This window comes from Rhizobium sp. WSM409, from assembly GCF_057653825.1.
Genome location: NZ_CM172794.1, coordinates 845481 through 951518, shown reverse-complemented (window position 1 = coordinate 951518; position 106038 = coordinate 845481). Strand labels below are relative to the sequence as shown.

General features: G+C 59.9%; 129 protein-coding genes and 2 pseudogenes (2 of these 131 running past the window's edge). 56 read left to right on the top strand and 75 right to left on the bottom strand.

What is annotated here, in order from left to right:
* Positions 1 to 537, top strand: partial view of a TIGR03808 family TAT-translocated repetitive protein gene (locus AC25BC_RS04790; protein ID WP_128440261.1) — the 3' end only. The gene continues 831 nt to the left of window position 1, outside the view; only the last 537 of its 1368 coding nucleotides appear in the window; its start codon lies beyond the left edge, outside the window; its stop codon occupies positions 535 to 537.
* 97 nt (positions 538 to 634) lie between these two features.
* On the top strand, positions 635 to 847 hold the full coding sequence (locus AC25BC_RS04785; RefSeq protein WP_128440260.1) for a helix-turn-helix domain-containing protein: 213 nt from the start codon (positions 635 to 637) through the stop codon (positions 845 to 847).
* A gap of 222 nt (positions 848 to 1069) precedes the next feature.
* Here AC25BC_RS04785 and AC25BC_RS04780 read toward each other — a convergent pair whose 3' ends face one another.
* The gene (locus AC25BC_RS04780; RefSeq protein ID WP_206642412.1) at positions 1070 to 2182 is read right to left on the bottom strand and encodes a P63C domain-containing protein; all 1113 of its coding nucleotides are present in this window, start codon (positions 2180 to 2182) and stop codon (positions 1070 to 1072) included.
* 581 nt (positions 2183 to 2763) lie between these two features.
* Here AC25BC_RS04780 and AC25BC_RS04775 point away from each other — a divergent pair.
* A complete protein-coding gene (locus tag AC25BC_RS04775) occupies positions 2764 to 3429 on the top strand; it encodes a glutathione S-transferase family protein (RefSeq protein WP_128440259.1) in 666 nt (221 codons plus the stop codon).
* A 3-nt stretch (positions 3430 to 3432) separates the two neighbouring features.
* Here the strand turns inward: AC25BC_RS04775 and AC25BC_RS04770 are convergent, their stop codons facing one another.
* Positions 3433 to 4329 (bottom strand): LysR substrate-binding domain-containing protein, encoded by an 897-nt coding sequence (locus AC25BC_RS04770; protein WP_128440258.1) that lies wholly within the window; start codon positions 4327 to 4329, stop codon positions 3433 to 3435.
* Between the two features lie 177 nt (positions 4330 to 4506).
* Here AC25BC_RS04770 and AC25BC_RS04765 point away from each other — a divergent pair, with 177 nt between their 5' ends.
* Positions 4507 to 4701, top strand: coding sequence for a hypothetical protein (locus AC25BC_RS04765; protein ID WP_128440257.1), 195 nt, complete (start codon positions 4507 to 4509; stop codon positions 4699 to 4701).
* Between the two features lie 38 nt (positions 4702 to 4739).
* Entirely contained in the window at positions 4740 to 5105 is a 366-nt protein-coding gene (locus AC25BC_RS04760; protein WP_128440256.1) for an MmcQ/YjbR family DNA-binding protein, read from the top strand.
* Here AC25BC_RS04760 and AC25BC_RS04755 read toward each other — a convergent pair.
* Together AC25BC_RS04755 and AC25BC_RS04750 are read right to left on the bottom strand one after the other, a co-directional pair.
* Positions 5090 to 5710, bottom strand: coding sequence for a glutathione S-transferase family protein (locus AC25BC_RS04755; protein ID WP_128440255.1), 621 nt, complete (start codon positions 5708 to 5710; stop codon positions 5090 to 5092). The two genes, AC25BC_RS04760 and AC25BC_RS04755, sit on opposite strands and share 16 nt — an antisense overlap.
* Before the next feature lie 400 nt (positions 5711 to 6110).
* Complete coding sequence (locus tag AC25BC_RS04750) at positions 6111 to 6467, bottom strand: DUF4406 domain-containing protein (protein WP_128440253.1); 357 nt, start codon at positions 6465 to 6467, stop codon at positions 6111 to 6113.
* 142 nt (positions 6468 to 6609) lie between these two features.
* On the opposite strand from AC25BC_RS04750, the gene AC25BC_RS04745 reads away from it, so the two are divergent.
* Positions 6610 to 7365 (top strand): DeoR/GlpR family DNA-binding transcription regulator, encoded by a 756-nt coding sequence (locus tag AC25BC_RS04745; protein ID WP_128440252.1) that lies wholly within the window; start codon positions 6610 to 6612, stop codon positions 7363 to 7365.
* Here the strand turns inward: AC25BC_RS04745 and AC25BC_RS04740 are convergent.
* The 3 genes from AC25BC_RS04740 to AC25BC_RS04730 form a co-directional block, all read right to left on the bottom strand.
* On the bottom strand, positions 7340 to 8080 hold the full coding sequence (locus AC25BC_RS04740) for a hypothetical protein (protein ID WP_128440251.1): 741 nt from the start codon (positions 8078 to 8080) through the stop codon (positions 7340 to 7342). The genes AC25BC_RS04745 and AC25BC_RS04740 overlap by 26 nt on opposite strands.
* 131 nt (positions 8081 to 8211) lie before the next feature.
* Positions 8212 to 9219 (bottom strand): asparaginase, encoded by a 1008-nt coding sequence (locus tag AC25BC_RS04735; RefSeq protein WP_113546196.1) that lies wholly within the window; start codon positions 9217 to 9219, stop codon positions 8212 to 8214.
* Between the two features lie 278 nt (positions 9220 to 9497).
* Positions 9498 to 9809 (bottom strand): hypothetical protein, encoded by a 312-nt coding sequence (locus tag AC25BC_RS04730; protein ID WP_128440250.1) that lies wholly within the window; start codon positions 9807 to 9809, stop codon positions 9498 to 9500.
* A gap of 151 nt (positions 9810 to 9960) precedes the next feature.
* Between AC25BC_RS04730 and AC25BC_RS04725 the strand changes: the two genes are divergently transcribed.
* Both AC25BC_RS04725 and AC25BC_RS04720 read left to right on the top strand, forming a co-directional pair.
* Positions 9961 to 10188, top strand: coding sequence for a hypothetical protein (locus AC25BC_RS04725; RefSeq protein WP_164903052.1), 228 nt, complete (start codon positions 9961 to 9963; stop codon positions 10186 to 10188).
* Between the two features lie 144 nt (positions 10189 to 10332).
* Positions 10333 to 11544: an MFS transporter gene (locus AC25BC_RS04720; RefSeq protein WP_128440248.1), complete on the top strand. Its 1212-nt coding sequence runs from the start codon at positions 10333 to 10335 to the stop codon at positions 11542 to 11544.
* Positions 11545 to 11569: 25 nt separating this feature from the next.
* Here AC25BC_RS04720 and AC25BC_RS04715 read toward each other — a convergent pair whose 3' ends face one another.
* Positions 11570 to 12193 (bottom strand): helix-turn-helix transcriptional regulator, encoded by a 624-nt coding sequence (locus AC25BC_RS04715; protein ID WP_128440247.1) that lies wholly within the window; start codon positions 12191 to 12193, stop codon positions 11570 to 11572.
* 101 nt (positions 12194 to 12294) lie between these two features.
* Between AC25BC_RS04715 and AC25BC_RS04710 the strand changes: the two genes are divergently transcribed.
* Positions 12295 to 13734 carry an MFS transporter gene (locus AC25BC_RS04710; RefSeq protein ID WP_128440246.1) on the top strand — a complete coding sequence of 480 codons (1440 nt, stop codon included), beginning with the start codon at positions 12295 to 12297 and terminating at the stop codon, positions 13732 to 13734.
* A 150-nt stretch (positions 13735 to 13884) separates the two neighbouring features.
* Here the strand turns inward: AC25BC_RS04710 and AC25BC_RS04705 are convergent, their stop codons facing one another.
* The 3 genes from AC25BC_RS04705 to AC25BC_RS04695 form a co-directional block, all read right to left on the bottom strand.
* Positions 13885 to 14883 carry an NAD(P)H-quinone oxidoreductase gene (locus AC25BC_RS04705; protein ID WP_128440245.1) on the bottom strand — a complete coding sequence of 333 codons (999 nt, stop codon included), beginning with the start codon at positions 14881 to 14883 and terminating at the stop codon, positions 13885 to 13887.
* 409 nt (positions 14884 to 15292) lie between these two features.
* Positions 15293 to 15532, bottom strand: a complete 240-nt coding sequence (locus tag AC25BC_RS04700; RefSeq protein ID WP_012756551.1) for a ribbon-helix-helix domain-containing protein — start codon at positions 15530 to 15532, stop codon at positions 15293 to 15295.
* Between the two features lie 218 nt (positions 15533 to 15750).
* Positions 15751 to 16299 carry an HdeD family acid-resistance protein gene (locus AC25BC_RS04695; RefSeq protein ID WP_012756550.1) on the bottom strand — a complete coding sequence of 183 codons (549 nt, stop codon included), beginning with the start codon at positions 16297 to 16299 and terminating at the stop codon, positions 15751 to 15753.
* 153 nt (positions 16300 to 16452) lie between these two features.
* Between AC25BC_RS04695 and betI the strand changes: the two genes are divergently transcribed.
* The 3 genes from betI to betA all read left to right on the top strand — a co-directional run bounded on the left by betI (position 16453) and on the right by betA (position 20439).
* Positions 16453 to 17079: a transcriptional regulator BetI gene (betI, locus tag AC25BC_RS04690; protein WP_012756549.1), complete on the top strand. Its 627-nt coding sequence runs from the start codon at positions 16453 to 16455 to the stop codon at positions 17077 to 17079.
* Positions 17076 to 18539, top strand: coding sequence for a betaine-aldehyde dehydrogenase (betB, locus tag AC25BC_RS04685; RefSeq protein WP_128440243.1), 1464 nt, complete (start codon positions 17076 to 17078; stop codon positions 18537 to 18539). Before betI ends, betB begins: the two co-directional genes overlap by 4 nt.
* A 250-nt stretch (positions 18540 to 18789) precedes the next feature.
* On the top strand, positions 18790 to 20439 hold the full coding sequence (gene betA / locus AC25BC_RS04680; RefSeq protein ID WP_128440242.1) for a choline dehydrogenase: 1650 nt from the start codon (positions 18790 to 18792) through the stop codon (positions 20437 to 20439).
* 191 nt (positions 20440 to 20630) lie between these two features.
* On the opposite strand, the gene AC25BC_RS04675 is transcribed toward betA, so the two are convergent.
* Positions 20631 to 21728, bottom strand: coding sequence for an NADH:flavin oxidoreductase/NADH oxidase (locus AC25BC_RS04675; protein WP_128440268.1), 1098 nt, complete (start codon positions 21726 to 21728; stop codon positions 20631 to 20633).
* Between the two features lie 94 nt (positions 21729 to 21822).
* On the bottom strand, positions 21823 to 22623 hold the full coding sequence (locus tag AC25BC_RS04670; protein WP_113546207.1) for an SDR family NAD(P)-dependent oxidoreductase: 801 nt from the start codon (positions 22621 to 22623) through the stop codon (positions 21823 to 21825).
* Positions 22624 to 22712: 89 nt separating this feature from the next.
* Between AC25BC_RS04670 and AC25BC_RS04665 the strand changes: the two genes are divergently transcribed.
* Positions 22713 to 23252 (top strand): MarR family winged helix-turn-helix transcriptional regulator, encoded by a 540-nt coding sequence (locus tag AC25BC_RS04665; protein ID WP_128440241.1) that lies wholly within the window; start codon positions 22713 to 22715, stop codon positions 23250 to 23252.
* Between the two features lie 101 nt (positions 23253 to 23353).
* Here the strand turns inward: AC25BC_RS04665 and AC25BC_RS04660 are convergent, their stop codons facing one another.
* From AC25BC_RS04660 to AC25BC_RS04650, 3 genes are all read right to left on the bottom strand, one after another.
* Positions 23354 to 23827: a DUF6644 family protein gene (locus AC25BC_RS04660; protein WP_113546209.1), complete on the bottom strand. Its 474-nt coding sequence runs from the start codon at positions 23825 to 23827 to the stop codon at positions 23354 to 23356.
* Between the two features lie 19 nt (positions 23828 to 23846).
* Positions 23847 to 24194 carry a DUF6152 family protein gene (locus AC25BC_RS04655; protein ID WP_050563535.1) on the bottom strand — a complete coding sequence of 116 codons (348 nt, stop codon included), beginning with the start codon at positions 24192 to 24194 and terminating at the stop codon, positions 23847 to 23849.
* Between the two features lie 249 nt (positions 24195 to 24443).
* The gene (locus AC25BC_RS04650) at positions 24444 to 24890 is read right to left on the bottom strand and encodes an RrF2 family transcriptional regulator (protein WP_012756541.1); all 447 of its coding nucleotides are present in this window, start codon (positions 24888 to 24890) and stop codon (positions 24444 to 24446) included.
* 421 nt (positions 24891 to 25311) lie between these two features.
* Between AC25BC_RS04650 and AC25BC_RS04645 the strand changes: the two genes are divergently transcribed.
* The 5 genes from AC25BC_RS04645 (at position 25312) to AC25BC_RS04625 (ending at position 30638) form a co-directional block, all read left to right on the top strand.
* On the top strand, positions 25312 to 26088 hold the full coding sequence (locus AC25BC_RS04645; protein ID WP_128440240.1) for a phosphoadenylyl-sulfate reductase: 777 nt from the start codon (positions 25312 to 25314) through the stop codon (positions 26086 to 26088).
* Positions 26089 to 26238: 150 nt separating this feature from the next.
* Entirely contained in the window at positions 26239 to 27192 is a 954-nt protein-coding gene (gene cysD / locus AC25BC_RS04640) for a sulfate adenylyltransferase subunit CysD (protein ID WP_128440239.1), read from the top strand.
* A 1-nt stretch (position 27193) separates the two neighbouring features.
* The gene (gene cysN, locus AC25BC_RS04635; RefSeq protein WP_012756538.1) at positions 27194 to 28690 is read left to right on the top strand and encodes a sulfate adenylyltransferase subunit CysN; all 1497 of its coding nucleotides are present in this window, start codon (positions 27194 to 27196) and stop codon (positions 28688 to 28690) included.
* A gap of 498 nt (positions 28691 to 29188) precedes the next feature.
* The gene (locus tag AC25BC_RS04630) at positions 29189 to 29830 is read left to right on the top strand and encodes a peroxiredoxin-like family protein (protein WP_128440238.1); all 642 of its coding nucleotides are present in this window, start codon (positions 29189 to 29191) and stop codon (positions 29828 to 29830) included.
* Positions 29831 to 30233: 403 nt separating this feature from the next.
* Positions 30234 to 30638 (top strand): GFA family protein, encoded by a 405-nt coding sequence (locus AC25BC_RS04625; protein ID WP_164903051.1) that lies wholly within the window; start codon positions 30234 to 30236, stop codon positions 30636 to 30638.
* Between the two features lie 79 nt (positions 30639 to 30717).
* On the opposite strand, the gene AC25BC_RS04620 is transcribed toward AC25BC_RS04625, so the two are convergent.
* Positions 30718 to 31119 carry a GFA family protein gene (locus AC25BC_RS04620; protein WP_128440236.1) on the bottom strand — a complete coding sequence of 134 codons (402 nt, stop codon included), beginning with the start codon at positions 31117 to 31119 and terminating at the stop codon, positions 30718 to 30720.
* A 151-nt stretch (positions 31120 to 31270) separates the two neighbouring features.
* A complete protein-coding gene (locus tag AC25BC_RS04615) occupies positions 31271 to 32137 on the bottom strand; it encodes a LysR family transcriptional regulator (protein WP_206642411.1) in 867 nt (288 codons plus the stop codon).
* A gap of 69 nt (positions 32138 to 32206) precedes the next feature.
* Between AC25BC_RS04615 and AC25BC_RS04610 the strand changes: the two genes are divergently transcribed.
* Complete coding sequence (locus AC25BC_RS04610; RefSeq protein ID WP_128440234.1) at positions 32207 to 33181, top strand: quinone oxidoreductase family protein; 975 nt, start codon at positions 32207 to 32209, stop codon at positions 33179 to 33181.
* 263 nt (positions 33182 to 33444) lie between these two features.
* On the top strand, positions 33445 to 34398 hold the full coding sequence (locus tag AC25BC_RS04605; protein WP_128440233.1) for an NmrA/HSCARG family protein: 954 nt from the start codon (positions 33445 to 33447) through the stop codon (positions 34396 to 34398).
* 60 nt (positions 34399 to 34458) lie between these two features.
* On the opposite strand, the gene AC25BC_RS04600 is transcribed toward AC25BC_RS04605, so the two are convergent.
* Entirely contained in the window at positions 34459 to 35379 is a 921-nt protein-coding gene (locus AC25BC_RS04600; RefSeq protein ID WP_128440232.1) for a LysR family transcriptional regulator, read from the bottom strand.
* Positions 35380 to 35476: 97 nt separating this feature from the next.
* Complete coding sequence (locus AC25BC_RS04595; RefSeq protein WP_017993335.1) at positions 35477 to 36076, bottom strand: NADPH-dependent F420 reductase; 600 nt, start codon at positions 36074 to 36076, stop codon at positions 35477 to 35479.
* A gap of 111 nt (positions 36077 to 36187) precedes the next feature.
* On the opposite strand from AC25BC_RS04595, the gene AC25BC_RS04590 reads away from it, so the two are divergent.
* Entirely contained in the window at positions 36188 to 37117 is a 930-nt protein-coding gene (locus tag AC25BC_RS04590) for a LysR family transcriptional regulator (protein ID WP_017993334.1), read from the top strand.
* Between the two features lie 85 nt (positions 37118 to 37202).
* Here AC25BC_RS04590 and AC25BC_RS04585 read toward each other — a convergent pair whose 3' ends face one another.
* Complete coding sequence (locus AC25BC_RS04585; protein ID WP_128440231.1) at positions 37203 to 38240, bottom strand: LacI family DNA-binding transcriptional regulator; 1038 nt, start codon at positions 38238 to 38240, stop codon at positions 37203 to 37205.
* Positions 38241 to 38792: 552 nt separating this feature from the next.
* Between AC25BC_RS04585 and AC25BC_RS04580 the strand changes: the two genes are divergently transcribed.
* A complete protein-coding gene (locus AC25BC_RS04580; protein ID WP_128440230.1) occupies positions 38793 to 40295 on the top strand; it encodes a DegQ family serine endoprotease in 1503 nt (500 codons plus the stop codon).
* A gap of 138 nt (positions 40296 to 40433) precedes the next feature.
* On the opposite strand, the gene AC25BC_RS04575 is transcribed toward AC25BC_RS04580, so the two are convergent.
* Together AC25BC_RS04575 and AC25BC_RS04570 are read right to left on the bottom strand one after the other, a co-directional pair.
* Positions 40434 to 40808, bottom strand: a complete 375-nt coding sequence (locus tag AC25BC_RS04575) for a hypothetical protein (protein ID WP_012756528.1) — start codon at positions 40806 to 40808, stop codon at positions 40434 to 40436.
* A gap of 72 nt (positions 40809 to 40880) precedes the next feature.
* Positions 40881 to 41285, bottom strand: a complete 405-nt coding sequence (locus AC25BC_RS04570) for a hypothetical protein (RefSeq protein WP_012756527.1) — start codon at positions 41283 to 41285, stop codon at positions 40881 to 40883.
* 189 nt (positions 41286 to 41474) lie between these two features.
* Here AC25BC_RS04570 and AC25BC_RS04565 point away from each other — a divergent pair, with 189 nt between their 5' ends.
* The 8 genes from AC25BC_RS04565 to AC25BC_RS04530 all read left to right on the top strand — a co-directional run bounded on the left by AC25BC_RS04565 (position 41475) and on the right by AC25BC_RS04530 (position 44875).
* Positions 41475 to 41777 (top strand): hypothetical protein, encoded by a 303-nt coding sequence (locus tag AC25BC_RS04565; protein WP_012756526.1) that lies wholly within the window; start codon positions 41475 to 41477, stop codon positions 41775 to 41777.
* Positions 41778 to 41921: 144 nt separating this feature from the next.
* Positions 41922 to 42185, top strand: a complete 264-nt coding sequence (locus AC25BC_RS04560; RefSeq protein ID WP_012756525.1) for a DUF1488 family protein — start codon at positions 41922 to 41924, stop codon at positions 42183 to 42185.
* 79 nt (positions 42186 to 42264) lie between these two features.
* A complete protein-coding gene (locus AC25BC_RS04555; RefSeq protein WP_017993329.1) occupies positions 42265 to 42627 on the top strand; it encodes a hypothetical protein in 363 nt (120 codons plus the stop codon).
* Between the two features lie 62 nt (positions 42628 to 42689).
* On the top strand, positions 42690 to 42839 hold the full coding sequence (locus AC25BC_RS04550) for a hypothetical protein (protein WP_442195650.1): 150 nt from the start codon (positions 42690 to 42692) through the stop codon (positions 42837 to 42839).
* A gap of 85 nt (positions 42840 to 42924) precedes the next feature.
* Positions 42925 to 43368 carry a pyridoxamine 5'-phosphate oxidase family protein gene (locus tag AC25BC_RS04545; protein ID WP_012756522.1) on the top strand — a complete coding sequence of 148 codons (444 nt, stop codon included), beginning with the start codon at positions 42925 to 42927 and terminating at the stop codon, positions 43366 to 43368.
* A gap of 216 nt (positions 43369 to 43584) precedes the next feature.
* Positions 43585 to 43821, top strand: a complete 237-nt coding sequence (locus tag AC25BC_RS04540; RefSeq protein ID WP_017959490.1) for a hypothetical protein — start codon at positions 43585 to 43587, stop codon at positions 43819 to 43821.
* A 230-nt stretch (positions 43822 to 44051) separates the two neighbouring features.
* On the top strand, positions 44052 to 44234 hold the full coding sequence (locus AC25BC_RS04535; RefSeq protein ID WP_017993328.1) for a DUF3606 domain-containing protein: 183 nt from the start codon (positions 44052 to 44054) through the stop codon (positions 44232 to 44234).
* 440 nt (positions 44235 to 44674) lie between these two features.
* Positions 44675 to 44875, top strand: coding sequence for a hypothetical protein (locus AC25BC_RS04530; protein ID WP_113546219.1), 201 nt, complete (start codon positions 44675 to 44677; stop codon positions 44873 to 44875).
* Positions 44876 to 45499: 624 nt separating this feature from the next.
* Here the strand turns inward: AC25BC_RS04530 and AC25BC_RS04525 are convergent.
* Together AC25BC_RS04525 and AC25BC_RS04520 are read right to left on the bottom strand one after the other, a co-directional pair.
* The gene (locus AC25BC_RS04525) at positions 45500 to 45685 is read right to left on the bottom strand and encodes a hypothetical protein (RefSeq protein ID WP_003546334.1); all 186 of its coding nucleotides are present in this window, start codon (positions 45683 to 45685) and stop codon (positions 45500 to 45502) included.
* A 126-nt stretch (positions 45686 to 45811) separates the two neighbouring features.
* Positions 45812 to 46240 (bottom strand): DUF1515 domain-containing protein, encoded by a 429-nt coding sequence (locus tag AC25BC_RS04520; protein ID WP_128440229.1) that lies wholly within the window; start codon positions 46238 to 46240, stop codon positions 45812 to 45814.
* Between the two features lie 118 nt (positions 46241 to 46358).
* On the opposite strand from AC25BC_RS04520, the gene AC25BC_RS04515 reads away from it, so the two are divergent.
* Positions 46359 to 46493, top strand: coding sequence for a hypothetical protein (locus tag AC25BC_RS04515; protein ID WP_260693304.1), 135 nt, complete (start codon positions 46359 to 46361; stop codon positions 46491 to 46493).
* A 20-nt stretch (positions 46494 to 46513) separates the two neighbouring features.
* Here the strand turns inward: AC25BC_RS04515 and AC25BC_RS04510 are convergent, their stop codons facing one another.
* From AC25BC_RS04510 to AC25BC_RS04435, 16 genes are all read right to left on the bottom strand, one after another.
* Positions 46514 to 48355 carry an SGNH/GDSL hydrolase family protein gene (locus tag AC25BC_RS04510; RefSeq protein WP_128440228.1) on the bottom strand — a complete coding sequence of 614 codons (1842 nt, stop codon included), beginning with the start codon at positions 48353 to 48355 and terminating at the stop codon, positions 46514 to 46516.
* Entirely contained in the window at positions 48352 to 48579 is a 228-nt protein-coding gene (locus AC25BC_RS04505) for a hypothetical protein (RefSeq protein WP_128440227.1), read from the bottom strand. Before AC25BC_RS04505 ends, AC25BC_RS04510 begins: the two co-directional genes overlap by 4 nt.
* Before the next feature lie 4 nt (positions 48580 to 48583).
* Positions 48584 to 48946: a hypothetical protein gene (locus tag AC25BC_RS04500; RefSeq protein ID WP_128440226.1), complete on the bottom strand. Its 363-nt coding sequence runs from the start codon at positions 48944 to 48946 to the stop codon at positions 48584 to 48586.
* On the bottom strand, positions 48946 to 49410 hold the full coding sequence (locus AC25BC_RS04495) for a lysozyme (protein WP_128440225.1): 465 nt from the start codon (positions 49408 to 49410) through the stop codon (positions 48946 to 48948). Before AC25BC_RS04495 ends, AC25BC_RS04500 begins: the two co-directional genes overlap by 1 nt.
* Positions 49385 to 49639: a DUF7940 domain-containing protein gene (locus AC25BC_RS04490; protein ID WP_128440224.1), complete on the bottom strand. Its 255-nt coding sequence runs from the start codon at positions 49637 to 49639 to the stop codon at positions 49385 to 49387. The genes AC25BC_RS04495 and AC25BC_RS04490 overlap by 26 nt, the downstream gene beginning before the upstream one ends.
* Positions 49640 to 49737: 98 nt before the next feature.
* Positions 49738 to 50883 (bottom strand): acyltransferase family protein, encoded by a 1146-nt coding sequence (locus tag AC25BC_RS04485; RefSeq protein ID WP_128440223.1) that lies wholly within the window; start codon positions 50881 to 50883, stop codon positions 49738 to 49740.
* A gap of 167 nt (positions 50884 to 51050) precedes the next feature.
* Complete coding sequence (locus AC25BC_RS04480) at positions 51051 to 51356, bottom strand: hypothetical protein (RefSeq protein WP_128440222.1); 306 nt, start codon at positions 51354 to 51356, stop codon at positions 51051 to 51053.
* A gap of 138 nt (positions 51357 to 51494) precedes the next feature.
* Positions 51495 to 52052, bottom strand: coding sequence for an acyltransferase (locus AC25BC_RS04475; RefSeq protein WP_128440221.1), 558 nt, complete (start codon positions 52050 to 52052; stop codon positions 51495 to 51497).
* 163 nt (positions 52053 to 52215) lie between these two features.
* On the bottom strand, positions 52216 to 52764 hold the full coding sequence (locus AC25BC_RS04470; protein ID WP_245459909.1) for a class I SAM-dependent methyltransferase: 549 nt from the start codon (positions 52762 to 52764) through the stop codon (positions 52216 to 52218).
* Between the two features lie 288 nt (positions 52765 to 53052).
* Positions 53053 to 53412: a hypothetical protein gene (locus AC25BC_RS04465; protein ID WP_128440219.1), complete on the bottom strand. Its 360-nt coding sequence runs from the start codon at positions 53410 to 53412 to the stop codon at positions 53053 to 53055.
* Positions 53413 to 53414: 2 nt separating this feature from the next.
* Complete coding sequence (locus AC25BC_RS04460; RefSeq protein WP_245459908.1) at positions 53415 to 54593, bottom strand: hypothetical protein; 1179 nt, start codon at positions 54591 to 54593, stop codon at positions 53415 to 53417.
* A gap of 143 nt (positions 54594 to 54736) precedes the next feature.
* Positions 54737 to 55033, bottom strand: coding sequence for a hypothetical protein (locus AC25BC_RS04455; protein WP_003554972.1), 297 nt, complete (start codon positions 55031 to 55033; stop codon positions 54737 to 54739).
* A complete protein-coding gene (tnpC, locus tag AC25BC_RS04450; protein ID WP_017995947.1) occupies positions 55033 to 56655 on the bottom strand; it encodes an IS66 family transposase in 1623 nt (540 codons plus the stop codon). The genes AC25BC_RS04455 and tnpC overlap by 1 nt, the downstream gene beginning before the upstream one ends.
* A gap of 63 nt (positions 56656 to 56718) precedes the next feature.
* Positions 56719 to 57012 carry an IS66 family insertion sequence element accessory protein TnpB gene (tnpB, locus tag AC25BC_RS04445; protein ID WP_245459852.1) on the bottom strand — a complete coding sequence of 98 codons (294 nt, stop codon included), beginning with the start codon at positions 57010 to 57012 and terminating at the stop codon, positions 56719 to 56721.
* A 50-nt stretch (positions 57013 to 57062) separates the two neighbouring features.
* Complete coding sequence (tnpA, locus tag AC25BC_RS04440) at positions 57063 to 57431, bottom strand: IS66-like element accessory protein TnpA (RefSeq protein ID WP_128439531.1); 369 nt, start codon at positions 57429 to 57431, stop codon at positions 57063 to 57065.
* 394 nt (positions 57432 to 57825) lie between these two features.
* Complete coding sequence (locus AC25BC_RS04435; RefSeq protein WP_128440270.1) at positions 57826 to 59511, bottom strand: hypothetical protein; 1686 nt, start codon at positions 59509 to 59511, stop codon at positions 57826 to 57828.
* Between the two features lie 401 nt (positions 59512 to 59912).
* Between AC25BC_RS04435 and AC25BC_RS04430 the strand changes: the two genes are divergently transcribed.
* The 7 genes from AC25BC_RS04430 to AC25BC_RS04400 all read left to right on the top strand — a co-directional run bounded on the left by AC25BC_RS04430 (position 59913) and on the right by AC25BC_RS04400 (position 67032).
* Positions 59913 to 60980, top strand: a complete 1068-nt coding sequence (locus AC25BC_RS04430; protein ID WP_245459910.1) for a lysylphosphatidylglycerol synthase transmembrane domain-containing protein — start codon at positions 59913 to 59915, stop codon at positions 60978 to 60980.
* Positions 60981 to 60983: 3 nt separating this feature from the next.
* Positions 60984 to 62315: a glycosyltransferase family 2 protein gene (locus AC25BC_RS04425; RefSeq protein WP_128440271.1), complete on the top strand. Its 1332-nt coding sequence runs from the start codon at positions 60984 to 60986 to the stop codon at positions 62313 to 62315.
* A gap of 2 nt (positions 62316 to 62317) precedes the next feature.
* Complete coding sequence (locus AC25BC_RS04420; RefSeq protein ID WP_128440272.1) at positions 62318 to 63100, top strand: class I SAM-dependent methyltransferase; 783 nt, start codon at positions 62318 to 62320, stop codon at positions 63098 to 63100.
* 2 nt (positions 63101 to 63102) lie between these two features.
* Positions 63103 to 63852 carry an FkbM family methyltransferase gene (locus AC25BC_RS04415; RefSeq protein ID WP_245459914.1) on the top strand — a complete coding sequence of 250 codons (750 nt, stop codon included), beginning with the start codon at positions 63103 to 63105 and terminating at the stop codon, positions 63850 to 63852.
* A gap of 16 nt (positions 63853 to 63868) precedes the next feature.
* Positions 63869 to 64732 carry an FkbM family methyltransferase gene (locus AC25BC_RS04410; protein WP_128440274.1) on the top strand — a complete coding sequence of 288 codons (864 nt, stop codon included), beginning with the start codon at positions 63869 to 63871 and terminating at the stop codon, positions 64730 to 64732.
* A gap of 311 nt (positions 64733 to 65043) precedes the next feature.
* Entirely contained in the window at positions 65044 to 66051 is a 1008-nt protein-coding gene (locus AC25BC_RS04405; RefSeq protein WP_128440275.1) for a fatty acid desaturase family protein, read from the top strand.
* Positions 66052 to 66081: 30 nt separating this feature from the next.
* A complete protein-coding gene (locus AC25BC_RS04400; protein ID WP_245459911.1) occupies positions 66082 to 67032 on the top strand; it encodes a class I SAM-dependent methyltransferase in 951 nt (316 codons plus the stop codon).
* A gap of 13 nt (positions 67033 to 67045) precedes the next feature.
* Here the strand turns inward: AC25BC_RS04400 and AC25BC_RS04395 are convergent, their stop codons facing one another.
* The 15 genes from AC25BC_RS04395 to AC25BC_RS04325 form a co-directional block, all read right to left on the bottom strand.
* Positions 67046 to 67684 carry a hypothetical protein gene (locus tag AC25BC_RS04395; protein WP_128440276.1) on the bottom strand — a complete coding sequence of 213 codons (639 nt, stop codon included), beginning with the start codon at positions 67682 to 67684 and terminating at the stop codon, positions 67046 to 67048.
* A 279-nt stretch (positions 67685 to 67963) separates the two neighbouring features.
* Positions 67964 to 68269, bottom strand: coding sequence for a hypothetical protein (locus AC25BC_RS04390; RefSeq protein WP_206642413.1), 306 nt, complete (start codon positions 68267 to 68269; stop codon positions 67964 to 67966).
* Positions 68269 to 69273, bottom strand: coding sequence for a tail fiber domain-containing protein (locus AC25BC_RS04385; RefSeq protein WP_128440278.1), 1005 nt, complete (start codon positions 69271 to 69273; stop codon positions 68269 to 68271). Before AC25BC_RS04385 ends, AC25BC_RS04390 begins: the two co-directional genes overlap by 1 nt.
* A complete protein-coding gene (locus AC25BC_RS04380; RefSeq protein WP_128440279.1) occupies positions 69239 to 69655 on the bottom strand; it encodes a GNAT family N-acetyltransferase in 417 nt (138 codons plus the stop codon). The genes AC25BC_RS04385 and AC25BC_RS04380 overlap by 35 nt, the downstream gene beginning before the upstream one ends.
* Entirely contained in the window at positions 69652 to 71475 is a 1824-nt protein-coding gene (locus AC25BC_RS04375) for a hypothetical protein (RefSeq protein WP_128440280.1), read from the bottom strand. The genes AC25BC_RS04380 and AC25BC_RS04375 overlap by 4 nt, the downstream gene beginning before the upstream one ends.
* Complete coding sequence (locus AC25BC_RS04370; RefSeq protein ID WP_128440281.1) at positions 71472 to 72179, bottom strand: phage adaptor protein; 708 nt, start codon at positions 72177 to 72179, stop codon at positions 71472 to 71474. The genes AC25BC_RS04375 and AC25BC_RS04370 overlap by 4 nt, the downstream gene beginning before the upstream one ends.
* A gap of 86 nt (positions 72180 to 72265) precedes the next feature.
* Positions 72266 to 72835, bottom strand: coding sequence for a hypothetical protein (locus AC25BC_RS04365; RefSeq protein ID WP_128440282.1), 570 nt, complete (start codon positions 72833 to 72835; stop codon positions 72266 to 72268).
* A gap of 267 nt (positions 72836 to 73102) precedes the next feature.
* The gene (locus AC25BC_RS04360; RefSeq protein ID WP_128440283.1) at positions 73103 to 73888 is read right to left on the bottom strand and encodes a hypothetical protein; all 786 of its coding nucleotides are present in this window, start codon (positions 73886 to 73888) and stop codon (positions 73103 to 73105) included.
* 22 nt (positions 73889 to 73910) lie between these two features.
* On the bottom strand, positions 73911 to 74885 hold the full coding sequence (locus tag AC25BC_RS04355) for a phage major capsid protein (protein WP_018068848.1): 975 nt from the start codon (positions 74883 to 74885) through the stop codon (positions 73911 to 73913).
* A 15-nt stretch (positions 74886 to 74900) separates the two neighbouring features.
* A complete protein-coding gene (locus AC25BC_RS04350) occupies positions 74901 to 75989 on the bottom strand; it encodes a hypothetical protein (RefSeq protein ID WP_128440284.1) in 1089 nt (362 codons plus the stop codon).
* A 115-nt stretch (positions 75990 to 76104) separates the two neighbouring features.
* On the bottom strand, positions 76105 to 76416 hold the full coding sequence (locus AC25BC_RS04345; RefSeq protein WP_128440285.1) for a hypothetical protein: 312 nt from the start codon (positions 76414 to 76416) through the stop codon (positions 76105 to 76107).
* Between the two features lie 13 nt (positions 76417 to 76429).
* The gene (locus AC25BC_RS04340; RefSeq protein WP_128440286.1) at positions 76430 to 78553 is read right to left on the bottom strand and encodes a hypothetical protein; all 2124 of its coding nucleotides are present in this window, start codon (positions 78551 to 78553) and stop codon (positions 76430 to 76432) included.
* Positions 78553 to 80124 carry a terminase gene (locus tag AC25BC_RS04335; RefSeq protein WP_128440287.1) on the bottom strand — a complete coding sequence of 524 codons (1572 nt, stop codon included), beginning with the start codon at positions 80122 to 80124 and terminating at the stop codon, positions 78553 to 78555. Before AC25BC_RS04335 ends, AC25BC_RS04340 begins: the two co-directional genes overlap by 1 nt.
* Complete coding sequence (locus AC25BC_RS04330; protein ID WP_128440288.1) at positions 80090 to 80563, bottom strand: terminase small subunit-like protein; 474 nt, start codon at positions 80561 to 80563, stop codon at positions 80090 to 80092. The genes AC25BC_RS04335 and AC25BC_RS04330 overlap by 35 nt, the downstream gene beginning before the upstream one ends.
* 21 nt (positions 80564 to 80584) lie before the next feature.
* Positions 80585 to 80821 (bottom strand): spike base protein, RCAP_Rcc01079 family, encoded by a 237-nt coding sequence (locus AC25BC_RS04325; protein ID WP_012756512.1) that lies wholly within the window; start codon positions 80819 to 80821, stop codon positions 80585 to 80587.
* A gap of 716 nt (positions 80822 to 81537) precedes the next feature.
* Between AC25BC_RS04325 and AC25BC_RS04320 the strand changes: the two genes are divergently transcribed.
* Positions 81538 to 82419, top strand: a complete 882-nt coding sequence (locus tag AC25BC_RS04320; RefSeq protein ID WP_113546243.1) for a dienelactone hydrolase family protein — start codon at positions 81538 to 81540, stop codon at positions 82417 to 82419.
* 87 nt (positions 82420 to 82506) lie between these two features.
* Here the strand turns inward: AC25BC_RS04320 and AC25BC_RS04315 are convergent, their stop codons facing one another.
* The 5 genes from AC25BC_RS04315 to AC25BC_RS04295 all read right to left on the bottom strand — a co-directional run bounded on the left by AC25BC_RS04315 (position 82507) and on the right by AC25BC_RS04295 (position 85335).
* The gene (locus AC25BC_RS04315; RefSeq protein ID WP_017993322.1) at positions 82507 to 82983 is read right to left on the bottom strand and encodes a hypothetical protein; all 477 of its coding nucleotides are present in this window, start codon (positions 82981 to 82983) and stop codon (positions 82507 to 82509) included.
* A gap of 14 nt (positions 82984 to 82997) precedes the next feature.
* Complete coding sequence (locus AC25BC_RS04310) at positions 82998 to 83522, bottom strand: hypothetical protein (RefSeq protein WP_244432245.1); 525 nt, start codon at positions 83520 to 83522, stop codon at positions 82998 to 83000.
* A 178-nt stretch (positions 83523 to 83700) separates the two neighbouring features.
* On the bottom strand, positions 83701 to 84108 hold the full coding sequence (locus AC25BC_RS04305; protein ID WP_012756508.1) for a GFA family protein: 408 nt from the start codon (positions 84106 to 84108) through the stop codon (positions 83701 to 83703).
* A 185-nt stretch (positions 84109 to 84293) separates the two neighbouring features.
* The gene (locus AC25BC_RS04300; RefSeq protein WP_012756507.1) at positions 84294 to 84692 is read right to left on the bottom strand and encodes a hypothetical protein; all 399 of its coding nucleotides are present in this window, start codon (positions 84690 to 84692) and stop codon (positions 84294 to 84296) included.
* Between the two features lie 193 nt (positions 84693 to 84885).
* The gene (locus AC25BC_RS04295; RefSeq protein ID WP_128440289.1) at positions 84886 to 85335 is read right to left on the bottom strand and encodes a VOC family protein; all 450 of its coding nucleotides are present in this window, start codon (positions 85333 to 85335) and stop codon (positions 84886 to 84888) included.
* 51 nt (positions 85336 to 85386) lie between these two features.
* Between AC25BC_RS04295 and AC25BC_RS04290 the strand changes: the two genes are divergently transcribed.
* Positions 85387 to 85989, top strand: a complete 603-nt coding sequence (locus AC25BC_RS04290; protein WP_128440290.1) for a TetR/AcrR family transcriptional regulator — start codon at positions 85387 to 85389, stop codon at positions 85987 to 85989.
* Positions 85990 to 85997: 8 nt separating this feature from the next.
* Here the strand turns inward: AC25BC_RS04290 and AC25BC_RS04285 are convergent, their stop codons facing one another.
* A complete protein-coding gene (locus tag AC25BC_RS04285) occupies positions 85998 to 86936 on the bottom strand; it encodes an AraC family transcriptional regulator (protein ID WP_128440291.1) in 939 nt (312 codons plus the stop codon).
* A gap of 79 nt (positions 86937 to 87015) precedes the next feature.
* On the opposite strand from AC25BC_RS04285, the gene AC25BC_RS04280 reads away from it, so the two are divergent.
* The 3 genes from AC25BC_RS04280 to AC25BC_RS04270 all read left to right on the top strand — a co-directional run bounded on the left by AC25BC_RS04280 (position 87016) and on the right by AC25BC_RS04270 (position 88842).
* Positions 87016 to 87843 carry an oxidoreductase gene (locus tag AC25BC_RS04280; protein WP_128440292.1) on the top strand — a complete coding sequence of 276 codons (828 nt, stop codon included), beginning with the start codon at positions 87016 to 87018 and terminating at the stop codon, positions 87841 to 87843.
* 218 nt (positions 87844 to 88061) lie between these two features.
* Positions 88062 to 88286: a hypothetical protein gene (locus AC25BC_RS04275; RefSeq protein WP_487778544.1), complete on the top strand. Its 225-nt coding sequence runs from the start codon at positions 88062 to 88064 to the stop codon at positions 88284 to 88286.
* A gap of 19 nt (positions 88287 to 88305) precedes the next feature.
* Positions 88306 to 88842 carry a hypothetical protein gene (locus AC25BC_RS04270; protein WP_128440293.1) on the top strand — a complete coding sequence of 179 codons (537 nt, stop codon included), beginning with the start codon at positions 88306 to 88308 and terminating at the stop codon, positions 88840 to 88842.
* A gap of 93 nt (positions 88843 to 88935) precedes the next feature.
* On the opposite strand, the pseudogene AC25BC_RS04265 reads toward AC25BC_RS04270, so the two are convergent.
* From AC25BC_RS04265 to AC25BC_RS04255, 3 genes and pseudogenes are all read right to left on the bottom strand, one after another.
* Positions 88936 to 89172: pseudogene (locus AC25BC_RS04265) on the bottom strand (hypothetical protein).
* Positions 89169 to 89489 (bottom strand): hypothetical protein, encoded by a 321-nt coding sequence (locus AC25BC_RS04260; protein WP_128440294.1) that lies wholly within the window; start codon positions 89487 to 89489, stop codon positions 89169 to 89171. The pseudogene AC25BC_RS04265 and the gene AC25BC_RS04260 overlap by 4 nt, the downstream one beginning before the upstream one ends.
* 75 nt (positions 89490 to 89564) lie before the next feature.
* The gene (locus AC25BC_RS04255) at positions 89565 to 90284 is read right to left on the bottom strand and encodes an SOS response-associated peptidase (protein WP_128411576.1); all 720 of its coding nucleotides are present in this window, start codon (positions 90282 to 90284) and stop codon (positions 89565 to 89567) included.
* A gap of 198 nt (positions 90285 to 90482) precedes the next feature.
* On the opposite strand from AC25BC_RS04255, the gene AC25BC_RS04250 reads away from it, so the two are divergent.
* The 3 genes and pseudogenes from AC25BC_RS04250 (at position 90483) to AC25BC_RS04240 (ending at position 92592) form a co-directional block, all read left to right on the top strand.
* Positions 90483 to 91073, top strand: a complete 591-nt coding sequence (locus tag AC25BC_RS04250) for a TetR/AcrR family transcriptional regulator (protein ID WP_128411575.1) — start codon at positions 90483 to 90485, stop codon at positions 91071 to 91073.
* A gap of 72 nt (positions 91074 to 91145) precedes the next feature.
* Positions 91146 to 91774, top strand: a pseudogene (locus tag AC25BC_RS04245) (hypothetical protein).
* Between the two features lie 239 nt (positions 91775 to 92013).
* Positions 92014 to 92592, top strand: a complete 579-nt coding sequence (locus AC25BC_RS04240; protein WP_128440295.1) for a DUF308 domain-containing protein — start codon at positions 92014 to 92016, stop codon at positions 92590 to 92592.
* Between the two features lie 35 nt (positions 92593 to 92627).
* Here the strand turns inward: AC25BC_RS04240 and AC25BC_RS04235 are convergent, their stop codons facing one another.
* The 4 genes from AC25BC_RS04235 to AC25BC_RS04220 form a co-directional block, all read right to left on the bottom strand.
* The gene (locus AC25BC_RS04235; protein WP_128440296.1) at positions 92628 to 92981 is read right to left on the bottom strand and encodes a hypothetical protein; all 354 of its coding nucleotides are present in this window, start codon (positions 92979 to 92981) and stop codon (positions 92628 to 92630) included.
* Between the two features lies 1 nt (position 92982).
* The gene (locus AC25BC_RS04230) at positions 92983 to 93330 is read right to left on the bottom strand and encodes a hypothetical protein (RefSeq protein ID WP_128440297.1); all 348 of its coding nucleotides are present in this window, start codon (positions 93328 to 93330) and stop codon (positions 92983 to 92985) included.
* Positions 93331 to 93458: 128 nt separating this feature from the next.
* Positions 93459 to 93767 (bottom strand): HigA family addiction module antitoxin, encoded by a 309-nt coding sequence (locus tag AC25BC_RS04225; RefSeq protein ID WP_012756494.1) that lies wholly within the window; start codon positions 93765 to 93767, stop codon positions 93459 to 93461.
* A gap of 9 nt (positions 93768 to 93776) precedes the next feature.
* Positions 93777 to 94073, bottom strand: a complete 297-nt coding sequence (locus AC25BC_RS04220; protein ID WP_012756493.1) for a type II toxin-antitoxin system RelE/ParE family toxin — start codon at positions 94071 to 94073, stop codon at positions 93777 to 93779.
* A gap of 135 nt (positions 94074 to 94208) precedes the next feature.
* On the opposite strand from AC25BC_RS04220, the gene AC25BC_RS04215 reads away from it, so the two are divergent.
* From AC25BC_RS04215 to AC25BC_RS04205, 3 genes are all read left to right on the top strand, one after another.
* A complete protein-coding gene (locus tag AC25BC_RS04215; protein ID WP_026157280.1) occupies positions 94209 to 94487 on the top strand; it encodes a hypothetical protein in 279 nt (92 codons plus the stop codon).
* Positions 94488 to 94843: 356 nt separating this feature from the next.
* Positions 94844 to 96778 (top strand): adenylate/guanylate cyclase domain-containing protein, encoded by a 1935-nt coding sequence (locus tag AC25BC_RS04210; RefSeq protein WP_128440298.1) that lies wholly within the window; start codon positions 94844 to 94846, stop codon positions 96776 to 96778.
* A gap of 117 nt (positions 96779 to 96895) precedes the next feature.
* Entirely contained in the window at positions 96896 to 97630 is a 735-nt protein-coding gene (locus AC25BC_RS04205; RefSeq protein WP_128440299.1) for a phosphotransferase enzyme family protein, read from the top strand.
* Between the two features lie 138 nt (positions 97631 to 97768).
* Here the strand turns inward: AC25BC_RS04205 and AC25BC_RS04200 are convergent, their stop codons facing one another.
* The 3 genes from AC25BC_RS04200 to AC25BC_RS04190 form a co-directional block, all read right to left on the bottom strand.
* Positions 97769 to 98263, bottom strand: a complete 495-nt coding sequence (locus tag AC25BC_RS04200; RefSeq protein ID WP_128440300.1) for an SRPBCC family protein — start codon at positions 98261 to 98263, stop codon at positions 97769 to 97771.
* On the bottom strand, positions 98244 to 98606 hold the full coding sequence (locus AC25BC_RS04195) for an ArsR/SmtB family transcription factor (protein WP_113546256.1): 363 nt from the start codon (positions 98604 to 98606) through the stop codon (positions 98244 to 98246). The genes AC25BC_RS04200 and AC25BC_RS04195 overlap by 20 nt, the downstream gene beginning before the upstream one ends.
* A gap of 294 nt (positions 98607 to 98900) precedes the next feature.
* On the bottom strand, positions 98901 to 99503 hold the full coding sequence (locus AC25BC_RS04190; RefSeq protein ID WP_128440301.1) for a TetR/AcrR family transcriptional regulator: 603 nt from the start codon (positions 99501 to 99503) through the stop codon (positions 98901 to 98903).
* A 123-nt stretch (positions 99504 to 99626) separates the two neighbouring features.
* Between AC25BC_RS04190 and AC25BC_RS04185 the strand changes: the two genes are divergently transcribed.
* The 6 genes from AC25BC_RS04185 (at position 99627) to AC25BC_RS04160 (ending at position 102535) form a co-directional block, all read left to right on the top strand.
* Complete coding sequence (locus tag AC25BC_RS04185) at positions 99627 to 100007, top strand: DUF4267 domain-containing protein (protein ID WP_128405851.1); 381 nt, start codon at positions 99627 to 99629, stop codon at positions 100005 to 100007.
* A 1-nt stretch (position 100008) separates the two neighbouring features.
* A complete protein-coding gene (locus AC25BC_RS04180) occupies positions 100009 to 100329 on the top strand; it encodes a DoxX family protein (protein WP_113546259.1) in 321 nt (106 codons plus the stop codon).
* 297 nt (positions 100330 to 100626) lie between these two features.
* On the top strand, positions 100627 to 100959 hold the full coding sequence (locus AC25BC_RS04175) for an ArsR/SmtB family transcription factor (protein WP_003557417.1): 333 nt from the start codon (positions 100627 to 100629) through the stop codon (positions 100957 to 100959).
* Complete coding sequence (locus tag AC25BC_RS04170) at positions 100952 to 101437, top strand: SRPBCC family protein (RefSeq protein WP_012756484.1); 486 nt, start codon at positions 100952 to 100954, stop codon at positions 101435 to 101437. The genes AC25BC_RS04175 and AC25BC_RS04170 overlap by 8 nt, the downstream gene beginning before the upstream one ends.
* The gene (locus AC25BC_RS04165; protein WP_206642414.1) at positions 101430 to 102050 is read left to right on the top strand and encodes a glutathione S-transferase family protein; all 621 of its coding nucleotides are present in this window, start codon (positions 101430 to 101432) and stop codon (positions 102048 to 102050) included. Before AC25BC_RS04170 ends, AC25BC_RS04165 begins: the two co-directional genes overlap by 8 nt.
* A 110-nt stretch (positions 102051 to 102160) precedes the next feature.
* Positions 102161 to 102535 (top strand): VOC family protein, encoded by a 375-nt coding sequence (locus AC25BC_RS04160; protein WP_017993297.1) that lies wholly within the window; start codon positions 102161 to 102163, stop codon positions 102533 to 102535.
* A 337-nt stretch (positions 102536 to 102872) separates the two neighbouring features.
* On the opposite strand, the gene AC25BC_RS04155 is transcribed toward AC25BC_RS04160, so the two are convergent.
* Positions 102873 to 103805: a LysR family transcriptional regulator gene (locus AC25BC_RS04155; RefSeq protein ID WP_128440303.1), complete on the bottom strand. Its 933-nt coding sequence runs from the start codon at positions 103803 to 103805 to the stop codon at positions 102873 to 102875.
* A 121-nt stretch (positions 103806 to 103926) separates the two neighbouring features.
* Between AC25BC_RS04155 and AC25BC_RS04150 the strand changes: the two genes are divergently transcribed.
* Positions 103927 to 104619 carry a type 1 glutamine amidotransferase domain-containing protein gene (locus tag AC25BC_RS04150; protein WP_128440304.1) on the top strand — a complete coding sequence of 231 codons (693 nt, stop codon included), beginning with the start codon at positions 103927 to 103929 and terminating at the stop codon, positions 104617 to 104619.
* A 65-nt stretch (positions 104620 to 104684) separates the two neighbouring features.
* On the opposite strand, the gene AC25BC_RS04145 is transcribed toward AC25BC_RS04150, so the two are convergent.
* Together AC25BC_RS04145 and AC25BC_RS04140 are read right to left on the bottom strand one after the other, a co-directional pair.
* Positions 104685 to 105158 carry an AtaL-like protein gene (locus AC25BC_RS04145; protein ID WP_128440305.1) on the bottom strand — a complete coding sequence of 158 codons (474 nt, stop codon included), beginning with the start codon at positions 105156 to 105158 and terminating at the stop codon, positions 104685 to 104687.
* A 33-nt stretch (positions 105159 to 105191) separates the two neighbouring features.
* Positions 105192 to 106038, bottom strand: partial view of an SDR family oxidoreductase gene (locus tag AC25BC_RS04140; protein WP_128440306.1) — the 3' portion only. Its footprint extends 23 nt past the window's final position; the window shows 847 of its 870 coding nt (coding positions 24-870); its start codon lies off the right edge, out of view; it ends in the stop codon at positions 105192 to 105194.

Below are 106038 nucleotides of genomic sequence, written 5' to 3'. Positions count from 1 at the left end.
ATCAGCAGCAACCAGTGCCGGCGATCCGGCGAGACGGCGATCTATGTCGAATTCGCCTTCGAGGGCGCCGTCGTTTCCGCCAACATGATCGACGGGGCGGCAAACGGCATTTCGATCGCCAATTTCGACGAGGGCGGCCGGCTGGCGAGCGTTACCGGCAATGTCGTACGCAACCTGACGCTGAAGGGGCCTTACAAGCACGAGGTCGGTTTCGGCATCGGCATCGCGGCCGAAGCCGATACGCTGATTTCAGGCAATGTGATCGAGGGCGCGCCGCGCTGGGGGCTGCAGATCGGCTGGGGTCCGTATCTGCGCAACGTCGTTGTGACGGGCAATGTGGTGCGCAAGGCGCCTGTGGGATGCGCCGTATCGGTCGCCGACGGCGCCGGGACCGCCGTCATCACCGACAACATCTTCCAGGAGACCGCCGAAGGCGCGGTTCTCGGCTTCCAATGGGAGAAGAAGGTGTCCGGCGAGATGGCGGGCGGCGGCTCGCCCTATGCGCAGCTGACCGTCGAGCGGAACCGTATCTCCTGACAATGGTAGTGTCTCAGTTTGAATTTTGAGCCGATTGACAGGCTATCGGGTCCCGCTTCATTTCCTATATGATTAGCGGAAAGCACAGGAGGAAATCGTGGCGACAGTGCTAGAGCGCATCAAAGAGCGAATTGCCGAGCGGCCCGGTCTTACTGAGGCCGAACTTGCACAAGCAATTTTCGGGATGGATGGTTATCAACAGCGCGTCAATTCCACGTGCCGATTGATGATCGCAAAAGGCGAGATTGAGCGGCACGGCAGCGGTGGGTCATCCGATCCATACACCTATCATTTCCCCGGAGTTATATAATCCCCACCGGACCTAAAGGACAAAAGCGCCCGCCGACGTGATCGGCGATGCAGTCAAAATCAAGCGCATCGCCACCGATGAAGACGACGCGAACATTGACGACGGCAAAGACCAGAACGTGAACGCTCTCGGCGCGTAGGGCGGCAAGAAACGTGCCGAGAATATGACGCCGGAACAGCGCGCGGAGATCGAAAAAGCAGCTGGAAAACGGTGGAGCAAGAACTAGAGGCCTTTGCCGTCATCTTTTTCCTGAGAATAATCCATAGGGAGCATCGCAGTGTCGCCTTTACGTGGGTAATGCTCATTGAGTAGGTTCATGAACCCATCCCACGACTTGCTGATACGCATAAACGCAACGACGGCCCCCAAATGCTCCTTAAGTTTTGGATAGCCAATATTTTTCGTAAGGCTCTGAGTGTACCTAGCGGTTGGCCGACCGTGCTCGTTGCGAGGTGTAACCCTTTTTAGCTCCTTAAGAACCCCGGACTCCAGCCGTTTATAGACGATATCGTTGGTCAAATGTCCGAAATACTGCGGTCTGCGAACGGACTCGGTGGAATATTCAAGGCCCCGAAGTCGAAACATATTCTCGTAAAACTCAGGCGGGAAGGTTTGAACCCATCCCTGCAATTCCTTAGCTACCCACGCTTCCAAAAGTTTCGCCAACGCGTCTTTGGCGCGATCGCGCTGGTATCCAGTCGCTTCGTCAATAAGCGCTATGATGCCGATACGAGCAAATCCCCGGACCAAAATCTCGGCCTGACGCGCTATATGCTCCTGTTGCTTTTGCAGGACGCCACTCGCACGCGCCGCAAGTACGGCTTCGCAAATGTCGGCCAATACCGTTGCCTCGTACCCATATGCTAGGCTACCGGTCGTTGTTTTGAAGCGAATAGGCTCAGCGGTCCGATCGACCAACTCATTGGAAACAAATGGCTTTAGGCGTCCTTGTGTTACAAATTTGGCAAGACGGTCCCCGCCTTTGCTGTAGCTGCCGCCGTGGGACATATTGAGTGCACCAATCAAGCCGGTTTGTTGCAGTACCCTCCTTCCGTCATCAAGGACATAGCAAGCAAGCTCGATATCGCCAATACGCAGGGGATGGTCCTCTGACCCATGCGTTGCCTGCTTTATTTCCCCAGACCACCGGGACGCCGCGCCCTTCCTTGCCTGAAGAGAACGCTCCTCTCTGGTCATACTTGCCATCCTTGCCTTCCCGCCTTTTGCCTTGCCTGTTGCCTCTGGTTCGTCCGTCATCGTTGTTCCCTTTGCCTGCATAATCTGGAATGCAGGCATAATGCATGCAAAGTGGTTATTTGCAAGCATATTTGACATTATGCCAGCATATTGCCTGACGCGGAGCAAAAAAACTCAGATAATAGAGGCGTGAAACGCCACAGATCTGCGCCCAGATCCTCCTCATGCTTACGAGGGATCGTTCATGCGTTCGATCTCTCGCATGACTGGATCAATACGGTTTCCAAGCTGTCGGTTGACGCTGGCGCGGTCTGCGCTGCCTTCCATGATGAAGCCGTTCGCGGCCTCTAAGCATCGATCGTTTTTCACGCGAGCGGGCAAGAATTCGTCACGCCCCCACGAACCACAAGTGTCAACTGCGAAACTTGGAAGCCGCGTGCCAGGATATCGCGGCTGCGTGGGGAAACATCGCACCCTCCAGGGAGCTTCGATCCTACAAAGGCATGCTTCCGAGATCCGAAGCACCGGACGGAGGTGCTTATCAGGCACTCAGCTCTCCTCCGTCCTGTGAAAACCGCCGCCCGGTTTGCACAACTACGCACTTTGTTACCGGAACTGCTGGGGGCATCAAAAGCTTTCATCATCCCATCAGCCACAAGGACTTTTCCCACGCCGGTCCGACATTTACGGTCTCTCGGACACATCGAGGGGATATGGACATGCTGACAATCTACGGGGTCTATCGGTCGCGCGCTTCACGTGTCTACTGGATGGCGGAGGAGCTTGGGGTCGAATTCCGTTCGGTGCCGGTGCTGCAGGCACGGCGGCTGGCAGATCCGCTGTCTCAGGAGGCGCCGCTCAACACGCATTCGCCGGAGTTCATTGCCGTCAACCCGATGGCGCAAATCCCCAGCATCAGGGACGGCGACCTGGTCATGCACGAGTCGCTGGCGATCAACCTCTACCTCGCGCGCAAACACGGCGGGCCTCTTTCCGGACAAACCGTCGAAGAAGACGGATTGCTGACGATGTGGACGGTCTGGGCGGCTTCGCAGGTCGAGCCGCTTACTGTGAAGATCGTGCTCACATATGATAACAGGCTCGAAAATAGCGACGAGGGCAAGCAGACGATCGCGGTCGCCTGCCGCTCGCTGCGCAGGCCTCTGGCGGTTCTCGAAAACCACCTTGCCGGCCGGCCATGGATCGCCGGCAACCGCTTCACCGTCGCCGATCTCAACCTCGCCGAGGTACTGCGCTACGCCCAGAGCGAAGAGACGCTTTTCGAAGCGCATCCCAACGTGAAGGCCTGGATCGAACGCTGCCAGTCCCGCCCGGCCTATAAGGCCATGCAGGCGACGCGCGGTAAAGAGCCGACCGAGGTTTGAAAATTACTGGAACAGCCTGAGCGTGCCGGCCATTTCCTCGCGGATCCAGGCCTTGAAATCCTTGACCTTCTTCGGCTCGCGCGTGCCTTCAGCGGTGACGAAGTAATGGCCGAAACCGGTCGGCGCGCGAATGCCGAAAGGGGCGGCGAGCCGGCCTTCGGCGAGCGCAAAGGCGGCAAGGGTCTGCCAGGCGAGCATAACGCCTTGGCCTGCAATCGCCGCATCGAGACAGAGCGAGGCGTCGTTGAAGACGTGACGGGTCGAAAGCGTAGCACCTGATAGCCCGACCTCGCGCATCCAGACCTCCCAGGTGAACATGGCATGGCCATCGATGATGGCAGGCAGTTGGAGGATATCGGCGGGCTCTTTCAATGTCGCCGCCATCTCCGGGGAACATACGGGAAAGACCTCCTGTGCCAGCAGCAGTTCGGCCTTCACATCCGGCCATTTGCCGTTGCCGACGCGGATGCCGATATCGACATCGCAAAGCGCCGGATTGACGAGATTGGTCGTCGCATCCAGCCGCAGCTTGATGTCGGGATGACGCTCGGCGAAGCGATCGAGCCGGTAGACGAGCCAGCGGGCGGCGAAAACCGGCGCCACCGAGATCGTCAGGATCGTATCGTCCTTGCGGCTGGCGATCGACACCGCTGCCGAAAGCCGGGCAAAACCCTCGTCGAGCGCCAGGAGCACCGGCCGGCCGGCTTCGGTGGCGATCATGCCCCTGGCGGTGCGCTCGAAGATCACCTGCCCGAGCTGGGCTTCAGCCTTGATCACCTGCTGGCTGACGGCGCCAACCGAGACGCCGAGCTCATCGGCCGCGGCCTGGAGCGAGCCGAGACGACCGACGGCCTCCAGCGCCCGCAGGCCATTGAGATGGACCATATTCAAGTTCTTCATATAGTTTTTCTATAGCGCGGCCGCATTAATCTCAATTGAAAATCTGCCTGTGGAGGCCGACATTGCAAGCATAGGCAATCCATTCAAACGCAGTGCGTGAGGCGGATAGGATAGCTCAGCAGGCGAAAGCCCCTTTGCGATCATCCTTCTACGCCACTGAAGAAAGCGAGGCCTGCCATGTCGTTGCTGAAGTTTTTCTCGAGACCTGCCCTTCCCGTGGGAAGCACAGAAATCATCCCCAGTTGGAAGGATGATCCGCTCCGGCATCCCGAGGTCGAGCGCATGTCGATGCGCGAAATCGCCGATCTGCCGCTCGGGATGCCGGCCGGCTTTCCCAAAGGGGCGAAGCCGACGCTGGCGAAATGCGCGTGAAGATATGGTAGGTTCGCCCTAACCGAAAGGGCGAAGCAATGGCCGAAGACGTCGATGCGATCTTCCAACGCCTAAAACGGCTGGCGGCGGAAGCCGGCCTGCCTGATGTCGAGGAGAGCACCTCCTACGGCAATCCGGCGCTGAAGGTCGGCGGCAAGAGCTTTGTCGCGGTGAAGAACGCAGAGACGATCGTGATCTCGATTTCGCTCGACGACAAGGATCACCTGCTGGAGATGGCACCTGACGTCTATTTTCAAACCGATCATTATGTCGGCTGGCCGCATCTGCCGGTGCGCGCCGCCGTGATCGGCGACAAGGAATTGCGACTGCGGTTGATCGGCGCCTGGCTATTCAGGGCGCCGAAGAAGCTTGCCGCCGGATTTAAGGATCAGGCCCGATCGTAGGCCAGCGCCCGCTGCACGGCGGGACGCTGCAGCATGCGGGCGTGATGGTCGCTTGCCTTTTCGAAGCGGGCGGGATCCACCCCGTCCGACGGCAGCCAGTCGGTCATGACGAAGAGGTAGGGATCGGCGAGCGAATAGGCCTCCCCCATCACCCATGGGCCTGCAAACATCGTCTGCTCGATCAGCGTGAAACAATCGGCCATGTTTTGCGGCACCTTCGCCTTCATCGCCTCGATTGCCGCCGGCTCGTCGGCCCAGCGGGAGCCGCGCGGGCGATGGGCATGGTTCACATGCACGGTCGAGCAGATATAGCTGTTGAAGGACTGGAGCCTGGCAAATTCGAAAGGATCGTCAAGCGGCGCGAGCTTGGCGGCCGGGGCGCTCTGGGCGATATAGGCAAGGATCGCCGGCGTTTCCGTCAGCACGCCATAATCGGTGACCAGTGCCGGCACCCGGCCCTTCGGGTTGATCTTCAGATAGCCCGGCGCGCGCTGCTCGCCGTCGCGGAGGCTGATCTTCTTGACTTCGAAGGCCAAGCCGGATTCTTCCAGGGCAATAAGGCTTGCGAGCGCGCAGGTTCCGGGCGCGTAATACAGTGTCAGCATGGTTCTCGACTCCCTTTCGGCAAGGGTTATAGCGTAGCAGTGCGCGGGTCGGAACTGCTGGGATTGGGTTTTGCTTCTCCTCTCCGGACTCATCAGAACAAGGTGGGTGCGAGGCAACGACCGATGTGCCGTGCCTCGCCCCTCATCCGGCTGCCGCCACCGACCGGGGTCGAGCCACGGGTCTCGACCCGTCCTTCGGACCCCCGCAAGCGGGGCGAAGGGGATATGCCGCGACCTCTCCATTCCCCACTCGCCTCGCGCAAGGCACATCCCCTCGCCCCGTTTTTACGGGGAGAGGGCTAGGGTGAGGGGCAGCTCCTGCGCCCGAGCTTGTCTTGTCTACCAAGGAGCAAATACACGCTGCCGCGACGCTCTGACGTCTGACGAGGCCAAACTCCTCTCAGCCGCAGCCCGGCACATCTTCCAGCCTGTGCCAGACCGGGATGCCGCGTTCCCGGGCGATGCGGACGTCGTTGTCCGCTCCCTTGGAATCGCCAGGCAGGCGCAGCACGCCCTCGCAGAGCTGCAGCAACCGGCCCGCGACCGGGTGGAAGATCTCTTCGTAGAGCGTGTCGCCGACCGACCGGCCGCCGGCGGCGTGCCAGATCGGCAGGGCCACCCATTCGCCGATCATCGGCACATGGCCGGCCTGAAACAGCGCGTGCGAGGGTTGCTCCAGCCGCTTCAGGTTGGCGGCCATCTTTTCCGGGTCGTCGCCGGTTCCGGACCGATAGGGCCCGGCAATCAAAATCAACATGATCCACTCCTTCGCTCCGCTTTATGCGTGAGCACTTTCCCGGCCTCATGCACGGGATTTCGTGAAAATGCACGATATTCCTTGAATGTCGAGTCATTTCGTGCAATATGAGCTATTCTGTTTAATTTCGTGCAGAGAGACGATGCTGACAACCCAACGCAAAACCCTCATTCTCGACATCCTGCGCCGTGACGGCCAGGTGATCGCCAAACGCGTGGCCGAGGATTTCGCCCTTTCGGAGGACACGATCCGGCGTGACCTCCGGGAAATGGCGGCAGAGGGGCTGCTGAAACGGGTGCATGGCGGGGCGATGCCGCTGGCGCCTGATCTGCCGGATTTCACCGCCCGGCGCAGCGTCTCGTCGCAGATCAAGGCACGGCTCGGGGCGGCGGCGGCGGCAATGATCAAGCCCGGACAGATGATCTTCCTCGACGGCGGCACGACGACAGCGGAGATCGTCCGGAAACTGCCGCGCGACATGCCGCTGACGGTTGCGACCCACAGCCCGACGATCGCCGCCGAGCTGGAACACCACCCGACAGCCGAGGTGATCCTCACCGGCGGGCGGCTCTACAAACATTCGATGGTGGCGACGGGCGCAGCGGCGATGGCAGCGATCTCGCAGCTTCGCCCCGATCTCTTCTTCCTCGGGGTGACGGCGGCGCATCCGGTGCACGGGCTTTCCACCGGCGATTTCGAGGAAGCGGCGATCAAGCGGCACATCGCCCGCTGCTCGGCCGAAACGCATGTGCTGCTGACCGAGGAGAAGTTCGACCTCGTCTCGCCCTGCCCGGTGCTCGGCATTTCCGAGGTGGCGGGGCTGATCGTGCCCATCGAGATGACGGCCGAACAGCTGAAACCCTATCGCGATCTCAACGGCGCGATCGCCGCAGCATGATGGCGCTGCGGGAGGGCTGCTGTGCTGCAGCATGCGGCAAGAGGCTTGCGGCAAGGGCCGCGATGAAGGCCGCCAGCACGGCATAGGCCGGCGCCATGCTGCCGGTTCCAAAGGTCAGCACCATCTGCAGATATGGCTGCGCCAGCGCGATGACGACGGAAAGTGCCGGCATGTCGAGCAGTGTCCCGGCGATCCGCGACAGTTCCGGCATGAAGGCTACGCCGGCAAGCGCGCCGTAGACCGCCGTCAGGCGGAGTGTGAGGCGCAAGGGCACCGAGGCTGCAAGAGGCAGCATGTCGCCATCCTCGAGCGCAAACATGAGATAGATGACAAAGGCCGCCAGAAACAGCAAGGCGACCGGCAGCACCGCCAGGGTGGTGGGTTGCGTCAGAGCCGCCGCATCCGCTGCAACGAAGAGGAGGATCGGCGTGGAGGCGACGAACCAGACAGCGACGACCGGTCCCCAGAACCAGATGAGCGAGAGCGTGTGAAGACGCAGCAGCGTTGCCATGAAGAGCACGCCGAGTGCAGCCCAGATGCAGGCGGGTTTGAGCATGCCCGATATCAGCCGGAGGACCGGCTCGCAGGCGCCGGCCATATCGCCGCAGCCGGACAGCTGGATCGTGAGCCAGGTGATATAATCGAGGCTCAGCGCGGCGAACATGAAGATGCCGATCCCCATCAGCATCCACCAGAGATAGCGGCCTGCAAACATGCCCTGCCCTCACGGCTTCCAGGACTGTGCTCACGTCGCCGCGAAAGGGTGCATCCGCGATCGCAGGACGTATCCCTCTTTATATTAGGCAATTCTTATTTTTCTAATAACTTATATATGTAAGCTCGTAGTCATCCGGCCAAGGCGGAGGTGACCCTGATATCGCCGACATGGATGCCGTTCCAATTGAGCATCGGCGTTGCGGCATGAGCCATCAATGCCGCATGCACCTCGCTCTCCGCCTCGAAGAAGCGGGCGAGGGTCGCCGCCACCATGGCTTCGGCAGCGCGGGTCATGCCATCCTCGCATTTGAGCGCGATGGCGATGCCCTTTTCCGGGATCGCCGCGCAGAAGACGCCTTCGGCACCTGTCTTGCAGAAGATGCGGCCGGGGGCGATCTGCATCAGCGCCGTGCAGGCGCGCCCGGAGCCGGCGACATAGAAGGGCTCGGCCATGCAGGCCTCGATCAGCCGGCGGGATGCCTTGGCGCGCAAGGGTTCCAGGCCGGTGCCGGTCGCCATTTTGGCAAAACCATGGGCCAGGCTGCGTAGCGGCACGGCATAGGTCGGGATCGAGCAGCCGTCGGTGCCGCAGCTATCGGCGCCAATCACGGCGCCGGTCAGGCTTTCCATCACCGCGCGGATCTCGATCTGCAGCGGGTGCTGGGTGCCGACATAACCCTTCGGATCGAGGTCCTGATGGCAGCAGGCGCAGATGAAACCGGCATGTTTTCCCGAGCAATTGTTGTGCAGCGCGGTCGGCGCCTCGAGCGTGCGGGCCTGATGGATCAGGGTCTTCTGGCTCATGGACCAGTGGGCGCCGCATTCCAGCGCTTGCGCATCGCGACCGGCACGCAACAGCATGGAGGAGGCGAGCGCCACGTGCTCGTCCTCGCCATTGTGCGAGGCGCAGGCCAGCGCCAATTCCTTGTCACCGAAGCCATAGGCATCGGCAGCACCGCTCTCGACCAGCGGCAGCGCCTGCATCGCCTTGCAGGACGAGCGCGGAAAGACCGCGACCTCGATGTCGCCCAGCGAGAAGACAAGCTTGCCATCGCCATCGACCACAGCCACCGAGCCGCGATGGCGACTTTCGACGAGCAGACCGCGGGTGACTTCGACGGTGACGGGATTGGTCATGAGCTCTCATCCGGATGCTGGCGGGATAGCGCAGTCCATAACGCGTCACGCGGGGAAAGCCAACGGGGTTGACGCTTTGCAAGGGTTAGGCGGCTGCGCGAGGGCCTGCCTGATGGAGCAACTGGCGCGCCTGCGGTGAGTTTGGCGGAGACGTCACCGCACATTCCGTCCTCCTCGGCCTTGAGCCGAGGATCCATGCCCGCTGCTGGTGGAGGTCAGCGTGGGTCCTCGGGTCAAGCCCGAGGAAGACGGAGAGGGGGTGAGCTTCCGCGCTTTTCCTAATCTCTTTCAACAACGATGTTCCGCAGAACACCGTGTCTGTCACGAGCCCGGATTTCGATGGTTTTGCTCTTATTTCCAGCATTCACGACGTTACATATTTCGTTGATGGCATCCCAAAACTGTGCGCCGACAGGCGAATCTATCTCAAGAGTTGTCATGACTTGTCTCGCCGATTTCCAGGTAATGGGAAAATCGCAAGTTTTCGTACCTTGACGAAAGGTGCGCTCAAACGGCGTCGGCGGATCAAGGAGCGTGCAACCTGCAACAGCGAAAGAAAGCGCAACAGCGCCAATAAAGCGAAATTTCATTGTCCCCACCCAATTGATCAACCCCGGCGAGCACTAAGGGCAGAAGATTGATAGAGTCAATTGGCCGCCATCCCAGGCCTTGAGTTTGGACGCATCGGGACGCTATCGTGCAGCCCGGTTCACATTCCAAGGAATTGTTTTGCAAGCGGGCATGTCTATCACCGAGTCCATATTGTTGGCATTTTTCACCATTGTCTCCCTGGGTCTGGCGTCTTGGCTGGCACGCCGGCCGGCAAAGGCGAGCGTTGGAATAATCCTCGGAACACTTGTGGGGCTGGCGCTGATCGTCAGCACCTCAGCTCTGGTCGGATTTTTGGGAAAGGTGCTTCCCTTCGGGCAAATCGACTTCTGGCTCTCAAGTTTGGTCGCGAAATTCTGAGCTAGGCGCTCGGCCTCGTTGCGGGCTCGGAGCGCGATCACATCGTCCAAATATTCATCACATAAATTGACCGAGGCGATCGAAGACTATCGTTTCTCTGATGGGTCCGATGCGACTAAGAGTGGTGCATCAGGAACCGTTCCCATGTCATCCACCTTTTCCTTGATCCTTCGCGACAACAGGATCCGCATCCCAACCGTGACCCTCGTCGCGCTCGCCTTCACCTATGCGTCGACCGCGCCCTATCAGGCGATCATCGGGATCAACGAACTCGGCATGAGCAACGGCGCCTATTCGGCACTGGTGTTCTTGTCTTCGATCGTCAACGTCACGACGAGCCTGACGCTCGGCATCTGGTCGGACAGGCTGAAGGAGCGCCGGCCGCTGGTGCTGGGGCTTTGCGTCGCCGGCATGCTCGGCTTCGGGTCGATCGCGCTCATTCATAGCCCCGCGGTCTTCATCTTCTCCACGCTGTTGCTGGTGCCGATGAGCAATTCCACCTATTCGCTGCTGTTTGCCAGCCTGCGCGCCAGGACCAACCAGATGGACCGTGGCCAGGGGGCGGCGATCACCGCAACGGTGCGGGCGCTCTTTTCCGGCTCATGGGCGCTGGCGCCGGGGTTGATCGGCCTCTATCTCGTCAGTTCGCCGTCGATGACGCCGGCCTATGGGATCGCGGCACTGGCAAGCTGCACCTGCTTCTGCCTGTATTTTTTCTTCGCACCCGGAAATGGCTCAGGCGGCCCTGCCCCCGATCCAGTCGGCTTCTTTGCTTCGCTGAAACGGATTTTCGTGCCGCATGTGCTGTCGCGCGTCATCGTCATGGCGATGCTGTTCGGGCTGCAGCGGCTGAACGCCATGCTCCTGCCGCTGATCATTACCCGTGCGGCTGGCGGCACCGTGGTCGATGTCGGCTTCATTGCAGGCTTGACGGCGTTGCTCGAGATGCCGTTCATGATGATGTGGGGCTTTGCGCAGCGCCGCTTCCGAAGCGCGCATGTGCTTGCCTTCGGCGCGCTGATCTATTGCGTCTATCTGCTGCTGCTCGGCTTTGCTTCCGCACCCTGGCACGTCTACGCACTCCTCCTCTTCAATGCCTGTGGGGCGGCAGCGATCCTCAGCGTGCCGATCACCTATCTGCAGGACCTGATCGCGGACCGGCCGGGGCTTGGAACCTCACTGATCTCGCTGAACACGTTCATTGGGGTTGGCATCAGCGCCGGTCTCTTCGCCTTCGGCACCGCGATCACCGATTATTCCGGCACCGCCTTCGTCGGCGCGGCCGCGGGTCTCGCATCGATCGGAGTGCTGCTCTATCTCGAAAGCAGCAGGCGGCAGGCGCGGCAACCGGCGTGACATGCGGCGCTCCGATCGACAGGCGTCAATGCGGCGTGATGCGATAGGCGCAGCGGCGGGCGCCGGCGAGGATGTGTTCGCTGCGTTCGACCTCGGCGCTGAGGACGGCGCGGAAGGTTTCGAGTTCGGAGCGGCAGAAGCCGGCGCAGGCGGTGGCGGCCGCACAGATCGGGCAGTGGTTTTCGACCAGCATGAAGGAGCCGTCCGCTTGTCTCCAACAATCGGCCATATAGCCCTCGCGGGTGCGGATGCCGGCAAGGGCCTCGACGCGGGCGGCAAGGTCATGCGCCTGGCTGAGTTCCTGCCGATAACGCTGCAGCGTCTCGGCCTCGCGGGCGGCAATGACCGTATCGAGGGCTGCGGGGCCGAGCTGTTCGACGAGCGTGCCAAGGAGGTTTGCCGTCAGTTCGGCATGGCCATCCGGGAACTGGCGGTTGCCGCTGGCTGTGAGGTGCCAGAGCTGACGCGGCCGGCCCCGGCCCGCGGCGGCAACGGTGACCGGTTCCACCAGCCCCTCCTCCGCCATCTTCGACAGTTGCTGGCGGGCGGCTTCGCCTGATATGCCGAGCGCATCGCCGATCGCGGCGGCGAGCTGCGGGCCGTCGGTCTTTATCAGGATCAGGATCCGGTTGGCTGGGGACTGGCGCATATTTTCCAAGTCAAGTCTTGTTTAATTTGAGGCGGCGTGTAATTTTCCAATTTATAACTTGGAAAATAATCCTCCGCCAGCAAAAATCTCGGGATCATCCCATGTCGAATATCGACCAGACTGCAACTATTCCCAACGCTAGCTCCCTCTTCCGCCTCTTTGCGCCCGAGCACCTGCCGGCAACGCTGATGCTGGCAGGCGGCGTGACGCTTTATGCGGTGGAGACTTACATCATGGCGACGATCGCGCCCTCGATCGTGCGCGATATCGGCGGCCTCGCGCTGTTTTCCTGGGTCACCAGCCTGTTCGTCGCCGCGGCCGTACTCGGCTCGATCTTTGTCGCCATGCGGCCGCGCGGCATCGGGCTTCGATCCGTCTATGTGGTCGCGGCGCTGGTCTTCGGCGTCGGCAGCCTGGTTGCCGCAGCCGCACCGTCGATGCCAGTGGTGCTGATCGGACGTGCGGTGCAGGGTCTCGGAACAGGCGCACTTGCCGCGCTCGGCTATGCCTTTATCCGCTTCGTTTATCCCGAGCCGCTATGGCCAAAAGCCTCGACGCTCTATGCGGCGATCTGGGGGGTCTCGACCGTCATCGGGCCGACGTTCGGCGGCTTCTTTTCATCCGGCCACGCCTGGCGCTACGCATTCATCGTGCTCGTGCCGCTCGGCCTGCTGATGGCGGTGCTGGCGCCGCGGCTGTTGCCAGAGGTCGAGGATGACCGCGAGCAGGTAAAGACGCCGATTGCCCAGATCGGGCTGCTGCTTGCCGCCGTCCTGATGGTCAGCACGGCCGGCGCGATCGAGACGACAGCCACGAAGGTCGCGCTGATCGTCGCTTCGGTCATCGCGGTCGCCGGCATGATCTTCATCGAGAGCCGAAGCCCGAACCGCCTGCTGCCCTCTGGCGCCGTCAGCCTTTCCCAGCCGATTTCCCGGGTCTACCTGGCAATGCTCGCCATGACCGTCGTCCTCGTCAGCGACGTGTTCATTCCCTATTTCCTGCAGACCCTGCATGGGGTGGCTCCACTCGCATCGGGTTATCTGGTGGCGCTGGTTGCCCTCGGATGGACGTTTGCGGCCTTCCTCAGCGGCTCGCTGACCGGCAGGCGGGCGTACGCGGCAATCGTCATTGGCGCCCTCATCGAGGCGACGGCGACCGCTTGCCTCGCCGTCTTCCTAGCCAAGGACAATCCCGAGGGGCATATGCTCCTTATCGTGCCGGCGGCGATCGGCATGTTCATGATGGGCTTCGGCATCGGGCTCGGCTGGGCGCATCTCGTCGCCATGGTGCTGAAACTCGTCGCCGACAACGAGAAGGACAAGGCTTCTGCCGCGATCCCGACAATGAGTTCGCTCGGTGGGGCGTTCGGGGCCGCCTTCTCAGGCGTCATCGCCAATGGCGCCGGCCTCGTTCATCCCGGCGGCATATCAGGCGCGCTTTCGGCAGCGCACTGGCTCTATCTGCTGATGGCGGTGCCAGGTGTTCTCGCCGTCGCGGTGTCGCTGACATTACCGCGCCGCGCGTCCGATATGACGCACTAAGAGCGCCCTATCTCTTTGTTTTGGCGCAATTCCCGGCAAAAGCGCTTCGCGCTTTGCCTGGCAAAACCGCTGCACACTTTTGCTGGAATTGCTCTTTGGTCTGGCGCAATTCCGGACGCAAAACCGCTGCACACTTTTGCTGGAATTGCTCTAGCCAACGCGCAGCATGACCTTGCCGACATGGCTGCCGTCTTCCAGCAGCCGGTGGGCTTCAACGACCTCGTCGAAGGCAAAGACCTTGTGGATGACGGGCGCGACGGTGCCGGCTTCCAGCAGCGGCCAAACCTCGGAGAGCAGATCGTCGCGGATGGCGCGTTTTTCTTCCGCCGTGCGCGGGCGCATGGTGGAGCCCGTGACCGTCAGGCGCTTGACCATGATCGGCGAGAGATTGACCTTTTCGGCGAGCGCGCCGCCGAGGAAGGCGATGATCGACAGGCAGCCATCCCTCGCCAGCGAGGCGATGTTGCGCTCGAAATAGGCGGCGCCGATCATGTCGAGGATGATATCGACGCCGTGGTCAGTCTCGGCCTTGATCACCTCGGCGAAATCCTCGGTCCGGTAGTTGATCGCGCGTTTGGCGCCAAGATTTTCGCAAGCCTCGCATTTCTCCTTCGAGCCCGCCGTCGCGTAGACCTCGGCGCCGAAGGCGCGGGCGAGCTGGATCGCCGCCGTGCCGATGCCGCTGGAACCGCCATGGATCAGCACCGTCTCGCCTTCCGTCAGCCCGGCCATCTGGAAGAGATTGGCCCAGACGGTGAAGAAGGTCTCAGGCAAAGCCGCCGCCTTCACCGCGTCATAACCTTTGGGAAAGGGCAGAATCTGGCCTGCCGGCAGCAGGCAATATTCGGCATAGGCGCCGCCATTGGCGAGCCCGCAGACCTTGTCGCCGACGGCATGGCCGCGGACGCCGGGGCCGACGGCGACAATTTCGCCTGCAAGCTCCAGGCCGAGGATCGGGCTCGCACCCTTCGGCGGGGGATAGCTGCCCTGGCGCTGGGCAATATCGGGGCGGTTGACGCCGATCGCCTCGGCGCGCACCAGGACCTCTCCGTCGCCGGGCACAGGCAGCGGGCGCCTGCCGATTGTCATTGCCTCCGGCCCGCCAAAGGACGGCAGATCGACGAAACGCATTTCCTGAGGCAATGGCATGACCAGGCTCCTCCTAGAGCGGTTCAGAACCGCTCTAACCTTAGGTTTTACGCAATCCCGGACGAAAAACCGCTTCGCAGTTTTCCTGGGAATTGCTCTATTCGCTGGACAAAGGAAGTAAATCAGCCCCGGAGGCTTGGGAAGACTGGAAGTGGCAAGGGCGTCAATTCGCCTCGCCCAACCGATGGAAGATGAGGCCTTCCGGCAGTTCGATGACCCGATCGAAAGCGCATCAGCGGGAACAGGGCTTCCGTGCCGCGCGGTCGTAGCCGAGAATGCAGCCGGCGGCGTGGTCCTCGTTCGGAACATGCCGTGGCAGGATCAAGTAAACGAAAGTTTTATGAAACGCGCGGCCCATCGCGACGCGTTCAGCGCTTATTAGATTTACCCAATAAAATCAAACACTTGATCAGGCGGAACGACGGCGCTCCGCCTCGTGATCGGCGAACATGTCGGCGACGCATCTGCCGCCGGATGGAGCGTCGTCGTCAAGAATATCGTCCCGGAACTCGTTGAGCTTGCGGGCGGTATCCCAGAGACGCAGCGCCTCGCGGACGACCTCGCTGCTCGAGGCATAACCGCCATTGTCAACGGCGGCGCGGATGCCCGCTGCCTGTTGCGGAGAGATGGAAACGGTGACCATCGGCATGAACTTCCTCCCTTTTCTGATCAGGCAGAACCCTGCCTCTGGGGGACGCATGACCATTTTCAGCATTCTCGGCGATCTCGCCGGTGCCTTGGTGCATTCGCACATAGGACCGTCCGCGTGCTGGGAGCGGCCCGTAACCCCTTCAGTCTAATCCCCTGTCCTAGTCTTGTCAAAAAAGAACGGGTCTTGTCAAAAAAGAACGGCCGCTCTCCACAATCTCAACTGCGGATGCCGAGGCCGAAGGCGATCATGGTCGAGCCCTGAACGATGAGATCGGCGGCCAGGAACAGGCCGAGGATCCACAGGCTGTTCACCGGCCAGCCGAGCGCGATGACGAAACCCGCAAGGGCGGTGATGACGCCGCTTGCGACGATCCAGCGCCAGCCCTTGACCGGCTTCATGCGCATGCCGACCCAGGTACGGAAGACGCCGGCGACGACGAGCGAGAGCGAGAGAAACAGCGTCAGCGCCGCCGAGGTCAGGATCGGATTGATGAAGGCGCAGATGCCGGCAAGCACATAGAGCAGGCCGCTCAGTATCCAGAACAACACGTGATCCCAGCCGCGCACCTGGAAGGCATGGACGAGATAGATAACGCCGCCGAACAGCATCAGCATGCCGACATAATAGACCGAGACGACGGTGGCGAGCATCAGATTGCCGAGCGCGATCAGACCGCAGACGAGCAGCAGCACGCCGAGACCGGCAAACCAGATCCATTTCGACTGCAGCGAAGATGTCGGCGCTCCCTCGAAGACATCGGCCATGACTCACCTCCTGACAGATTCGAATATGCTGCAGCAATTCGGCAGGGAAAGATCTGCGTCTGAGCAAATCGCTAAAGATTTTTATTGATTGATCAGTCAATCAAAAATAACCTGTCGCTGATTTCAAGGAGTGGTCTGTTGCCAAAGGTCGGAATGGAGCCGGTGCGCCGCAAGGCGCTTGTCGATGCGGCGCTGCGGGTGATCGGCGATCACGGCTCGCTTGCCGTCACCATGTCCGACATCGCCCGGCAGGCCGGCGTGTCGCCTGCCCTGGCGCATCATTATTTCGGCAGCAAGGAGCAATTGCTGATCGAAACGATCCGCTCGCTTCTCCGACAGTTGCGCAACGATACGGTGGCGGCACTCAGGGCCGCCAGGACGCCGCGCGCCCGGCTTTCGGCCGTCATCCGTGTCAGCTTCCACGCCGATCAGTTCGCGCCGGAGACGATTGCCGCCTGGCTTGCCTTTTACGCCGAAGCGCAGCGCTCGGAAGAGACGCGGCGCTTCCTGGTGATCTATGCGCGGCGGCTGCGCTCCAATCTGCTGGCCGATCTGAAAGTGCTGTTGCCAGCTGACGCCGCAGAACGCATCGCCGAAGGCGCTGCGGCGATGATCGACGGGCTCTATATCAGGCAAAGTCTGAAATCCGCGCCGATCGGCATTGAAGCCTCGATTGCGCTGACCGAGGATTATCTGAATGCGCTTTTGGCCACCGCCTCCCCCTCTCCCCGGAGCGAGAAGGGACGACCACATCGAACCACCCAAGGACAAATGACATGAAAGCCCAGCCGAAAGCCTCGCACTTCATCGATGGCGAATATGTCGAGGATACCGACGGCACCGTCATCGAGAGCCTCTATCCCGCCACCGGCGAGGTGATCGCCCGGCTGCATGCCGCAACGCCTGCGATTGTCGAACGGGCGATCGCCGCCGCCAAGCGCGCCCAGCCGGAATGGGCGGCGATGAGCCCGATGGCGCGCGGGCGCATCCTGAAGCGGGCAGCCGACATCATGCGCGAGAGAAACCGGGCGCTCTCCGAACTCGAGACGCTCGATACCGGCAAGCCGATCCAGGAGACTGTTGTCGCTGACCCGACCTCGGGTGCGGATGCCTTCGAATTCTTCGGCGGCATCGCGCCGGCCGGCCTCAACGGCTCGCAGATCCCGCTCGGCCAGGATTTTGCCTATACCAAGCGCGTGGCGCTTGGCGTCTGCGTCGGCATCGGCGCCTGGAACTATCCGCAGCAGATCGCCTGCTGGAAAGCTGCGCCGGCGCTTGTCTGCGGCAATGCCATGGTGTTCAAACCGTCCGAAAACACGCCGCTCGGCGCGCTCAAGATCGCGGAGATCCTGCTTGAGGCCGGACTGCCGAAGGGGCTCTTCAACGTGATCCAGGGCGACCGCGACACCGGGCCGCTGCTCGTCAACCATCCCGATGTCGCCAAGGTGTCGCTGACCGGATCGGTGCCGACCGGCCGCAGGGTGGCGGCGGCTGCCGCCGGCAACCTCAAGCACGTGACGATGGAGCTCGGCGGCAAGTCGCCGCTCATCGTCTTCGACGATGCCGATCTCGATTCGGCGGTCGGCGGCTCCATGCTCGGCAATTTCTATTCGACCGGCCAAGTCTGCTCGAACGGCACGCGCGTCTTCGTGCAGAAGGCGATCAAGGCCGAGTTCCTGAAGCGGCTGAAGATCCGCACCGAGGCGATGCTGATCGGCGATCCGATGGACGAGGCGACGCAGGTCGGCCCGATGGTCTCCTGGGCGCAGCGCGAGAAGGTGATCTCCTATATCGAGAAGGGCAAGGCCGAGGGCGCAACACTCATTGCCGGCGGCGGCATTCCGAACAACGTCTCCGGCGAAGGCTATTATGTGCAGCCGACGGTGTTTGCCGATGTCACCGACGACATGACAATCGCCCGCGAGGAGATCTTTGGCCCCGTGATGTGCGTGCTCGATTTCGACGCCGAGGACGAAGTGATTGCCCGCGCCAATGCCAGCGAATTCGGCCTTTCCGGCGGCGTCTTCACCGCCGACCTCACCCGCGCCCACCGCGTCGTCGACCGGCTGGAAGCGGGCACGCTGTGGATCAACACCTATAATCTCTGCCCGGTGGAAATCCCCTTCGGCGGCTCGAAACAATCCGGCTTCGGCCGCGAGAATTCGCTGGCCGCGCTGGAGCATTATTCCGAGCTGAAGACGGTTTACGTGGGCATGGGGCCGGTGGTGGCGCCTTATTGAATTGAAACACATCTGCCCTTGCCTTTGCCCCTCACCCTAACGGGGTCGAGCCACTCGTCTCGACCCGTCCTCCGGACCCCCGCGCGCGGGGAGAGGGGACGTGCCCTAAAGCAGCGTCGAGGTTAAGGAAGGCGGTGCGGCATATCCCCTTCTCCCCGCGAGCGGGGAGAAGGTGCCGGCAGGCGGATGAGGGGCAGGCTCTGGGAAAACAAGAAGCAGCCGGATGATGGCTGCTCGAGGGAACAAGACTATGCAAGCAGATTTCGTCATCATCGGCTCGGGCTCCGCCGGCTCCGCCCTCGCCTACCGCTTGTCGGAAGACGGCAAGAACAGTGTCATCGTCATCGAGGCGGGTGGCAGCGATTTCGGGCCGTTCATCCAGATGCCGGCAGCGCTTGCCTGGCCGATGAGCATGAAGAGATATAATTGGGGTTATCTGTCCGAGCCCGAGGCGAACCTCAACAACCGGCGCATCACCGCGCCGCGCGGCAAGGTGATCGGCGGCTCCTCGTCGATCAACGGCATGGTCTATGTGCGCGGCCATGCCGAGGACTTCAACCGCTGGGAGGAGCTCGGCGCCAGCGGCTGGGCCTATGCCGATGTACTTCCCTATTTCAAGCGGATGGAACATTCGCATGGCGGCGAAGAGGGCTGGCGCGGCACCGATGGGCCGCTGCATGTCCAGCGCGGCGGCTTCACCAATCCGCTCTTCCGCGCCTTCGTCGAGGCCGGCAAACAGGCGGGCTTCGAGACGACGGAGGATTACAACGGCAGCAAGCAGGAAGGCTTCGGTCTGATGGAGCAGACCATCTTCGGCGGCCGCCGCTGGTCTGCCGCCAACGCCTATCTGAGACCGGCGCTGAAGCGTGACAATGTCAGGATCGTCTATGGCTTTGCGCAGAAGATCGTGATCGAGGACGGGCGGGCGACCGGCGTCGAGATTGAACGCAACGGCAGGATCGAGGTGCTGAAGGCGAACCGCGAGGTGATCGTCTCGGCCTCCTCTTTCAATTCGCCGAAGCTCTTGATGCTGTCGGGCATCGGTCCCGGCCAACATCTGCAGGACATGGGCATTGCGGTGAAGGCCGACCGGCCGGGCGTCGGCGCCAACTTGCAGGACCATATGGAATTCTACTTCCAGCAGGTGAGCACCAAGCCGGTGTCGCTCTATTCCTGGCTGCCGTGGTTCTGGCAGGGGGTGGCGGGCGCCCAATGGCTGCTCTCGCGCGGCGGGCTCGGCGCCTCCAACCAGTTCGAGGCCTGCGCCTTCCTGCGCTCGGCGCCGGGGCTGAAGCAGCCCGACATCCAGTATCATTTCCTGCCGGTGGCGATCAGCTATGACGGCAAGGCGGCCGCGAAAAGCCACGGCTTCCAGGTTCATGTCGGCTATAACCTGTCGAAATCGCGCGGCAGCGTGAGCTTGCGCTCCGCCGATCCCAAGGCCGACCCGGTGCTGCGCTTCAACTATATGAGCCATGCCGAGGATTGGGAGAAATTCCGCCACTGCGTGCGCCTCACCCGCGAAATCTTCGGGCAGACGGCCTTCAACGACTATCGCGGCCCGGAGATCCAGCCGGGCGAAAGCGTGCAAAGCGACGAAGAGATCGACGCCTTCCTGCGCGAACATCTGGAAAGCGCCTATCACCCCTGCGGCACCTGCCGGATGGGCGCCAAGGACGATCCGATGGCGGTGGTCGACCCGCAAACGCGGGTGATCGGCGTCGAGGCCTTGCGCGTCGCCGACAGCTCGATCTTCCCGCACGTTACTTATGGCAATTTGAACGGCCCCTCGATCATGACCGGAGAGAAGGCCGCCGACCATATCCTCGGCAAACAACCGCTGGCGCGTTCGAACCAGGAACCCTGGGTCAACCCGCGCGCGGCCGTCAGCGATCGATAAGAAGCGAGCCGTCCGACGTTACTTTGTCCGTCTATGCAGGTACCGAAAGCCTTCACAAACGCCCGTCACGGCCCAACCGTCTGACGTGAGGCGCGATATCGCGATATCGCGCCCATGAATCAGCGGGCCTTGGTTCGTTTTTTAAAGCGAAGAGACAAGGGCCCTCAACGATGTTCGAGAGCCCCGATCGCTCAGGCAGCGCGGTAGGATGCGAGCCAATGTGCGTAGGGGGCAGGCAATGTCCAGGACGGACGCTCGACACCGAGCTTGCGCGCGGCTTGGTAGGGCCAATGCGGATTGGCGAGCATCGCTTTGCCGATCATAACCAGGTCAAGCTGCCCGCTTCGGATGAGTTCGTCCGCTTGCTCCGGCTGAGTGATGTTCCAACTTGCGGCACCGGGGAGGCCAGTGGCCTTGCGGACCTGATCGGCGTAAGGCGCGATGAACCCCGGGCCCCAGGGAATATTGGCGGCTGGGGTTGAGAAGCCGAGGCTGACGTCGATGAAGTCGAGGCCGGCCTTCTTGAATTTTCCGACGAGATCGATCGCGTCCTGCAGGGTTTCCTGGTCGCGACCGTCAAACTCGATGACGCCGAAGCGAGCCGTCAGCGGACGATCCTCGGGCCAGACCTCACGAACGGCCGCCAGCGTCTCGAGGAGAAAGCGTCCACGGTTATTGGCGCTGCCGCCATATTCGTCGCCGCGCTGGTTCGAATGTGGCGAGAAGAAGCTCTGGCCGAGATAGCCGTGAGCAAAATGCAGCACGAGCCAGCGGAATCCGATGTCGCGCGCGCGGATCGCTGCAGCGACAAAATCGCCGCGGACACGATCTATGTCGGCCTTCGTCATGGCACGCGGTACCTTGGCCAAGCCGCCGCCGAACGCGATGGCGGACGGTGCGATGGTTTCCCAACCGCGCGGATCGCTATCGGCGATATGATCGTCGCCTTCCCACGGGCGGTTTGCACTGGCCTTGCGGCCGGCGTGACCGATCTGGATCCCTGCGACCGCGCCCGCCTTTTCGATACCGGCGACAATCGGCCCAAAGGCCTCGGCCTGGACATCATTCCAAAGACCGGTGCAGCCCGGCGTGATCCGCCCCTCCGGAGAGACAGCCGTGGCTTCGACGTTGACAAGGCCAGCACCACCGCGCGCCAAGCTTGTGAGATGGGCGGCGTGCCAGTCGTTCGGAACGCCATCAGTCGCGGAGTATTGGCACATGGGGGATACAGCGATGCGGTTTCGGAGGATGACGCCTTTCAGCGTGAATTGGTCGAACAAGCTGGGCAATGGAATCTCCTTGAAATGAATATCAATCAACCGCACGGATCTGCCGACGCCGCTGGCGTAGGGGTTAATCCGCGCGCTCGATCCTTCGGGGTGTCTAGACGGCGCGGTAACGGGGCGCAGGTTCACCGGTCTGCGTCGCGGCGAACAGTGTGGATCGGGCTTGGTCGAACTTGTCCCAGAGACTGGCGTCGGCAACGGATGGCAGCGTGATATCTTCGCCCTTGTCGAAACCGGCCAGGGCGGCGTCGACCAGGTTTTCGGACGTCATGACGGTCGCCTGGTTGAGCGACGCCAGCGGCACGCCCGACAAATCCCAGAGTTCCGTCGCCGTCGCCGCCGGCATCACGAGCTGCAGGCGGACATTGGTCTCAGCCAGCTCCTGCTGCAGACCCCGGCTGAAATTCATCACATAGCCCTTGGTGCCGCTGTAGATCGCGCTGATCGGCAGGGCATGAAAGGACAAGACCGAAGCGACGTTGACGATCGCGCCGTGGTTGCGGCTGAGGAATGCAGGCAGAACGGCGTGTGTCAGCCGCGTGAGCGCAGTGACGTTGAGCGCGATCATCGCGGCCGCGTCTTCCTCAGTGGTCTTGGCGACCGGAGCCAAGGTCGAGTTGCCGGCGTTGTTGACGAGGAGCGTGATCGCTGAATTTTCCTTCAGCACCTTTTCGACGCGGTTGACGTCGGCGTCTTTCGTCAGGTCGGCTTCCACGACCTCGACTTTCGTGCCGTGGGCAGCGCCGAGCTTGTCCGAGAGCGCCTTCAGACGATCGGCCCGCCGGGCGACGAGGATGAGGTCATACCCCTTTTCGGCGAGACGCGCGGCGTAGATGGCGCCGATGCCAGCGGAGGCGCCAGTGACGAGGGCGACGGGCTTGAGCGATGATGCAGACATGTCAAAATCCTATTTGGTTGAGTGCTCAAGTTTACGTATGATCGCGATGTCCTCTTGTCAATGGATGAGCCCTCAACTATTTTACTGGGATGGGCAAGAAACTTTCGATTGGCGATCCAGGGGAGGAGTTGCGCGCGGGCAGACTGAGCCCGCCGGAGCTCCTGGCCGAACTCGTGTGCACCAACACCGCCCTTCGACGCGCGTCACGGCGGTTGGGGCAGATTTATGATGACGCGGTGGCGCCAACCGGCCTGAAGGCCACTCAAGTCGGACTTCTGACCCAGATAGCAGCGTCGCACGAGGGCAGCCATGGATGGCCAACCTTGCTATCGCTCGCCGAGCGCGTTGCCGTCAGCATTTCCGCTTTGACCCACGCACTTCGCCCGCTCGTCCGGGACGGACTGATCGAGCTCATGCCTGACGAACATGATGGCCGCACGAAGCACGCAATGCTGACGACGTCTGGCGAGCAACGCCTGCACGAGGCATTGGCCCTTTGGGCTGATGCCAATCAGCGCGTCGAGGTGGTGCTGGGTCCTTCCGCTTCTGCGCTTCGCGCGCTGGCCGATGACGTCGCCTCTCCGGAATTCCTGGAAGCTTATGAAGCTCGTCGCATGCTGCGAGGCTGACCGTGGGATGGGCGCGGCAGAGGATTCGGGCGATGAATTCGAACAAGCATGTTGAACCCGCAGTGCCTCGGACGGGCGCGCGCCGACAGCTCGCTAATTCCCTAAAGAAACCCGATCCATCGTCCGGCGATCACGGCGGCAATCCAGATGGCGGCAGACAGGGCGGCGGAGAAGCGCAGGCCAGGCCGGACGATGCCTAGGGAAAGCACCATTTTCCACCCTCGCCCGAGATGCACGATCGACAGGTTGAGAATGCCGAGGGCGATCAGCCCGAGCTTGGCAAGGAAGGCGGAATTGCCGGCATATTCGACCGCCCGGACGCTGAAGAGGCAGAAGCCGGTGACAATAGCCGCGGCAAGGCCGACGCCGGCGGCGCGTGACAGAAACGGCGCGACGATCTCAACCGGCACCTTGCGGAAGAAGCCGGCGAGCCTCAGATCGAGCGGCAGGATGGCGCCGAGCAAGAGGCCGATCGCCAGGATATGGGCTGCGTTGACGAACATGTAGAGTGTTCCGGAGCGCCGGAGCGCGACCGCAGGTGTCGTTGCCGACAGCCATTCGAGAATGTCGATCACAGCTCAGTTCGCCCAGAGGTCAGTTCGTCTTGATGCGGTCGGGATAGATATCGTAGCGCTTCTCGCCGATGGTGAGGCGCACGGCCTTCAGCCGCTTTTCTTTTGGATCCTGCGAACGGTTTCCAAGGGCCACCACCTGGTCGCCGGGCTTGGCCACACCTTCGACGAAACCGGAGCGTTCCGTCTGGCGCGGATTGCCGAGTTCGACGAGCCAGACGCCGTCATCGGCGGTGGCGATATCGAGCGTTGGATGCGGTCCGCCCATGGAGATCTTCTCGATGGTGCCGCGCAGTTCGATCTGATCCGCCTCGGCCCAGGACCAGCCGTGATGAGCAATTGCGCCGGTGGCGAAAGCCATCGAAAGCATGGCCGCAGCCACTAGAGTATTTCCGTTTTTCTTCGAACCACGGAAATGCTCTATCTTTTTGTTTTCACGCGATTCCGGACGCAAAACCGCTATGCACTTTTGCTGGAATTGCTCTAGCCGCCGTGCTGAAATTATAGACATGATATCCTCCCTACCACATGGGCAGGCAGGTGGAGCACCAAGGCTGGAAGAAAAGGGATTTCACCAAATCTTGAAGAAAGATGCGGGCGTCAGTTTTCACCCTGATGCTCAGGCGAGCAGCCGGGTGACTTCGGCGCTGTGCTTTGGGGCGATGGCATCGGCGATGGTCGTCGAGAACAGCACCTTGCGGGTGGCGTCCGCCACTTTGGCGAAGACGTGGCGGATCTGGCAGTTCTGTTCGCCATCGCAATCGTCGCACCTTCTGTAGGCGGTGATCGACAGGCATGGAAGCGGAGCGAGCGGGCCGTCGATGATGCGCAGGATTTCGCCGAAGGTGATCGTATGGGCGGGCTTCAGCAGGAGATACCCACCCTGCTTGCCGCGGCGGCTGGCGACGACGCCGTGATGTTTCAGGTCGAGCAGGATCTGTTCGAGGAACTTTTTCGGGATCTTTTGCTGCGCCGCGATATCGGAAATCATCACCGGTTCGTCGGCATCGGCATCAGCCAAGACCGTGAGCGCCCGCAGCGCATATTTCGCCTTTTGCGTAATCATTTTTGACCATCGACACACACAGGCGGCGCGAATTTCCGCACCGCTACGGAAGTACTTTCACCTCTATGGCACAACCAGCATGAACGGAATTTGAACGCGCCGGAGAAAGCCTTGAGAGACAAGCGTTTTGGCCTTGTTTTTTGCTCTCGGCCAAGCGCACTTAATCTATGCCAAAACCGCGCCTTCTGCACCATTTTCGGCATCACTTCAGATTTCGGATTGACAGGCTGCGTGTAACTCTACTATTTCTATAGACATTCGAGCTGCCGATGTGGATTTTCATCCGCAGGCGGCTGCTTTTCTGCATCGCGGCAGCTTCGGAGAGATATTTGCTCCTTCGGCCGCAGCTTTCGAAATCCCTTTTTCTGTCCGATCCATGCGTGAACTGCGATACTCCCGTTCAACAAAGGACAGGAATCTCATGACTGCTATCAATCCGATTGTAGAAGGCGGGCCGATTGCGGAAGAAGGGCCGATTGCGGAAGCCGAGGCGCTGAACCACAGACTGGCGGGCCTCGACCTAGCCGGACGTCTGTCGCTGGTCTCCGGCCTTGGCGGCCGCGTGGTGTTCACGACGTCACTCGGCATCGAGGACCAGGTGATCACTGCCGAGATCGGCACGCACCGCCTGCCGATCGATATCGCGACGCTGCAGACCGGCCGGCTGTTTGCCGAAACACTGGCACTGATCGAAGAGACCGAAAGCCAGTACGACATCCATATCCATCGCTTCGAGCCCGAGAAGGCCGATATCGACGCCTATGCGGCGCAATACGGCCTCAACGGCTTCTACGAGAGCGTCGAAGCCCGGCATGCCTGTTGCGGCGTGCGCAAGCTGAAGCCGCTTGCGCGTGCCCTCGACGGTGCTGCTATCTGGATCACCGGCCTGCGCCGCGGCCAATCGGCCAACCGCGCCGAGACGCCGTTTGCCGAATATGACGCCGAACGCCACCTGCTGAAGGTCAATCCGCTCGCCGACTGGGACCTGGAGGCGATCAAGGCCTTCGTTTCCGCAAACGGCGTGCCGGTCAATCCGCTGCACGCCCGCGGTTATCCCTCGATCGGCTGCGAACCCTGCACCCGGGCGATCAAGCCCGGCGAGCCGGAACGCGCCGGCCGCTGGTGGTGGGAGCAGGACGAAACGCGCGAATGCGGCCTGCATGTCGCCGAAGAGGCCGCAGCGATCGCCGCACAATAATCACCCCACGGCTTTCCCAATCAGGGCGCGGCGACCGCCGCAGCCTTGGGAAAGCCAACATTCCCAGGGAAGTCAACTTTCCCGGGGGAAGCCAACATCAAGGAATTGCTTTGCGGGCACCCGCAAACGACCGATAGCCTGGAGTAACACATGCCCGATAGCCGTCCGGATACGGAACTCAGCAATCCGCAGAGCGCCAAGGCGCCGCTCGACCCGCATCTGAAAGCGCTGGAAAACGAATCCATCCACATCTTCCGCGAGGTTGCGGCCGAATTCGAGCGTCCCGTCATGCTCTATTCGATCGGCAAGGATTCCTCGGTGCTGCTGCATCTGGCGCGCAAGGCCTTCTATCCCGGCCGCGTGCCCTTCCCGCTTTTGCATGTGAACACCGGCTGGAAATTTTCCGAGATGATCGCCTTCCGCGACGCAACCGCGAAGAAGTACGATCTCGATCTGATCGAACACATCAATCCGCGCGGCAAGGCCGAAAACATCACGCCGTTCACGCATGGATCGGCCGCCTTCACCGACATCATGAAGACCGAAGGGCTCCGCCAGGCGCTCGATGCCGGCCAGTTCGACGCCGCTTTCGGCGGTGCGCGGCGCGACGAGGAAGCCAGCCGCGCCAAGGAGCGCATCTATTCCTTCCGCACGCCCGACCATCGCTGGGATCCGCGCAACCAGCGCCCGGAACTCTGGAACATCTATAACGGCATGATCCGCAAGGGTGAGAGCGTGCGCGCCTTCCCGCTGTCGAACTGGACCGAGGTCGATATCTGGCGCTACATCCAGGCCGAGGACATTCCGCTGGTGCCGCTCTATTACGCCAAGAAGCGGCCGTTCGTGGAACGCGACGGCATGATGATCCTGGCCGAGGATCCGCGCCTGGAACTGCTGCCCGGCGAAGTCCGCCAGGAAGGCATGATCCGCTTCCGCACCCTCGGCGACTTCCCGCTGACCGGCGCCATCCGCTCACAGGCCTCCACCCTCGAAGAGGTGATTGCCGAACTCGAAATCGCAACGGTGTCCGAACGCCAGGGCCGCGCCATCGATCGCGACCAGTCCGGCTCCATGGAAAAAAAGAAGCGTGAAGGATATTTCTGAGATGACCGCAGCCCAAACCGCCGTCTCGGCCGCAACCGTCGTCAACCTGCCCGCCGCCGAGCCGCTCAAGGCCGTGCGCGATACCAGGCCGCTGCGCCTCATCACCTGCGGCAGCGTCGATGACGGCAAGTCGACCCTGATCGGCCGCCTGCTCTGGGACACCAAGGCGGTCAAGGAAGACCAGGCCGCCACGTTGCAGCGCGATTCCACCGGCAAGCAGAACGACCTCGGCCTGCCCGACTTCGCCCTGCTGCTCGACGGCCTGCAGGCCGAGCGCGAACAGGGCATCACCATCGATGTCGCCTATCGCTATTTCTCGACCGACAAGCGCTCCTTCATCGTCGCCGACACGCCCGGCCATGAGCAATATACCCGCAACATGGCGACCGGCGCCTCGACCGCCGATCTTGCCATTCTGCTGATCGATGCGCGCTTCGGCATTCTGGAGCAGACCCGCCGTCACGCGACGATCGCCTCGCTGCTCGGCATCAAGCAGTTTGTGCTTGCCATCAACAAGATCGACCTGACGGGCTACGACCGCGCCGGCTTCGACAAGATCAGCCATGACTTCCGGGAATTTGCCCTGTCGCTCGGCGTCAAGCAGATCACCGCCATTCCGATGTCGGCGCTGAAGGGCGAAAACGTCGTCTATTCCGGCCAGGCCGCCATGCCCTGGTATAGCGGCCCGACGCTGGTGGAAACGCTGGAGCTTGCCACCGTGCGCTCGTCGCAGACGGTCGGCTTCCGCCTGTCCGTCCAGCGCGTCTCGCGTCCCGGCGAAAGTTTCCGCGGCTATCAGGGCACGGTTGCCGGCGGTTCGGTCAAACCCGGCGACAGCGTCATGATCCTGCCGTCCGGCATGGTCGCCAACGTCTCGAAGATCGTCACCTTCGATCTCGTCCGTAATGCCGCCGTGGCCGGCGATGCGATCACGCTGGTGCTCGACCGCCAGGTGGATGTGGCGCGCGGCGACATGATCGTCTCGATCGACGCACAGCCGCAGGTCGGCCTTGCCTTCGACGCGCAGATCGTCGCGCTGCAGCCTGAGGGTATCGAGCCCGGCAAGCGTTACTGGCTGAAGAGCGGCAGCCGCCGCCAGCGTGTCCAGGTGCAGCCGCTCAGCCAGCTGGAACTGAAGACCGGTGCCTGGAACGCCGCCCAGCGGCTCTACATGAACGCCATCGGCAAAGTCCGGCTCGTCTTCGACGAAGCCGCGATCTTCGACCCCTATGAGCAGAACCGGCTTTCCGGCTCCTTCATCCTGATCGATCCGGAGACCAACAACACGGTCGCCGGCGGCATGGTGACCGGCAAGCGCACGGAACTCGGCGGCCTGCACAATGGCGAAGCCCGCGTCATCCTCTCGCTTCCGGCCGACCTTGCCGAACAGATCATGGCGAGCGAGCTCTTCGCCAGCCGCAGCCATGAGGCCGAGGTGCGGCGCATGACGGCAGCCGAAGCCGCCGACCTCTGGTCGAGCGCTGCAAGCGATATCTGACAGGGGATAAGGGATAAGGGGCCAGCAAGACTGGCCCCTCGCCGCAGCCGAATCCGCTGGCTGCAGAGCTGCTCAGAACCTGAGACTTTGCTATCAGGGCTCCGCATCCGCTTCCGGCCGATAGTATTGAAAAAGTCGAAAAACCGGGCTTAACGAAAAGTCGGTCAATTGGTGATTTGAGCGAATGTTGCCGCTCGATGCTGTTTCACTTCCGCTACGCGGCCTCACGCTGCTTGAACGAAATTGGCTGGCCCCCAGCTCAATTTTGTTGAGTCTGTCTCCACGGCCGCCGAAAAAACAGCGTTTGCAGAAAACGGACTTTTTCAGTTCACGATTCGCTGTTTTCCGCTTGCCCGCGGGCCAAAGTGGGGCCATTCTTAGATCGGATCCTGGCGGTGCGGTAAAACGAGAGCTCAGGCCTTGCAGCGCTCAATTTCGACCTAGAAGCACTTAACGTGGCGCCTTTTCTCGACTGATCCCCGAGCGAGGAGGTTGTCCATGTCCACGCTCTATGTCGACCATCCGCTACAACCGGGCGACCGGGTCCCGAACGTTGTCTTTGATGCGATCTCGCGCGAGGGGAAGATCGCACTTGATGATTTTCGTGGCCGCAGCCCATTGTTGATCGGTTTGTTTCGAGGCCTGCATTGTCCGTTCTGCCGGCGCCACGTCGCGGCCATGGCATATCTCAATCCGATGCTGCGTGAGAAAGGCGTCCAATCCCTGGCGGTGGTAAACACCCCGGTCGAACGCGCGCGGCTCTATTTCCGTTACCACCCGATACCTGATCTTCTTGCTGCTTCCGACCCGGTACGGGCTTCGCACCAAGCCTTCGGCTTACGCGAGGTCGGGATCGACACGGCCATGGCGATACGGGTCGATCTTCCGGGCGAGTTGCCCGAGCCTATGGGCGTGATGGCAATGGACGAATTTCTCAACAAGAAGGAAGGATATCAGATTACGGAAGCCGATCAGCAGATGATGACTGCCGATCACGGGCAGCTTGTCGGTCAGTTCCTAATCGACCGGGAGGGCATCGTACGCTGGAGCTTCACGGAAGTTCTGGAGGCTGGGCTCCAGACATTCCAGGCACCGAATTCCCAGGAATTGATGTCGGTCGCTTCCCAAGTCGTACATTAACGACGAAAAACTGGCTCCACGACCCACCGCCCGGGTGGTGCTCGGTGTTGAAGCATCGCTAGAGATGCTCATCTGTTCTCTGTTTACCGCTTGCTTGCTAGCGACTGCACTCCGCCCTTGGCTATGGATCGCCACTGGAATCTGAAATCCAGCTTGCAGCAAAGAACCGATCAGAACCTGCGACCTTGCGATCAGGGCTCCGCATCCGCTTCCGGCCCGAAGCGGTCAGATGGCTTTCCTCTAGACTTCAGCATTTCCGCGATCTACATTTGAGCCTCTGTAAGCCTGAAATTGTATCAGGTCTCAGCCCCTTCGCATCGCCCACCCTCACCATGTGCGGTTCGGGCCTGCGCTTCACCCCCTCATTCAATGTAATTTCACCGTGCAAGCGGGAGGAGTTTCCATGGCTAATGCCCAATGCGCCTGCGGCGCTCTGAGACTGACGCTCAGCGAGCCGCCACAACTGACAGCTCTCTGCCACTGTTTGGCTTGCCAGCGCAGAACGGGTGCGCCGTTCAGCGCAAATGCTTTCTACTCGATTGCCTGTGTCGAAATATCTGGAACATCTACGGAATTCATTCGTACCGCCGAGAGCGGTCGCAAGGTTCGAATGCATTTTTGCCCAACATGCGGCTCGACCGTCTATTGGAAGGCCGATGCTGCACCGTCCTGGATCGGGGTGGCGGTCGGCTCCCTTGCCGACCCTGCCTTCGCGCCACCTGCCCTATCAGTCTTCGAACAATCGAAACATAATTGGGTGCAGCTTGACGACGAGGTAGAGCACTTTCAAGGTTCGGTGTCCGAGTGACCGGCCAGACAAGTTCTCATGGCGCATTCCGGCCTCTCTCGGCGATAAGCGGTGCCCGGCGCAGAAGGCGATGCTTGGCTTAGTCGGCCTTCCCCGAAGCGATCTCATTTCCTTCGTAAAGCGCAGCTCCGACGACCGGGGCGAGCCAAGGTTCACGTCGAATGTTCCACACTTCGACCATCGGGCTGATAGCGTAAGGCGCGTCATCAAGCGTCCCCAGAAACACTTCCACGCCGCCATCGAAGAGAAAGAAGAGCCGAGAACCACAGACAGGGCAGAAAGACCTTTTATCGAAAGTGCTGATTTCGCCGGACATCTGGAATTGCCGACGATGCCAATTTGCCGTTGCGGAGAAAGCGGAGCCCGTGATCTTTCTACACGTCTTGCAGTGGCACAACCCTGACTGATAGGGCTCGCCCCAGACCTCATAACGCACTGCACCGCACAGGCATCCACCCGTTCGTATTGCTTCGACTGGCATGTTCTCCTCCCGCCTGAAGTTGTGACGACCCACTAAAGACAACAGCGGCTGAGATATCAATGACGGCAATGGGCGCAAACCTGAACTCCGCCGGGCTGCGACCAGTTCAATGGCTGCCTTTGCCCCCTGCGGCCCCGGCCAACTGAGCGGACTACTTCACGAGAGCATTCTTCAGCGCATCGACGACGACGCGGATGGAGGGGACGTCTTTGATGTCAGAATGGACAACCAGCCAGACCTCTCTTGTCAAAAGATGTTCGGTCTCAATGCGCTGGAGACCGCTGGTGTCAAGGACGGCGAAATCGGGGAGCATGACGACACCGGCGCCAAGGCTTGCGGTTGCGGCCTGAAACTCCAGAACGGATGATCTCACGGAGATCGGCCGGCCAGCGGCGAGTTCGATTAGCCGCAGCTGTTGCGGTGAGGCGTTCATGGTTTCGTCGTAACCGATGAAGGTCCAGTCCGACGGGGAAACCGTTTCGAGATAGGTCTTTGATGCGTAGAGATGGAAGCTTGTCTCGCCGAGCTTGACGATGGCGTAATCGCCGTCCTCGGGACGCGACATGCGCACGGCGATATCGGCCTCTCGTCTGTTCAGGGAGGCGAGCCGCTTTTCTCCGACAAGCGTGATCTCAACACCCGGATGGTCTCGCCTGACGGCCGCGATCGGCTTTGCCAACAGCACGCTTGAGAGAGCGGGAGGCGCGCTGATCCTGACATGGCCCCGCAATTCCGTGGCGCTGCTGCGACCAAGCTGCTCGATTGCTGCGGTCTGCGCCGCGACAAGAGCTGCGTGCCTGGCAATCTGCTCGCCGTCCGAGGTTAACATGATGCGCCTTCCGCGGCGGTCGACCAGCTTGCGTCCCAGACTGGCTTCAAGCGATGAAACGCGCCGGCTGATCGTCGCGTGTTCGACGCCGAGCTGCTTTGCTGCGCCAAGCAACGTTCCCGACTGCGCCAGCGCCAGGAAATGCCGCAGGTCATCCCAGTCGATCTTTGTGAATTCTCTCCCAACCATTGTGAGACAATAGGGAATTTTCACACATCACGCCATTGTCTAATTTGTGCCCATGAAGGAGCACGAGAGATGACCGACCAAGTCGTATGGCTGAATGCCCCAGGTGACGTCACCCAGTTCCATGTTGAGCAGCATCACCAGTGTGAACCTCCCTGTCACGGCGAGATAAAGATCCGTCACGAGGCGATCGGAACAAACTTTCTCGACGTCTATCACCGCAAGGGCATCTACCCCATGCCGTCCTACCCCTCGGTGATCGGCGCCGAGGCGGCGGGCATCGTCGAGGATGTCGGTCCCGGCGTCTCCATCTTCGAAAAGGGTGACCGCGTCGCCTATGGAGGGCCTCCGGTTGGCGCCTATCGCTCCACCAGGAACATTGCCGCCGAAAGGGCGATCAAGCTTCCGGATGCCGTTTCAGCGAAAACGGCAGCGAGTTCGCTGCTCAAAGGCATGACCGCCTACATGCTGCTGAAAAAGACCTATGATGTGCATGCAGGAACCCAGGTTCTGATCCATGCGGCTGCGGGCGGGCTCGGGAGCATCCTCGTTCGCTGGGCCAGATCGCTCGATGCCACGGTGATCGGGACGGTCGGCTCTTCCGAAAAGGCCGCACTCGCCGCATCGTATGGAGCCGATCACCTTATTGTCGGACGAGACGCCGATATCGTCGCGGACGTGAAGCGGCTGACGAACGGGCTTGGTGTCGACGTCGCCTATGACGGGATCGGCGGTGACACGCTTCTCAAAAGCATACGCTCTGTCCGCCCATTCGGCATGGCTGTCACCATCGGCCAGGCCGCCGGTGCCATTCCACCGGTGCCTGTCGAGGAACTTCGCCCGGGCAAGGCGCTCTGCCATCCGAGCATCATGGCCTGGTGCGCTGACATCGGACAGTATCGCGAGGCTGCTCTGGCTGCCGTCGGGGCGATGGAAGCAGGGATCGTTTCGCAGATCGGTGCCGAATATCGTTTGGCCGATGTTGCCAAGGCGCATGAAGAGATGGAATCCGGACGCTCGGCGGGCAGTATCCTGCTGATCCCTTGAAGAGCCCGAGAAACAGCGCCGGCAGAGTCCATGGATCGCTGTCGGCGCCTTTCAGTCCTCGGTGCGGGTTTCGACGCGCTTGGCCGGCACCATTTATCCATAAAATGGCATTATGTTATGTATTTCAGATATCTACAGCCATAGAACCTGTTGAGATAGGGTCCGCCATTGCGGTGGGCACTCGGCACAGGCCGACCGCTCTCCCGCAAAATGACGCCCGGCACCGCAGTCGGCGTCAATGACAGGGAAAGGTTCAAAGCTCTATGTCTGCCCATGAAAAACCACTGATCGCGATTGTCGGCGCAACGAGCAAACAGGGGCGCAGCGTTGCCACGACGCTCCTTGACAGCCAACGTTTCCGGGTGCGCGCTTTCACCCGGAAAAAGGATTCCCCTGAAGCTTTACGTCTGGAGAAACGCGGCGCTGAAATCGTCACCGTCCCTCTCGAACTTGGCCGTCAAAAGGACCTCGTTGCCGCCTTCAAAGGCGCGGATGGCGCATTTCTGATGACGCCGCCGATCGCCCCGCCGGAGACCATCGAGACCCCTCTCGGCCGACAACTGGCGGATGCCGCCGCTGAGGCCGGCGTCGGGCATATAGTTTTCAGCACGCTGGAGAATGTCGACAAGATCGCCAGCGGGACGAAGTATGCGCCGCATTTTACCGACAAGGCACGCGTAGCAGACCACATTCGCGGCTTGCCGATCTCTCATTCCTTCATCATGCTGGCATTCTTTTATACGAATCTGCTCGAATATTATGTGCCGCGCATGGAGGGCGATACGCTGCTCCTGCCGGTTTATCTTCCCGAAGATTTCCGAGCGCCTTTTGTCGATCCGCTGACCGCGACCGGGCCGGCCGTCCTCGAGATTTTCTCAAATCCCGAGCGTTACAACGGCAAAACCCTGCCGATCGTTGGCGACATCATTTCTCCGAGCGAGATGATCGAAACCTTTCAGCGCGTGACCGGCCTCAAGGCCGCGTATCGAAACGCTTTCACCCGGGATGGCCTGCTGCACTATTTTCCAGAATTTGCTGCCAACGAACTTCTCGTTCGAGAGCTTCTGGGGATGGTCGAATACGCTGTCGACTATGGCTATTTCGGCAAGGAGCACGACCTTGAATGGAGCTGTCGCCTGAACCCCGACACGCTCAACTGGGAACAATATCTCAAGACGACGGGGTGGCGTGGCGATAAGCGGTCTTTCGGACGTTGAAGCATGTCGCGCAAATGTGTGCAGCGGTTTTGCAATAACGATATGCTTGAAAACAAAGACTTACGATGGCCGGATTCCCGGCAATTTGGAAACCTCGGCGACAAGAAAGTCGACGAGAAGCCGAACGCGGGCAATGGCGGCACGCTCTGGAACGATCAGCAAGCTCACCGGAACCGGTAAGGGACGATAGTCGCCAAGCACGACTTCGAGCCGGCCGTCGTCCAGAAGATCGTGGACCAACCAGAGGTGTGCAGGACCAATGCCGCGTCCGGCGGCAAAGGCTGCGCGCGCCGCAAGCCCGTGGTCGACGCGCAACTTGCCACCGACGGGGATCATCAGGCTTCCGCCATCGGGAGAGGAAAGAACGAGCTGATCGCTGCCTGCCACATTCGACATCACGACGGTTTCGTAGCGTGACAGATCGGCTGGGCGCTCGGGCCGGCCGTGGACGGACAAATAGGTCGGAGCGCCCACCAGCAGCCGATGGCTCTCTCCGAGCGCATGAAGTTTCATCGCGCTGTCGGCGAGAGGCCCAAGACGGAGTGCGACGTCGACGCCTTCGCGAACCAGGTCGATCCGCTCGTCCGTCAGGTTGAGGTCGACCCGGATGTCCGGATGCTTGTCCTGGAAATCAAAGATCAGGCGCGTGATGTGCATCACGCCGAGCGCTGCCGTACAAGAAAGCCGAACAGCGCCCGCGGGGGCCTGCCGGGCATCTCTTGCTTCTTCAGCAGCCTGTTCGACCAGGCGTAATATCTGCAGGCAGTTGGTATAATAGCGGCTACCCTCGTCGGTCAGGGTCACGCGTCGCGTGGTTCGGGTGAGAAGCGGTACGCCGACAGCCTCCTCAAGTTCGTTGAGGTGCCGCGTCACAGTGGATTGACCGATACCCAGCTCTCTTGCGACCATCGACAGGTTGCCGCGTTCGGCGACGCGGACAAAGGTGCGCATTCTGTCGAGAGACAGTCCCGTACTATCCATTTTTCAGCACAATGATCATCATTCCCTCGGTATAGGGAATAATCTGGGCTATGCCTAGTTCGAGCAGATCGGCCGGATTGATCCGGCCGATCGCTGTTCATCCGAATTTGACGAGGTTGAGGACAGGCAACGGCCCGCCGGGGAATTGCGCGAGCTTGCCGCCAATCGAAATCGGCCCGAGATCGATGCCGGCAAAGCCCAGTCTGGAGATCAGCGCGCCCACTTCGGCCTTCGATTGGGCATCGTCGCCGGAATAGAAGAGCACGCGGCTGCCGCCCTCGGCGCGGGGATCGGCTGAAACCAGATGCGCCAGAAGATGGTTGAATGCCTTCACGACGCGAGCACCAGGCACCAGGCTCGCAAAGACTTCCGTCGACAGGCGGCCATTTAGCTCGGCCGGTTTGAACAGCGGTCCTTCGATCGGATTGTTGGCGTCGATCACGACGCGGCCCGCCCAGTCGGGAAGACCCGCCAATGCCTTGGGAAGCTTTGACCAAGGGACGGCGACAAGGACGAGGTCGGCTTTCGCCGCCTCGTCGATCGTCCCCGCCGTAATGTGCGGTGACAGCTCCTCGGTAAGATCATGCAATGTGTCAGGGCCGCGACTGTTTGAGATCGTGGCAGCGATGCCGTTGCGGGCAAGGGCCCGGGCGAAGGCGGAGCCGATCTTGCCGGCGCCAATGATACCGATGGTCATTGCGATAACTCCATTGTTTGGTTTCGATGGAGCGAATATCGCCTCGTTATTCTCTTGTGATTAGACGGAATTGCCTGTTATCAATTTCAAGCATTCATTGAAAGTCATGATATGGAGACGCTTGCAAACCTGGAATCCTTCGTGCGCAGCGCCGAGCTTGGCAGCTTCTCCTCGGCGGCACGGCGGCTCGGCCTGACGCCGGCGGCGGTCAGCCGCAATGTCGCAGCACTTGAAGGCAACCTGAAGCTCAGGCTGTTTCAACGAAGCACCCGAAGTCTGACGCTCACGGAAGCCGGCGAGCGCTTTCTGCTTTCAATCCGTGACCATCTGGAAAGCCTTCAGGGAGCGATCTCGGAGGCATCGAACGAACAATCCGAACCATCCGGCGTGCTGAAACTCAGCATGAGCCCGACACTCGGCATCGGCTACATCCTTCCACTATTGCCAGAGTTCATGCAGCGATATCCGATGATCCGGCCGGAATGGATGTTCGAAAACAGACAGGTCGATCTGATCGCCGAGGGCTATGATGCTGCGATCGGCGGAGGTTTCGAGTTGACGCCTGGTGTCATCGCCAGGCCATTGGCCCCTGCTCATATTATCCCCGTGGCATCACCAGGATATATGGGCGATCGTGTTCCGCCTCATGATCCGTCCGGCTTGCGCGAATTCGACGGTATCGTCATGCGCTCGATGCGGACGGGTCGAATTCACCAGCGGCAGATGCGCAATCTTGTTGGAGATGAGCAGCCTGCGGCCTTGAAAGAGAAGATCGTCGTCAACGATCCCGCGGCAATGCGATCCGCCGCACTTCTCGGCCTTGGTGTCGCGATGATCGCCAAGGCGGATGCTCTTCGCTATCTGGAGAGCGGCGAGCTGATCCGATTGATCCCGGCATGGTATGCCGATGCAGGCCCGATTTCGATCTATTATGCAAACCGCACCCTGTTGCCCTCCAAGACAAGGGTGTTCATCGACTTCCTGACGGAGGTTTTTCAACGTGAACGGTGGCCGGATCGATTTGCAGGAACCCTGGGCTGATCTCGACAGTTTGAGGGCGTTTTTGACTGGCCTCATGGCCGGTACAAAGCCTGCAGATCATATCGGCTTACCGCGTCGAGCCGCGCTAGCGCGTCGAGCCGCGCGGGATGATGGAGAAGCCGCAATCGACCTTGTCTTCGCCGGGCGGCTCGTCGCGGATGGCGCGTAGCAGCATGTCGGCGACGCGGTAGCCGATATCGTAGCGTGCAATTTGCACCGTCGTCAGCGTCGGCTGGGTGAAGGCCGAAAATTCCAGATCGTTGAAGCCGCAGATGCCGACATCCTCCGGCACGCGGATGCCGCGCACGGCGCATTCGATGAGCACGCCGAGCGCCAGATCGTCGCTTTGGGCAAAGACGGCATCGATATCCGGCACGCGCTGCAACAGGCGGGCAAACAATTCCCTGCCGAGGCCGGTGCTGCTTCCCTCATCTCCGCCAATGGCGAGATCGGGATCGAAACAGCCGGCTTCCCGCAACGCGGCCTCATAGCCTTCCTTCCGGCGACGCGAGCGAATATCCGTGCCGCGGCCGATGAAGCCGATCCTCTCATAGCCTCTCGACAGCAGGAAGCGTGTGGGTTCGGCGCCTGCCGCATGATGATCAAGGCCGACGACCAGCCGTGCCGGCTCCTGGCTGAGATCGGTGATATGGGCGATCGGACAGGTGGCGTTCTCGATCAGCGGCAGGAGATCACGATAGGATTCGGCGCCGGCAATGATGACGCCGGCCGGCTTCTGCGTCAGGAAGGATCTGAGCTCGCCGGCCTCGCCGTCGGCATGGTGGAGCGTATTGGAATATTGCACGCGGAATTCGGTGGCGCGCAAGCAATCCTCGATGCCGATCATCAGGCCGGCGAAGCCGTGCTGGTGCAAAGCGGGCGTGATGACGCCGATGATGCCGCTATGGCGACCGGCCAGCGCCCGGGCGGCAAGATTGGGGGTGTACCCCATCTCGTCTACCGTGCGCAGGATGGTCTGGCGCAGATCCTCCGAGACGATTTCAGGATTGCGAAGCGCACGCGAAATCGTGATGGGGCTGACCCCCACCTTCTTTGCCACATCGCTCAACTTCACATGCGCGCCGCGCCTGGCTTTCCGCCCCCGCTCCACTGATGCCCTCATCGCCCCTTATACGTCGCCGCGAGACTCGCTTGCCCTCGAATCGCGGCCTTTACTTTCTGAAGAAGAAATATTTTAGAGTCTACTAACATTTTATATTCGCAACAGGATCCGGGAATATAACGTCCGGAAAGAGCAATAAGTTCGTCTGTCGGCAAATTACGGACGAATGCGGCGAACGGATCACCGCCTCCGGGAACACGTCCATTTATTTTCGAATGAAAACATCGCGGGGGACGCCAAGCGAGTCAAAATCAGGCCGGAATTTTTGAGACGCTCCAACGCGGGGTGAGCGAAGATTAGATTCCGGTCATATCTTACAAATCGGCAATATAAACATGATCAAACTTTAATTTGTAAATCCGCTTGCCGGGATCATATGAATCCCGAGCGCCAATTCTTCTCTTCCCCCCGGTCGTCGCCCCCCGCCGACTGCGCGTTCCCAAGAGGAATTGGCGCCAAACGCCACCCGACGCCAGGTCCCAGGACATGGAACCACGACGCCATCCAAGCCAACGCTCTCGCAATGGACCACCGTCCAAGGGATCACCACCCATGTCACACATCCTCCGCAACCATCGCACCGCAGCCCTTGTCGGGGCCGCCATCATCGCCGGCGCAGCCTGCCTGCCCTTCGCCCTCAACGCCTCCAATGCCGTTGCTGCGCCTTCGGATAACGGCGGCATTCTCGCCCCCAACGGCTCCTTCGCTTCCATCGTCGATGCCGACAAGCCTGCGGTCGTCACCATCACCACGACGATGAAGGCGACCGATGTCAGCGCCGACCAGGAATCGCCGATGGACGAGCAGTTCCGCCAGTTCTTCGAGGATCAGGGCATCCCGCTGCCGCGCCAGGCACCGCAAAAGCGGCCTTCGCAGCAGGCGATGGCGCTCGGCTCCGGCTTCATCATCAGCCGCGACGGGGTGATCGTCACCAACAACCATGTCATCGACAATGCCGTCGATATCAAGGTGACGCTGGATGACGGCACGGAACTGCCGGCCAAGCTGATCGGCACCGATCCGAAATCCGATGTCGCCGTGCTGAAGATAGAGGCGGGCAAGCCGCTGCAGACTATCGCCTGGGGCGATTCCGACAGGCTGAAGCTCGGCGACCAGATTCTGGCGATCGGCAACCCCTTCGGCATCGGCACCACGGTGACGGCAGGCATCGTCTCGGCGCGCGGCCGCGACCTGCACAGCGGGCCTTATGACGATTTCATCCAGATCGACGCGCCGATCAACCATGGCAATTCCGGAGGACCGCTGGTCGACCGCAGCGGCAATGTCGTCGGCATCAACACCGCCATCTATTCGCCGAACGGCGGCAGCGTCGGCGTCGGTTTCGCCATTCCCTCCGACGAGGCCAAGGCGATCGTCGCCAAGCTGCAGAAGGACGGCTCGATCGATCACGGCTATCTCGGCGTGCAGATCCAGCCGGTCACCAAGGATGTCGCCGATGCCGTCGGCCTCGATAAGACCGGCGGCGCGCTGGTTGCCGCCGTCACCGCCGATACGCCGGCCACCCATGCCGGCCTGAAGCCCGGCGATATCGTCACGTCAGTCGGCGGCGAGAGCGTCAAGACGCCGAAAGACCTGTCGCGCCTGGTCGCCGACCTTTCGCCGGGCGCGAAAAAATCCCTCAGCGTCTGGCGCGACGGCAAGACGATCGATCTCAACGTCACCGTCGGCACCAATGAGGAAGGCCAGAAACAGGCGGCGGCCGAAAGCCCCGACGCTCAAGATCAGAGCTCCGGCCAGCCGAGCCTCGGCATCGGCCTTGCCGATCTGACGCCCGATGTGCGCCAGCAGCTCAACCTGCCGCGCTCGATCAACGGTGCGGTGGTCGCCAAGGTCGCCCCGGACAAGTCAGCGGCTGCCGCCGGCATCCAGTCCGGCGATGTCATCGTCTCGGTGAATGACAGACCTGTTCATAACGCCCGCGACGTCAAGACCGCAATTGCCGATGCCGGCAAGGCCGGCCGCAAGTCGGTGCTGCTGCTCGTCGAACGCGATGGCAACAAGACCTTTGTCGCCGTGCCGTTTGGGGCGGCGTGACGGTCGCCCGAGCTTTGCTGCAAACAGGAAAGCCTGCCTGACGCGGGCTTTTCGACCGATCTGGCGGAAAGGCCTTGAAGGCAAGCACCGCCCACTCGGCAAAATCAATAGGGCGCTGTCCGTCCCTCTATTTCCTGCTCAGGGAGATTTCAGCTTCGTTGTCTTTGCGCGCAGGCGGGATTTGCCTTTTTGGTGGTTTGCCTCTTGCTGCTCTACCGCATGGGAGTGGTTGCGTTGCGCGGCCTCCAATTGCTGCCGCGTCGGGAGATCATGGTCGTAGGTGGAAGCGCTGAATGCCGTCGCATTATCGAATGGACCTTTGTGTGGACGCGCCAGACCATAGGCTTGGTTATCGGCGCTATCGATCCCCTCCTCCGCTGACGATGACCGCGCTTGACGAGCCTGCGTTATCAGATCGTCTGCAGTTGGGCTTAAGGTTGCGATTTTCCGCAAGAAGGCGATGATTTTGCTCTTCCCGGCCCTGTCCTTTCGATTGGCATGAATCGCGGACATGTCTTCTTCCTTGTTCGTCATGTTATCGGGACGATCGATCCGGGGGCGCTGGCGACATCGCAGCAGGCCTGTTCACGGGATCTCGAGCAATCGTTCAGGCAGCCTGGTTTTGGGAAAGCGGTAAGCTGGCGGCCGCAGCGATGCGTCCGCACGCCCGGACGCCGTATACCGCGCGATCCGATAGGCTTTCACCGGGGCGCCGCCGTCATCCTGCCATCGGGCAAAGGAGCCGTCCTCCGTCGCCTGCGGAAGCGGGCCGGAACTCAACTGAGTCGCGAGATACATTTTCAGCGCCGATTTTAACGCGGCCTCATCGACGATCCCCATTTGGAAACAATGAATGAGGAAACTTGTGGCGGTGATCTCACCCTCATCGGCCGCATGGGTTTCGCCGCCGCGAAATCCGACCTTTCGCAGAATACGATCCAGCATTCTCAAATTGTCGATATCGAAAAACTGATCTGATGTGGAAGACATGGCGTCCTCCTTCGTTGGGGCTAGGGTTCACTGGCGCCAGATTACTGTCGCGCCCCAAGCAGCGGTGCCCGTATCGTGCCCGCCGATAAATTAGCTTGCGCTTATTGCCAGCTGACCGCAACCTCATTCGGCGGTAGCCATTGATAATGGCGGGGCGGAACCCATTTTAGAGAGAGGAGGATACGCATCATGCAGTTCAACGGTGAAGCGACCCTCACAAAGCCGTCGGCACTGGCGGTTTCGGAACGGCGTGCGCTCATAGATCACCTCAGAGAGGTGATCGCAGGCCTGGCTCACGGGCTGGCCGCCGACGGATTGCTGGACCTTGTGCCGCCTCTGCTTGAGATAAACAAAGTCCTCCGCGATATGACGGACGAAATTTCGCGTGCGGATCCGGTCTATTCCGACGGGATCATCACTGGTACGGTGCGCTTGATCAAGACGTCGCAGGCTTTGCTTGATGACCGGGTCATCGTGCAGACGATCCATTAAGACCTGCCGACAGTCGGGTATGGCGGCAGGCTGAATGCCAACCATTGGCATCAAGATGCCCGTTCCGGCCAGCCGTGCATCGACAATCATCGCCGGGTCCGAAGTCCGTACAGCGGCTCCCGCCCACTTCCAAGGATAACCGCAATGGCACTTATCTTTCCCAACAGAAGCCGCAGCTTCGACGAAGCGAGAAAAGGTGTCCGCTTCACCGGCTATGACGGCATGTTCGAAGTCCGGTTTCTGGTCGAAGAGGCAGCGCTTGGCAGCGCGATCACCCAGAACTCCTCCGAGGCCGCCTATCTCAATGCCTTTGATGCGGCGCGCTCTGCCATTCAGGAGGCCGCATCGAGAGCCTATCAGCATCGACGCGGAAACAATTTCACGCTCACGGCCGCAGATTTTCGCTGATCGCGAGAAGGCTTACGGCCGGTGAACTGAAACGGCCACCATCCTGCTACTGCCGGATGAGACAGGGGAAGCAAAGCATATGGTTTCCACACGATACCGCCCGAAAGACCTGAAGCTGGCGCGTCGCCATATCGTGAAGGCGGCGCATCGCGTTGCCGATCAGGAAATGCTGATCAAGAAACTATTGCGCAAAGGCAGACCCTCCGGATCGGCCTATGCGCTGCTCAGCAGGCTCTACGACGATCAACGGCGGAAGCTCGATCGGCTGAAACTGATCGAAGCGATGGTTGAGGTAGAAGGGCAATTGTGTGTGGACGTGCCCAGCAATCCTGGCCCCTCCGCGCCGCCCTTTGCGATCGTGCACAGCAGCGGGATCTCTTTACCGGACCGGCAACCCGCCACGCCTTGCAGCGCAGATGTTTGGCGCCCATATCTGGTGTAGTGGCAGCTTGTGAACGGGCGCTGCTTCCCGGGGTTATTACCCGGCCCCAACCAAAGGAGGGCATGATGTCTTCCACGGTAAACATCCATTCGTGGAAACGCCTCGCTCAGCATATCGGCAGGCTCCGGTACATCGATTTTCTCGTGAAATCGACACCAGCAATCTGTCTGGCCTTTATCGTCTATATCATCTTCAAGGATGTCTTCTGGTAGGCGCTGCAAGACTGTTGCGGCGAGCCAAGACGCTATGCTGCCGATCAAATGAAGGGCTGAAACGCTGACGGAATTGGATAAAGCGATGCAACTGCGAGAAATGGGTCAACAAGACTGCCTCGCCTTTCTGGCAGGCCACACCCGTGGCCACCTGGCATGCCTGGGCGAAAAATATCCCTATATCGTTCCCATTCAGTATGCCTATGAAAAAGACCGACTTTTCATATTTTCCATGCCGGGCCTGAAGATTGATCTATTGCGGGCCCATTCACCGGCCTGCGTTCAGGTTGAAGAATTCGGCGAAAACCGAACGTGGAAGAGCGTGCTTGTTCAGGGCACCTATGATGAGCTGACCGATACGCCGGCCCGGCATGACGAACGCCTCCACGCCTGGTCTCTCCTGCAGAAGCAACCATTCTGGTGGGAACCCGGATCGCTTGCCTTAAACTCGGAAAGCGAAGACGGCCCTGCTCCATCCATATTCTTCGGTATTTCGATTGAGATGGTATCGGGGAGGCAAGTAGTTTAACATGCGGGCGTTCAGACTCGCCGCGCCTTAATCCTTGATTGGCAAGGGTGCGCTGCTGCATGATATATGGAACTCCAGACAGACACCTCCAGCTAAACGCTGTCCGATACCAGCCTTTCCCATAGGGGCGCGGATTGCTTGATGCATCCTACCAAACGTGGCGAGCTGAAACGCAGCACTGCGTTCAATGCCACGCGACCACTCATAGGGAAAACGATGACAGACGCACCTGAGAATGAAGCGCTTTTCAACATCACCGGACACTATGTGCAGGAATTGAAGGCCGTTCTTCAAAGCGAGAGCATTGTCGAAGGCACCGACTACGAAAACAGCGCCTTTAACGAAAAACGACGGAACGAAGGACTGCACCTGCTGCGATTCCACAAGACCGGCACGGCAGCGCAGGCAACGCAGATCTGGGAAAAACATATGACGGCCCGAGCGCATCGATAAAACGGCACGAAGCCAATTCTTCGACCGATGCCGGCTTGGCTCGTTCCGGAGCCGATAGAGCATGATGCCGAAAAGTGTGAGCGGCTTTCGGACGACACCATGCTCTCACTCTTTAATTGAGACCAGGATTCAGATTTTAGGCCGACCCGGCCTAAATTATCCTGTTCCAGTGCTGACGCGCGGCGACATGAGCTGATGTCCGGCGCAACATTGCCTTGAAAGGAAAAATCATGACCAACGACACAACCAAAAAGGCCCAGCCCGCCAAAGCGGCCGTGGCTGACGCCCCCTACGACGTCATCTATTTCGCGAAGAAACACCGCATTTCCAACGAGGATGCCAAGGACATCATCGAAAAGCACGGCGCCAATCGCAAAGAGGCGGACAAGGCGGGCCGGCGTATCAGCGTCTAATGCATGTCGCGCAAAAGTGTACAGCGGCTTTGCGACAATGACATGCGTAAAAACAAAGACTTAGCGCCAAGAGCGAATCTGAAAGATCGCGACGCGCTTTAGGGCAGAAAATAGCCTCGCAGGCGTTCAAATCCTGAAGTCTTTATTTGATGCATGTCGTTGTCCCAAAACCGCTGTACGGTTTTGGGCGAAATGCAGCGGCCTCTGTAGCCCCTTTGCATCTGCTAGCGATGCCACGATGCAACAGCAACGGACGAATTAACCCTACTGGCTTACCTTAATATCAGCATGCGCTTGAATACGTCAGCTCCTATGCCATCGTAGCGTCACGATAACACTTCTGGTTCGTGAAGCAGCTCGCCGGAACCGTGGCCCGCCTTTCCGGGGAAAGGCCGGCTTGCCTTCACAGGGGCCGAGCTCAATCAAATGGAGGGTGTGCCATGAACAACGTCTTGGAATTTCGTCCAAAATGCCCGCATGCCGAAAGCCTGTCCGACTGCCGGGAAGCCCTTGAACCTGCCGTGATGAAGATCGTCAGCGACGCCATCGGCAGGGGATACACGGCCGCGGAAGCCGCCATGGTGGTTGCCGACATCGCCGATGACTACATCCTCATGCTCTCGCGGCAACCACGCCATTGATAGGTGTTTCGGGCGCGCGGCTGTACCTTCTTGAGCCATCGCAGGTGCTGGGCTCGGCACGGATCGCTGCGTCTTTGCAGGTTTGGATCTTCCAATAGGCCATGTGACGGCCGACAAGAATGGCTTCGCCCGCTGCCGAGAGCCGGGAGCAAAGCCCTTCCGTGAGACGCTTGCATCAAGTGGACCGCGCAGCAACTGCAGGGGTAGCAGTGGTACAGGAGACGAGACCTGCCGCGCGATCCGCCGGCAAAACCCCTGATGTTGTCGGAAGTTCCGCGTCAGAGATACGACGCCAAGATCCCAGAAATTCCGCCGAGAGATCATCGACAACTTGCCCGGGCACGTTGCGACCGTCACACCGATAAGCTCCCGCCGGGCGAAAACCGACTGGCACATCACAACGCCAACGAAAAACCCCGCCGGAGCGGGGCTTTCAGCGGGTCCAAGTGGAGCAGGCCGAAGATTCGGCCCACGTCTTAAACAAGATCTATCATGTCAAAACCCGGCAAAAGCACCTCTTTCGCGAGCGTTCACGGCGCTGCTCTGTTCCGCTCAATCTTTGAATCATCGCCGTAATGTAGCGTGTAATGATCACGTGCGACGTTTCCGCGACCCCTTCCCCACCTAACGCCACCTTGGCTGGCGCGGCGGAGCATTGGCCTGGATTTCATGCAGCGGCGCCCGCGACCCGAGAAGTTTCTTCAGCTTCTTCTCCTCTGCCGGGCCGATCCCGAATTTGCGGCAATGTTCCGCAACATCGTGCTCTCGCGGGCCGGGAATGCGAACTTGGCGATTGCTCATGCTCTTCATGACCGTTTCCTCCTGAGAGGAAAACCAGCAGGGCGCAGATTTGTTCGTGAGGGAAGTCTAAAATTTAGCGGTTTGTTTGCTTCGGTTTGGGGCGAGTGAGTCTGCTGACGCCCTGGTGCTCGCCGATTAATTGATCTTCAACCAATGCCGAAGCGCCGCCACCGCGCCGTCGCTCGCATAGGCAATGATGCCGCCGATCGTCAATCCCGCGAAGGCAATCAACCCCGATATCCCGTAGCCGATCGTTTTCATGCGTTTCCACTCTTCCAGCGCCGGCCCCACCGCCTCCTGGTTCTTCTCGACGGTCTCCTTGAGGCTCTTGATCTCCTCGCGGATCTGCGCATCCGCGCCGCCGCTGATCGCCACCCGGGTATCGAGCTGGGCGATCTGCCTTGCCTGCTCGTCGAGCCGCTTGTGGATCACAGCGCGGCTGTCATGAGCATTGGCCTTTTCGTCGCTGACCTCATTGCGCAGAAGCGCGACGTTGTCTTCGATGCCGGTTAGCCTGCCCTCGACGCGCCCGAGAGCGCGCAGGATATCGTCATTGGATGTCATCTATCTCCCCTCTGGGGATGGAACGTTTTCAACCGGAGAATGTTGAATCTTCGGATCTTGCGAAGAAGCTTATGCATGCCGCAAGACAGCGTCGATCGATATGGCGCGAGGTAGGCCCATGAGAATGTTATTGATGATCATCATCGGGGCAATGGTCGCGTCGATCCTGAGCATCCTGGTGATCAAGCCGTTCGATCAAGGCGGCAAGAGCGAAACGCCGCCGCCCGTCATCCAACAGCCGGAGCCGAAGTGACGAGGCGAAGGGCGCTCTGCCTATGGATTGAATTTCACCTTCTCGGATTGGGGAATGCCGGTGGCGACGCGGTCGATCACGGCGCCGTAGGGATGAACGCCATCCGGCGTGACGCTCGGGCGGACGATGGAGCCGACCGGCAGCACCGTGGAGCGCGGGATCGAAATGGTGATCGTATTGCCGGAGATGCTGCCGATCGACGTGGTCGACAGGCGGGCAAGGCCATCCGCCCCGGCATAGGTGCTGATCTCCTGCTCCGGCCCGAAAATGCTGGCATCCGCCACTTCGATCGTCGTGTAGGTCGCAACCCCGTCCGTGCCCGACTGCACGGTCACCACCGTGCTCGACAGCTCCAGCATACCGGGCCAGACGCCATCCCTTTCACCGGAGACCCAGGCCGCATAGGTATCGATAGCATCGTCGCAACAGGCCGAGGTCTTCGCCAGGATATCGGCGCGCAGCCGCCATTTGCCCGAAGCATCCGTACCGTCCGCCGGCCAGGTGTTGTTGGCGGAAAAGCTCTGATACGAGGCTCTGAGATAGAGGTCGTTGGCGGTGATCGTGCCGGTCGCGGGCGATGTCGCCGATCCGGCGAAATTATAGGTGAAGCTGTTCGGCCCGGTGACCGTGATTACCACATTGCCGTTATACTCCGTCTGCGCAGCGCCGGAGATCGACACCGTCTGGCCGGTCGTAAGCCCATTGATGCCCGAGGCGATCGTTGCCGTGACGACGGTGCCGACCGATGTCAGGGTGACCGTGCGGGTGGAAACGGTGCGGCCGAGCGGCGGCAAGGCGACGATTTTGACGCCGGGGTAGCGCGCCCGAAGCCTGGTGATCAAGCTTCTGTAATTGGTGTTGAAGAACTGCGTGTAGGTGGCCGCCGTATCGTTCTGCCCCATCTGGTTGGCGATGACGGTGAACGGCTTCTTGTTGTTGTTGAAGGCGGTGATTTCGTCGAGAACGGCCCAGCGCCGGGTCGCGATCGCAGCCCCGGTGCCGGTGAGTTCGCGCACCGAACCGTTTCCCGGCATGCCGATCATCAGATGCGGAATGCGGCCGATGCCGCCATCCCTGTCGAGCCAGCGGCGAAACCAGCCGAGATTGCCGCGCGCATCGGCAGCGGCGGAAAACTGCTGGCGCGCTTCACCCAGGCTGTCGACGACGGCAAGTGCGACCGGCCTTCCATCCCAATCGCCCTTGGCGACCATGAAGTCAGGCCCATAATATTGTGGCTGGGTGACGGTCGCGTAGTTGGAGTCGAGTGCGGCCGTGCTGTCGGCAAGCGGGGTGTCCTTGAAGGCGAGCAGCGTGGCGAGATCGCCGGCACCCCAGACGCGCTCGCCGCGGTGCTTCTGGATGCGATAGACCGGCCAGATCTTCTCGCCGACGGCGGTATGATAAAACAGCCAGATTTCGATTTCGCTTTCCGAGGCGACATCGGGAATGGTCAGTTCGTCCGTCCAGGCGCCATTCGTCTGATCCGCGACCGTCACCGTGTTCAAGCCGGCGAAGGTGCATTGGTAGAAGACGCCGGCCGCCCTGATGAACATCGCATCGGCAACGACGGAATTGCCCGGCGTGCCGATCGTGCCGGTAACGACCGTTTCCTGCGGCGCGTTTCCACCTTCCGTCGAGGCAAAGCCCGAGAGGTGAAAGCGGAAGGTCCTGGTCTTGTACTGCGGCGTGTTGACGACGACCTTGGTGCAGACATAATTCGTGCCGGATGCAGCGGTGACGATACTGCCTGATGGCATGCGGTTGCGGGTCGCGAAGAACATGTAGCGGTCAGGGTCTCCGCCGGCTCCGCCTCCACCGCTCAGCATCGGGCTCGTCAGGGCAAGCGAAATGGCGTTCATCATCGGCGTGTTCCATATCTGCTGGTGAGGTCGTCGTAGAATTGAATGGTGCGCCCCTGCCGGGCGTTGGCGCGGTCGAGCGCCTGACGCTCGCGGGCGAGGATGGCGATGACGGGCTCGCCTTCGACAACAGGCGCATGCGCTTCCTGGCGGCGGAGATCGTCCGGCAACGGCGGCAAAGCGATGCCGGCCGCCGCCTGCCCCTTGGTCGCCGCCGCCTTGTTCAATCGCTCAGTGGCGGAGCAGCCACTGACGATCAGCAGCAGTGACAGCGCAAGCGCGGTTCTTTTGCGAAAGCTGAAGCTCATAGGATTGGATCTCGATTTCGAGTGTGTCTCTGGCGGCCTGCTCGGCCGCTTCTGCGGCGGCGAGGCGCTTGCGATGCTCTTCGGTGGCTTGTGACGCCGCGTTGCGCTGTCGCTCCATCTCGGCGGCCTGGGCCTCGGCTGCGCTCTTCTCGGCAACGAGGACATAGCCGGCGCGCGCCTGCCTTGCCGCGGAGGGGTAGCCGATCGAGACGGCATAGAGGTGATAGAGCATCAGGCCACCGGCAATGCCGGCGCCCATCTTGAGCGTGTCGAGGAGGCCGAACATCAGATGCCCTCGAGGCAGAACTGGCGTTCTTTCTGCCGGCGTCTGACAAGGCCGGGAAAAACCATGCCGGCGGCGCGGCTCCACTTCAACAGCGCCTCGCAGCCCTCGGCCGTCCTGCCCTGGTTGATGAGCCTGACCGCGCTCGAACCGCAGGCCGCCTTGACGCCGACATTATAGGCAAAGGAGGTCAGCGCCACGAAGCGCGCATCCGGCAAGGGCACGCGCACGCAGCTTTCGATGCCACTCGCATAGGTCTGGAGCTCCAACGCCAAAAGCGCCTTGCACTGCTCCACCGTCTTGCGGTCTCCCGGCTTCACGCCATTGGTGCTGCCATAGCAGATCGTCCACGGCTTCCCCTGCGTCGCCGGATCGGGATAGGCATTCTGCCTCAACCCCTCGAACGATCCGACGAGCGCCACGGCCATGGCCGCGGCGGCACTACCCTTCTGCAGGCGGTTTGCCATTCAGGTCTCCTGAGATTTTCTGCTGAACGAAGATGCGGGCGATGATCGCCGCAACGGCGAGAAGCCCTGTCGCCGCCGACATGGCGAGCTGGATGTAGATGTTGCGCGACACCCAGGTGGCGGCGACGAAGGTGTAGATAGGCTCAACGATGATGAAGAGCAGCGCAAGCGCCATGAGGCGCACCGACCAGGCACGCTTCAGCACCTCGCGCCAGTTATGGACGAGCATGGGGTGGGCTCCGGATTTTGGATGTGGCGAAGCACCCGTCTCGAAAGAGACGGGCGACGTGTTTTGGTTATTCAGTAAGGCGACACGTTCAACGAACGTTATCGAGTAGTCGGATAGATCCGATCACGAAGCCTGAATATCGGCTGCTCAATGTATTTGTAGGACAGGGCTGCGAGCAGCAGCGTTATTGCCGTGAAAACTAAGAACTCACCGGGACCATGCAATTGAGGCTTCACGCCGAAACTTGGCTCCAGCCAATGGCGTGTCACGAAGAAAAAGAACGTGTAGTTCACGACCTGATGATAGACATAGGCACCATAGCTACGCTTGCCTATGAACACTAGAACCGGGGTTTCCAACACCTTCGCTGCGGTTGTCGCCCTGCCGACAGCCAAGAAAAATATTAACGATGAGGCGATCATATAAACCGGCACGTCGACAAGCACTCTGCCAACAAAACTCGTCCGAAACGCGAATAAACCTTCGCTCATCTCCGTCAATGACAGCAGGCAGAGTGCCGCGATGCCAACCGTCAGAATAACGGAGAAACAGCGCGACACCGCCGGCGTAATTCGGCCTGTCGAAATGATGATGGCGACCGCTGCACCGGCAGCCAGCGAATCCAGATTTCCGAATGTGACGAGCACATTCGCTTGCCCAAGATCGGCATACCAGGCAAAAGCGCGCCAGCCGATCGCAAGGGCAAATGCTCCCAATAGCGAAAGCCTCCAAGCATTCGGCCGGAGAAAGATGACGATTGGCGCCCAGAAAACATAGAACTGCTCTTCAACCGCAAGCGACCACCACGGGGCGGCTGGTCCATAAATTCCGATATCGCCTCGTAGCAACACATTCGAAAGATTCTGCACGAAGAAGACGTGATAAATCACATCCTCCCGCACAGCGCCATTCAGCGATATGCAAATGACAAATGCGAGTGCCAGATAATAGATGGGTTGAATGCGGAAGAATCGGCGGCCATAGAAGCCCTTGAGAAGCTGCACCCCCTCAACCTCACGCCTTCGGCCGGCTAAGTCGACAAGTATTCTCGTGATCAAAAAACCGCTGATGACAAAGAAAACTACGAGCCCGCCTCGCCCCCATTCGGCGACGTTGTTAAGATAGGGAAGCGGTGACCAATGAGCCATCAGCACCAGAAGTAGCGATACTGCTCTAAGTCCATCTAAGCCGCGTATGCGACCGCGCGCCTGTATGTCTAACTCTCGATGTGCAGGAGCATCCAAGTCCAATCCCTCCGTCTCTCGGCGGAATAACGCAATCCTGCCGGGATTGAAAGTGCTCCTAAACGTTACCCGCGTCAGAGTTTATTGTATGCGGTGCATCACGATGGCCAGTTGACGACGCTTGCTGCCCCTATGGCCGCCTCTGCATCGGTTGCCGCGTCGATCGCCTACTTAGTCCCGAGGCGTGTGGCCTCGATCGCCGCCCCGATCGTCTGCCAGGTGGTAAAGCTTGCATTGATGACGTTCGCGACCTCTGCGGTCGTTGCTCCCGTGATGCCGACCTCGGCGAGGAGCAGCGGATAATCCTCGTCGACAGGTGCGGCCGCTTCCAGATAGGCGCCAGCCTCATCGGCGTTCTCCGCATAGATCAGAGCTTGGCCGGCGCCGGCCGTGATGTATTCCCGGCGCTCGGTCTCGGCTGCCGCGTCGATCGCCGCTTTAAGCGCTGCCTTCAACGCCAGTGGATTGACCACGCGGCTCGCCTGCGATGGTCAAGAGAAGGAGCTTGAGTTAAAAATCACATGGCACGACGGCATCAATGGCCGCGCATGATGCGCTCGATACAGTGCGGGACGCGGTACGTCCCAATTCGACCCCACTTACAATCCGAGTTAAGTGCGATATTTGACGACTTTCGCCGGTGAACCCACCGCGATCGCATAATCGGGAATATCGGCCGTAACGACGGAATTTGCTCCAATCACGGCACCGGTTCCTATCGTGACGTTCATCAGTATTTTGGCACCCGCGCCAATCCAGACGTCATCACCAATTTCGACAAAGCCGATTTCGGCCTTCTGAAGCCTGATCGGTACGTCTCGCCTCATACCGTGGCCGTGATCGATGATCTGGACATCCGAGCCGATCAGCACATCATTGCCTATGGATATGCGGTTCTTGGCCGTGATGATGTTCCGGCGCCCGATGACGGTGTTGTTTCCAATAGACACCTTCGGCTCAGGCATCGTGAGCTGGAAGAACGAATAGTCTTGGATCGTGACATTGCTGCCGACCTCGAGAACAGCGTGCTTCACCATCCGGAACTCGGCGCTGCGCTTGACAACCAGGTTCGAGCCGGCGCGACTGAAGTAGCGAAATCGCTTGTAGGTGGTAACGAGGCGCTGAAGAATTCCTCCGCGATTCCGGTACGACGCTTTATCGGCTGCCATGATTTCCTCCGAGTTTGGAGGTCATTAGCTCACGCCGTCAGTTATTGCCAGAGATCGCGTGTGCATATCCCCGTTAGAAGCTCCGGGCACGCCGCCCATTGCGCAAAACGCCTGATCGGGCGCCCCGAAGAGCGCCCTGTTATTGAATTTTCACGGTGGTGGTCTACCGCCTCTTAAACAGCAGATCGGCGCCGTACATGCCTTTGGCGCCTTGGATGAGGCCGCCATTTCTATCTGCAATGCGGTTTACCAGCTCGAAGCCTGCTCCAGATGCGATATCGATCAGACGCCGCTCTGAAATTGTCCTGTGCGGGTATCGGACTACAATATCTTTGAAACCTTCTGGGATCGGGCCGGCGCCGTTGTTGAACAGCATCGAATGCTGAACCCTGAACTGGTCCGTCTCAGAAAGGGTGTTCCGCGCCAGGAAGGCATAACCGGTCGTCTTGGAGAGGCCGCGCTTCCAAAGCGCATACGGGTCTTCCAGATATTGGAATGTGCCGCTGCTATAGAAAATATCGATACGATCCGGCAGTTCTGTTGAGAATGCGATCAATGGCCGAAGCTTTGCCGCAGCCTTCACCATTGCTGGCGTTTCGATCACGACGAATGACATTGCCGGGAACTTCCGATGCAGAACGGAGCACGATTCGCCGGCAGACCCACCGAAATCCACGAACGCACCGGAACCATCCGACATAATCTCGATCAACTCCGCCACCGGCCGAACATAATCTTCTTCATGCCCTACTATGGCTTGGGACCGTTTGGCTCTAAAACGTGTAAGAACCTCCGCTTGGTAATCTGATTTTGCTGCTTTAGATGCGCGAAGCCATGACCTATATCTTTTTTTGATGGCTCTATTTTCAGCGAAGTCTCGGATGAAATTTCGAATGATGATCAGGGGATGTATGCGCCTCAAGGTTCAAGCCCTCTTAATGATGCCGCATCTTTAGATAGAATGGGTGTTGGTTGCCAATATGTTTTAGCTGCTCCGCCGTCATATTTTCGACGCCGCCTCGAAGAACGCATCGATCTGCGAACCGGAAAATCCCATGGCAGCGAACCCGGCCAACATCATCGGACTGTCCTTGACGAAGATCACGGAATACTCATACGCGATCTGAACGTCTCGGGGCTGTTGAGCCACCCACAGGTCAACGGCGTCGATCAACCCAGACGCAAGGAGGTGGAGCTTGAACTGTCGGGCGGAAACAAAAGAGACCGAAGCCTTCTGGTGAAGGAATGCCTGGACCTCTTCGGCCAGGCCATCGATCGCCTCTTGTGCGATTTCCTGTCTGCCGGCGAACACGCCTTTGATTGCGCCATTTTCGTCGCGCATCACGTAAACCAAAGTCATGATCAAGCTCCATTCAGGCGTGGCACGGTATAGTCGTTAAAGCCGTTTGATCGCAATGTGTACGATACGCTACCGACCGTCGTGATGGCGTAAAAGGTTACAATCCCCGTTGATCGCGATCGGCTGCGAGCAGATACGCGGCCCGCTTGTGCTGTGTTGCCCGCGTTGACATTGAAGGCTGCAACAGGAGATGTGACAGCATCAGCACCCACGCCAAGCTCGCCGGATGAATTGGCCGCCGAATTAACCGCAAGCATCCAATAAATTTCAGTAGCAATCCCGGCAGGAGTGCCAACTGGCTGTATATCGTTGGCAGCTATGCCGGAACCGTTGTATTCCTGCACGGCGGTGGTAATTCGATATTCGTTACCATCCTGAACATACTGGCGAATGACATTGCCAGACGTGGTCAAAACGACGTTTACGCGCCCAACAACCTCCCAACCTGTTAGATTTCCTGTTGAAACGAGCGCCGGGTCAGATTGCAGACTTGCAACCCAATCGCCAACGCCTGTTGTCAGGTTGCGCACAGAGTGAACGAAATACGTTTTGCTCGCCTGAATGACGCCAGTGTCAAGGAACCCGCCGCTATTGCCGGCCGTGAAGGTGGTGGACAGGGATTTTGTCAGCGCGGAAGCATATACGACGTTCTTGGAATTGAAGAACACCTCGCCGGTTTTTATCTGAATAGAAGTGCTGGATACATAGACGGTCTCACACCCGACGACGTTGTTGATCTCCGATTTAGCCTGGACCTTGGCAATCAGCTTATCAGTGAAGAACGCTGTCCCACTGCAGACGATGAAGGTGGAATACCCGTTCGGAACGACAAGCGTTGCCGCGCCGTCGATCGTCTCCACCCCGTTTGGATCAATCGTCACGTCCCCGCCGTCGGCAATGACGCAATAGTGCCAGTTTGCGCCGAGCGTCGACGCTGCGGTCAGGGTGAGTGTCGCGGCCGCGGTAAAGCGATGAACCGCGTTGTCGTCGGATGCGAGCGCGGTGTAATCGCCCGACTTGGCCGCATAGACCAGAGCCTGATCGAACGAGACGTCGACGCCGTTCTGGGTGAACCCAAGCAGGCCGCCGCCTTTCAGATAGAGGCCGGTCTGCGGAGTCGAGGCAAAGCCGAGGCCCGGGCCGGACACGGTTCCGCCTGCGGCCTTGAGGGGCGCGATCATCGGCGCTGAGCCGTCGCGCGGCAGCGAATTGGTGATTTCGTTGCCGAGGTCGGTGGTCAGCGCGTTCCACGGCGCCGGGTCGATAACCTGGCCGACGGAAGGTGTCGTGCCGGCGGGCCTGGAATAGAGTAACCGCCCGATTGCTACCGCGGCGATTTTGCTTTGATGCGAGCGACGAGCAGCTCGTCGTCAACAAAGCTGTCGAGGAAGTCGTTCCATTCTTGGGGTGAGCGGCGGGCGTCTTTGAGCATCTGCTCCAATTCGTCCATGCCGTCGTCCGTCAGTGCGGTCACGGATTCGTCGTCTCCGGTGTACACGGAGATGATGCTGCCGTAGCTCAGATTATCATCGTTGGAGACGATTGCCTGAAGAAGTTCCGGGTCCTCTTCGAGAATTTCGGCAACAAATTTGATCGTACGGACGTAGGTGACTGTCGCCATCAGGCTGCCTTTGCGTCGATTGCGGTGATCGTCGACCAGTTCCACGGAAGGAGTTCGTCGAGTCGATTGATCTTGTGATCGTGGATGCGATCGAGCACGTCAGTCAGATAGGCTTGCGGATCAAGACCATTCATCTTTGCCGTCTCGATGATCGTCATGGCGCGTGCCAAGGTCTCCGCTCCCGTATCGGCTCCCGCGAAGAGCCAGTTCCGTCTTCCCACGCCTATCGGCCGCAGTGCCCGCTCGGCGGCATTGTTGTCGATCGCAACGCGACCGTCTTCGAGGAACAGACAGAGCGAAGACCATCGGCTCAATCCGTAGCGGAAAGCTGTCGCCAGATCGCTTTTGCCCGGAATGCGCGTGAGTTGAGCTTCAGCCCAGTGGCGGAATGCATCGACCTTAGGCTTGCTCTGGGTCTGACGCGCGGCAAGCCGGATCTCAGGAGGCTGCCCATTGATGCCACGCTCGATGTCGTAAAGCGCTCCGATGCGATCGAGAGCCTCTCGCGCGATCTCGGACTTGTTTGATGTCCAGATATCGTGGAAGTCTCGTCGCCAATGAGCCCAGCAGGCGGCTTCCTTGAAGCGAGATGTTCCATTCTCTCCAGGCGAGTATAGCTTGCCATATCCTTTGTAGCCGTCAGCCTGAAGGATGCCGCTTGATTGCTTGAGGTGGCGGTGGACGTGCTCTTCTTTCCAGTCAGGAGCAAAATAGTAGACTGCACCGGGCGGGGAAGTCCCCACCCATGGACGTTGATCCCGGACATACGTCCAGATCCTGCCCTTCTTCACACCCTTGCCCAACCCCTTGTCTCGCAGCGAGCGATCCAGCACTCGGATCGGGGTGTCGTCGGCATGAAGGAGGTCACTTGCCATAATCGCCGTTTCGATCCGCTCGATGAGAGGCTGAAGCACCTGCATGGCGCGACCACACCAATCAACCATCGTGCTGTCGGGAATGTCGGCGCCCATGCGGGCGAAGATCTCGTTCAGACGGTACAGTGGCAAATGGTCGTCGAACTTCGAGACCAGAATGTACGCCAAGAGGCCAGCGCCGGCCATGCTGCCCGGTATCGGGCGGCTGGGTGCTGCCACCTGCACCATTTTCTCGCAGCAGCGGCAGGACTTCTTCAGTCGAGAAACTTCGATGACTTTCATCTGCGCGGCGATCATGTCGAGGATTTCGCTGACGTCCTCACCGACAAGACGCAATTCACCTCCGCATTCCGGGCAGCAGGAGCCAGGATCGAGCTCTCGGCGCTCGCGAACCGCCTTGTCCGAGACGCGTGGGCGCCGGCGCATGATCTTTTCAGATGTATCCGCCAAGGGAACAACAGACGCCGCCTCATCAGGTTCATCGATTGGCGCCGTACTGCCTTCAGCGGCGGCGATCAACAGATCCTCAAGCGCTAGTTCCAACTGCTCGATTTCACGCTCAATCTTTTCAGACGACTTGCCGAAGACCTGTTTCTTCAGCTTGGCAATGCGCAGCCGCAGCGTTTGGATTAACTGATCATGCGCTTGCAATGTGGCCGACATCTTCGCGTTTTCCGCCTGCAAAGCGGCAATCATTGCCTTGAGAAAGGCTGGATCGTCCGGAAGATTTGTCGTCGCGCTAGACATGATCCTGACTACCACGAGCCAGGATAAATTTCCATAAAAACCAGTGGTTTCAGTGGGATAAAATCACCCGACACGGGCCGGTGGCGCACCCCAATCAGGACGACGCCAATCGATCCCTTCCCACAACATCGCCAGTTGGGCCGACGTCAGCCGGGCAGTCCCGTCGGATGCAGAAGGCCAAGGAAACCGCCCCTTCTGCAAGATCTTGTAATACAGGCAGAAGCCCTGGCCATCAAAATACAGCAGCTTCAAACGATCGCCACGCTTGCCGCGAAAGGCGAAGACCGCGCCGCCAGTCGGCTTCTGACGCAAAACATCCTGCGCAAGCACGGCAAGGCCTTCTACTCCCTTGCGCATGTCCGTGATCCCGCACGCAAGATACACCCGAACGCCGGTCCCAGGCCCAATCATGCTGCTTCCACTGCCCGGATAACCTGCGTCAGGACGCTGGGGGCCACCGAACTCTCGAAGCGAAGGGTGCGGCCGCAGCTCAATCGTAGCTCAATCATCCCGAAGCAGCTCTCCCTCAATTCAGGGGCATCGTTCTGCACGGCATTCAGATCGACGGGAATGAACAATGCACTCGAAGACACCGAGAGCAGCCCCTTCTTCTTGAGCTCGCTACGCCAGGCGTATATCTGCTGCCGCGTTACATCGTGACGACGAGCAATCTCTGTGATCGTGGCTCCAGAAACCCCAACCGACATGACAATTGCAAGCTTGTCTTCTTCGCGCCACCGCCGTCGACGTTCCTGCCCAAGAATTTCAACGCGCATCGCAATCCTCGCCTAAGACACGTCGCTAACGACGTCGTTAAACACGTGTCTTAGGCCATCAGGGCGCTAGGCGGCAGGCGGTGCCAATCGCGCGGTTACGGAATAGACGCCGGTGGATGGGTTTCTGGGCATTCATCGTCTCCAAAGAAAAAAGGCCCCGCGGAATGCGAGGCCATAGTGGTGGTGTGGCGACGGCGGGTGCATGGGCGGCCGTATTTTGCACGAGTTGAGCACGCGGAAATCGACAGCCTCGATCTGCCGCCTCAAGATCGCGGATATGGCAATGCACCCGCCTCTTCTAAGGCGGGTATTTGAATTTGTCCGTTGTTGAGATCGGGCAATGGGGGGAAGGCCAGACCCGAGAGAGCCACCCGGCTTTCGCCTGTCCTGACCCTTAAAGCGCCCGCAGGGTTACATTTACCAGTTCAGCCAGATAATTTTTCAAGCCACTAGGCTCGATGAAGCGGTAATAGAGGTATGCAGATGCGACGGAAGCATCGTTCCATGATCTTTGCGTGGTTCTGATTTCCAGTTCGGCTTGTGGGCCTTTCAGATCGATATCCCTCGCACTGGCCCAAGCATTGCAGAAAAATGCGATGCGATCAGGAAGTTTGGAGTGGACGGGTCTCACGCCCGGCTGTGTATCAATACCGAAGAATGTGATGTGCCCGGGTGTGAAAGCCATTCTGGACTGTCCGCCCCAAAGCATGCGGAATTTTGAGGTATAGTCAGCAAACCCATACTCCGAGACTTCCGGAGATATCGGAAGTTTGTCGGCTATCCAATAAACCGAAAAAGCAGACCATTCAGGATGATCAGCGAGATACTGAGACACAGCCAGATCCTTCGCTGCCCGCGCTTGCCATGCCGCGTAACTCTCCCACCACCGGCCGGTAAACACGATGAGAAGTCCTAGAAACAACACAACTGCTACGCTCTGGCTTCGAAGGTTGGTCGATCTGAATTTGACAACTCGCCATATGCCGATGCCCACCACGGATATTGGCAACGGCATAAGCATCGCGTTTCTCATCAATACGCCGGGTGCAGGGCTCTTATTAACAAGGATATAAGGGAGCGTTCCACATAGCAGCAAAAAGAGCCCAAAGCCGATAATCTTGAAACCGTCACCACGTCGTTCATCCAATTCAGCGTTTCGAGCATCTCCCCTGTTCACGAACACGAAGCACGCGACAAAAAGGATCGAACACACCGCAGCACCCAGGTAAAGATACGAATTCCAATCATCAAGGCTCTTTACCAAAGGAAAGACTATTCCATTGGCAATGAACTGGTAGGAATTCTTTGCGATGCTTTCAGCATCGAGGGAGAAGCCGTTGTAGTTACTGTATAACCCTGATCTTTGATAGAAAATTGCCTTATAAACCCAGTACGCGAGGGGCAGAATGGTGAAATCCGCTCGGGCTAGGCAGAAGGACCAAAATGTCGAGATCAATTCCCGCGCATGACGAACTCGGCGCCCTGTCCTTCTCAGCCACACCGCATAGACGAGCACGAAACCAGCCGCATAGAGCACCAGCAAGGAGTTGAGTGTGAATGCAATGAAATAGATGCAAATTGCCAGCGCTCGGAGGAGATAGTGGCTCCTTCCGCGCATCCACTCAATTGACAGAAACAAATACGTAGCCAATAGAAAAAGGGCATAGGCATTAAAGTATATCGAATATGTAAAAATAACCGTGATTGTGGGGATTGGCAGCAACTGCGTGAATATTGCGAGCACCAAAGACTCTCGCTCCGAAAAAAATCCAGACTTTGAAGCGAGGAGATAGGAGAAGATCGCAATAAAGTAGACGCCGATTATGACAGTGGATTTTAAAAGAAATACATTCCCAGCGAAGGCCATCGGCCAAACATAATACGTAAAGACCGGCACCCCTGCCGAGGAAAACATGTCCGCGATGGCGATCCAATCATTGTAGATCAACGTTGGAAATAAACCAGCGTCCTCGGCAAAGATCCCTTCATTGAAGAAGGCCATCCAATGGGTGAAGAGAACAGCAATCGTCAGCAAAAGCAAACTACTCACTTTCGGCTTGGCTTGAAGCTGATCACGCATCTCATTTCCCGCGCACTAGAATTTTCGGATATCGAGCCTTTGCGGAGCGATTTTCTAAATCAATCACGGTCGTAAGCAAGAGCAAAATCCCGCTCATCCGTGCTTGGTATTTATCTGCCCCGGTTCGCGCCTACCTAGCGAACCAACTGATTCAGCTTGCTTAAGCTCCTCTTTCGCAGAAGGCAACGAAAGCACCAATTCGCTGCCGGGCGATGGTTCGGCGCAGTTTGCCGCGCTGGAATAAACACGCCTGTGTGCGACCCGGAAATAGGAGACTTGTGGGTACCGTAAATTGATGCTGCGCCGCAATAAAACTATTGGTAGCGGGCCGCCGGTTTGTGTTGTAGGGGGTCGTTTCATCCTTGACTCGCACTTGCCGCCAATTGAAACGCAGGCCCTCTATGCTCAAACGTCTCGTCAAAAACGCTCTACCCAGTTCGCACTGGCGGATGCGTGAGAGGTTGCACAAATCATGGAGCAAAGCAGCGGCGGCGGCTCCCGCGTATCAACGCCTGCAGATGCTTATAGCCTCGGCAATAAGCATTGTCCTCCTGATATTCCTGCTAAGGGCGGTGGATTGGGAGGAAGCCATCCGCATTTTTCGTAGCGGAATATCCGGCACATCGCTCCTGTGGTTTCTGCTTGTTACCGTCGGTATCGCTGTAGGTTATGCGGTGCGATGGCGCCTGTTGCTGGATGGTAAGATCGGTTACGGAACGTCCCTCATGGCCTCCCTACTCGGTCTAGGCGCCAACATGTTCCTTCCTGCGAGAGGTGGAGACCTTTTGCGTGTACATTACAGCCGAGTTGTCGCGACTGTCCCCTACGCAGACGCTCTTGGTAGGCTTCTGATCGAAAAGATGGTTGACTTGGTGACGATCATTTCTGTCGGCATATTTTCTTTGGTTTTACTGAACCATACATTGAATTCTGAATACCGAAATGTTCTTCTGGTCATCATGTTTGGTGCAATAGTTGGGATATTTCTATCGGCAGTGCTGGTAAGGTATTTCGGCGATCGGCTTGTCCCGATATTGCGGCCAGTCTTTGGTGTTATGCGACTGCAGGATTTCTTTGACCGTCACATCACCAATTTCATTCGAAATTCGGCACAAAGCTTATCTCTTTCCGTGACCATCGTTCCGGCCGTTCTCACGCTAGTTTTGTGGCTTTCGGCATACGCCCTTGCATATATCTTCGTCGCCCGGTTTGTCGGTGTCGCGCTGAGTTATCAAGAGTCGTTGTTCGTATTGTTCGCTGGCGGGTTAGGCCTGATGATCCCAGCTGCGCCATCCGGAGTCGGTACCTTTCATGCATCCGTCGTTTCGGCATTCGTACTACTAGGGCGTTCGCCCTCGGAGGGGTTGCTCCTGGCGACGGCCGTTCATTTTCTTTTTTTTGTGGTGTACGTCGTGCCTGCAGCCCTCATTCTGGGACATTGGCGCTTGAACCGCTTGGCGCCGAGGTAACTTATGAGGGACTATTTCTATTCTCAATTGAGAAGGTACATTGGCCTCTTTGTCTTGGGCCAGAATTCCGTGGTCGAGATCGATCCGACGACGCCGCTGTTGATTGGTAAATTCCCTCAGGGCAAGGTAACTTTTCGCTCGAGAACGCAAGCTGCAGAACCTCTGAATGAGTTTGACGAGCACAAGGTCGTCAAGATCGAAGACGTCACTGACACCAAACCTGATTACCTGGTCATCAGCGGCCTCATCCATTACGAACGAGACATACAGAGCATGTTCGCTCAGGCACGTGCATTGTGTTCGCCAGAGACACGCCTTGTTCTTACCTATTACAGTAGTATGTGGCGGCCACTTGCGACTCTCGCGTCGAAGTTCGGTCTGCGCCGGCGGGTTCCTGAATCAAACTGGCTTGCCCATGAAGACGTCCAGAATCTTCTGACGCTTGAAGACTTCGAATTGATACGACTGGACCAGAAGATCCTGATCCCGTTCTATATCCCACTTATCAGCGGGTTCGTTAATCGCTGCCTTGCTCCTCTTCCGCTCCTTCGAACTCTCTGCCTTCTCAATATTGCGATTGCTAGGCCGATTGGCTACGCCGCTCCGAAGGCCGAACCTTCGGTGTCGATCGTCGTTCCAGCGCGAAACGAGGCCGGTAATATCGAGGATATCGTCAAGCGGCTCCCGGATATGGGGCCGGATGACGAACTCATTTTTATCGAAGGCAATTCTACGGACACGACTTGGAAAGCGATCCAAGAGGTGCAGCAGCGTTATGGAAGCGAACGGTCGATCCTCATTGCCCAGCAGGACGGCAAGGGAAAAGGCGACGCCGTCAGGAAGGGTTTCTCCATCGCCACAAAGGATGTCCTGATGATTCTTGACGCGGACATGACCGTTCCGCCCGAGGATTTGCCCAAATTCTACAATGCGATCAAGGACGGGAAAGGCGAGTTCATTAACGGCACTCGCTTGGTCTATCCCATGGAAAAGGAGGCGATGCGCTTCTTCAACCTTCTGGGCAACAAGTTTTTCGCATTGGCTTTCTCCTTCGTTCTCGGCCAGAGGTACAAAGATACGCTATGCGGAACCAAGGTAATCAGCCGCTCCAACTATCTGAAGCTTCAGGCGAACAGATCCTACTTCGGTGATTTCGATCCTTTCGGCGATTTCGACTTGATCTTCGGTGCAGCGCGGATGGGCCTTAAGATCGTCGAGGTTCCGATCGGTTATCGCGAACGAGTCTATGGTGAGACAAACATCTCGCGTTGGCGCCACGGTGCCATTCTGTTGGCCATGCTGGTTTTTGCCGCCAGACGAATAAAGTTTCTCTGAGGATGGAAACCGAAAGCGCTCTCTATGATTCCGACCTTGCCCAGACGCTGGCAAATCGCGAGCGGCTGAGCGCAAATCCGAACCTGATGCACTGGTATGGTGAGCTCTACAAGGAGATGTTTCGGCAGGAGCCGGATATCGCCACGAAGACCGTGCTGGAAATCGGAAGCGGAACATCGCCTCTCAAGCGCTTCCTGCCGAATGTCATCACTTCCGATGTTCTGAAGCTAGATTATCTGGATATTGTCTTCGATTGCCACGAGATCGGGATGCTGCCTGATATCGCGGACCATAGCGTCGATGTGATTACCATGACCAATGTTCTGCATCACCTGAAGGATCCCCTCGCGTTCCTGCGCGGCGCGACGCGCAAGCTCGCAAAGGGCGGCAGGGTTTATGCAACAGAACCTTATTTATCTTGGCTGTCCTACCCGATGTATAAACTTCTTCATCATGAGCCGGTGGATCTCAGCATCCATCGTCCGGTTCTGGATACCGTACAGGGGCCGCTTTCGACCTCAAATCAGGCTATGCCGCATATGATTTTCTTTCAGCGGCCGGACTGGCTCGCCGAGCTTACGGATTGTTATAGCCTGGATGAGACTAGAATCAGCTATTTTACTTCGCTCTCCTATATGGCGACTGGCGGAATATCGAAGAAATTTCCTGTGCCCGGTTGGGCTTATAAGCCGTATTTCAAGATCGATAAGGTAATGAGCAGAACGCTGCCCAAGGTATTCGCCTCGTTCTTCACTGTCTGCCTCGTTTCAAAAGGCGAGGCGTGAAGATGGTTTTGCTTCGCCTCGCCGATTGGCTCTACCGACATTGCTATCCCATTTATTACCCGCTCTACTCCCTGTGGAAGGCGGTCTCGGAACGACGTGAGCGCACGCTCATGCGCAACATGATTTCACCGGGCATGATCGTCGCGGATATCGGTGCAAACATCGGAATTTACACCCGCATGTTCTCCGCGCTGACGGGAGCAACCGGCCATGTGCATGCCTTCGAGCCCGCACCGGCGAACTTCGAGAAGCTTGAAGCGACGGTAAACGGCATGTCGAATGTATCGCTGCGGCACGCGGCAGTAGGAGCCGGCAGCGGCACCATAAAGCTGTATGTTTCGAACGAGCTGAATGTCGATCACCGAACATTCGATAGCGGCGACGGGCGAGCGAGCATCGACGTCCCGTTGGTGAAGCTGGATGATTATTTTTCGCCGGGACAGCGGGTCGATTTTATCAAGATCGATGTTCAGGGTTATGAGCTGAGCGTTCTGCAGGGTGCGGAGCGGGTTCTGCGGGAAAATCGCGATATCAGGATATTCATGGAATTCTGGCCTTACGGTTTGTCGAAGGCGTTTGTGAATCCGTCCGAGCTGACCCAATTCCTGGAGATGCTGAATTTCGAGTTCCACAATATTGCGGATCCACCAGGCACAGCTTTCAGCTACGAAAGCCTCGATCCAACCAACGCGGGCCACTACTGCAACCTAGTCGTTGCAAGAAGAGCTTCCGCTAAACAAGATATCAATTAAAGGCAGCGTGCGGACGATGTTATCCACCAGCAACAAAATCCTGATCGCTCGTTACCTATCCAGGGCCGTCTTGTTCGTCCGCGGTTGCGTTGGCTTGCCTGCAACGATCGTAGCGCAGCGTCGCGGGATAAGCTGGTCGCTGGACTTGAGGGACGGCGTCGATTTCGCGATCTACCTCCTGGGCGGGTTCGAGGTGCGAACGCTCGACAGATATAGAGAGCTGATAAGGGACGGAGATATGGTCCTCGATATCGGCGCCAATGTCGGTTCTCACACCTTGCCTTTGGCTCAGTTGGTGGGAGGAAAGGGCAAGGTGATCTCCTTCGAGCCCACGGCTCACGCATTTTCGAAACAGAAGACAAATATCTCGCTCAACCCGACGCTCGCCCAACGAATTGACCCTCACCAGATGATGCTGATGGCAAGTGCGTCCGAAGCAATGCCAGACGCGGTCTATTCGAGCTGGCCGCTTGAAGTCGCAGACGATCTGCATAGCGAACATCACGGTCGTCTCATGTCGACGCAGGGCGCGCGGCTCGGTACCCTGGACGAAACCCTGCGGGGTCTTGGGGTCGACAAAGTTGATTTCATAAAACTTGACGTTGATGGCAATGAGCTTGAGGTTCTGCTCGGGGCGACGGCAACTCTTGAAAGATCCAAGCCGCGCATAATGCTTGAATTAGCGCCGTATGTTTATGCCGAGAATCCCGGAGACTTCGATCGGTTGCTGAAGCTTCTCTGGGACGGTGGCTACCAAATTGGAGACGTGGCATCCGGTAGAAAACTGCCGGAAGACGCCAGCAAAGTACGCGCGATGATAGCTGATGGTGGTGGTATGAACGTGATGGCTTTCGATAAGAGTCAAAAGGATTCTGGGTAACACGCCTCAGCTGCCAATTGTTGCCACGCGTCCTTTCCTTAAGGTAGCCGTGGCTGTTAGTGGAGGATTTTTCCTCTCGGCAGGAGACAGGCGATACGCAACGCGCTAACCCGTTTCTACTTGGTTGCCATCTCAATTGTGGTGTATTAATCCGGCGCCGGACACCGCAAGCAAGCGATACAGCCGACTGGGTTCTTGGAGAAGCTCTTTGTCGCGCCGTTCATCGTAAGACTAAGCAGTTTCGATATCGGCCTTTGGGCTGGCGCTTGCAGATGCGGTTAAATCTTCAATATCTGAGAATTGGTCACTGAATGGATGCGCAGTTCAATGAATGCATGAAGGTAGCAAGAAAGCTTGTCGACCCGAGTTTCCTTGAATCGTTGAAACAGCCCCAACCGCGCGCGATCATCGTGGCGACCGCGATGATCTGGCTTCAGATAGTTGCCTCCTGGTCGATCGCACTCCTCGGCCCTTGGTGGCTCCTATGGCTGCCATTCCTGATCAACTGCGCAGTAACGCAGGGCATGTTGCTCTGGGTTCACGAGGCATCGCATTTCCATCTCTACTCCGACCGCCGTAAAAACGATATCTGGTGCGACATGTTCTTTGCTGCACCTGTCGGGATGTCGGTCGCCGCGTATCGATTCCGCCACATGAGCCACCATGCACATCTGGGTACAGAGAAGGATGCGGATGGCTATCCCTATCGCGAGCCGATCAAGGGCTTTCGGGCGCTCGCCTGGGTCATGGTCAAGGCTTTGAGCGGGGGCATGGGAGTGTGGCTGGCGGCAGACAAATATGGTGGTTCGGCCCGAAAGCAGGCATCGGGGAACTCGCTGTCGCCTTCCTGGTTGGCGCCGATGGTGACTATCGTCTTCAACGGCTTGCTGTTTGCGCTCTGCATTGTGACAGGCCGCTGGTATCTTTACATTCTGCTATGGGGCTATCCCATCGCGGCGGTAGCGATCGCCCTGAATATCGTGCGCACCATTGCGGAGCATCAGCCAGAGGACTATCCAGTTTATAAGGACGGACGGGAACAGGCCATGATGCCGCTGGCTCGGACGACGGCGCCCAATTGGTTTGAAAAATGGCTTATGTACCAAGCAAATTTCAACTATCACATCGAACATCACCTATTCCCCGCCATTCCGCAGCACAATCTTGCAAAACTTCATAGGCACCTCTTCGAACGGGGGTTCTATAAGCATTTTCCGGGGTGCCTGCAGCGCAGCGGTTTTGCAAAATTCATCCGACTCTCGAGAAATCGTAAGAACGATGATTTCTCGGATTCGGTTCAAGATGCATTGGCTCTCTAAGGCGTTGCACGCGGAAAAACGAAGATTCAAGTGACAGCTCAGATAAGATCAATGTCGACGGCATGCTCCAGTTGTGGCAGTCAGGCCTCCACTATTGTTGCTACCGGGCAGGACTACATATATCACGGCACCGAAGACAACTTCAGATATGTTCGATGCGATGGTTGCGGTCATTTCTATCTCAATCCGAGGCCCGACATCAGCCAGCTGTCTTTGATGTATCCGGCCAACTACGGCACCTTCTCGAACAGATTTCAGGGCCGTGCAAATCTTCTTGGTCGAATAAAGACCATCGTCAATCGAAAGCGCTTGAAGGGTGTCGTCGCGCATCTTCCTTCGGGGGGAAGGGTGCTCGATGTGGGATGCGGCAACGGCGAACTTTTGATCGCACTTCGTCAAGCGCGTCCCGATCTTGAGCTTTTCGGTCTGGATTGGCATTTCCCAGTTGAAACGCGCAACAGCCTGGAAAGCCAGGGAATAGGTCTAATCGAAGCGCCGCTTGAGGCTGCGGAACTGCCGGCACAACCCTTTGATTTCATCATCATGCTCCAGCTTATAGAGCATCTTTGGGAGCCGGAGGAGAGCTTGCGACGCCTCGTCCGTGCCTTGGCGAAGGATGGCCGGCTGTTGATCGAAACGCCTAATACTGACGGCTGGGACAGGCGGCTCTTCGCAGGCGGTGCGTGGGGCGGGTATTATTTCCCGCGCCACTTGAACCTTTACAGTTTTGAGCGATTGGCTGAACTCCTGCGCAGAGTGGGGTTGGCCGTTGAATCTCAACGCAATCTTCCCGCTCCATTGATCTGGATTTACTCCCTCCAAGGAGCTGTGCAGGCGCGTTTCGGCTGGAAGAGTTCCTTGACGAAGATTTTCGGCGTCAAAAATATACCTTTGATTGCTGCCTTTGCTTTTCTTGATATCGCCGCCATCGCGATGAGGTTTACAACGTCAAACCAACAGGCAATATCGAGGAAGGTTTAGCTGGCGATTTCTGTTACCAGCCACCACCACCGCCGTTTCGACCGCGCACTCTAAGAAGCGCGCGTGTAAGAGCAGCCTTCGCGCCGGCTCTACGACCACTTTCCGTAGCGGCTTCGGCCGGCATCATACGGCGCCCCTTTAAAGTATCCATAGCGAGTCCTTTCAAAGCCTCTTCGCTAGCGCCACGGAAGGCCTGCTCGGCTCGGTTGCTGAAACCACCTTCCCCGTTCCCGAAACCTTCAACAGCACCGAGCCCGATGTCGGTCATCCTCCCTGGCGGCAACTTAAAAGCTAGGTCAGAGGCCAAACCTCCGGCGCGCTGCAGCGTTTCGGAGACATAGGGATGCTGTTCGTCGAAGGCTTTGTCCATCCCGCGCTGATTAGCGAGTGCGTTGTCATACCGCTCTCCAAACGTTTCGCCCAGCAGCGGCGGAAACAAAAAATCAGGCAGCAGTGGATCAGCATAGGGCGCCAGCAATGCAGCTGTCCCAGCGTCCATTTCGTCGAGATAAGGGCCGACGACAGTGCCACGGCTGAAGGCGCGTAATGCATTGTTAACCGAGAGGTCGCCGGAGTGCCCCGCATAAGGGTCATTTCTAAGCTCGGCAACTTTTCTCGGTGGTACAACCGGTGTTCTATTAAAGTCTGACATTACGACTCCTGTGGATGGTGGTTGGGATCGACATGGCTTCCGAACAGCAGCTTGGAGATCTGCCTCAGTTTTAGGACGGGTCGGAGCGGACCGCCGGCTTCTTCAGCGCTTGCAGAATTGCATCGCCATCGCGCGCTGCCGCGGTGGGACATTCGCGTTGGCAATGGCCTTCAGAAGCGGCTAGCCTCGGTCCGCTCATCGGATTTGGGGTTGAAGATGGCTGCTGAACCGCGAGTGGGATGCTGGCGCCCCAAGACGGCAACGAAGGCTCATGAGTTGTCAGGGAACACTGCGCTTGCCGCCGAAGATCGACGGCAGGAAGCCGGGAAACTTCGCCGGCGGAGTTGAAGGCATGCCCGTTGGCGCTGCGGGGGCCTCGGCAGTCCCTGCCCGCTCATCCTCATTCTGCTGCCTGATATCCAGCCCGCCCATCAGCGCCTGCGTAAGCCGCGCAGCACCCTGCCACGGCGATTGCACCGGGCTCATGTCCATGCCCTGCTGCAACATCGCGTAGGCCAGCCGCTTGCGCTGGTCGCTGACCTCGCCCTGTGTCTTGCCGGTATCGCCGCCGAAGATATATGCCATCAGCCCACCGCCCTTCCGTAATCGACGCGGTCGAAACCGTCTGCGTGTTCGAACACCGCGTCCGGATGCATCGTGCGCACATCGTCGGACATCAGGCCGATCTGCATCGGGCCACCGTCCTTGTATTTGAAGGCATAGACCGGCAGGCCGTTATCCAGCGTGCCGACGCGCCTGATGTCTTCCTTCAGCCGCCGGTCGGATTTCGCCCAACCGCCGAGCAGCGAGCCGCCAAGACCAAACAGGCCACCCATCGCTGCATTCGACTGGGCAAGCTGCTGATTGTAGAGGCCCATCTTCTGGTTGAAATTTTCGTTGATCAGCCCGGCCTGATCGACGGTCGGCAGCTGCGTCGTCGGCGTGTTGACATAGCTCGGCTGGTGCACCTGCGAGCCCGACATCAGCGCCGAAATCTCGTTCAGCGGCTGGTTTCGTTCGGTCAGGATCGAATTCTGGGCATTCGAATACATGTCGCCGAGATACTGGTCGGATGCGGCCTGCTTGCGCGTCGAAAAATCGCGCAGCGCATTGTCATAGGCGGCCGAGCCCATCGAGATGCCCTTGTCGGCAAGGCTCTGATCGAGGCTCGCCTGATCGCGATCCCACTGGTTGTTGAAGCCGGACTGCCAGTGATCGTTGACGTATTTGTCGACATTGCCGGCGCTGAGATCGACATTGGTGCCAAGCACGCCCGAAATCTTGCCGGTCTGGTCGTTGGCGAGCTTGGCAAGGCCGAGTTGCGTCTGCTGCGTCTGGTCGTAGATCGCCTGGTTCTCGGGCGAATAGGTCTGATAGGCCGAATAGGTCGGCAGCCGATAGGTCTTGCCGTTCTGGTCGGTCATCGTCTGGTAGCCGCTGACCTTGTATTCCAGCGAACCATCCGGCGTGTACTGATTGGTGTGGCTGAGCCCCGCATTGGCGATGGCGGTGTCGACGTTGGTGGCCGTCTGTGCCGCTGCGGTCTGTGTCGGATCAGGCGCCTTTGGGGCCTTCGGCGTGGAGACCATAGAGAAAATCCTCTTTCATGATTGCGTAAAGCAGCGCGTCGCAGTCGCCGAAATAGGCTTGCTGGCGGCCTTCCAGACGGCCGCCCAGTCTTGCCAGAACCTTCTGGGATTCGGCATTGTCGGCGCGGGTTCTTGCGGTTGCGCGGCGGCAGCCGAGCTGGTGCACGACATAGCGGAAGACCGATCGCATCAGCGTCAGCGTCAGCCGGTCGGCGGCCAGCGAAACCTCGACGTCATGCGCGGTCCAGACGTTGAAGACGAAGCCGGCGATGATCCGGCCGCGGTCGATATGGGCGAGCGTCGTGTAAGGCGGATGGAAGCTCACGCCGATCCTGTTGCCGACCCAGGCCGCGATCTCCTCGCGCGGTTCGGAGACGATCAAATCGGCGCGCCCTTTTCGTAAAGCACCGAGCCGCCGACCACCGCCGCTTCGGAGACCGAGCCTGACGAGCCCGAGATCAGCGCCCGGATCGTCGGCGCCAGGGCCGAACCAGCGCCACCGGCGGAGGCGAATTTGCGGACAAGCGAAATGCCCGGGAATTTTGCGACACCCCAGACCGCCGTTCCCCACTTCGCCGCCGTATTGTTCTCGATCGACGACAGAAGCGCATTGGGAATCTTGGTCTGGTAGTCAACCGAGATCCCGGCATACATCAGCGTGGACACCCCGATCTGCGCCGTCACCCCGATCAGCTTCGAGAGCTTGGTCGAGAGCCCGTCGCCATAGCGGCTCCATGCGCCGACCATCAGCGCATCGATCGCCACGCCATTGTCGTTGGCCCCGACTTCGGCCTCATAAACCGTGCCGTCGCCCGCACCGAAGAACAGCCGGTCCTGCCATGTCGTCCAGCAGGAAGCGGGCATGCCGACGAAGCGGCACCAAGCCCCGGTTTCGGTGTTCATCACATATTGATAGGGACCGAAGGAGGACGGCAGGTTGACGATCGCCATCTGCCGCGCCGGAAAGCTCGAAAGCTGCCACTCCTCAGAGGTCGTGCCGGTCGCCGCAACGGTCTCGCGCCAGGTCGGGCCGATCTTGGCGGTGATCGCCCCGAGGCTGGTCGCACCGCGATCGAGCTGCACGGCCTTGGTGATCGGCACGATGCCATCCGTCGTCATGATCGCCAGATCGGCGCCGACCGACAGCAGGCATCGATCGGTGCCGAGCGGCCGGCCGAGCTTGAAGGTGCCGATCAGGCCCCAATTGGAAGCACTAGAAGGATCGGAGCCCTGGAAAACGATCACCTCGCCTTCCGAGGAAATCAGCACCAGGCACTGCTGCAGGCCCGTCGAAACGGGAATGGTCCAGACGTTGATCGCAATCAGCGTGCCGCCATATTTCATATTACCGCCGACCGGCAGAACCGTCGCATTGCCGCTGACGGCGTCGGTAGCGAGATACCAGACATTGGTCGAATTCTTCTCGATGAACCAGAGACGCGAGCGATAGGCGGTGACGGCGATCAGCAGCGATGCGTCCGGAATGCCCGATATCATCGTCGAGGGGACGTAAGGGGTGGCGACCGCGCCCTTTTCAAGCTGCGCATTGGTGACCGTTCCGGACACGGTGACGACAAGCGTGCCGGCGGCCGGCGTGAAGGTCAGCGACACCCGGTTGGCGACGCCCGTGCCGTTCAGCGTGCCGGCGAAGGCGCCGGAAAGCGTCACGGAGCCGGTACCGAAGAAGCTCAGCGTATAGGCCGTGTTCCTGATGGCAACGTTCTGGGTGGCGAGTGTTGCCGTGCCCACCAGAAAATTGTTCGTCCAGGCAGTGCCGTTGAAGAGCAGCGGCGTGTCGAGGCCATTGACAAGGCGCAGGAACTCCTGGCCGGCCGGGTTGGTATATTGTTGCACCGACCAGTGGGCGCTTGCCATGCCGGAGACGACGGGTGCACCGACGGCACCGCCCGCCGTCACATCGAAGATCTTGTCGCCGGCGGCGGCAAACAGCCTGTTGCCGACGCCCGAATAGGGAATGACCGTCTGCACGTCGGCGCCAAGGCCGGTGGCGAAGGCGAGGAAGCCGTAGCGGGCGCGCACCCGGTTGGCCTCGGGAAAGAAGTTGTCGAGCTGAAAGGCCGCATCGGCAGGCATATCCGCCATCTCGACATCGGTTCGCCAGCCGCCGATCGGCGCGATCCAGTCTTTGCCTGGCGAAACGCGGCCGGTGCGCCCGTTTTGAGGGACAGGTCTGCGGGTCATGGGTTGGACACCGTGATCGTGCCGGGCCAGTAATTTTCAGGCGCCTGCCCCCTCGCCGGCAGCGAGAGGTCAACCGGGCTTGCCGCGCGATCAGCGCCGATCGCGGCTTCCTTGGATCGCTCGAAACTGGCGATCTCCTCGCCATAGTCGAGGCCCTTGGCCCGCTTCCAGCGCCAGATCAGCGAGAGTTCGAGAAGGTCTTCGGGAAAACGGGCGGTATCGGTGTCACCAGCCCAATTGGCGGCATAGGTCGCCTCGCCATTCAGCGCCACCCAGAAGCCGGAAATATACTCGTAAGCCATCGTCTCGCCTGCAGCATTCGGGTGGATATCGAGCTTGCCGCCGGCCATGCGCCAGATCTGCGGCACCGGATTGGAGTTGATGATCCTGTTGCGCTGCCAGGTCTGCGGCTCCACCGGGCCATTCAGCTGCCAGAGGCGCGAGGCATTCCAGATCTTCGAATTGGCGGCGAAGCGGTCCCAGTCGGCGGGCGGCTCGGCCGGTTCGGGGTTGGCGCCGGTCGTTACGAATTGCCGCTGCACCATCAGCGCCGACCAGTCGTGCTCGCGCATCAGGTCGCGGCCGGCGCGGGTGGAGAGGATACGCAGCTGCATGATCTGCGGATCCGCCGAGGACATGACGGCCGTCGGCGGATCGAGGTCGATTTCCGCGCAGACATTCTGAATGATGGTCAAGAGCGACATGCGCGGGATCTCCGGTTCAGAGCAGCTGCTGGGGGCGTGGCGAGGTAGGTGAATTGCTTGAGGGGGCGGCTTGTTTTAAGGCTTCGTCAGGCCGCTTGCCGGCTGCGGCCCTTGCCGCCCTGGCGTTCGTTTTCGAGCGCCTCGAAGCGCGAGGCCATCTCCTTCATCTGCTCCTGCAGGCGCGTCACCTCGTCCTTCAACCGCTCGTTTTCGGCGGCAAAGGCCGAGGCAGCACTCGAGTTTTCAGCGGTGGCGAGATAGGCCCGGGCGGCAGCGACGAGCTCGTTCGACCCCATGCCGATCTTCTGCTTGACGGTATCGGAGAGTGCTGCGAGCTGCTCGACGGTGTAGATATTGACCGCCTCCAGCTCCTTGATCTGGCTGGGCTTCAGATAGGGCCATTGCGCCAGCGGCGTGCCGGTCAGCTGCTCGCGGGCGGCGGCCCCTTCCTTGAAACGCTTATAGGCATCGGAAAAGCGCTGTTTGTCGTTCTCGGTGACCTCACGATAGACTTCGGTGTGTTTGTCGCCCGAGATGAAGATACGGACGAATTCCTTGTCGGCAAAGATCGGCCGGCCTTCCTTCTCCGTCAGAAAGGTCTGCTCGACCGGTTCGAGGCTGAAGGAAGCATAAATTCCGGTGCTGCTGTCGGGCATGGTGTTTGTCTCGCTGTTGATGGCGGGGAAATGAAATAGGCGCCGAAGCGCCGGCTGTGATGTCGTGCGGATGGCTGCCCCTCACCCTAGCCCTCTCCCCGTTCTGACGGGGAGAGGGGACGTGCCCCGCGATAGGTCTGAGAGGAACAGAGAGGTCTCGGCATATCCCCTTCGCCCCGCAAGCGGGGAGAAGGTGGCGGCAGCCGGATGAGGGGCAGGCCGCGTATGGATAGGTCGACGAAACGGGCGCCGAAGCGCCCGTCGATGTTAGTTCACCTTCGACAGGAACGGACGCATCAGCGTTGCCTCGAGCACGCCCGTCGCGGCGATGGTGATGCCCGTGCCGTTGGCGGTGGCGTTGGCTGAGAGCGTGATGCTCTGGACGACGCCGCTCGGGCTGTAGGTGATGCCCGAGATGGTGGTTCCGCCTGATATGCCGGTACCGGAGACGGCCGCACCGATGAACGGGCCGGAACCGGCATTCAGACCGGAAAGGCTCGTCAGCAGGTTGGAGCCGTTGACCGTGGTTGCAGTGAACGTCTGGTTGGCCGCCGCGAAGTTGACGTTGGCGATGGCCTTGGTGGTTGCCGTGGCGGATGCCGGGGCGCTCGCCTGGCCTGCCGTGGTGGTGGTTTCGGCAACGACGAGGGCGGCTGTTGCGGTTGCGACCAATGCCGGCGCCTGGCCATTGCGCTGCAGCCAGACGTAATAGGTGCCGGGTGCAAGCGTGATGGCACCGACCGGGCCGCCGGTCAGCGTGGGGGGCTGGGCAGCGCCGGAAAAGACGCCGCAGCGCTGGCCGACGACGGCGGCTGCCGTGGTCAGCAGGGAGGCGACATAATCCCGGGTCCACTGGAACCACTGACCGGGCTGAAGGGTCGTCTGCGAGGCCAGCACCAGCTGGCAATAGACCCATTCGGATTCGCGGTCTCCGCCGGCGACAGCGCCGAGGGAGAAGTTCGGGCCCGGAATACCGGAGCCGGAAACGATCGGGCCTTCGACGACGAACGGGTTCGCGCCAAGACGATCGGACTGGATTGTTGCGACCGACATTTGCTTTTCCTTTCGTTGACGATCAGGCGAACAACACGCCCTGCAGGAAGGCGTTGTTCATGGTGAGGTTGCCGGCAAAGCCCATGAGCTGGACGAAGGCGTCCTGGTTGGTGTTCATGCGCTCATCGCCGATCGGAGCCATGTCGCGGTCGCGGTGCGGGCGGTAGAACAGGTACTTGGTGTTCAGGAAGAACATCTGGTTGAGCGGCGCACCGCCGCCGAAGCCGCCGTCGAAGATCACGTCGGCGCCCATGTATTGCAGCGACTGGAAACCGGCCATGCCCTTGTCCGCCGAGGTGATGCGCTGGATTGCCTGCAGCGATTCCCAGTAGAGGCGGAAGAAGTTGTTGTCGGCGACGACCAGATCCGGCGCGTCGGAGCCGCGAACGCAGGACATGTAGAGCCGGTTCATGTAGCTCTGGATGTTGGCGTTCGAGGCGGCGGCACCACCATCGGCCGAGGCCGAGAATTTCTGGTTGCGCCAGAAACCCCAGGTGGCGCGCGAAATGCCGCCGACGGTGCCTGAGGTCGGAGAGGTCGAGACCAGCAGCTGCAACCCGCCGATCTGACGCCCGCCATCGGCCGTGCCATCGGAATAGCAGTCGAGCGCGATGTTGTTCTTCAGCGTGGTTTCGGCGTTTTCGATGCGCTGCTCAAGCAGGTCGAGGATTGCATCCTCGCCGGAGTTCTGCAGCTGTTCGAGGCCGGACATGGAAACGGCAACCGCAGCCTGCTTGAGGTCGTATTCGGCAGCGGTGATGACGTCGGAGGGTTGAACGTTGAGGATATCGTAGCCGGAATAGCGCTTGAAAGTGCTGTTTTCCTGGTACTGCAGTTCCTGAACGATGGTGCGGCCGCCGGAGATGGGCTTCTTGCGGCCACGGCTGTTCAGACGGGTGAGAAGACCGTTGTTCTTCGTCACGTCGTCGGCGACCGTGCCGCTGCGGTTGCGCAGCGTCGTGGTCACGATTTCAGAGAGGTTGGGCGAGATGGGCATTGATCATTCCTTTGATCAGACTTGACCGCGCGAAAAACGCATGGCGTCGCGCAGCGAGTCCCGGATTGAGGTGGGCTGGCCTCTTGCCGCATCGCGGGTCGGGCCCGGCGCGGAAGATCCAGAGATGGATCGCGAGGCGCGGCGGGCTTGATCTGCCGCTGCTGCCCTCTGGGCTTGCTGTTGGTGAACGGGCGCCTGCGCAGTCTGGCTGATCAACTGCTGGCGAATGTCCGGGCGCATCCAGCATGCGGCGTCGTAGGCGTCCTGAAGCGATGATGCCCGCCCTGCGTTGATAAGGGCGATCATATCGTCCAGCACATCATCGGCGTGCGCGTTTGCCGGGTCGGAAAGGAAGGCATCGACTTGAGTTTCGGTGTCCCTTTTCCGCAGAACATGTTCGACCGTCGCCTCGACGTTGACGTGTCGCGGCTGCGGTCCTCCTTGCTGTGGTCCGGCCTGCTGCGAACTCCGCTGCAGGACCTGTTCCATCTGACCATTGACCAGGGCATGAAGATTGACCCCGGCCATCCTGGCGACGTGAACGACGGTGTTGACGGGATCGTGGATGAGCGCCTTTTCCCAGTCGATCGCCCGGCGCATGACATCGGCATGGGTCATGCCGGCCTGGCGGATGAGCGGCGTGAACTCCTCGAGCCCCTTGTAATCCTGCAGGACGCGGAAGCCGTTATCGACCTCCTGCTCCCGCTTGGTGATGGCCGCCTGCACTTCCCCGGGAAGGGTCGCGAATTGCGCCTTGGCTTCCGCCGACCAGCCGGGCGGAACCCGGCCGCCGATAGCTGCCTGATGTTCCCGGGTCTGCATCTGGGTCTGTGCTTGGGGTGTCTGCTGAGCGGCGTTTGCCGCGGGCGCCTGCCCTGCCCTCGCCGCTGCTGCTGCTTGCTCCTGTCCCTTGGCCAGGAAGCGGCCGTTTTCCCCGTCGCGCGGCTGGCCGGCGATATCGCCCGGTCCATTACCTTCGGCGGTGTCGATCGCTGCCTTCAGGCTGTCGCGGATGCTGACTGGCCTGTCATTCAGGGGCTTGTCGTCGAACGCGCCAAAATCTTCGCTGCCGTTGCCGGCCTCGTTCAGGTCTTCCATATCCATGTCGGAAACTTCCTTTGTCGGGGATTGATGCCCGTTAGAGCAATTCCAGGAAAAGTGCGAAGCGGTTTTCCGTCCGGAATTGCGTAAAAACAAAAGGTTAGAGCCTTCCTGGGCTCTAGGCGTTGTATTCGGCGTGAACTCGCCGCAGTTCTTTGCGGATCTCGTTGCGATCCGTTTTCGGTTTTTCGATCGGCTGCGGCTTTTCGTTGCCGATCTCGACCACGCCTGCCGCCCGATAGGCCGAACGCAGCTTGGCTTTGGAGGTGTAATGCCGGCCGTCATGCATCGACTGGATATCGATGCTGTCGCTGACGAAATGCGGCGCCGGCAGATCGGACTGCGCCGGATTCTCAGCCGGCATGCAGTTGTGCGGCCACTCGTCGAGCTGGTGCCAGCCGCCGCAGACACGGCAATAACGTTCTCTCATGCTTCAACCCCAATCATTGATAGGCGGGCTGCTGCGCCTGGAACTGCTGCAAGGCCTGCGCCGCTGCCTCACCGCGCGCCTGCTCGACTATGGCGCGATGCTCGATCTCGGCCTGCGCAACGCCAAGCTCGGCCTTGCGCTGTTCCGCACCCGCCTTCACTTCAGCCGTTTTCAGCTTGATCATCTGCTCGGCCGGTGGCTCCGGCGGTTGCTTCGGCGCGGTCGCCGCCTCGGAGAGCTGGGCGCCGACCTGCTCCAGCGTGCTTTCGAGCTGGCGACCGGCCCTGAAGCCGCGGGCGGCAAAGAGCAGCGTCTCGACCATGACAGGCACCAGCATCGGGTTCTGCTGCGCCATGGCGCCGGCCTGCTGCAGGAAGCCGCCGACCATCTGCACGAATTCCATGCGGCGCTGCTTTTCGGCATCCTCGTCGGGCTCGATCGTCGAATCCGTTTCGATATCGATCTGGAAGCCGCGAATGCTGTCATTGCGCAGGAGCTGCACGACCTCGTCGATCGTCGGCTGCTGCATCATCTGCTCAAGCTGCGGCGGTATCTGCGGCGGCGGCGGTGCGGCTTGCCCCATCTGCTCGGTGCGCGCTGCGGCCTGCTGCGCCGCCATCTGCATCTGCTGCATCTGCAGCTGAACCTGCTGCTTCTCGGCCATGGTCGGCAGCTTGATGCCGCTGACGAGCATCAGCGTTTCCGGCTGGAACTGGTCGCAGATGATTTCACCGGCGAGCCGAATGATATCGCGGGCGAAGCGGGCAAGCTCCGACTGGCGGTCGCGGATGCGGATCGAGCCCCACTGGCTCTTGATGCGCTGCGCCGTCGCCGTCTCCGACGCCTGGGTGTCGCCGCGGACGATGTCGGAGATGCCGGTGATCTGGTAGACGTCCTCGATCAGTTGCTTGCGGGCCTGGATGCAGGCGATGATGACCTTCTGCACCTCATCGATCGGCAGCGTCACGATGGCTTTCGAGCCGCCCTTGTCGGTAAAGGCCGCCCATTCCGGGATCGGCACCATGACGGTATCGTTTTCCGGCCGCATCGCCTTCTCGATCGCCGGCGAGATCGCGCCATCGCCGGAGGGATAGAACACTTTCAGGCGCAGCTGATCGGTCAGCTTGTTGACGCGCTTCGTCAAGAGATCGATCTCGTCGCATTGCTGCTGATAATAGACATAGTCGGGAACCGGGATCAGCGAGCTAGTCGACATCGTTCCATAGGCCGGGCGCGGGCAAGGCCAGAAGTGTGTCAGATCCAGCGGCGGCTCCGACACTTCGAGCGCCACCGGCGCGCCGTCGGCGATCCACACCGTATAATTTTCGCTCTTGCACCAGATCTCCCAGACATGGGTCTTGCCTTCGTTCTCGGCGCGCTCCGTCTGGTTGGTGCCCTTGTTGCTGCCCGCAGCTTGCGCCTGGAGCGATGTCATGGCGTCAGGGCCGAACCGCTTCTCCAGCTCCTCGTCGGTCATCGGTACGCGCCGCGCCACCCATGTCACATCCTTCCAGCGCCGCGCCGGCGAATGCAGGAAGTCCGACCAGTGCACATAATCGATGCACACACGCTCGTCGCTGATCGCCTCGGGCAGCGCTCGGCCGTCCTCGCCCATGCCGCCGCCGGGCAACCCACCGTGGAGACCTTCGGGCAAGCCCCCATTCGCCGGCGCGTCGGAAGGCTGAACGCCCATGTCGAGCGGCTCGAAATCGGCTTCGTAGCGCAGCCACACCGTGCCGCGGGCGCAGAGCAGGAAATCGTCGCGCACCGCCCGCATGATCGAATCGATATCGGCTTCGTCGCCCATATAGGACAGGTTACGTTCGACCAGTTCCGAGGCCATCCGCGCCACCGGCTGCGCATCCTTGAAGCGGCGCTCGACGACGGGTTGCGGCACACGGGCATAGACGGCTGGCTGCAGCACCGAGGTGTTGGCCCAGAGCATTGGAAACCGGCGCTTGGCCGCATTCGTCTGGTCGGACTGCTGGTCGAGATAGATCTTCTCGATCTTGACGCAGCGGTCATGCCAGGATTTGAAATAGCGCTGGCCACGCTCGAGCTCCTGCTGCCAACGGGCGCCGACCTTTGCCAGATCCCATTGCTGCCCGCCCTCCAAAGCCGTTGTTTCGTCTTCCATCAAACACGCTCGCTGTATGCAGGGGTGGAATCGGCAAATTCGTTGAATGTCATCGTCTGGAAGGTCGGCAGCGCCTTGTCCTGCGGCTTCAGCGGTTCGGGCGCCAAGCCGGTAAAGATAATCGCCAGTCCCCCGAAAGCATCGGCGCCATGCGAGGCCCAGTTGTGCAGCGGCTCGTCGCGGAAGACGCTCAAATCCTCGTCCCAGTCCTTGCGGTAGTTCCTCAGGCACTTGATGCCCTGGATGCAGCCGGCTTGGTCGAACTCGATCTTCGCCAGAATGCGCCTGGTGCCGTTGATCCGGTCATGAACATAGGCGCGCTCGATCTTGCGGACGGTGCCGAGGCCGCGGGCCTTGACCTCTCTCAGCATCACTTCGATGCGGGTCATGCCGCCGCGCGTCCACTCCCTGACCTTGATGTCATGCGGCATGTTGTGGACGCCGTAGACGTAGCCGTGCTCGGCCCCGCGCCGCTCCAGCTCGTCGAGCATGCCGTCCATGCCGGTGCCGGTATGTTCGAAATAGCCGATCATCCTGACACGGCCGGGCAGCACCTGAAACAGCCAGACGCTGTTGGTATCATCCATGCCGATGTCGGAAATGGTATGGACGGCATAACCGTCGACATGCGGGAAAACCCCGATCCGCTCTTCGGCATCGGCCACCGCCATCTGATCGGCGTAATAGGCGCCCTCGACGCTCGCCTCAAAAGCTTCCGCCGGCGTCGAGGGATATTCACGCTTCATGTCGCCGAGCTGGGTTTCGGCCTTCTTGACGTACCAGGCCTTCTGCCCGTCCGTCAGCGTGATGCCCTGGTCGGCCAGGTTGCGGAAATACTTTGCGAAAGCATCGGTGATGATGACGCCTTGAGGCGCGATCGCATATTGCGGCTCCTTCCACCAGGGGAAGAAATGGAACTTGAAGTCCAGTTCGGTCAGCTTTGCCGCCTGGCGCTGCTTGACCTGGCCATCTTCGCAGAGCGTGTAGAAATGCCCTTCCTGGCCTTCCGCCGTGCTTTCGACGAAGACCAGCTGGCCGGCCTGCACCGTATTCAAAGCGCCGGTGCGGACTTCCCTCGCCTTGTCGGGATATTTCGCGCAGAGCTTTCCATATTCGGAGATATGAAGATATTGCAGTGTTCCCGAGCGCAGCGAGGTTCCGACGCGGATGCTCGAATTGTTGCCCAGCAGCAGTTCGGTCTGGTTGGCTCTGACGACCGGCACGGCGTTGCGGATACCGTCGGGCAGATTGTCATAAGGGTATTTGATCTTGTCCCGGAAGATCGTCTGCACGTCGCCCAGCGTATGGGCGATCGTGCCGGCGCGGATATCCCTGTTGAAGACGCAGGCATCGAGCATGAAGATCTGAATGAAGGTCGTCAGACCCAGCTGGCGGGCCTTCAGCAGCACATTCAGATAATGCATCTGCTCGAAAAAGGTCATCTGCGTCCAGTTCATCTCGAACCTGACGCGTTTGCCCGATTTGTCGGTGATCCAATAGAGGTTGTTGAGCCGCCAGCGCCAGTCGGAAAACTGCTCAACCGCCGTTTGGAAGTCCGCGCGTCTTGCCATTGATATCTTCCAGCAACTGCGAAACTTCACTCGCGACGACGCCATGGTCGGGCTCGACCTTGGAACCGTATTTCTTCGGCTTCAGCTTCTCGGCGACCCACTGCCGGGTGGCGATGCGGAGCTGCGAACGCCTTATGGCTTCGCCATTCTCCTGCCAGCCGGTGGTCTCGCCGGCGGCGTTCTTCTTTTCGATCCAGTCGTCTGCGCGGTCATCGGCAATCTCGACCATCTCGTCGACAAAACCATCCGCCTGAATCTCGCGCGCCAGGGCATATTTGACCCGAAAACCGGCCTTGCTCTCATCGGCGAGCCAGGAGAGCACGCTCGACATCGCCGGCATCTCTTCATCCCGGCAGATCGACCGGAGGCTTTCCCTGTCGGCGATGCGCTCGCAAATCCTGTCTGCAAGCGCCTGGGTGAACTTGATGGGTCTGCCCATGAGGCGCCGCTTCTGAGGCTTCTAGAACAGCGCGACGATGTTGGATGCCGTAGTCCCGGTCAGCGCCACGATGGCGGCATGAACCGGCAGGATCGTCCCGGCCGGCACGCTCTTGAAGATGACAGGATCCATGTCCCGGCGCGGCGCAATGGCAACGTCACCCGTCGTGCCGATATAGAGAGCGCGGGCACCGACAATGGCGGTATCGTTCGGCGTCACCACTGCGGCCCGCGAGGCCGGAGCAATCGAAGGGTCCATTGCAGTTCTCCTTGGAAGAGGCGCGCGATACCCGGCCCGATCCCGATGTGATCGAAGATGAGCGGTCAGGCGGCAGAGGATGGGGGATCAACGACGATCCGAGGAAGCTGTCCGGACGTCTGAGATGACCGGTTCTCAAGCCTTGGCGAGTGACGCAAACGATTGAAGGGCGACGTCGATTTGGTCGACATCACCTCTGGACTCAAATCTCGCAGCTTGGATTTGCGGTAGTGATAAATGATCTGCCGGGGGGTGATCAAGGGCTAATTGTGGGCCTCGCGCCAGTTCGAAACCGAGCCTGCTCGACACGGTCGGCGGCAGAACGACTTACGCCGCGCCGGCGCCGGATTTGGCAAATCTCGCTTCCCAACCTGCGTCATCCCAGGGCTTGAGCCTGGGATCCATGCCCGCTGCTGGTGGAGGGTCAACGTAGATCCTCGGGTCAAGCCCGAGGAGGACGGAGCAAGAGGTGAGCCCTGTGGCAAATCCGCAAGTCTTGGCAAATGGCGCGTACGATCGGAGCGCGGCGCCGATTTGGTCGACATCGCTTCTGGACTCAAATTTCGCAGCCTGGATTTACGGTAGTCATAAATGATCCGCCGGGGGGTGATCAAGGGCTTCTAACCGCAGCATGCGATTAATTGAAATCTGCCCAACCCGGTCCAACCGGCGGCAGAACGCCTCACCGCTTTGCGAGCCTTCAGGTCCGGCGTACAATGAGTGGGCTGTTGATCAAACGGTGGAGAAGTTCAGTGAAAACCACGAGACTTTTTCTTTGCCTCATCGCTTTTCTCAGCGTCACGCTCGCTGGAAACCCGGCTGATGCCGACGAACTGGTTCACTTCGAAAGCGCGCCCGTCAAGCTAAGCCCATTTCGGATAAGCAAGGCGAGAGAACAGGGAGAAATTCTTTCTCAACCGCAGGGTACGCCATTGCTGGGATATCTATCCCGCCCCCAGGGCGATGGCCCTTTCCCGGCAGTCGTCGTTCTGCATGGATGCGAGGGTCTGCGTTTGAGCGTCAAAGACCTTTGGCCAAAACGGCTGGCCGCATGGGGCTACGTCGTGCTGGTCGTCGATAGCTTCACCACCCGCAACATCAAGGACAGCTGTCAAAACCGTCTCCCCGATCGCGTCTTCGACGCCTATGGCGCTTTGAATTTTTTATCGAAACAAAGCTTCGTCGATATCAGGCGCGTTGCCCTGATGGGCTTTTCAACCGGCGGCACGGCGACGCTGGAGGGAACAAAAATCGAAGGCAACGAACAGCTGATGGACAGCAAGTTCAGGGCGGCGGTTGCCTACTATCCCCTCTGCGCGGCAACTCAGGGCGATGCGACGGTGCCGATCTTGATTTTAACTGGCGAACGAGACAATTGGAGCCCGGCTGACCGATGCCGGAAGAGGCTTGCCAAGCTGAGTGACGATAGCCCGCCCATCGAGCTCAATATCTACAAGGGCACTTACCACGATTTTGACGCCCCGGAATTTAAGGTCGGACGGAGGGTGTTGGGCCACATCGAAAAATACAATCCGGACGCCGCAGGAAAGTCCATCCGCAGCGTTCGCACATTCCTTCGAAACTACATCTTGAACTAAAACCTCGGCTCGAAGTTCGCAGGAAACGCCCCACTCTCCGTCATTCCAGGCCTTGGCCCTGGAATCCATGCCAGCCGCGGAGGCACACTACCGCGAGAGCATCGCCTTCAGTCGCTTTTGCGAGACAAGAGGTTCGCTGGACATTCGAACCAGACCGAGCGCATGGCGCATGGCCGGTGTGAAGGGCAGCCAATGTTGCAGACGATCCAGCAACTTCTCCGACATCATGTCCTCGAGCGGGCCGGCGCCCAATTGGCCGAGCGCTTTTTCGTGGCCAGGCAATTGGGCTTGATCGATAATGGCGAGCACTCGTTTCAAGACGACCTCGCTCGGATCGTGCAGTAAAATCGTCGTCCAATACCATTCGCCGGGATCTGCGAGATAGGCCTCTACATAGGCATCAGCGGTAAGCGGTGGCTTTCCAACAGCCGTCAAATCCGGCATCCACGTCAGATCCGATGCGAGCGCGCTCCGGGTGAACGCGTCGACCGCTGGGGCGTCGGCGGTGTGTTTTCCCGAGCGCGGTTTGCTACGGTTTTTGCCGGTCACTTTTGCGCCTTCCATGTCCACGGCGTATTCTAGGGTTTTTTGAGGACTGACGTCTCGACCCAGACATTCAACAGGTCTTTGCCAACGACGACGACTGTCATCCACGTATTCTCACCCTCGATCAAATAGGCCACGCCGCTTTGCTTGCGGTCTTTCGTGACTGAACCCAACGAGGCTGCCGCGAGCCCAGCTTCGAAGGCTTCGAGCTCAGCGTTCGAACAACGCAGATCCTCCGAACGATCCGTCGCCAGAACGCCAAAATAATCGAGCGTACAGGTAGCAGAAAAGAGCTTTCGGTATTCCTGATAATACGTGGCGAACCGCAATCCGCTCGGCATCGTGTACTGCTCGCTGCCGGTTCGAGGCTCAGAGGTAGTGTTGGCAGGAGAAGAAGGCGCTTCAACGGTCCAATCGCCTCGATCAACGCCGTTGTGCAGGGCAGCCAGGCTTCGACCATTCAACACGCACAGCTTCAACGTATCATTGAGAGGGCACGCAACCGCCCCCTCCCCACTCAACAGGATCGCAATCACCAAAGCTGCAAAGAAACGCACGCGACCATCCCCAAATCATCGCCATCAAACCCATCGTCACCGTAGTTCGGATGCCGGAGAAAACAAGGCGGTGGCGCCATAGCATGACACCGAAAAGCAGGCGCGGTGTTCGGGCGACGGCAGGCTCTAACCGTGCGCTTCGTCCAATGCGCCACATCGCAGGCTATGCCCGGAGAGGTCAATTTCCCGCAAGACGCTCGATCGGCTCGGCGAGGTCGAGCCAATGCGGGCGATTGTCCCACCAATGAACATGATCCGGAACAGGAAAGGACGGATCGGCGAATGTGCCGCCGGCGATGACGACAGTGCCGGGAAAGTATGTTCCGGATTTCGAAAACCCGCCCCCGCCACAGACCCGGCAAAAGGCTTTCATCACCTCAGGTGTGGTCTCGCCTTGCGGAAACCAGACGGAATATTCCCCGGAGATAATCCGGACATTTTCCTCACGGAACCACACATTGTGTGAAAGCGCACTGCCGGATGCACGCTGACAGCGCGTGCACGTACAGACGTGGTTGTGCACAGGATCGCCATCGACCTCCAGGGCAAGGGCGCCACAGGTACACTGCGCATGAAAGATGGGCATGGGGGCTCATTCCGTATTTTTCTCACGGTTGTCGATTTTACGACGCCGGAATCGACACGGTCTATCGAAATTTACCATGGCCCTCGCATGCGGCAAAGCATGGCCGGATGGAACTCCACCTTCTTTGCTGCGACGATGCATCGGCGTTTTCGAGAGGTCCGGCTGGAAGCGTTGCATGACGGCGATCAAGGGAAGATGCCCGCCATTTTGAGTTTGCTGCAGAATGCCGATATGGCGTTCGCGACGCCCTCGCCGCAAGGAAACTTGAACGGTCGCGTGGCTTCCTCGGTCAGAACTGGCTCGCCTGTTGCGGCGTCGCGGCCGGTGACATGCTTCGTCAGCAGGATGCCGCAGGCCTCGCCGGCAGCCTCGTCGATCGCCATCTGGACATCGCCAAGATAGGTATCGCTGGGGATGTCGATGATGAAGGCCGTGAAAAATCTCACGCCGCGGCTCCCCGCCACGGCCTTGACCAGGCTTGCATGCGCCTCGGAGACCTCAATCTCCTTCTCCGGCGGCCACATCACATCACTTGCAGGCCACGCATCATCTTCCACGGCTTCGCCGATCGGCTGCTCACGCATATCCGCTCTCCACATCTTCGGTTTTCAGATGGCGGCCGCCGCGCCGATGTTCTTATTATGTTCTGATAGCGAAGAGAGTCAAGACGGATGTTTTGATGTGAGCTGCCTTCAGTGAACCGCCAGAGAACTGGTGCAGCCGCTCGGGACGGACGCCGGCCACCGGCCTCCTCGAGCGCTCCAAGGGCTGTGGCACTCACGCCGAGATGTCCGCGTTCCAGCGGCGTTGCATCTCCTCAGGCGTGACCTGCACGATGGTTTGCGACAACATCCAGCGGTGACCGAAGGGATCAAGCACCTGCGCCACCCGCTCGCCAAAACTCTGGTCGGTCGCCGGACGCAACATCGTCGCCCCGGCCGACAGCGCCTGCGCCAGTGCTGCGTCGGTCGACATCGTGTCCATATGGAAGGTCACCGGCGAGCCTCCGACGGTATCGGGAGACAGGGCGCCGAAGTCCGGATATTCGTCTGCCAACATCATCAGCGTCTCTCCGAAACGCAGCTCGGCATGGCCGATCCGCCCGTCCGAAGGATCGGTCATGCGGAAGACTTCCGTGGCGCCGAAAGCGTCCTTGTAGAAGTCGATGGCCCGTGCCGCATCCTTGACGATGAAGTAGGCGCTCACTTTTCGGGCAAAACTCGGCATGGATGATCCTCCTTGACTGGTTCCTTTATTAACGTTACGTACCGTAAAGATATGAGTCAAGAGAGTAATGCAACACCGAAAAAACGAGGGCGGCCGCCAAGCGCTGCCGCGCAGAGGCGTGCCTTGGAGGCGGCCCATGAAATCCTGATGGCCGAAGGTTTTGGCCGCATGACGATCGAAGCCGTGGCGGCGCGGTCCGGTGTCGGCAAGCCGACGATCTACCGTTCCTGGGCCAACGCGCAGGAACTGGCGATGGCCGCTCTTCTGGTCAACCGGCTACCGGAAGCGGAGGTTGGAGGGGGCACGGCGCAAGCGGCTCTCGGGGCGCAGATGAGCGGGCTGGTGACTGCCTTTGCGAGCACGCGCGGACGGCAGATCACCATGGCACTTGCGGCCGCCGACCCGGAAAGCGAATTCACCAAGGCCTTCCGCAATCAGGTGATCCTGTCGAGCCGTAACGCCGGTCGTGTCATCCTGGAGGAGGCTCTGGCTCGGGGAGAGATCGTTTCGCCGCCGGATATGGAGGCGCTGCTCGACATGATCTACGGACCGGTCTTCTTCCGGCTGCTGGTCGGCCATCGCGCGGTCTCGCCGGAGTTCGGCGATGCGATCGTCAGAACCGCGTTGCTGGCCGTTGCACCGTCGGGCGCGTGAGACATGCTTTAGCCGTGATCGTCACCCAGTTCGCCAAGGTGGCGCTGGACCCACTTGATCTCCTGCGATGCGGTGCGCCCGAAATGCCGTTTGAAATCGCGGCTGAACTGCGCCGGACTGGCGTAGACGACCAAAGCCGCCACCTCGGCAATCGTTCTCGTCTGGCGGGCGATCATCAATCTTGCTTCGTGGAGCCGCATCGCCTTGACGTATTGCATCGGGCTGTTGCCGGTCAGACCCTTGAAATGGACATGGTAGGACGGAACGCTCATGCCCACCTCTCTTGCCAGATCGGTGACCGCGATCTCCAGGCCATAGTTTTCCCGCAACCAGGCCAGGCTCTGGATGATCTTTCCGGATCTGCCTTTCTGCTGGAGAGCGGCGATCATCGCGCCGCCTTGCGGACCGACCAGGACCCGGTAGTGCAGTTCGCGCAGAAGGCCGGCGCCAAGCACATCCGTCTCAACGCTGCTGCGTAACGCCATCAGCAGGCGCAGCAGGACATCCTCGATATCACCGGACATCCTGCTCGAGACGAGACTTCTCGGCTCGTCGCCTGGCAGTTCGGCATGCTCTTCCACCTGTAGTGCGATCTCGGCAGCCATCTGCATATCGAACTCGACATAGACCGCCAGTAAGGGCCGCTCGGGACTGGCCATCGACGTCATCCGGAATGGAACGGGCAGCGACACCGCCAGATAGTGCTCCTCGTCATAGGTGAAGACCTCGCCTTCGAGGATGCCCTGCTTGCTCCCCTGAAGGACGAAAACCGCGCCCGGCTGATAGAGGACCGGAATGTCGTGGAGCACGGCTTCGGTGCGCAATATGCGAACGGAAGCAAGAGCGGTCGGATTATATCCGTGACGGAGAGCGAGACGTGCGGCCAAGGCGACCATCTCCCCTCGCCTGGATAGGCCGCGATCACCATTCATAGGATTTGGCAACATTTTGAGAGAATCCGCAATCGATGCGCCGGTTTCTCCATACTATTTGTCAATTCCCATCCTCAATCAAGGAGTATCGTTGATGTCACGAAAGACCTTCTTCATCACCGGATCGAATTCCGGCTTCGGGCTCGCCATTGCATCTGCGGCCCTTCAGGCGGGCCACATGGTGATCGGCACTGTGCGCTCGCAGGCGTCGCGCACGGCGCTCGCCAAAACCCTGCCTGGCCTGCGGCCGGTCGTCTGCGACGTCACCGAGTTCGACCGCATCGATGATGTCGTCGCCGACGCGGAAGACGAGCATGGGCCGGTCGACGTGCTGATCAACAATGCGGGTTACGGCCACGAGGGCGTGCTCGAGGAGTCGCCGATCGAAGAGATGCGGCGGCAGTTCGACGTCAACGTCTTCGGCGCCGTCGCCGTCGCCAAGGCATTTCTGCCGCGGTTTCGCGCGCGACGCCGCGGCTTCATCGTCAACGTCACCTCGATGGGCGGCATGATCACCATGCCCGGCATCGCCTATTACTGCGGCAGCAAATTTGCGCTTCAAGGCATATCGGAGGTGATGCGGGCGGAAATGGCCCCGTTCGGGGTGCATGTGACGACCCTTTGCCCCGGTTCCTTCCGGACGGACTGGGCCGGACGATCGATGGTCCGCACGGAGCGGTCGATCGCCGATTATGATGGCCTGTTCGATCCAATCCGCGAGGCGCGACAGGCCGTCAGCGGCAAGCAGCTCGGCGATCCCGCCAAACTGGCCGCCGCGGTTCTGGAGCTCATCGAATCCGACAATCCGCCGCCGCAGCTGCTGCTCGGTAGCGACGCCCTCAAGCATGTGTCGGAGAGGATCGTTCGCCTGCAGCAAGAGATCGAGGCGTGGAAATCCGTCACCGTCTCGACTGACGGCTGACGGCTGACGGCTGACGGGCAGAAGCTCTGCTTTCCGCTTCAACGATATCGAGATAATCAGCCAGCTCCTATTGGATGCTTTTCCCACCACCAGCGCGTTGGCACGGCCGGGGTCTCCCCACTCCTTGCAGCGTATTCCGTCAGCATGCCGGTGCTCGCAATAATGCTCAACGATCACATTGGCGCCCGGCGCACTCGAATGGCCTTCGATGCTCATGGATGCGGCGCCCTGATGTTCAAATCCAAGACGAACTTGGCAACACAATCTCCGTTAAGGAAACCGAGAGAAATTCTAATGGAAAACGGAACAGAAATCGTGAAGTCGAATACGACCGGCTTGGTATAAAGAATGAAACCCTTGGTGTCGGAAAAGGCGAGGGCAAAGGTAAAAGCGACAACAGCGGGCGCGATTATGAAACGCAGCAAAAAAATCCGCGTCGCTAGGTAACTACTGGATACCCGAATGGCTGAGACACAGTTAATTGTTACAGAAGAGCGCCTGAACGAACTTATGGCGGTGATTTTTGCTGAATGCCAGGTTGCCGTTGACGGTAAGAGTAAAGTTGTTGAGAGCTTTGATGAAATACGGCATGGCGTCACGAACCGGCTGATGCAGTTATTTGTTAAAAATGCAAATTTTTCTAAAGAAGATTTTACGTTTCTGGTAACTTCCAACAATGCGAATCCCGGAAGCTATTTTGTAGACCAGTTTGCTGGTGGCGGTCACATCAAGATTCTGACGCTTCCACTTTCTTTTAAAGAGATAATTATATTTAAACTGTCAATTCTTTACCAAAGCTTTTATATTGATAGAAGCGGAAACCATGTCGAGCCTTCGAATGAACTCAAGAATTTCTACAGTTTTCTTGTCAATATCTCGGCAAAAAAGACTAAGAGAACGAAGATATTCGAAAATAGGTTCATAAAAGTACAAGATGTCTTATTGGAAGAGGAGCGAGAATTGATTGCAGCTGTAAACGATTCCTTTAAGCGACGTTAATTCTGTCGAAGGTGTGAGTGTCGCCAGTGCACCGGTCGAATATCGTCCAGGTCTCGTCAGCTTCTTTGCCAGCACCGAAGCGCGATTCCTAACTCATCCATTTGCTCCATTTATCGCGGCCTCGAGCTTCCGTTTCGGCGCCTGTTCCTGCTCATAGGTCTTGTAGGGGAAGTGCTCTCAGCACCAGCAGTGCGCCGGCTCGTCTCTGGTTGAGCTGCGACCGAAGCCACCCCATTCCGTGCAGCGCATGTCGTTGGTATCTTAGTGCTCGCAATAATGCTCAACGATCACATTGGCGCCCGGCGCACTCGAATGGCCTTCGATGCTCATGGGTGCGCCGTCCTTGGTTTCCCGCTCCTGATGCTCTCATAGATCATTTCCAGACGCCTCGAGGCGACATAGGCACTGTCCTCGTATCCAGCTGACGGCCAATCCAATCGATGGTTGCCGTCTGTCGCCACGATCCAGAACCACCGATTATCGACCACTCCGCCTGCCTGTGACCGGAATATCCTTCCGATCTGGGTATCGCCGTCAAAAGCGACGTAATCGTCGCCGGGTTTCTCCCTCCAGGCGTGCCGCCATTTGTATTTGATTTCCCGGCCGCTGACATGTTCCCACGATTTCCATGTGATTTGTTCTGGCATGCGTCGTCCTGTCCTCTCGCGAGGTATCCTTTTGACCGCATGGTTGATGGATGGCTCCCGCCCGAGCCGGTGAATTCAGATCAGCGTCGGTTCCGGATCGGGGTCGATCGGATCGATAATGTCAGCCGTGTCATTCTTGGGCGAACCCACATTGCGGCCAATCGGCCACATGGTCATCAGCTCCGCCGGAAACGGCTTCATCAAGTCGGTCGGATCAGGCTCCGGAGATAGCCAGCGCTCGTAATCTTCGCGGTGCAGGACGACCGGCATGCGGTCATGGATCTGCGCCATCATCGCATTCGGCTCACAGGTCACGATTGCGAAGTTTCTGACGTCTACGCCTTCCGGGCTGCGCCAAATCTCCCAGATGCCGGCGAGCGCAAAGGGCGAGCCGTCGGCCATGGCGATCGCATAGGGCTGCTTGTTCTTGCCCGTGCCGAAAATATCCTTCCACTCGAAGAAGCCGTTGATCGGCACCAAGCAACGGCGCGATCTGTAGGCCGAGCGGAACAGGCCGTTGGTGGCAATGCCCTCGCAGCGCGCATTGATCGGTGGGGGCCGGCCACCCGGCTTCATCCATGCCGGCATCAGACCCCAGCGCGCCGAGGCGAACACCGGCCCCATGATATCAGGTTCGCGGACCATGTCGCGAATGATGATCGGATAATCCAGCGTCGGCGCGCCGTTATAGCGCGGAAATCGGTTCCCCAGCGCATCGATCGCGCCTCGCTCTGCAAAGGCGAAATTGCGCACCAGCTCCTCAAGCGATGTCTTGATGTAGACGCGGCCGCACATTGAGAACTCCATCCCGCATATTAGATGTTCTGATTATGTTCTGGGTATTCGAGGCGAGTCAAGGCCGTTCGCTACAACCGATGCCGCCATCACTTTCGCCAGAATCAAGGTGAAGCCTGTCACCGTCTCGACGACCGCTGCCGGCGGAAAATCTGCTTTGCGCTTGACAACCTTCCTACTGGAAGGTAGATACAGCCCATGAGCAATCTTTTGACGACCTCCGACGAAATCCTGGCCTCCGCGCGAGCGCTGATCATGACCGGAGGCTATAACGGCTTCAGCTATGCCGATATTGCTGCCGTCGTCGGCATCCGCAAGGCCAGCATCCATCACCATTTTCCGAGCAAGACCGATCTGGTGCGCACGCTTGTCGTGCGATATCGCGAAGATGCAGAGGCGGGTATCGCAGGCCTGGAGCAACAGGTGCAGGATCCGCTGGCGCTTCTCAAAACCTATGCGGGCCACTGGGCCCAGTGCATCGAGGACGCCAGCCGGCCTTTTTGCGTGTGCGCCCTGCTGGCAAGCGAGCTGCCGGCCCTGCCGCCGGAGGTCGCGGCCGAGGTCAAAGCTTTCTTCCGCTTTGCGTCGACATGGCTGACCTCGGTGATGGAGCGAGGCGCTCAGGACGGGAGTTTGAAACTGTCGAGCGAACCGCGCGTCGAGGCCGAAGCCTTCATGGCCTCCGTCCATGGCGCCATGCTTTCAGCCCGGGCTTACGGGACCCCGGAGGTGTTCGCCACCATTCTGGCCCCCACCTTGCAGCGGCTGTCTCCGACCGCCGCTCGATAAAGCTCCCGGCGGAATAAGAGCCCGGAGCAACAACGACGTTCGATTAAACTACCAACTAGTAGGAAGAGCGACATGATCAAGACCATTCTCCCCGCCCTCGTGCTGGGGCTCACCGCTATCGCGTCGGCGGCCCTTCCAGCGGCGCCGGTCCATGCCGAAGACCAGAAACCCGAGCAGGTCCATGTCAGGGGCAGCATCGTTACCTACAGCGGCTCCGCTCTCAAGGTGAAGACCCGCGAAGGACAGACCGTCGATGTCACCCTCGCCGACGGCTGGAAACTGGCGAGCGTTGCAAATGCTGCGGTCACCGACATCAAGCCGGGCGACTTCGTCGGCATCGCATCGCTGCCCAACGCAGGCGGCGGCGACGGCGCGCTTGAAGTGCTGATCTTCCCGCCGGCGATGAAGGGTGCGGGTGAAGGGAGCTATGGTTGGGACCTCAAGCCCAACAGCAGCATGACCAACGCGACCGTGGCCGACGCCGTCAAGGGCATCGACGGCCGCACCGTCACCGTCTCCTATCACGGCAAGGAAAAGAAGATCGCCATTCCGGACGGCACGCCGGTCGTGACCATCGCTCCGGCCACCAAGGACGATCTCGTCCCGGCGCCGTCGTCTTCATCCCCGCCGAAAAGGCTGCCTCGGGGCCCCTCGCCCATCAGGTGCTTGTCGGAAAGAATGGCGTGGTCCCGCCCATGTGACCACGTCGTCGCCGGTCGGCCGGGCCGCCCCCGGTTCGACCGGCGATTTACCAGGGAATGCCGCCTGACCGGCAGCCGATGGACCCGAACGGCGGAGAAACGTTGTCTCGACAGCAGCCCGGCGGTGCCGGAGCAGTTCCGGCAAGCCCAGGAAATCCCATCGCGATGACGGACGCCGCCGCTCATGACGGTGAGCCCGCCCCTTTCAGACCAACACCATCACATTCAGGAAAGAGATCATGATGACCACCGATCAAACCACCGTCGCGTCTGGCGACAGGGAAGAGTGGCTGACGCGCTACTACTTCACGCGAGCAGCCTTTTCCGCCATCTGGGTCGCAGCCGCCTTGACGGCCGGCCAGCAGTCGCTTGCCGTCGCGGCGGGTTTGCTGATCCTCTACCCGGCCTGGGATGCCGCCGCCAATCTGGTCGACGCAGGGCGCAGTGGCGGCCTGGCAAACAACCGCAGCCAGGCAATCAACGTCGCCGTCAGCGCGGTGACGACAGCTGCCGTGATTGTCGCACTGACGATGAGCATGAACTGGGTTCTCGGCGTCTTCGGCCTGTGGGCCATCTTTTCCGGCCTGCTGCAGCTTGGAACCGCCATCCGGCGCTGGAAGACCAATGGCGGCCAGTGGGCGATGATCCTCAGCGGCGGCCAATCCGCGGTGGCAGGCGCCTTCTTCATCGCCCAGGCGCAAATGCCGGAACTACCCTCCATTGCCAACATCGCCGGATATGCCGGCCTCGGCGCCTTCTACTTCCTGGTCTCGGCCGTCTGGCGGAGCGTCACGCAGATGCGGCGGAAGCAGGCGTGAGCCGACATGCGCCAATCGCGATGTGACACCGTCGATCAGCGGGGACCAACTGCCCCGTCGGGGAATTTGTGATAGTTGCAGGCGTTCATTGAAAACAACGCCACATCATCACCGATTTCGTGGCGCGAAAGCTCCCATTCGAAGGTGTCACGGTCATCGAAACCGTAAGATAACGCCATCGCGGTCAACTCCATGAAAGGCCCTGGGGGATACAGGGTGCCGTACACTGTCGCCTCATTTCCCAGGAATTTGCCTTTGATAACTCTCTTGATCTCCAAATCTGCCCTTATCCACCGCGTCGGAGAGTCTTTTGTCCCTAGGAAACCGGATTCGCCGATCGACAGCGATTTCACGCGCGCCTCAACCACGATCTCCGCTTTCGCCAGCAATTCATCCTGAGCAGGACATTTCGGCGTTCCGGCGGCTGGCCTTAGACCAATAGCCAATAGAGCAAGAACTGCTGTGAAGCACAGTCGCATATGCGGGTTCAGGATCACTCTCGGCATCCTTGTCGGCCTCGTCCTCCGTCTTCCCGGCGGCATCGGGCCTGTGGTTGTCATTGGCGGCGGCGAGCGCCGCAAAGTCCTCTCGCGCCATGCGGCGACCGATGATCCGGGCCAGCGCTAGCGCCGCGCGGTCGATGCGTTGCCATGTCTCCGCCTGCGGCTCGCCGTCCGCACCGTCATTGCCGTTGGCCGGGACGGTCTCGTCCGGCTTCTCGTCGTCATCGCCTTCCATGTCGCCGCCTGTTTCTCGGTTCGAGTCAAACAGACATCAAGCGGCGGCAAGAGTAGAACCGAAAGCCAAATCGCAGGCCGTGCGATCATGGCGAAGAAACGGCGGCAAATCGGTGGGATCGCTCCGCGCTATGCCGCCTTCGCCAAGGGCTTGGCACGATCGACCCGCGCCCGCTCCTCGGGCGAATTCATGACGCTCCACAGATCGCTGCGACGCTGCGTGTTCAGCCAGAAGTCCGGGCTGTTGCCGAACACGCGCGCCAGAATGAGCGCGGTCGCCGCCGTCACGTTGCGCCGGTCGTTGCAGAGTTCGTTCACATGCTTGCGCTGCACGCCCATCGCCTCGGCAAGCACCGCCTGCGTCAGGCCGAGCGGCTGCATGAACTCTTCCGTCAGGATTTCGCCGACCGTGGCCGGTTTGCGTGTGGTCATCAACATGGCGTCACCTCATCGATAGCTGTGGTCGTCGAGATAAACATCCGACGCTTCGCCGCGACCGCCGTCCCATCGGAAGATCAGCCGCCACTGCTTGTTGACGCGGATCGAATGCAGGCCGTCGAGCGTGCCGCGCAGCTTCTCGAAATGATTGCTGGGTGGCACACGCAAATCCTGATCGGTCATCGCGTCGTCGATCATCTGGAGCTTGCGGAACAACCGGCTTTCGAGATCGGACGGAATGTTGCGGGAGTGGATATCCTCCACGAAAAAGGCCCGCAGCCATTCGTCCTGAAACCCGACGATCATTCCACGCCTCCAATGCTTAGTTGATGTACCACTCTATGGGTCATTCGGCAACCGCTTTTTTCTTCGGAACTGGAGCGCCCGCAAATTCTTAAAGCCATCTATCGACGATGGCGCGCAAAGCGGATGGGCCACAACATGAAAGATCAATACCAACCGATCTACACATGGCGCGAGACCTGGCCTGGAGAAGGACATCAGGATTTTAGCGGCTTCGACGGCGACCAGTCTTTCGGCCGCGTCGAGCTTGAGAACGCGGCTGACCTGAAACCCGGCCTGTGGAAGTGGAACGCTACCCACCTTCCATGGGTGCGAAAGGAGATCATGCCTCGCAGCGGCTCGGAGCAAACCTCGCGAGAGGCATGCCGCCGGGTCGAGGAGCATTATGAGAAGCTGAAGGCGCTTCACCGGCGGTAGGCCGCATCAATTGATAGGGCCTCAGTCTCGCGTCGCTGGTTCTCTGCCATTGAACCTACCCTCCGTCATCCCAGGCCTTGAGCCTGGGATCCATGCCCGTTGCTAATGGAGGCCGGTGTGGATCCTCGGGTCAAGCCCGAGGAAGACGGAGCGCGGAGTGGCGGCTGGAGCAAGGACAGGACGCATGCGGGCATGATCGGCGACAGTTCATACGGTCGGCGACTTTGTTCTACCGAAACGCGCAACGGCGGTGTGACCGCACTCACCGCCTTGTGTAAGTTTTCAAAAAGCGGTTAGCTGCCATCGTTGACTATGCCTCGTGCGCTGAGACGTGTCCGCATTTCGGGGGAAATCTCGTGCACTGGTCTAAACCCCTACGACTGCATCTCGGTGTCCTGGTCGTCGCATCGCTGCTTTGCACGTCGACGCCCATCATCTGGCTGGCGTTCAGGCAAGGAAGCGATGCTGCCGTCAGTGCGGGCATGCAGCAGATGCGCGAGATGAGCCTGCGGCTGATCGAGGGGTACCGCAATACGCTGCAGGGCGGCACCGAGGCGGTGGCACTGGCATCGACCCTGCCGCAGCTCGCCTCCCCGCCGCCCCAGGATATCACGGCGAAACAGCAATTCTTTCTGGAGGTTCTCAGAAACGTCCCCAACGCGACGAGCGTCTACACCGGCTATCCTGACGGCTCGTATCTGCAGGTCATCAATACGCAAAGGCAGGATGTCCGCCGGATCCTCGCAGCACCCGATGGTACGGCTTTTGCGGTCCGCACGATAGCACGCAGACAGGGCCCGGACGTCCTATCGACGTTTCGCTTCCTCGACCGCCAGGCAAGGCCGATCGCCGAGCGTGACGTCGACTATGCATCATTCGATCCGCGGCAACGCCCCTGGTACCAATCCGTCATCGAGCATGGCGAGGAAGTATCCGTCGGACCCTATGTTGCGGGAACGCTGCAGCTTCCAACGCTGACGATCGCAGCACCGATGAGAGACGACGATCAGGTTGTCGTCGGCATCAATATCCACCTGATGACTGTCAGCCGCCTGCTGGATGCGCAAGAGATTTCGCCGCGGGCGCGCGCTTATATCATCGATGATGCCGATGATCTGATCGCCCATTCCGACCCGGCAATCATGAACAGGCTTCTCGGCATATGGTCGAAAAGTGCCGATGACGGCGCCGTTGCCGTCGATACGACGACAGACAGTTACGACACGAGCCTCGAAACGGTGGCGAGGCTCAGGCGGGATCCGGCCTTTGCAAATGGCGGCGTTGTGCGGATCGATCTCGATGGCGAACGCCAGATCCTGCAGATCGCCCCCGTCGGCGTGTCCGGTCTGTTCAAGGGAAGCGTTGCCGCAATCGTCGTGCCCCTGGAAGATCTGGTGGCTGAAGCCAATCGGCTGCTCCTGCACAATCTCCTGATTGCGGCCGCCTTCGTGATATCAGGCGTCGTTGCATCGGTGATGCTCTCCCGCATGGTCAGCCGGTCACTCTATCGCCTCGCCGACGAGGCGCGCAGGATCGGCGATCTCGACGTCGGCGAAAAAAGCGTCTCCCACTCCTGGATATCGGAGATCAACACGCTGGCAAGCGCGCTGGCGGCAAGCCGCCACGCCATCAGCCAGTTTGCCCTCTATGTTCCGCGTGAAGTCGTCAGGCGGATCGTCAATCCCGAGGGACGAGCCGTCGTCAAGGCGCAGCGGCAGGATGTGACGGTGCTGTTCACCGACATCCGCGACTTCACCACCATCTCCGAGCAGCATTCGCCCGAGGATGTGGTCGATACGCTGTCGGCCTATTTCGAAGTCTTAAACACCATCGCCGAGTGCCATGGCGGCACTGTCGTGCAATATCTCGGCGATTCCATTTTCGTCATGTGGAACGCCCCTGTTCCGGATGCCAGCCATGCCGAAAACGGCTGCCGGTGCGCGCTTGCCATGAAAGCGGCGGTCGACGAGTTGAATGAAGCCAACCGCCGGAATGGCCGTCCCGCGCTCATCACCCGATTTGGATTGCACACCGGCCCGGCGGTGGTCGGCAGTTTTGGCGCGATTTCGCGGCAGCAGTACACGGCCATGGGCGATACGATCAATGTCGCCTCACGGCTGGAAGGATTGAACAAGGAATTCAACACCTCGATCCTGGTGAGCGCCGCCATCCACGAGGCTGTCGGCACCCACTTCGCCCTTCGCCCGCTGGGCCTGGTGCAGCTCAAGGGGCGGGCCGAGAAGGTCGATTTATGGGAACTTGTCGGGGAAAGCCTGAGGACGCAGGAATGAACGAGGCGTTCGGGTTGCCACCGACGGCAGCTTCGCGCCCGCCGCCAGCGGCCTTGTGGCGTCGTAAACTTTCTCTATTTCTTTCGTCATTAATCATGACCTCCAAGGGTATCGCCAATGGGATGGGAAGCACTCGGGCAATGGGGTGAAGACGCGGTTCGCATCGAACGGCTCACGGGTGGCGTTGCCAACGACGTGTGGAGCGTTCGCGTCCACGGGCAGATCGCGGTCGCTCGTCTCGGCTGCAGGAGCGACGCTGATCTTGCATGGGAAGCCGAGCTGCTCCAACACCTCGACCGCGAAGGCATGACCGTTCCGGTGCCGATTCCGACGACTGACGGCCGCCTATTCGCAAACGGTCTGGTGGTGATGAAATACATGGAGGGCGGACCGCCCGAGACGGGGTCCGACTGGCGTCGCGTCGCCGACACGCTGCGCGAGCTGCATCGGCTGACGCAGGGCTGGCCGCAGCGCCCGGGCTGGCGATCCTCGAGCGACCTCCTGCATACTGAGACCGGAACGAGGATCAACCTGACTGCGATGCCGCCGGAGGGCGTTATTCGATGTCGAGCAGCGTGGGCACGGCTGATCGGGCGTCAGACATGCGTTGTCCACGGCAACCCCAACAGCCCTGGCAACGTCCGCATCACCGCAGATCGGGTCGCGTTGATCGACTGGGATGAGTCACATGTCGACGTCCCCGACCTTGACCTGGTGCTGCCCGACAACGCTGCCGGCCTCGACGACGGCGCCCATGACATCGCCGCGCAAGCCTCGGCCGCATGGGAAGCCGCCGTCTGCTGGCGGGATGAATACGCAGTCAAGCGGCTTGCCGAGGTTCGAGCGGTCTAAGATCGACAGGCCGCATCCACCCGTGAATTGCGCCATCGCCGGCGGAACATGGGTTGGCAGCGGACTTCAGGAAGCAGCCACGCTGCGCCAATTCCCTGGTTCGTCACTGTTTGCGGCATGGCCGAATGAGTCGAGCTGTCACATGCTCGCGCTGAGCGTGACGAGAAGTTCATCCAACTGCTCGAACTGCTCCGGCAACACGTCTTCCATGCCGACGAAAGACTGGTCGAGCGCTTCCTTCGAGGGATAGAGTTCCCGCAGTACCAGCAGCGTCCTGCCGTCCTCTTCCTCGAAGGTCACCGTGGTGACGGCGCCCTCCTCCCCGCCTTCGTCATTGGTCCAGACGAGGCGCGATGGCGGCGACACGTCGAGATACTTGCCGAAGAAGGCCATGGCGTCGGCGGCGTCGTGTCCGAACGTGATGCGATAGCTGCCCCCGGTGCGAATATCCATCTCGCAGGAAAGAAGGGGCACGCCCATCGACTTCGGCGCCCACCACAGCTTGAACAACTCCGGCTTGGTCCACGCGTCGAATACGAGGCGAACGGGGCCGTTGAAGGTGCGCGTCACCACGAGTTCAAGCTCGGACCTCCGTTCGACCACCGTGCGGCCGTTACTCGCTCTGTCCCCCATCGACTTTCTCCTTCCGTTTCAGGGCCTCAATGACGTCATCAAGCGCGTCGAAGCGTGCGTTCCAGATCTGGCGGCGCGCTTCGATCCAGGCCGCCTCTTCCTCGAGCCCGCCCAAGCCCAGCCTGCAGGTCCGCACACGGCCGACCTTCTCCGTCGCCACCAGCCCCGCCTGCTCCAAAACGCCGATGTGCTTCTTCATGCCCGTGAGGGTCATGTGGAATTTCTCTGCGAGCTCCGTGATCGAAGCATCTGCACTCCCGAGCTGTTCCAGAACACCGCGTCGCGTGGCGTCCGAGAGCGCGGCAAAGGAGGCATCAAGGCGAGCTGTCGAAAACTGAACCATCTAGTTCAGTGTTTAGCACGCAGATCGGCGTCATGCAAGCGGCCGAGATCGGCCTCAGGCGATCGGCGCAGATATCTCGGCGTGGAAGTCGACGCCCCACCCTCCCTCATTCCTGTGCCTGTCACAGGAATCCAGTGCGCCCAAGTCCTTGGGCGCGATAGACTTTCTTGTTTGGATGAGAGTCATTCACGGCACGGACGCGCCGTGGCTGGATTCCTGTGACAAGCACAGGAATGAAGGAGGAGAAATAGGCGCCAGCCAGTTCTCGCAGTGCGGCGGCCACCGGCCAAGCCTTCAGACCTGATCTGACGACCCGGTTTGATGAACCTCTGCATCGATGATCGCCTGGACAACAAGCGCGATGCGTTTGTCACGCATGCCGGGCCTGATGCGGCCTGAACGTTCGAGCTCGGCAAGCCCATGAAGGGCGGCCCAGAAGGTCTCGGTCGCGATCTCCACATCGGCACAGAACGGAGACACGGCTGCTGCAATGGCGTCGAAACCGGCCCGAAGTTCCGGTCTCGTTTCCGCCTCGGCGAACTGCAGCTGGGTGGGCAGGATAAACATCGCCTCGTAGAGTGCAGGCCGGTTGAAGGCGAAGGCGAAATAGGCCATGGCGACATCCATGAGGGACTGTCGTTGCCCGTTCGCCGCGCCCGCCGCATCCTGGAGAACGGTTGCAAGCTCCTTGAAGCCCTCGACTGCGACCGCTGCAACGATGGCGTCCCTGTTGGCGAAATGCGAATAGAGGACTGGCTGGCTGTATTCGATTTCCGTGGCCAGGCGGCGGATCGTCACCGCATCCCATCCTTCGCTCTCGGCGACGGCACGGGCCGCCGCGACAATGCGATCTTCGCGCTCGGCCCTTTCCCGAGTTTTTCGCTCTGCGCTACCCATTTCCAAAATCTCCACGGCCGGCAGATCAATAGCGAGGATTATATCCACGCTTGACAAACTAGCAATGCTAGCGCATTTATCTAGCAACGCTATTTTATATAGCATCGACAGAAGGAATGCATAATGCAGTGGCTGTTAAATGGCACAGGGTTGCTGCTTGCCCTCGCGATTATCGCGATCGGCACCAGCTATATTGCCAGCCCGACGACGACGATGCGCGGCTTCGGCCTGCCGCTGCCTGAAGATGGCCCAAACGTCGCCTGGTGGCTTCGCCTCAAAGGGGTGCGCGATATCGTCGCCGGATTGCTCGTGCTGGCGTTCATGGTGTGGGGCGTTGAGCGCGAGGTCGGCATCGTGCTTTTGATCGAAGCGATGATCCCCGCAGGTGACATGCTGCTCATCCTCGCCGCGAAAGGCTCCACCAAAAGCGCCTTCGCCATTCATGGCCTGACGGCAATGATCATGGTCCTGGTTGCCATCCCGATGATGATCGGGGCTGACTGAGATGGTTCACCTTCTTGCAATCTGGTTCCTGGTTGTCGCATTCGCTGGCGCCGGCCTCGTCAACGCCATCGGTACGTCCGGGACGCAAGATGATTTCGCCCGCTGGGGCTATCCGCGCTGGTGGGGCATCGTCACCGGTGGACTGGAAATATCGAGCGCCGTGCTGATTGCGCTTCCTGCCAGTCGCATTGTCGGCGTGGCGCTTGGGGCGGTCATCATCGCGGCTGCGGTTTTTACGGTTCTACGCCACCGCGACCATGCACATCTTGCGCCGCTCAGCGTCTTTGTCACCTTGATTGCTGTTGCCGCGATCTCATCTTGAGCACGATCGGCCGCCTTCACCGACAGGCGTGGGCAACCCGCCCCCACCCTCCGTCATCCCAGGCCCTGAGCCTGGGATCCATGCCCGCGGCTGATCGCGGAGGCCAGAGTGGATCCTCGGGTCAAGCCCGAGGAGGACGGAGCGCGGGATGACGTCTGCAGCAGGAACAGCGACGTCTCCCGACATGATCGGGAGCCATCAACACCGATTTTTGCCCCGTGATTTCGCCCATGCAAAACCGTTGACATTTCGCTGAACAAAATATATCCATATGGCTATATAGCTATGTGGTGATATATGGACGACAAGCTCGATGCGATTTTCTCCGCACTCGCCGATCCCACGAGGCGCGCAATTCTTGGGCGGCTTGCGAACGGCAAGGCGACGGTGGCTGAACTCGCTGATCCGTTCGAGTTGTCTCAGCCTGCCATATCCAAGCATCTCAAGGTCCTGGAACAGGCCGGATTGATCCGCTCCGGCCGTGAAGCGAATTCGCGTCCCCGCGTCCTCGAGCCGGCCGCGTTGAAGACGGTTGCTGATTGGGTCGCCGATTACAGACGCTTCTGGGATCAAAGCTTTGATCGTCTCGATGACTATCTGTCCAAGGTACAAGGATACGACAATGACTAATCCAGAGACCGATACCGACAATACCCGCGACCTGGTTCTTGTCCGAAGGTTTGATGCTCCATGCGATCTGGTTTTCAGGGCATGGACCGACCCGAAAGCGTTGGTGCAATGGTGCGGTCCTCACGGTTTCAAGGCGGTGGGCGATCGGCTTGAAGCCTGGCCAGGCGGCAGACACCGCGCCTGTCTGATCGCGCCAGATGGAGAAGAGCATTGGGTCGGCGGAAAATATCTGGAGGTCGAGCCGCCGCACAGGCTTGTCTTCACACATGCCTGGGAGCTCGCAAGCGGCGAAAACAGCCCGGAAACGGTCGTCACCATCACGTTCAGGGACAGCGACGGAGGCACGGAAATGACGTTTCGGCAGAGTGGATTTGATAGCGCATCGTCACTAAAGGGTCACGAAGACGGCTGGTCGCAAAGTCTCGAGCGGTTGAGCTTCTTTCTCGGGACTAGACCCGAAGGGCCGGATCATGCCTAAGGCGGCGATGAAGCTCTATTACTGCGAGACGCTCAATCCCCGGAAGGCCTGCGCCGCCGCTCGTTTTCTCAAAGCCGACGTCGAGTTCGTCAGGGTTGACCTGGCAAGCGGAGAACAGCGCACCGCAGAATTCCTGGCGCTTAACCCGAACGGGAAAGTCCCGGTACTGCAGGATGATGCCGGAACTTTATGGGAAGCGAACGCCATCATGTGCAGGCTGTCTGACAGCATCGAATCGGATTTTTGGCCGCATGACCACCGGCAGATCGACGTGCTGCGCTGGTTGAGTTGGGATGCCAGTCACTTCACCCGGCACGGGGCAACGCTGTGGTTTGAAACCTTGATCAAGCCGTTGTTCGGCGGGGAGCCTGACGTCGCCGTGATCGAAGATGCGAAGACGAGCTTCCGACTACATGCTCGCGTGCTCGACGACCATTTGGCCACTAACAGCGTCGCGGTCGGGAAGACACTGACTGTCGCAGATTTCGCATTGGCCGCTGCACTTCCTTATGCGACTTCTGCTGAGATTCCACTTGCCGAGTTTCGGCATATACAGGCGTGGTACGAACGGCTTGAACAACTAGATGCGTGGCGAAACCCGTTCCCAGCCTAAGAGGGTACGGGCGAAGGACCTTTTTTTGCCAGGGTCAAAGGCGTTGGCAAAGGCACACAAATTATCGAGATCGGCCACTGATCTATTGGCTACGTTTCTGGAGATGAAGCATGTTCACCCACGTGATGATTGGAAGCAACGACTTGGAGCGGGCCAGAAACTTCTACGACGCCACGTTCGCTGCATTGGGAGGCAAGCCCGGCGAGATGGATGCAAGAGGCAGGCTGATCTATGTCCACGAGGGTGGTCGGCTGATGATCACGAAACCGATTGATGGCAAGCCGGCGACCGTAGCCAACGGTGGGACTATCGGTATCGCCGCCGCGAGCCCCGACCATGTTCTAGCCTGGCATGCCGCCGGTACTGCGCATGGTGGCACAGCGATCGAGAGCCCGCCACGGGAACGTCCGAACGGGTCATTCGTCGCCTATCTTCGCGATCCTGACGGAAATAAACTGACCGTACGATCGCAGCCGACGAAATGAGATAGCCTTCAGCAGCGCCTACTGGCCGGCGTGGTCGATGCTCCAGAGGCGAGAGGCGATTTCGCCGGTTGCGGCCCTGGTTCAATGGGAAGCGCAACGGCACGGCACACCGACCAGCCCCACCCTCCGTCATCCCAGGCCCTGAGCCTGGGATCCATGCCCGCTGCTGATCGAGGAAGCCAGAGTGGATCCTCGGGTCAAGCCCGAGGAGGACGGAGCGCGGGGTGGAGTCTGCAGCAGGAACAGCGACGTGTGCCGACATGATCGGGTGCCATCAACACCGGTTTGGCCCGCAAATTCGCCCGTGAGGGCCTCGCCGAGGTCTCGGACACCCGTTTCACTTTCCAGCCGTCGCTTCTGCCACCGAAGCGTCCGAGACATCCTTTGCCACCTCTGATATCAATAATCTTAACCACCGGTGGGCGGGGTCGTTTCGGTAGCGGACATGCCATGCCAGCTCGACCGGGAAGCGGCCGAGATCGACCGGTGCGGGCAGGACTTTGAGACGTGGGTCGCGGGCAAGGCGATGGCAGATCAGCCGGGGCAGCGTGGCGCAATAGTCGGTGACGGCCACCATTTCCGGGACCGCCAGGAAATGGGTGACGGAGACCGAGACGTCGCGCCTGAGACCGGCCTGCTGCAGCATCTGGAATAGGCCGACGCGCATGCGGCCGGGCGGAAGCACGTTCACATGCCGCATCCGCTGATACTGTTCCTCGGAGATGCTTTCGGCGATCTCGGGATGATCTTTGCGCACGACACAGGCCAGCCCATCATCCATGAGATGCTGCACGACCATGTTATCAGGCGGCTCGACGATCCGGCCGAGCACCATTTCCGTCGCCCCTGATATCGCGCCGGTCTCGGCCAGATCATTGCCGAAGGGCGTCAGGCGCAGCCTGATCCCGGGAGCGCATTCGCGCAGCCGCGCCACGATCACCGGCATCAGCACGAACTCGACGTAGCTGTTCGGGGCGATGGTGAACTGCCGTGTCGCTCGCGCCGGATCGAACGCCTGCTGACCGAGAATAACGTCATCGAGGCTCGCCAATGCCCCGCGGATCACCGGAGCAAGTGCCTCTGCCATCTCAGTCGGCTTCATGCCGTAGCGCTCGCGGATGAAGAGCGGATCGCGCAGCGTCTCGCGAAGGCGGTTCAAGGCGTTGGAGACGGCAGGCTGCGTCATGCCCAGTTGTTCGGCTGCGCGCGTGACATTGCGCTCTTCCATGAGCGCCACGAAGACAGGCAGGAGGTTGAGGTCATACTTCATCCAGATATATTGCCGAACGCATAACTGAAATCAAAGAAATAAATTTCCGGAATGAGAACCGCCGAGGCATGATCCCCTCATCGAAAGCAACCGATCACATCTGTCTCGAAAGGATCTCCAGATGAAAATCCTCATGGTTCTCACCTCGCACGACGAACTGGGCGACACCGGCCGGAAGACCGGCTTCTGGCTCGAGGAATTTGCCGCCCCCTATTATGCCTTCCTCGAAGCCGGCGCCGACATCACCGTCGCATCGCCGAAGGGCGGACAGCCGCCTCTCGACCCGAAGAGCGACGAACCCGGCTTCCAGACCGACCAGACCCGTCGCTTCCATGCCGACCCGGATGCCCAGGCCGTGCTCGCCTCGACCGTAAAGCTCGCTTCGGTCTCCCATGACGATTACGACGCGGTGTTTTATCCGGGTGGCCATGGCCCGCTTTGGGATCTGGCGGAAGACAGGAATTCGATCGCCCTCATCCAATCGCTCTATCAGGCCGGCAAGCCCGTCGCCTTTGTCTGCCACGCGCCGGGTGTGCTGCGCCACGTCAAGGCTGCCGACGGCACGCCGCTGGTTCAGGGCAGACAAGTCACCGGCTTCAAGAACTCCGAGGAAGACGGCGTCGGCCTCACCCAGGTGGTGCCGTTCCTGGTCGAGGACATGCTGAAGGAGAACGGCGGCATCTATTCCAGCGGCGACGACTGGTCGTCCTATGCTGTGAAGGACGGCCTGCTCATCACCGGGCAGAACCCCGGCTCATCGCTGGAGACCGCCGGCATTCTGCTCGCCGCTGTGACAGCGGCAAAGGCCGCCTGACGCAGAGCGGCTGGTCGGGGATAAACTCAGGACCAGCCGCCCTGTTGCTTGTGTTGCGGCGATGATCAGAGCTTTCCCTCTGCCAGCAGTTCGCGGGTCCGCTTCAGTGTCGATAGCAGGGCGGCCTTGTAGCCCGTTTCGCCATCGAATTGCACCTGCTCGGCCTGCTCTTCCGGGCCGTTCGGCTGTTTGCCGCGCAGGCCGAGATAGCAGTAGAAGCGCAGCTGCAGCTGACCTTCTTCATCCTCGAAAAGCTGGTTGACGATCGCTCCCTCGCGTGGCCCCGTTGCCTGAAAGAAGGTGACCTTGCTTTGCCGTTCCAGGGTGATGATCTCGCGTAGATCCTGCCCGGCAATCGTCGCTTCGCGCACGAAGTGGGTCGGGCTTTCCTCCACGACATCGCAACGGCTGCAGAGACCGGCGGGAAGAAAGAGCCGGGCGTCGCGCGCCTTGCGTTCGAGACCTTGCCAGGCCTCGGCGCGCGTCAACGGGGTTTCGCCTTCCGGGTTCACCGGAACTGTGGCGGTCGAATAGATCATGGTGATCGTCCTTTCGAGATCGCTGTTGCTGCCTCAGGCGGAGGCAACGGTTTCCGAGGCGAAGGCGCGATAGGAGTGCAGCGGGCGGCCGAGCAGCTTTGTCAGGCGCTCGACGTCACCGGCCTCGGGCAGCATGCCGTCGGTCAGGAAGCGCTCGCCCATCAGGCGCATGTCGTAGGCCATCCAGGCGGGCATGAACTGCTTGAGATTTTGCTCGAAGCCCTCGGTATTGTCGCCGCCGTAGTGGATCGGGCGGGCGAGCACGTCTGACCAGATGGCAGCGATATCGGTTCCGGTCAGTGTCTGCGGACCGACGAGGTTGATCCGGTCAAGCGCCAGCGGCTCTGCAGACTGTTCGCGGCGCAGCAGCTCAAGGGCGGCGATCTCGGCGATATCACGGACGTCGATCATGGCGAGACCCTTGGGCCCGATCGGCATCGGGTAGGCGCCGTAGCCGGTGATGACGTCTTTGACCGTCAGATCGTTCTGGATGAAGTAGGCCGGGCGCAGGATCGTCGCCTTGAAACCCATCTGCTCGATCATCCGCTCGACGCCGAATTTGCCGGCGAAATGCGGCACGTTCACGTAGAGGTCGGCGTGGATCACCGAGAGATAGACGATCCGCTCGATACCGGCCGATCGGGCGACATTCAGCGCAATCAAAGCCTGGGTGAATTCGTCCGGAACCACGGCGTTGAGCAGGAAAAGGGTCGACACGCCCGACATGGCGTTACGCAGCGAGTCGACGTCGAGGAAGTCGCCCTGCACGACGCTGACGCCAGCCGGGAATTCGGCTTTCGAAGGGTCGCGGACAAGAGCACGGACATCGGCGCCGCGCTTGACGAGGTGTTCGACGACTTGGCGGCCAACATTGCCTGTG

Excerpts from the sequence above, each read along its gene's own strand:
- AC25BC_RS04185 (WP_128405851.1), top strand. The coding sequence starts at position 99,627 with ATGCAGTGGCTGTTAAATGGCACAGGGTTGCTGCTTGCCCTCGCGATT.
- AC25BC_RS04755 (WP_128440255.1), bottom strand. The coding sequence starts at position 5,710 with ATGCTGACACTGTATTACGCGCCCGGAACCTGCGCGCTCGCAAGCCTT.
- AC25BC_RS04370 (WP_128440281.1), bottom strand. The coding sequence starts at position 72,179 with ATGTCGCTCTTGACCATCATTCAGAATGTCTGCGCGGAAATCGACCTC.
- AC25BC_RS04495 (WP_128440225.1), bottom strand. The coding sequence starts at position 49,410 with ATGGCAAACCGCCTGCAGAAGGGTAGTGCCGCCGCGGCCATGGCCGTG.
- AC25BC_RS04260 (WP_128440294.1), bottom strand. The coding sequence starts at position 89,489 with ATGCCAGAACAAATCACATGGAAATCGTGGGAACATGTCAGCGGCCGG.
- AC25BC_RS04190 (WP_128440301.1), bottom strand. The coding sequence starts at position 99,503 with ATGGGTAGCGCAGAGCGAAAAACTCGGGAAAGGGCCGAGCGCGAAGAT.
- AC25BC_RS04705 (WP_128440245.1), bottom strand. The coding sequence starts at position 14,883 with ATGCCATTGCCTCAGGAAATGCGTTTCGTCGATCTGCCGTCCTTTGGC.
- AC25BC_RS04700 (WP_012756551.1), bottom strand. The coding sequence starts at position 15,532 with ATGCCGATGGTCACCGTTTCCATCTCTCCGCAACAGGCAGCGGGCATC.
- AC25BC_RS04455 (WP_003554972.1), bottom strand. The coding sequence starts at position 55,033 with ATGGCGACAGTCACCTACGTCCGTACGATCAAATTTGTTGCCGAAATT.
- AC25BC_RS04650 (WP_012756541.1), bottom strand. The coding sequence starts at position 24,890 with ATGATTACGCAAAAGGCGAAATATGCGCTGCGGGCGCTCACGGTCTTG.
- AC25BC_RS04580 (WP_128440230.1), top strand. The coding sequence starts at position 38,793 with ATGTCACACATCCTCCGCAACCATCGCACCGCAGCCCTTGTCGGGGCC.
- AC25BC_RS04500 (WP_128440226.1), bottom strand. The coding sequence starts at position 48,946 with ATGTTCGGCCTCCTCGACACGCTCAAGATGGGCGCCGGCATTGCCGGT.
- betA (WP_128440242.1), top strand. The coding sequence starts at position 18,790 with ATGCAAGCAGATTTCGTCATCATCGGCTCGGGCTCCGCCGGCTCCGCC.
- AC25BC_RS04180 (WP_113546259.1), top strand. The coding sequence starts at position 100,009 with ATGGTTCACCTTCTTGCAATCTGGTTCCTGGTTGTCGCATTCGCTGGC.
- AC25BC_RS04150 (WP_128440304.1), top strand. The coding sequence starts at position 103,927 with ATGAAAATCCTCATGGTTCTCACCTCGCACGACGAACTGGGCGACACC.
- AC25BC_RS04585 (WP_128440231.1), bottom strand. The coding sequence starts at position 38,240 with ATGAGGGCATCAGTGGAGCGGGGGCGGAAAGCCAGGCGCGGCGCGCAT.
- AC25BC_RS04770 (WP_128440258.1), bottom strand. The coding sequence starts at position 4,329 with ATGAAGAACTTGAATATGGTCCATCTCAATGGCCTGCGGGCGCTGGAG.
- AC25BC_RS04200 (WP_128440300.1), bottom strand. The coding sequence starts at position 98,263 with ATGGGGGACAGAGCGAGTAACGGCCGCACGGTGGTCGAACGGAGGTCC.
- AC25BC_RS04240 (WP_128440295.1), top strand. The coding sequence starts at position 92,014 with ATGATGACCACCGATCAAACCACCGTCGCGTCTGGCGACAGGGAAGAG.
- tnpC (WP_017995947.1), bottom strand. The coding sequence starts at position 56,655 with ATGTCTAGCGCGACGACAAATCTTCCGGACGATCCAGCCTTTCTCAAG.
- AC25BC_RS04320 (WP_113546243.1), top strand. The coding sequence starts at position 81,538 with ATGAGTGGGCTGTTGATCAAACGGTGGAGAAGTTCAGTGAAAACCACG.
- AC25BC_RS04270 (WP_128440293.1), top strand. The coding sequence starts at position 88,306 with ATGGCTGAGACACAGTTAATTGTTACAGAAGAGCGCCTGAACGAACTT.
- AC25BC_RS04415 (WP_245459914.1), top strand. The coding sequence starts at position 63,103 with ATGGTTTTGCTTCGCCTCGCCGATTGGCTCTACCGACATTGCTATCCC.
- AC25BC_RS04475 (WP_128440221.1), bottom strand. The coding sequence starts at position 52,052 with ATGGCAGCCGATAAAGCGTCGTACCGGAATCGCGGAGGAATTCTTCAG.
- AC25BC_RS04535 (WP_017993328.1), top strand. The coding sequence starts at position 44,052 with ATGACCAACGACACAACCAAAAAGGCCCAGCCCGCCAAAGCGGCCGTG.
- AC25BC_RS04410 (WP_128440274.1), top strand. The coding sequence starts at position 63,869 with ATGTTATCCACCAGCAACAAAATCCTGATCGCTCGTTACCTATCCAGG.
- AC25BC_RS04735 (WP_113546196.1), bottom strand. The coding sequence starts at position 9,219 with ATGACCAATCCCGTCACCGTCGAAGTCACCCGCGGTCTGCTCGTCGAA.
- AC25BC_RS04325 (WP_012756512.1), bottom strand. The coding sequence starts at position 80,821 with ATGGACCCTTCGATTGCTCCGGCCTCGCGGGCCGCAGTGGTGACGCCG.
- AC25BC_RS04300 (WP_012756507.1), bottom strand. The coding sequence starts at position 84,692 with ATGCGTGAGCAGCCGATCGGCGAAGCCGTGGAAGATGATGCGTGGCCT.
- AC25BC_RS04490 (WP_128440224.1), bottom strand. The coding sequence starts at position 49,639 with ATGCTCGTCCATAACTGGCGCGAGGTGCTGAAGCGTGCCTGGTCGGTG.
- AC25BC_RS04630 (WP_128440238.1), top strand. The coding sequence starts at position 29,189 with ATGTCCACGCTCTATGTCGACCATCCGCTACAACCGGGCGACCGGGTC.
- cysN (WP_012756538.1), top strand. The coding sequence starts at position 27,194 with ATGACCGCAGCCCAAACCGCCGTCTCGGCCGCAACCGTCGTCAACCTG.
- AC25BC_RS04205 (WP_128440299.1), top strand. The coding sequence starts at position 96,896 with ATGGGATGGGAAGCACTCGGGCAATGGGGTGAAGACGCGGTTCGCATC.
- AC25BC_RS04165 (WP_206642414.1), top strand. The coding sequence starts at position 101,430 with ATGCCTAAGGCGGCGATGAAGCTCTATTACTGCGAGACGCTCAATCCC.
- AC25BC_RS04565 (WP_012756526.1), top strand. The coding sequence starts at position 41,475 with ATGCAGTTCAACGGTGAAGCGACCCTCACAAAGCCGTCGGCACTGGCG.
- AC25BC_RS04710 (WP_128440246.1), top strand. The coding sequence starts at position 12,295 with ATGTCGAATATCGACCAGACTGCAACTATTCCCAACGCTAGCTCCCTC.
- AC25BC_RS04395 (WP_128440276.1), bottom strand. The coding sequence starts at position 67,684 with ATGTCAGACTTTAATAGAACACCGGTTGTACCACCGAGAAAAGTTGCC.
- AC25BC_RS04655 (WP_050563535.1), bottom strand. The coding sequence starts at position 24,194 with ATGCTTTCGATGGCTTTCGCCACCGGCGCAATTGCTCATCACGGCTGG.
- AC25BC_RS04575 (WP_012756528.1), bottom strand. The coding sequence starts at position 40,808 with ATGTCCGCGATTCATGCCAATCGAAAGGACAGGGCCGGGAAGAGCAAA.
- betB (WP_128440243.1), top strand. The coding sequence starts at position 17,076 with ATGAAAGCCCAGCCGAAAGCCTCGCACTTCATCGATGGCGAATATGTC.
- betI (WP_012756549.1), top strand. The coding sequence starts at position 16,453 with ATGGAGCCGGTGCGCCGCAAGGCGCTTGTCGATGCGGCGCTGCGGGTG.
- AC25BC_RS04510 (WP_128440228.1), bottom strand. The coding sequence starts at position 48,355 with ATGATGAACGCCATTTCGCTTGCCCTGACGAGCCCGATGCTGAGCGGT.
- AC25BC_RS04315 (WP_017993322.1), bottom strand. The coding sequence starts at position 82,983 with ATGGAAGGCGCAAAAGTGACCGGCAAAAACCGTAGCAAACCGCGCTCG.
- AC25BC_RS04220 (WP_012756493.1), bottom strand. The coding sequence starts at position 94,073 with ATGATCGTCGGGTTTCAGGACGAATGGCTGCGGGCCTTTTTCGTGGAG.
- AC25BC_RS04305 (WP_012756508.1), bottom strand. The coding sequence starts at position 84,108 with ATGCCCATCTTTCATGCGCAGTGTACCTGTGGCGCCCTTGCCCTGGAG.
- AC25BC_RS04725 (WP_164903052.1), top strand. The coding sequence starts at position 9,961 with ATGTCTATCACCGAGTCCATATTGTTGGCATTTTTCACCATTGTCTCC.
- AC25BC_RS04225 (WP_012756494.1), bottom strand. The coding sequence starts at position 93,767 with ATGTTGATGACCACACGCAAACCGGCCACGGTCGGCGAAATCCTGACG.
- AC25BC_RS04530 (WP_113546219.1), top strand. The coding sequence starts at position 44,675 with ATGAACAACGTCTTGGAATTTCGTCCAAAATGCCCGCATGCCGAAAGC.
- AC25BC_RS04160 (WP_017993297.1), top strand. The coding sequence starts at position 102,161 with ATGTTCACCCACGTGATGATTGGAAGCAACGACTTGGAGCGGGCCAGA.
- AC25BC_RS04285 (WP_128440291.1), bottom strand. The coding sequence starts at position 86,936 with ATGTTGCCAAATCCTATGAATGGTGATCGCGGCCTATCCAGGCGAGGG.
- AC25BC_RS04375 (WP_128440280.1), bottom strand. The coding sequence starts at position 71,475 with ATGACCCGCAGACCTGTCCCTCAAAACGGGCGCACCGGCCGCGTTTCG.
- AC25BC_RS04435 (WP_128440270.1), bottom strand. The coding sequence starts at position 59,511 with ATGCGTGATCAGCTTCAAGCCAAGCCGAAAGTGAGTAGTTTGCTTTTG.
- AC25BC_RS04350 (WP_128440284.1), bottom strand. The coding sequence starts at position 75,989 with ATGGATATGGAAGACCTGAACGAGGCCGGCAACGGCAGCGAAGATTTT.
- AC25BC_RS04670 (WP_113546207.1), bottom strand. The coding sequence starts at position 22,623 with ATGTCTGCATCATCGCTCAAGCCCGTCGCCCTCGTCACTGGCGCCTCC.
- AC25BC_RS04295 (WP_128440289.1), bottom strand. The coding sequence starts at position 85,335 with ATGCCGAGTTTTGCCCGAAAAGTGAGCGCCTACTTCATCGTCAAGGAT.
- AC25BC_RS04515 (WP_260693304.1), top strand. The coding sequence starts at position 46,359 with ATGAGAATGTTATTGATGATCATCATCGGGGCAATGGTCGCGTCGATC.
- AC25BC_RS04290 (WP_128440290.1), top strand. The coding sequence starts at position 85,387 with ATGAGTCAAGAGAGTAATGCAACACCGAAAAAACGAGGGCGGCCGCCA.
- AC25BC_RS04255 (WP_128411576.1), bottom strand. The coding sequence starts at position 90,284 with ATGTGCGGCCGCGTCTACATCAAGACATCGCTTGAGGAGCTGGTGCGC.
- AC25BC_RS04540 (WP_017959490.1), top strand. The coding sequence starts at position 43,585 with ATGACAGACGCACCTGAGAATGAAGCGCTTTTCAACATCACCGGACAC.
- AC25BC_RS04545 (WP_012756522.1), top strand. The coding sequence starts at position 42,925 with ATGCAACTGCGAGAAATGGGTCAACAAGACTGCCTCGCCTTTCTGGCA.
- AC25BC_RS04430 (WP_245459910.1), top strand. The coding sequence starts at position 59,913 with ATGCTCAAACGTCTCGTCAAAAACGCTCTACCCAGTTCGCACTGGCGG.
- AC25BC_RS04560 (WP_012756525.1), top strand. The coding sequence starts at position 41,922 with ATGGCACTTATCTTTCCCAACAGAAGCCGCAGCTTCGACGAAGCGAGA.
- AC25BC_RS04645 (WP_128440240.1), top strand. The coding sequence starts at position 25,312 with ATGACTGCTATCAATCCGATTGTAGAAGGCGGGCCGATTGCGGAAGAA.
- AC25BC_RS04405 (WP_128440275.1), top strand. The coding sequence starts at position 65,044 with ATGGATGCGCAGTTCAATGAATGCATGAAGGTAGCAAGAAAGCTTGTC.
- tnpA (WP_128439531.1), bottom strand. The coding sequence starts at position 57,431 with ATGCGCGTTGAAATTCTTGGGCAGGAACGTCGACGGCGGTGGCGCGAA.
- AC25BC_RS04775 (WP_128440259.1), top strand. The coding sequence starts at position 2,764 with ATGCTGACAATCTACGGGGTCTATCGGTCGCGCGCTTCACGTGTCTAC.
- AC25BC_RS04330 (WP_128440288.1), bottom strand. The coding sequence starts at position 80,563 with ATGGGCAGACCCATCAAGTTCACCCAGGCGCTTGCAGACAGGATTTGC.
- AC25BC_RS04615 (WP_206642411.1), bottom strand. The coding sequence starts at position 32,137 with ATGGTTGGGAGAGAATTCACAAAGATCGACTGGGATGACCTGCGGCAT.
- AC25BC_RS04425 (WP_128440271.1), top strand. The coding sequence starts at position 60,984 with ATGAGGGACTATTTCTATTCTCAATTGAGAAGGTACATTGGCCTCTTT.
- AC25BC_RS04605 (WP_128440233.1), top strand. The coding sequence starts at position 33,445 with ATGTCTGCCCATGAAAAACCACTGATCGCGATTGTCGGCGCAACGAGC.
- AC25BC_RS04230 (WP_128440297.1), bottom strand. The coding sequence starts at position 93,330 with ATGGAAGGCGATGACGACGAGAAGCCGGACGAGACCGTCCCGGCCAAC.
- AC25BC_RS04625 (WP_164903051.1), top strand. The coding sequence starts at position 30,234 with ATGGCTAATGCCCAATGCGCCTGCGGCGCTCTGAGACTGACGCTCAGC.
- AC25BC_RS04420 (WP_128440272.1), top strand. The coding sequence starts at position 62,318 with ATGGAAACCGAAAGCGCTCTCTATGATTCCGACCTTGCCCAGACGCTG.
- AC25BC_RS04620 (WP_128440236.1), bottom strand. The coding sequence starts at position 31,119 with ATGCCAGTCGAAGCAATACGAACGGGTGGATGCCTGTGCGGTGCAGTG.
- AC25BC_RS04760 (WP_128440256.1), top strand. The coding sequence starts at position 4,740 with ATGGCCGAAGACGTCGATGCGATCTTCCAACGCCTAAAACGGCTGGCG.
- AC25BC_RS04595 (WP_017993335.1), bottom strand. The coding sequence starts at position 36,076 with ATGACCATCGGTATCATTGGCGCCGGCAAGATCGGCTCCGCCTTCGCC.
- AC25BC_RS04360 (WP_128440283.1), bottom strand. The coding sequence starts at position 73,888 with ATGTCGGTCGCAACAATCCAGTCCGATCGTCTTGGCGCGAACCCGTTC.
- AC25BC_RS04275 (WP_487778544.1), top strand. The coding sequence starts at position 88,062 with ATGCGGCGCCCTGATGTTCAAATCCAAGACGAACTTGGCAACACAATC.
- AC25BC_RS04555 (WP_017993329.1), top strand. The coding sequence starts at position 42,265 with ATGGTTTCCACACGATACCGCCCGAAAGACCTGAAGCTGGCGCGTCGC.
- AC25BC_RS04715 (WP_128440247.1), bottom strand. The coding sequence starts at position 12,193 with ATGCGCCAGTCCCCAGCCAACCGGATCCTGATCCTGATAAAGACCGAC.
- AC25BC_RS04570 (WP_012756527.1), bottom strand. The coding sequence starts at position 41,285 with ATGTCTTCCACATCAGATCAGTTTTTCGATATCGACAATTTGAGAATG.
- cysD (WP_128440239.1), top strand. The coding sequence starts at position 26,239 with ATGCCCGATAGCCGTCCGGATACGGAACTCAGCAATCCGCAGAGCGCC.
- AC25BC_RS04745 (WP_128440252.1), top strand. The coding sequence starts at position 6,610 with ATGCTGACAACCCAACGCAAAACCCTCATTCTCGACATCCTGCGCCGT.
- AC25BC_RS04250 (WP_128411575.1), top strand. The coding sequence starts at position 90,483 with ATGAGCAATCTTTTGACGACCTCCGACGAAATCCTGGCCTCCGCGCGA.
- AC25BC_RS04215 (WP_026157280.1), top strand. The coding sequence starts at position 94,209 with ATGAAAGATCAATACCAACCGATCTACACATGGCGCGAGACCTGGCCT.
- AC25BC_RS04280 (WP_128440292.1), top strand. The coding sequence starts at position 87,016 with ATGTCACGAAAGACCTTCTTCATCACCGGATCGAATTCCGGCTTCGGG.
- AC25BC_RS04590 (WP_017993334.1), top strand. The coding sequence starts at position 36,188 with ATGGAGACGCTTGCAAACCTGGAATCCTTCGTGCGCAGCGCCGAGCTT.
- AC25BC_RS04740 (WP_128440251.1), bottom strand. The coding sequence starts at position 8,080 with ATGTTTGCAGGCCGCTATCTCTGGTGGATGCTGATGGGGATCGGCATC.
- AC25BC_RS04765 (WP_128440257.1), top strand. The coding sequence starts at position 4,507 with ATGTCGTTGCTGAAGTTTTTCTCGAGACCTGCCCTTCCCGTGGGAAGC.
- AC25BC_RS04525 (WP_003546334.1), bottom strand. The coding sequence starts at position 45,685 with ATGAAGAGCATGAGCAATCGCCAAGTTCGCATTCCCGGCCCGCGAGAG.
- AC25BC_RS04665 (WP_128440241.1), top strand. The coding sequence starts at position 22,713 with ATGGGCAAGAAACTTTCGATTGGCGATCCAGGGGAGGAGTTGCGCGCG.
- AC25BC_RS04460 (WP_245459908.1), bottom strand. The coding sequence starts at position 54,593 with ATGATCGCGCCCCTCAAGGCCGCAGGCGGAACCGTGTCCGGCCCGGGC.
- AC25BC_RS04730 (WP_128440250.1), bottom strand. The coding sequence starts at position 9,809 with ATGAAATTTCGCTTTATTGGCGCTGTTGCGCTTTCTTTCGCTGTTGCA.
- AC25BC_RS04600 (WP_128440232.1), bottom strand. The coding sequence starts at position 35,379 with ATGGATAGTACGGGACTGTCTCTCGACAGAATGCGCACCTTTGTCCGC.
- AC25BC_RS04465 (WP_128440219.1), bottom strand. The coding sequence starts at position 53,412 with ATGACTTTGGTTTACGTGATGCGCGACGAAAATGGCGCAATCAAAGGC.
- AC25BC_RS04175 (WP_003557417.1), top strand. The coding sequence starts at position 100,627 with ATGGACGACAAGCTCGATGCGATTTTCTCCGCACTCGCCGATCCCACG.
- AC25BC_RS04155 (WP_128440303.1), bottom strand. The coding sequence starts at position 103,805 with ATGAAGTATGACCTCAACCTCCTGCCTGTCTTCGTGGCGCTCATGGAA.
- AC25BC_RS04355 (WP_018068848.1), bottom strand. The coding sequence starts at position 74,885 with ATGCCCATCTCGCCCAACCTCTCTGAAATCGTGACCACGACGCTGCGC.
- AC25BC_RS04550 (WP_442195650.1), top strand. The coding sequence starts at position 42,690 with ATGATGTCTTCCACGGTAAACATCCATTCGTGGAAACGCCTCGCTCAG.
- AC25BC_RS04750 (WP_128440253.1), bottom strand. The coding sequence starts at position 6,467 with ATGTTGATTTTGATTGCCGGGCCCTATCGGTCCGGAACCGGCGACGAC.
- AC25BC_RS04170 (WP_012756484.1), top strand. The coding sequence starts at position 100,952 with ATGACTAATCCAGAGACCGATACCGACAATACCCGCGACCTGGTTCTT.
- AC25BC_RS04365 (WP_128440282.1), bottom strand. The coding sequence starts at position 72,835 with ATGCCCGACAGCAGCACCGGAATTTATGCTTCCTTCAGCCTCGAACCG.
- AC25BC_RS04695 (WP_012756550.1), bottom strand. The coding sequence starts at position 16,299 with ATGGCCGATGTCTTCGAGGGAGCGCCGACATCTTCGCTGCAGTCGAAA.
- AC25BC_RS04610 (WP_128440234.1), top strand. The coding sequence starts at position 32,207 with ATGACCGACCAAGTCGTATGGCTGAATGCCCCAGGTGACGTCACCCAG.
- AC25BC_RS04195 (WP_113546256.1), bottom strand. The coding sequence starts at position 98,606 with ATGGTTCAGTTTTCGACAGCTCGCCTTGATGCCTCCTTTGCCGCGCTC.
- AC25BC_RS04390 (WP_206642413.1), bottom strand. The coding sequence starts at position 68,269 with ATGGCATATATCTTCGGCGGCGATACCGGCAAGACACAGGGCGAGGTC.
- AC25BC_RS04340 (WP_128440286.1), bottom strand. The coding sequence starts at position 78,553 with ATGGAAGACGAAACAACGGCTTTGGAGGGCGGGCAGCAATGGGATCTG.
- AC25BC_RS04345 (WP_128440285.1), bottom strand. The coding sequence starts at position 76,416 with ATGAGAGAACGTTATTGCCGTGTCTGCGGCGGCTGGCACCAGCTCGAC.
- AC25BC_RS04720 (WP_128440248.1), top strand. The coding sequence starts at position 10,333 with ATGTCATCCACCTTTTCCTTGATCCTTCGCGACAACAGGATCCGCATC.
- AC25BC_RS04335 (WP_128440287.1), bottom strand. The coding sequence starts at position 80,124 with ATGGCAAGACGCGCGGACTTCCAAACGGCGGTTGAGCAGTTTTCCGAC.
- AC25BC_RS04145 (WP_128440305.1), bottom strand. The coding sequence starts at position 105,158 with ATGATCTATTCGACCGCCACAGTTCCGGTGAACCCGGAAGGCGAAACC.
- AC25BC_RS04520 (WP_128440229.1), bottom strand. The coding sequence starts at position 46,240 with ATGACATCCAATGACGATATCCTGCGCGCTCTCGGGCGCGTCGAGGGC.
- AC25BC_RS04385 (WP_128440278.1), bottom strand. The coding sequence starts at position 69,273 with ATGGTCTCCACGCCGAAGGCCCCAAAGGCGCCTGATCCGACACAGACC.
- tnpB (WP_245459852.1), bottom strand. The coding sequence starts at position 57,012 with ATGCGCAAGGGAGTAGAAGGCCTTGCCGTGCTTGCGCAGGATGTTTTG.
- AC25BC_RS04780 (WP_206642412.1), bottom strand. The coding sequence starts at position 2,182 with ATGTCAAATATGCTTGCAAATAACCACTTTGCATGCATTATGCCTGCA.